110 protein-coding genes and 1 other RNA gene (1 of these 111 running past the window's edge) are annotated in these 115343 nt (G+C 47.4%); 38 read left to right on the forward strand and 73 right to left on the reverse strand.

The features are described 5' to 3' along the window. Positions 1–161 (reverse strand): glycosyltransferase family 2 protein (locus EHS89_RS21565; protein ID WP_124925356.1); only part of this gene is annotated, 161 nt, incomplete at its 3' end. Between the two features lie 154 nt (positions 162–315). Between EHS89_RS21565 and EHS89_RS21045 the strand changes: the two genes are divergently transcribed. Next, complete coding sequence (locus EHS89_RS21045) at positions 316–453, forward strand: hypothetical protein (RefSeq protein WP_170167433.1); 138 nt, start codon at positions 316–318, stop codon at positions 451–453. Between the two features lie 905 nt (positions 454–1358). Here the strand turns inward: EHS89_RS21045 and EHS89_RS06595 are convergent. The 3 genes from EHS89_RS06595 to EHS89_RS06605 all read right to left on the reverse strand — a co-directional run bounded on the left by EHS89_RS06595 (position 1359) and on the right by EHS89_RS06605 (position 3834). Beyond that, positions 1359–1934 (reverse strand): glutathione S-transferase family protein, encoded by a 576-nt coding sequence (locus EHS89_RS06595; RefSeq protein ID WP_124925357.1) that lies wholly within the window; start codon positions 1932–1934, stop codon positions 1359–1361. Positions 1935–2014: 80 nt separating this feature from the next. Then, the gene (locus tag EHS89_RS06600) at positions 2015–3310 is read right to left on the reverse strand and encodes a M18 family aminopeptidase (RefSeq protein WP_211340307.1); all 1296 of its coding nucleotides are present in this window, start codon (positions 3308–3310) and stop codon (positions 2015–2017) included. Beyond that, positions 3310–3834: a BamJ family beta-barrel-assembly machinery protein gene (locus EHS89_RS06605; RefSeq protein ID WP_124925359.1), complete on the reverse strand. Its 525-nt coding sequence runs from the start codon at positions 3832–3834 to the stop codon at positions 3310–3312. The genes EHS89_RS06600 and EHS89_RS06605 overlap by 1 nt, the downstream gene beginning before the upstream one ends. Positions 3835–3997: 163 nt before the next feature. Here EHS89_RS06605 and EHS89_RS06610 point away from each other — a divergent pair, with 163 nt between their 5' ends. The 3 genes from EHS89_RS06610 (at position 3998) to EHS89_RS06620 (ending at position 7684) form a co-directional block, all read left to right on the forward strand. Next, positions 3998–6082 carry a carboxy terminal-processing peptidase gene (locus tag EHS89_RS06610; protein ID WP_124925360.1) on the forward strand — a complete coding sequence of 695 codons (2085 nt, stop codon included), beginning with the start codon at positions 3998–4000 and terminating at the stop codon, positions 6080–6082. A gap of 21 nt (positions 6083–6103) precedes the next feature. Further along, positions 6104–6877: a hypothetical protein gene (locus tag EHS89_RS06615; RefSeq protein WP_124925361.1), complete on the forward strand. Its 774-nt coding sequence runs from the start codon at positions 6104–6106 to the stop codon at positions 6875–6877. A 285-nt stretch (positions 6878–7162) separates the two neighbouring features. Next, positions 7163–7684 carry a YbjN domain-containing protein gene (locus tag EHS89_RS06620; protein ID WP_124925362.1) on the forward strand — a complete coding sequence of 174 codons (522 nt, stop codon included), beginning with the start codon at positions 7163–7165 and terminating at the stop codon, positions 7682–7684. 34 nt (positions 7685–7718) lie between these two features. Here EHS89_RS06620 and EHS89_RS06625 read toward each other — a convergent pair whose 3' ends face one another. From EHS89_RS06625 to dnaX, 8 genes are all read right to left on the reverse strand, one after another. Beyond that, complete coding sequence (locus tag EHS89_RS06625; RefSeq protein WP_170167434.1) at positions 7719–8039, reverse strand: hypothetical protein; 321 nt, start codon at positions 8037–8039, stop codon at positions 7719–7721. After that, complete coding sequence (locus tag EHS89_RS21050; RefSeq protein ID WP_170167435.1) at positions 8036–8788, reverse strand: DUF4573 domain-containing protein; 753 nt, start codon at positions 8786–8788, stop codon at positions 8036–8038. Before EHS89_RS21050 ends, EHS89_RS06625 begins: the two co-directional genes overlap by 4 nt. A gap of 239 nt (positions 8789–9027) precedes the next feature. Beyond that, positions 9028–9465 (reverse strand): YcgN family cysteine cluster protein, encoded by a 438-nt coding sequence (locus tag EHS89_RS06640; RefSeq protein ID WP_124925364.1) that lies wholly within the window; start codon positions 9463–9465, stop codon positions 9028–9030. After that, a complete protein-coding gene (locus EHS89_RS06645; protein ID WP_124925365.1) occupies positions 9465–9755 on the reverse strand; it encodes a YcgL domain-containing protein in 291 nt (96 codons plus the stop codon). The genes EHS89_RS06640 and EHS89_RS06645 overlap by 1 nt, the downstream gene beginning before the upstream one ends. Next, positions 9752–10933 carry a ribonuclease D gene (gene rnd / locus EHS89_RS06650; protein WP_124925366.1) on the reverse strand — a complete coding sequence of 394 codons (1182 nt, stop codon included), beginning with the start codon at positions 10931–10933 and terminating at the stop codon, positions 9752–9754. Before rnd ends, EHS89_RS06645 begins: the two co-directional genes overlap by 4 nt. Positions 10934–11002: 69 nt before the next feature. Beyond that, positions 11003–11602, reverse strand: a complete 600-nt coding sequence (gene recR, locus EHS89_RS06655; protein ID WP_124925367.1) for a recombination mediator RecR — start codon at positions 11600–11602, stop codon at positions 11003–11005. A gap of 13 nt (positions 11603–11615) precedes the next feature. Continuing rightward, on the reverse strand, positions 11616–11942 hold the full coding sequence (locus EHS89_RS06660; RefSeq protein WP_124925368.1) for a YbaB/EbfC family nucleoid-associated protein: 327 nt from the start codon (positions 11940–11942) through the stop codon (positions 11616–11618). Between the two features lie 18 nt (positions 11943–11960). Further along, positions 11961–14117 (reverse strand): DNA polymerase III subunit gamma/tau, encoded by a 2157-nt coding sequence (dnaX, locus tag EHS89_RS06665; RefSeq protein WP_124925369.1) that lies wholly within the window; start codon positions 14115–14117, stop codon positions 11961–11963. Positions 14118–14353: 236 nt separating this feature from the next. Here dnaX and EHS89_RS06670 point away from each other — a divergent pair, with 236 nt between their 5' ends. Continuing rightward, positions 14354–14533, forward strand: coding sequence for a hypothetical protein (locus EHS89_RS06670; RefSeq protein WP_124925370.1), 180 nt, complete (start codon positions 14354–14356; stop codon positions 14531–14533). 231 nt (positions 14534–14764) lie between these two features. Next, complete coding sequence (locus tag EHS89_RS06675) at positions 14765–14998, forward strand: hypothetical protein (protein ID WP_124925371.1); 234 nt, start codon at positions 14765–14767, stop codon at positions 14996–14998. 130 nt (positions 14999–15128) lie between these two features. Here EHS89_RS06675 and ffs read toward each other — a convergent pair. Both ffs and EHS89_RS06685 read right to left on the reverse strand, forming a co-directional pair. Continuing rightward, an RNA gene (gene ffs / locus EHS89_RS06680) (signal recognition particle sRNA small type) lies at positions 15129–15225 on the reverse strand. Between the two features lie 230 nt (positions 15226–15455). Beyond that, entirely contained in the window at positions 15456–16721 is a 1266-nt protein-coding gene (locus tag EHS89_RS06685; RefSeq protein ID WP_124925372.1) for a DUF3422 domain-containing protein, read from the reverse strand. Between the two features lie 152 nt (positions 16722–16873). On the opposite strand from EHS89_RS06685, the gene EHS89_RS06690 reads away from it, so the two are divergent. Then, positions 16874–17107 carry a hypothetical protein gene (locus EHS89_RS06690; protein ID WP_124925373.1) on the forward strand — a complete coding sequence of 78 codons (234 nt, stop codon included), beginning with the start codon at positions 16874–16876 and terminating at the stop codon, positions 17105–17107. A 97-nt stretch (positions 17108–17204) separates the two neighbouring features. Here EHS89_RS06690 and EHS89_RS06695 read toward each other — a convergent pair whose 3' ends face one another. Then, the gene (locus EHS89_RS06695; protein WP_124925374.1) at positions 17205–18962 is read right to left on the reverse strand and encodes a NapC/NirT family cytochrome c; all 1758 of its coding nucleotides are present in this window, start codon (positions 18960–18962) and stop codon (positions 17205–17207) included. A gap of 162 nt (positions 18963–19124) precedes the next feature. After that, the gene (locus tag EHS89_RS06700; RefSeq protein ID WP_124925375.1) at positions 19125–20756 is read right to left on the reverse strand and encodes a nitrite reductase; all 1632 of its coding nucleotides are present in this window, start codon (positions 20754–20756) and stop codon (positions 19125–19127) included. Between the two features lie 627 nt (positions 20757–21383). Between EHS89_RS06700 and EHS89_RS06705 the strand changes: the two genes are divergently transcribed. Next, positions 21384–21707, forward strand: coding sequence for a plastocyanin/azurin family copper-binding protein (locus EHS89_RS06705; protein ID WP_124925376.1), 324 nt, complete (start codon positions 21384–21386; stop codon positions 21705–21707). Positions 21708–21890: 183 nt separating this feature from the next. Here the strand turns inward: EHS89_RS06705 and EHS89_RS06710 are convergent, their stop codons facing one another. From EHS89_RS06710 to EHS89_RS06745, 8 genes are read right to left on the reverse strand one after another with little or no spacing between them, the layout of a single operon-like run. After that, complete coding sequence (locus EHS89_RS06710; protein WP_124925377.1) at positions 21891–23441, reverse strand: cytochrome D1 domain-containing protein; 1551 nt, start codon at positions 23439–23441, stop codon at positions 21891–21893. Further along, positions 23438–24622 carry a heme d1 biosynthesis radical SAM protein NirJ gene (gene nirJ, locus EHS89_RS06715; protein WP_124925378.1) on the reverse strand — a complete coding sequence of 395 codons (1185 nt, stop codon included), beginning with the start codon at positions 24620–24622 and terminating at the stop codon, positions 23438–23440. The genes EHS89_RS06710 and nirJ overlap by 4 nt, the downstream gene beginning before the upstream one ends. 21 nt (positions 24623–24643) lie before the next feature. Continuing rightward, complete coding sequence (ahbB, locus tag EHS89_RS06720; RefSeq protein WP_124925379.1) at positions 24644–25138, reverse strand: siroheme decarboxylase subunit beta; 495 nt, start codon at positions 25136–25138, stop codon at positions 24644–24646. Between the two features lie 15 nt (positions 25139–25153). Next, positions 25154–25597 carry an Lrp/AsnC family transcriptional regulator gene (locus EHS89_RS06725; RefSeq protein ID WP_124925380.1) on the reverse strand — a complete coding sequence of 148 codons (444 nt, stop codon included), beginning with the start codon at positions 25595–25597 and terminating at the stop codon, positions 25154–25156. Then, a complete protein-coding gene (gene ahbB / locus EHS89_RS06730) occupies positions 25590–26138 on the reverse strand; it encodes a siroheme decarboxylase subunit beta (protein ID WP_124925381.1) in 549 nt (182 codons plus the stop codon). The genes EHS89_RS06725 and ahbB (EHS89_RS06730) overlap by 8 nt, the downstream gene beginning before the upstream one ends. After that, positions 26135–26581: an Lrp/AsnC family transcriptional regulator gene (locus tag EHS89_RS06735; RefSeq protein WP_124925382.1), complete on the reverse strand. Its 447-nt coding sequence runs from the start codon at positions 26579–26581 to the stop codon at positions 26135–26137. Before EHS89_RS06735 ends, ahbB (EHS89_RS06730) begins: the two co-directional genes overlap by 4 nt. Positions 26582–26593: 12 nt before the next feature. After that, a complete protein-coding gene (locus EHS89_RS06740; RefSeq protein ID WP_124925383.1) occupies positions 26594–27799 on the reverse strand; it encodes a cytochrome D1 domain-containing protein in 1206 nt (401 codons plus the stop codon). After that, positions 27796–28128 carry a c-type cytochrome gene (locus EHS89_RS06745; RefSeq protein ID WP_124925384.1) on the reverse strand — a complete coding sequence of 111 codons (333 nt, stop codon included), beginning with the start codon at positions 28126–28128 and terminating at the stop codon, positions 27796–27798. Before EHS89_RS06745 ends, EHS89_RS06740 begins: the two co-directional genes overlap by 4 nt. A gap of 190 nt (positions 28129–28318) precedes the next feature. Between EHS89_RS06745 and cobA the strand changes: the two genes are divergently transcribed. The 3 genes from cobA to EHS89_RS06760 all read left to right on the forward strand — a co-directional run bounded on the left by cobA (position 28319) and on the right by EHS89_RS06760 (position 31356). Beyond that, positions 28319–29209: a uroporphyrinogen-III C-methyltransferase gene (gene cobA / locus EHS89_RS06750; RefSeq protein WP_124925385.1), complete on the forward strand. Its 891-nt coding sequence runs from the start codon at positions 28319–28321 to the stop codon at positions 29207–29209. A gap of 249 nt (positions 29210–29458) precedes the next feature. Then, a complete protein-coding gene (locus EHS89_RS06755; protein WP_124925386.1) occupies positions 29459–29971 on the forward strand; it encodes a retropepsin-like aspartic protease family protein in 513 nt (170 codons plus the stop codon). A 365-nt stretch (positions 29972–30336) separates the two neighbouring features. After that, complete coding sequence (locus EHS89_RS06760) at positions 30337–31356, forward strand: ion transporter (RefSeq protein ID WP_124925387.1); 1020 nt, start codon at positions 30337–30339, stop codon at positions 31354–31356. 145 nt (positions 31357–31501) lie between these two features. Here the strand turns inward: EHS89_RS06760 and EHS89_RS06765 are convergent, their stop codons facing one another. The 3 genes from EHS89_RS06765 to EHS89_RS06775 form a co-directional block, all read right to left on the reverse strand. After that, complete coding sequence (locus EHS89_RS06765; protein WP_124925388.1) at positions 31502–32233, reverse strand: sensor histidine kinase; 732 nt, start codon at positions 32231–32233, stop codon at positions 31502–31504. A gap of 12 nt (positions 32234–32245) precedes the next feature. Beyond that, positions 32246–32767 (reverse strand): hypothetical protein, encoded by a 522-nt coding sequence (locus EHS89_RS06770; RefSeq protein WP_124925389.1) that lies wholly within the window; start codon positions 32765–32767, stop codon positions 32246–32248. Between the two features lie 285 nt (positions 32768–33052). After that, positions 33053–33601, reverse strand: a complete 549-nt coding sequence (locus tag EHS89_RS06775; protein WP_124925390.1) for a VOC family protein — start codon at positions 33599–33601, stop codon at positions 33053–33055. 245 nt (positions 33602–33846) lie between these two features. On the opposite strand from EHS89_RS06775, the gene EHS89_RS06780 reads away from it, so the two are divergent. Next, complete coding sequence (locus EHS89_RS06780) at positions 33847–34329, forward strand: MarR family winged helix-turn-helix transcriptional regulator (protein WP_211340301.1); 483 nt, start codon at positions 33847–33849, stop codon at positions 34327–34329. Between the two features lie 3 nt (positions 34330–34332). On the opposite strand, the gene EHS89_RS06785 is transcribed toward EHS89_RS06780, so the two are convergent. Together EHS89_RS06785 and EHS89_RS06790 are read right to left on the reverse strand one after the other, a co-directional pair. Continuing rightward, a complete protein-coding gene (locus EHS89_RS06785; RefSeq protein ID WP_124925391.1) occupies positions 34333–35283 on the reverse strand; it encodes a GGDEF domain-containing protein in 951 nt (316 codons plus the stop codon). 68 nt (positions 35284–35351) lie between these two features. Further along, positions 35352–36569, reverse strand: coding sequence for a bifunctional alpha/beta hydrolase/OsmC family protein (locus tag EHS89_RS06790; protein ID WP_124925392.1), 1218 nt, complete (start codon positions 36567–36569; stop codon positions 35352–35354). 195 nt (positions 36570–36764) lie between these two features. Here EHS89_RS06790 and EHS89_RS06795 point away from each other — a divergent pair, with 195 nt between their 5' ends. After that, positions 36765–37262 (forward strand): hypothetical protein, encoded by a 498-nt coding sequence (locus tag EHS89_RS06795; protein WP_229753704.1) that lies wholly within the window; start codon positions 36765–36767, stop codon positions 37260–37262. A 478-nt stretch (positions 37263–37740) separates the two neighbouring features. On the opposite strand, the gene EHS89_RS06800 is transcribed toward EHS89_RS06795, so the two are convergent. Further along, positions 37741–40308 carry a GcvT family protein gene (locus tag EHS89_RS06800; RefSeq protein WP_124925393.1) on the reverse strand — a complete coding sequence of 856 codons (2568 nt, stop codon included), beginning with the start codon at positions 40306–40308 and terminating at the stop codon, positions 37741–37743. A gap of 305 nt (positions 40309–40613) precedes the next feature. Between EHS89_RS06800 and EHS89_RS06805 the strand changes: the two genes are divergently transcribed. Both EHS89_RS06805 and EHS89_RS21570 read left to right on the forward strand, forming a co-directional pair. Then, positions 40614–41033 (forward strand): DUF4399 domain-containing protein, encoded by a 420-nt coding sequence (locus tag EHS89_RS06805; protein ID WP_124925394.1) that lies wholly within the window; start codon positions 40614–40616, stop codon positions 41031–41033. A gap of 123 nt (positions 41034–41156) precedes the next feature. Beyond that, positions 41157–41393, forward strand: a complete 237-nt coding sequence (locus EHS89_RS21570) for a U32 family peptidase (protein WP_373290098.1) — start codon at positions 41157–41159, stop codon at positions 41391–41393. 213 nt (positions 41394–41606) lie between these two features. On the opposite strand, the gene EHS89_RS06810 is transcribed toward EHS89_RS21570, so the two are convergent. Beyond that, a complete protein-coding gene (locus EHS89_RS06810) occupies positions 41607–41894 on the reverse strand; it encodes a hypothetical protein (RefSeq protein ID WP_124925395.1) in 288 nt (95 codons plus the stop codon). 641 nt (positions 41895–42535) lie between these two features. Here EHS89_RS06810 and EHS89_RS06815 point away from each other — a divergent pair. Both EHS89_RS06815 and EHS89_RS06820 read left to right on the forward strand, forming a co-directional pair. Then, on the forward strand, positions 42536–44224 hold the full coding sequence (locus tag EHS89_RS06815) for a transporter substrate-binding domain-containing protein (protein WP_124925396.1): 1689 nt from the start codon (positions 42536–42538) through the stop codon (positions 44222–44224). Beyond that, positions 44224–45648, forward strand: a complete 1425-nt coding sequence (locus EHS89_RS06820; RefSeq protein ID WP_124925694.1) for a sigma-54-dependent transcriptional regulator — start codon at positions 44224–44226, stop codon at positions 45646–45648. Before EHS89_RS06815 ends, EHS89_RS06820 begins: the two co-directional genes overlap by 1 nt. A gap of 47 nt (positions 45649–45695) precedes the next feature. On the opposite strand, the gene EHS89_RS06825 is transcribed toward EHS89_RS06820, so the two are convergent. Next, positions 45696–46496 (reverse strand): TSUP family transporter, encoded by an 801-nt coding sequence (locus tag EHS89_RS06825; protein ID WP_124925397.1) that lies wholly within the window; start codon positions 46494–46496, stop codon positions 45696–45698. A 379-nt stretch (positions 46497–46875) separates the two neighbouring features. Between EHS89_RS06825 and EHS89_RS06830 the strand changes: the two genes are divergently transcribed. Together EHS89_RS06830 and EHS89_RS06835 are read left to right on the forward strand one after the other, a co-directional pair. Then, complete coding sequence (locus tag EHS89_RS06830; protein ID WP_124925398.1) at positions 46876–48282, forward strand: aspartate ammonia-lyase; 1407 nt, start codon at positions 46876–46878, stop codon at positions 48280–48282. A gap of 73 nt (positions 48283–48355) precedes the next feature. Further along, the gene (locus tag EHS89_RS06835; RefSeq protein ID WP_124925399.1) at positions 48356–49669 is read left to right on the forward strand and encodes a dicarboxylate/amino acid:cation symporter; all 1314 of its coding nucleotides are present in this window, start codon (positions 48356–48358) and stop codon (positions 49667–49669) included. A 221-nt stretch (positions 49670–49890) separates the two neighbouring features. On the opposite strand, the gene EHS89_RS06840 is transcribed toward EHS89_RS06835, so the two are convergent. Both EHS89_RS06840 and EHS89_RS06845 read right to left on the reverse strand, forming a co-directional pair. Next, positions 49891–50373, reverse strand: coding sequence for an FKBP-type peptidyl-prolyl cis-trans isomerase (locus EHS89_RS06840; protein WP_124925400.1), 483 nt, complete (start codon positions 50371–50373; stop codon positions 49891–49893). Between the two features lie 35 nt (positions 50374–50408). Further along, entirely contained in the window at positions 50409–50879 is a 471-nt protein-coding gene (locus EHS89_RS06845) for a transcription elongation factor GreAB (RefSeq protein ID WP_124925401.1), read from the reverse strand. A gap of 132 nt (positions 50880–51011) precedes the next feature. On the opposite strand from EHS89_RS06845, the gene EHS89_RS06850 reads away from it, so the two are divergent. Next, positions 51012–52607, forward strand: a complete 1596-nt coding sequence (locus EHS89_RS06850; protein ID WP_124925695.1) for an ABC-F family ATPase — start codon at positions 51012–51014, stop codon at positions 52605–52607. A 65-nt stretch (positions 52608–52672) separates the two neighbouring features. On the opposite strand, the gene EHS89_RS06855 is transcribed toward EHS89_RS06850, so the two are convergent. Next, positions 52673–54205 (reverse strand): peptidoglycan-binding domain-containing protein, encoded by a 1533-nt coding sequence (locus EHS89_RS06855; RefSeq protein ID WP_124925402.1) that lies wholly within the window; start codon positions 54203–54205, stop codon positions 52673–52675. Between the two features lie 387 nt (positions 54206–54592). Here EHS89_RS06855 and EHS89_RS06860 point away from each other — a divergent pair, with 387 nt between their 5' ends. Both EHS89_RS06860 and EHS89_RS06865 read left to right on the forward strand, forming a co-directional pair. Further along, the gene (locus EHS89_RS06860; RefSeq protein WP_124925403.1) at positions 54593–55000 is read left to right on the forward strand and encodes a PA2779 family protein; all 408 of its coding nucleotides are present in this window, start codon (positions 54593–54595) and stop codon (positions 54998–55000) included. Between the two features lie 64 nt (positions 55001–55064). Next, positions 55065–55982, forward strand: a complete 918-nt coding sequence (locus EHS89_RS06865) for a PA2778 family cysteine peptidase (RefSeq protein WP_170167436.1) — start codon at positions 55065–55067, stop codon at positions 55980–55982. An 83-nt stretch (positions 55983–56065) separates the two neighbouring features. Here EHS89_RS06865 and EHS89_RS06870 read toward each other — a convergent pair whose 3' ends face one another. The 8 genes from EHS89_RS06870 to EHS89_RS06905 form a co-directional block, all read right to left on the reverse strand. Further along, positions 56066–56599 carry a nitrous oxide reductase accessory protein NosL gene (locus tag EHS89_RS06870; RefSeq protein ID WP_124925405.1) on the reverse strand — a complete coding sequence of 178 codons (534 nt, stop codon included), beginning with the start codon at positions 56597–56599 and terminating at the stop codon, positions 56066–56068. Next, positions 56599–57426 (reverse strand): ABC transporter permease, encoded by an 828-nt coding sequence (locus EHS89_RS06875; protein WP_124925406.1) that lies wholly within the window; start codon positions 57424–57426, stop codon positions 56599–56601. The genes EHS89_RS06870 and EHS89_RS06875 overlap by 1 nt, the downstream gene beginning before the upstream one ends. Continuing rightward, a complete protein-coding gene (locus EHS89_RS06880; RefSeq protein WP_124925407.1) occupies positions 57423–58361 on the reverse strand; it encodes an ABC transporter ATP-binding protein in 939 nt (312 codons plus the stop codon). The genes EHS89_RS06875 and EHS89_RS06880 overlap by 4 nt, the downstream gene beginning before the upstream one ends. Before the next feature lies 1 nt (position 58362). Then, on the reverse strand, positions 58363–59742 hold the full coding sequence (locus EHS89_RS06885; protein ID WP_229753705.1) for a nitrous oxide reductase family maturation protein NosD: 1380 nt from the start codon (positions 59740–59742) through the stop codon (positions 58363–58365). A 158-nt stretch (positions 59743–59900) separates the two neighbouring features. Then, positions 59901–61811, reverse strand: a complete 1911-nt coding sequence (nosZ, locus tag EHS89_RS06890; protein ID WP_124925408.1) for a TAT-dependent nitrous-oxide reductase — start codon at positions 61809–61811, stop codon at positions 59901–59903. 54 nt (positions 61812–61865) lie between these two features. Further along, positions 61866–64043, reverse strand: a complete 2178-nt coding sequence (nosR, locus tag EHS89_RS06895; RefSeq protein ID WP_244937373.1) for a transcriptional regulator NosR — start codon at positions 64041–64043, stop codon at positions 61866–61868. Positions 64044–64125: 82 nt separating this feature from the next. Further along, on the reverse strand, positions 64126–64521 hold the full coding sequence (locus tag EHS89_RS06900) for a copper-binding protein (protein WP_124925409.1): 396 nt from the start codon (positions 64519–64521) through the stop codon (positions 64126–64128). A 256-nt stretch (positions 64522–64777) separates the two neighbouring features. After that, complete coding sequence (locus EHS89_RS06905) at positions 64778–67804, reverse strand: EAL domain-containing protein (protein ID WP_170167437.1); 3027 nt, start codon at positions 67802–67804, stop codon at positions 64778–64780. Positions 67805–68094: 290 nt separating this feature from the next. Between EHS89_RS06905 and EHS89_RS06910 the strand changes: the two genes are divergently transcribed. Next, the gene (locus EHS89_RS06910; protein WP_124925411.1) at positions 68095–69009 is read left to right on the forward strand and encodes a GGDEF domain-containing response regulator; all 915 of its coding nucleotides are present in this window, start codon (positions 68095–68097) and stop codon (positions 69007–69009) included. 94 nt (positions 69010–69103) lie between these two features. On the opposite strand, the gene EHS89_RS06915 is transcribed toward EHS89_RS06910, so the two are convergent. Both EHS89_RS06915 and rapA read right to left on the reverse strand, forming a co-directional pair. After that, positions 69104–70426 carry a DEAD/DEAH box helicase gene (locus tag EHS89_RS06915; RefSeq protein ID WP_124925412.1) on the reverse strand — a complete coding sequence of 441 codons (1323 nt, stop codon included), beginning with the start codon at positions 70424–70426 and terminating at the stop codon, positions 69104–69106. A 55-nt stretch (positions 70427–70481) separates the two neighbouring features. Next, entirely contained in the window at positions 70482–73373 is a 2892-nt protein-coding gene (gene rapA / locus EHS89_RS06920; RefSeq protein ID WP_170167438.1) for an RNA polymerase-associated protein RapA, read from the reverse strand. Between the two features lie 243 nt (positions 73374–73616). Here rapA and EHS89_RS06925 point away from each other — a divergent pair, with 243 nt between their 5' ends. Both EHS89_RS06925 and EHS89_RS06930 read left to right on the forward strand, forming a co-directional pair. Further along, positions 73617–74924, forward strand: a complete 1308-nt coding sequence (locus EHS89_RS06925; RefSeq protein ID WP_124925413.1) for a DEAD/DEAH box helicase — start codon at positions 73617–73619, stop codon at positions 74922–74924. An 82-nt stretch (positions 74925–75006) separates the two neighbouring features. Beyond that, positions 75007–76332 (forward strand): DUF2252 family protein, encoded by a 1326-nt coding sequence (locus EHS89_RS06930; protein ID WP_124925414.1) that lies wholly within the window; start codon positions 75007–75009, stop codon positions 76330–76332. 88 nt (positions 76333–76420) lie between these two features. Here EHS89_RS06930 and leuA read toward each other — a convergent pair whose 3' ends face one another. Then, positions 76421–78079 (reverse strand): 2-isopropylmalate synthase, encoded by a 1659-nt coding sequence (gene leuA, locus EHS89_RS06935; RefSeq protein WP_124925415.1) that lies wholly within the window; start codon positions 78077–78079, stop codon positions 76421–76423. 416 nt (positions 78080–78495) lie between these two features. Here leuA and EHS89_RS06940 point away from each other — a divergent pair, with 416 nt between their 5' ends. After that, complete coding sequence (locus tag EHS89_RS06940) at positions 78496–78984, forward strand: Lrp/AsnC family transcriptional regulator (protein WP_124925416.1); 489 nt, start codon at positions 78496–78498, stop codon at positions 78982–78984. A gap of 19 nt (positions 78985–79003) precedes the next feature. Then, positions 79004–79447, forward strand: coding sequence for a hypothetical protein (locus tag EHS89_RS06945; protein ID WP_124925417.1), 444 nt, complete (start codon positions 79004–79006; stop codon positions 79445–79447). Here the strand turns inward: EHS89_RS06945 and EHS89_RS06950 are convergent. The 5 genes from EHS89_RS06950 to trmH all read right to left on the reverse strand — a co-directional run bounded on the left by EHS89_RS06950 (position 79444) and on the right by trmH (position 85944). After that, entirely contained in the window at positions 79444–80526 is a 1083-nt protein-coding gene (locus tag EHS89_RS06950; RefSeq protein WP_124925418.1) for a tRNA-queuosine alpha-mannosyltransferase domain-containing protein, read from the reverse strand. The two genes, EHS89_RS06945 and EHS89_RS06950, sit on opposite strands and share 4 nt — an antisense overlap. Before the next feature lie 22 nt (positions 80527–80548). Beyond that, positions 80549–81832 (reverse strand): tetratricopeptide repeat protein, encoded by a 1284-nt coding sequence (locus tag EHS89_RS06955; RefSeq protein WP_124925419.1) that lies wholly within the window; start codon positions 81830–81832, stop codon positions 80549–80551. A gap of 40 nt (positions 81833–81872) precedes the next feature. Beyond that, positions 81873–83492 (reverse strand): SEL1-like repeat protein, encoded by a 1620-nt coding sequence (locus EHS89_RS06960; protein WP_124925420.1) that lies wholly within the window; start codon positions 83490–83492, stop codon positions 81873–81875. Between the two features lie 94 nt (positions 83493–83586). Beyond that, positions 83587–84960: an SPOR domain-containing protein gene (locus EHS89_RS06965; RefSeq protein WP_124925421.1), complete on the reverse strand. Its 1374-nt coding sequence runs from the start codon at positions 84958–84960 to the stop codon at positions 83587–83589. Positions 84961–85242: 282 nt separating this feature from the next. Beyond that, the gene (gene trmH, locus EHS89_RS06970; protein WP_229753707.1) at positions 85243–85944 is read right to left on the reverse strand and encodes a tRNA (guanosine(18)-2'-O)-methyltransferase TrmH; all 702 of its coding nucleotides are present in this window, start codon (positions 85942–85944) and stop codon (positions 85243–85245) included. Between the two features lie 411 nt (positions 85945–86355). On the opposite strand from trmH, the gene EHS89_RS06975 reads away from it, so the two are divergent. Beyond that, on the forward strand, positions 86356–87222 hold the full coding sequence (locus EHS89_RS06975; RefSeq protein WP_124925422.1) for a prephenate dehydratase: 867 nt from the start codon (positions 86356–86358) through the stop codon (positions 87220–87222). 67 nt (positions 87223–87289) lie between these two features. On the opposite strand, the gene EHS89_RS06980 is transcribed toward EHS89_RS06975, so the two are convergent. Further along, complete coding sequence (locus EHS89_RS06980; RefSeq protein ID WP_170167439.1) at positions 87290–87631, reverse strand: MbcA/ParS/Xre antitoxin family protein; 342 nt, start codon at positions 87629–87631, stop codon at positions 87290–87292. 277 nt (positions 87632–87908) lie between these two features. On the opposite strand from EHS89_RS06980, the gene EHS89_RS06985 reads away from it, so the two are divergent. Next, a complete protein-coding gene (locus EHS89_RS06985) occupies positions 87909–88301 on the forward strand; it encodes a DUF3135 domain-containing protein (RefSeq protein WP_124925424.1) in 393 nt (130 codons plus the stop codon). A gap of 31 nt (positions 88302–88332) precedes the next feature. Here EHS89_RS06985 and EHS89_RS06990 read toward each other — a convergent pair whose 3' ends face one another. The 3 genes from EHS89_RS06990 to EHS89_RS07000 form a co-directional block, all read right to left on the reverse strand. Continuing rightward, positions 88333–89310, reverse strand: a complete 978-nt coding sequence (locus EHS89_RS06990) for a glutathione S-transferase family protein (protein WP_124925425.1) — start codon at positions 89308–89310, stop codon at positions 88333–88335. 63 nt (positions 89311–89373) lie between these two features. Continuing rightward, positions 89374–89763, reverse strand: coding sequence for a DoxX family protein (locus EHS89_RS06995; protein ID WP_124925426.1), 390 nt, complete (start codon positions 89761–89763; stop codon positions 89374–89376). Between the two features lie 79 nt (positions 89764–89842). Beyond that, positions 89843–90769 (reverse strand): LysR family transcriptional regulator, encoded by a 927-nt coding sequence (locus tag EHS89_RS07000; RefSeq protein WP_124925427.1) that lies wholly within the window; start codon positions 90767–90769, stop codon positions 89843–89845. A 201-nt stretch (positions 90770–90970) separates the two neighbouring features. On the opposite strand from EHS89_RS07000, the gene EHS89_RS07005 reads away from it, so the two are divergent. The 3 genes from EHS89_RS07005 to EHS89_RS21575 all read left to right on the forward strand — a co-directional run bounded on the left by EHS89_RS07005 (position 90971) and on the right by EHS89_RS21575 (position 92121). Further along, positions 90971–91798 carry a pirin family protein gene (locus tag EHS89_RS07005; RefSeq protein ID WP_124925428.1) on the forward strand — a complete coding sequence of 276 codons (828 nt, stop codon included), beginning with the start codon at positions 90971–90973 and terminating at the stop codon, positions 91796–91798. Positions 91799–91857: 59 nt separating this feature from the next. Beyond that, positions 91858–91959: a pirin-like C-terminal cupin domain-containing protein gene (locus EHS89_RS21455; protein ID WP_268239398.1), complete on the forward strand. Its 102-nt coding sequence runs from the start codon at positions 91858–91860 to the stop codon at positions 91957–91959. A gap of 84 nt (positions 91960–92043) precedes the next feature. Beyond that, complete coding sequence (locus EHS89_RS21575; RefSeq protein ID WP_373290099.1) at positions 92044–92121, forward strand: pirin-like C-terminal cupin domain-containing protein; 78 nt, start codon at positions 92044–92046, stop codon at positions 92119–92121. 185 nt (positions 92122–92306) lie between these two features. On the opposite strand, the gene EHS89_RS07025 is transcribed toward EHS89_RS21575, so the two are convergent. Next, positions 92307–93851, reverse strand: coding sequence for a glutamate synthase-related protein (locus tag EHS89_RS07025; RefSeq protein WP_124925430.1), 1545 nt, complete (start codon positions 93849–93851; stop codon positions 92307–92309). Between the two features lie 190 nt (positions 93852–94041). Here EHS89_RS07025 and EHS89_RS07030 point away from each other — a divergent pair, with 190 nt between their 5' ends. Then, positions 94042–94722 (forward strand): pirin family protein, encoded by a 681-nt coding sequence (locus EHS89_RS07030; protein WP_124925431.1) that lies wholly within the window; start codon positions 94042–94044, stop codon positions 94720–94722. Positions 94723–95272: 550 nt separating this feature from the next. Here EHS89_RS07030 and hrpB read toward each other — a convergent pair. The 8 genes from hrpB to EHS89_RS07070 form a co-directional block, all read right to left on the reverse strand. Beyond that, complete coding sequence (hrpB, locus tag EHS89_RS07035; protein ID WP_124925432.1) at positions 95273–97795, reverse strand: ATP-dependent helicase HrpB; 2523 nt, start codon at positions 97793–97795, stop codon at positions 95273–95275. A gap of 253 nt (positions 97796–98048) precedes the next feature. After that, entirely contained in the window at positions 98049–98891 is an 843-nt protein-coding gene (locus EHS89_RS07040; protein ID WP_124925433.1) for a hypothetical protein, read from the reverse strand. A 112-nt stretch (positions 98892–99003) separates the two neighbouring features. Next, complete coding sequence (locus tag EHS89_RS07045) at positions 99004–99405, reverse strand: phnA protein (RefSeq protein ID WP_124925434.1); 402 nt, start codon at positions 99403–99405, stop codon at positions 99004–99006. Between the two features lie 172 nt (positions 99406–99577). Continuing rightward, positions 99578–100099, reverse strand: coding sequence for a hypothetical protein (locus EHS89_RS07050; protein ID WP_124925435.1), 522 nt, complete (start codon positions 100097–100099; stop codon positions 99578–99580). Positions 100100–100350: 251 nt separating this feature from the next. Then, positions 100351–100749, reverse strand: a complete 399-nt coding sequence (locus EHS89_RS07055) for a hypothetical protein (RefSeq protein WP_124925436.1) — start codon at positions 100747–100749, stop codon at positions 100351–100353. 237 nt (positions 100750–100986) lie between these two features. Next, the gene (locus EHS89_RS07060; protein WP_124925437.1) at positions 100987–101766 is read right to left on the reverse strand and encodes an amidohydrolase; all 780 of its coding nucleotides are present in this window, start codon (positions 101764–101766) and stop codon (positions 100987–100989) included. Further along, on the reverse strand, positions 101754–102902 hold the full coding sequence (locus EHS89_RS07065; RefSeq protein ID WP_124925438.1) for a pyridoxal phosphate-dependent aminotransferase: 1149 nt from the start codon (positions 102900–102902) through the stop codon (positions 101754–101756). Before EHS89_RS07065 ends, EHS89_RS07060 begins: the two co-directional genes overlap by 13 nt. Before the next feature lie 121 nt (positions 102903–103023). Then, positions 103024–103962, reverse strand: coding sequence for a nucleoside recognition family protein (locus tag EHS89_RS07070; RefSeq protein ID WP_124925439.1), 939 nt, complete (start codon positions 103960–103962; stop codon positions 103024–103026). A gap of 282 nt (positions 103963–104244) precedes the next feature. On the opposite strand from EHS89_RS07070, the gene pbpG reads away from it, so the two are divergent. Together pbpG and EHS89_RS07080 are read left to right on the forward strand one after the other, a co-directional pair. Next, positions 104245–105249: a D-alanyl-D-alanine endopeptidase gene (gene pbpG / locus EHS89_RS07075; protein WP_229753708.1), complete on the forward strand. Its 1005-nt coding sequence runs from the start codon at positions 104245–104247 to the stop codon at positions 105247–105249. A 202-nt stretch (positions 105250–105451) separates the two neighbouring features. Next, the gene (locus tag EHS89_RS07080) at positions 105452–106141 is read left to right on the forward strand and encodes a hypothetical protein (RefSeq protein ID WP_124925440.1); all 690 of its coding nucleotides are present in this window, start codon (positions 105452–105454) and stop codon (positions 106139–106141) included. Positions 106142–106161: 20 nt separating this feature from the next. Here EHS89_RS07080 and EHS89_RS07085 read toward each other — a convergent pair whose 3' ends face one another. Beyond that, positions 106162–106362, reverse strand: coding sequence for a hypothetical protein (locus EHS89_RS07085; protein WP_124925441.1), 201 nt, complete (start codon positions 106360–106362; stop codon positions 106162–106164). A 280-nt stretch (positions 106363–106642) separates the two neighbouring features. Between EHS89_RS07085 and EHS89_RS21580 the strand changes: the two genes are divergently transcribed. Together EHS89_RS21580 and EHS89_RS07095 are read left to right on the forward strand one after the other, a co-directional pair. Then, positions 106643–107008 carry a MarR family winged helix-turn-helix transcriptional regulator gene (locus tag EHS89_RS21580; RefSeq protein ID WP_124925442.1) on the forward strand — a complete coding sequence of 122 codons (366 nt, stop codon included), beginning with the start codon at positions 106643–106645 and terminating at the stop codon, positions 107006–107008. A gap of 338 nt (positions 107009–107346) precedes the next feature. Further along, a complete protein-coding gene (locus tag EHS89_RS07095; protein ID WP_124925443.1) occupies positions 107347–108231 on the forward strand; it encodes a DMT family transporter in 885 nt (294 codons plus the stop codon). 39 nt (positions 108232–108270) lie between these two features. On the opposite strand, the gene EHS89_RS07100 is transcribed toward EHS89_RS07095, so the two are convergent. The 3 genes from EHS89_RS07100 to EHS89_RS07110 are packed head-to-tail and all read right to left on the reverse strand — an operon-like array spanning position 108271 to position 110336. Next, the gene (locus EHS89_RS07100; protein ID WP_229753710.1) at positions 108271–108744 is read right to left on the reverse strand and encodes an Lrp/AsnC family transcriptional regulator; all 474 of its coding nucleotides are present in this window, start codon (positions 108742–108744) and stop codon (positions 108271–108273) included. 48 nt (positions 108745–108792) lie between these two features. Further along, positions 108793–109614 (reverse strand): PhzF family phenazine biosynthesis protein, encoded by an 822-nt coding sequence (locus tag EHS89_RS07105; protein WP_124925444.1) that lies wholly within the window; start codon positions 109612–109614, stop codon positions 108793–108795. Between the two features lie 26 nt (positions 109615–109640). Next, complete coding sequence (locus EHS89_RS07110) at positions 109641–110336, reverse strand: aspartate/glutamate racemase family protein (protein ID WP_124925445.1); 696 nt, start codon at positions 110334–110336, stop codon at positions 109641–109643. A gap of 221 nt (positions 110337–110557) precedes the next feature. Here EHS89_RS07110 and EHS89_RS07115 point away from each other — a divergent pair, with 221 nt between their 5' ends. Next, entirely contained in the window at positions 110558–111106 is a 549-nt protein-coding gene (locus EHS89_RS07115) for a DUF924 family protein (RefSeq protein WP_124925446.1), read from the forward strand. Positions 111107–111163: 57 nt separating this feature from the next. On the opposite strand, the gene EHS89_RS07120 is transcribed toward EHS89_RS07115, so the two are convergent. The 5 genes from EHS89_RS07120 to EHS89_RS07140 all read right to left on the reverse strand — a co-directional run. Next, positions 111164–111817: a response regulator transcription factor gene (locus EHS89_RS07120; protein ID WP_124925447.1), complete on the reverse strand. Its 654-nt coding sequence runs from the start codon at positions 111815–111817 to the stop codon at positions 111164–111166. Positions 111818–111836: 19 nt separating this feature from the next. Beyond that, entirely contained in the window at positions 111837–113195 is a 1359-nt protein-coding gene (locus EHS89_RS07125; RefSeq protein WP_124925448.1) for a cache domain-containing protein, read from the reverse strand. Positions 113196–113261: 66 nt separating this feature from the next. Beyond that, positions 113262–114551: a TRAP transporter large permease gene (locus EHS89_RS07130; RefSeq protein ID WP_124925449.1), complete on the reverse strand. Its 1290-nt coding sequence runs from the start codon at positions 114549–114551 to the stop codon at positions 113262–113264. Positions 114552–114563: 12 nt separating this feature from the next. After that, positions 114564–115100, reverse strand: coding sequence for a TRAP transporter small permease subunit (locus tag EHS89_RS07135; RefSeq protein ID WP_124925450.1), 537 nt, complete (start codon positions 115098–115100; stop codon positions 114564–114566). Between the two features lie 96 nt (positions 115101–115196). After that, a protein-coding gene (locus EHS89_RS07140) for a TRAP transporter substrate-binding protein (RefSeq protein WP_124925451.1) crosses the window boundary here: on the reverse strand, positions 115197–115343 show its 3' portion. Its footprint extends 930 nt past the window's final position; 147 of the gene's 1077 nt are visible here — the last part of the coding sequence; its start codon lies off the right edge, out of view — the gene reads right to left on this strand; its stop codon occupies positions 115197–115199.

Here is a 115343-nt window from a genome sequence, read left to right on the forward strand (position 1 = left end):
GGATCATTTATTGAACTGAGAATCTCTTTTGTATGTTGAGCTGAACCATCATCAACAATGATCAGTTCAAGACTCTCAAAAGTTTGATTTAATACAGAATCTACAGACTGACGGATTAATTCTCCATCATTATAAGTCGTCATAATACATGAAAATTTCATTCGGCTATTCCGGTAAACGTACTTTAAACTCTTAATAACTATTTAATGCCAGAAAGTACTAGGTCATCCAACTCAAAAAGATTATCTCTGGATTCAAAGAAAAGGTGCAGACTAATACACTTAACGTCAGTCAATAGACCCCGGGACAAACTAAATGAGCTGGTATATTCTAATGATGCAACATCCATCTGGTGGGCATCATCTGCAAAGTGGTCATAAAAACCATTTTTATATGAAAAACGAAGGGCGGGGTGAACTTTCATCATTTTTGATGATTTCGCCCGATACCTGAGAAATATCGTGCGACAAGATAACCAGTCTGACTTACTCAGCTCCAAAGAAAGCTAAAGCCAGTCAACTTTTTCAGCTAAGTCTTCAAACTGTAATAAAAGACTGCGCTTTGGTCTAACCGACACTTTTCCTTTATTTTTATCAATGGAAACACGAATCCCCCTACAAATAGAAGCATCGGAGGTTGTTGTAACACTAGAAAATTTACTAAAAGGAGGCAAACTATAATTTACATACATAACAAATCATACCAATACATTTTCTTAAAAATTTAAATTAGACAAAATTCTTAAGAAAAAAATTAAAACTGTTTTCATCTAATCCAAAATTTTAAAAAAAACAACTTATTCATTTTATTTAAAATAAGCCGCCGACAGTATTATGAAGTCACTAATAACAAAAACAACTGACGAACAGCAAGATTTAAGATAAAAATCAGACCATCTTCCTTGACAACTATAAAAAATTCAACATCAAATAAACCTGTAAACACCCCCACTAAAAAAGAAGACATTTCAACATGAAATATCGGCACGATCTAAACTTGCCGCTATAAACATTTACACAACAAGAACCGGCACAACCCTAACAGTCTCCCCCTTTTTTGTATAGTCTACCACCTCTCATTATGTGTTCGTACTACATCTCAAGAATTGAAGTTCGCGCCCCTTTTTTTATATCAGACACATCTCGCTGTAGCTACGAAAATCTATTAACTAAGGAACCTGCAAACAAGCCACTTACGGCTTATCACGCTCTTTAGGCAAAGGTTTACAGAACGATTCAAGTTCAAGGCCATACTCATTATCGACAACGATCATCATATACAGGAACGTTCTCTGTCTTCTTGGCTTATATTCAACCACCCCGGATATTCATTCATATGGCTACGGTTCTGATAAACTACTAACCCCTTTCAGGGCCACTAACAGCAACAGACTCATCGGCCCGTTTAGCAGCACAAAAGGCCGATAATCCAGGATAAGTTTCAAGATCAATCAACTCCCGAAAACAAACCCAATCAAGAAAACAGAACAGGCAGATGGCAGGATAATTCCAGACGGAAAACAGACCCTCCACTACCGCCTGCTCCAATAACGGCATCGTCTGAGCAATCCGTTCTTTTTGCAAATTCAGAAGCAATACATCTGATTCAGTATCAAGATTTGATCTAGAGGCCATAAGCAGAATGATAAACGAGTCATTAACGGCATTGATCAGACTCAACAGGTTTTCCTGATCCCAACTCAACGGTTTCTTTTTTAGCTTTTCAGCAAGATAACGATGAATTACAGCAGAGTCATAAACCGTCTGCTGTCCGTCAACAAGCACCGGGACCTTCATAGCCGGAGAATAGGAAACCAACACCTCACGCCCTTCTGGCGCATAAATATTCAAATCTACAAATTCATAATTCTGCTCATCCAACAACAGGCGAATACGGCGTACATAGGGTGATACCGCTGATCCAATAAGCTTCATATAACTCTCCCGACAAGCCATTTAAAATATAGAGCAAACAAAAAAGCCATCAGAACGATGGCTTTCAATTTAATATCTATTCAGACACTTTCACTAGAATAAAAACGCCTTAATATTTGTGTTAATCCTACCGCGTCTTCACTCCCTGCAAGCTCACGTATCGAATGCATCGCTAGTTGAGGCACGCCAACATCTATGGTCTTAACCCCAAGCTCAGCTGCGGTAATAGGACCGATAGTACTGCCGCATCCCATATCGCTACGCACCACAAATGACTGCAAAGGGATCTCTTCCAACTGCGCAAAACGACGGAACATCGCTGCGGTTTCACTATTGGTTGCGTAACGTTGATTACTGTTCAGTTTAATTACGGCTCCGCCATTCATTCGTGGGCCGTGATTGCCATCATGCTTATCCACAAAGTTAGGATGCACTGCATGCGCATTATCGACTGAGACCATCATCGAGTTAGCAATCATTCGATTACGCGCTTCAGGCTCAGGTAACAGCCGTTCAAGCAACTGCTTCAGCATAGGCCCTTGCGCACCCACTGCGCTGGCGCTCCCCACCTCTTCATGATCATTACAAACCAGCAAAGCGCCCTGCTCAGTATCTGACTCAATCAGGGCTTGTAAACCGATAAAGCAACTCAGCAGATTATCTAAACGAGCAGAGGCAAAAAATTCATTATCCAGACCTATATAGGACGGTTTTTGCACATCGTAGAAACACAACTCATAGTCCAGTACCTGATCCACATCGGCAACATCCTTAGCCAGCAACTGTTGTTTAAGCAACTCGCGCAGATCAGCCTTACCGTCACCATGCAGCTGAGCCAGTATTGGTGGCAGATCCGTTTGCGGATTGATCGTACGGTCTTTATTGGCTTCCCGATCCAGATGTATCGCAAGGCTCGGAATAACGGCGATAGGCTGAACAAAATTAATCAGTTCGCTGCGCAATTCTCCGGATTCAGTTGAGTAGTTTACGCGGCCAGCTAGCGACAAGTCTCTGTCAAACCATGGGTTTAATAATGCGCCACCATAGACTTCAACACCGAGTCGTAAGCATCCCTGACGTACCGTTTCAGGGTTGGGCTTTACTTTCAGACAAGGACTATCAGTGTGAGCCCCCACCATCCGCATGCCTTCATCAGACAGCTCTCCACTGGCGGGCATATTCCAGGCGATTATTGACGATTCATTTCGTACGATAAAGTAACGACCCGCCGCCTTAACATGCCATCGGCTTTTTTCTTCCAGCTCAATATAACCCGCTTCCTGCAACCGCCCCCGCATCTCATACACTGCATGAAAAGGGGTTGGCGACGCCGCTAAGAAATCAAATAACTGCTCATTAAACTGCTGTTTCTGCATCATTTATCAGCCTCTTCCTCGGGCATAATCTGTATCAACTCAAGCTCAAACACTAAGGCTGAGTTTGCCGGTATTTGTGGGGTAGGACTTCTGGCGCCATAGGCGAGCTCAGAAGGAAGATAGATTTTCCAGTGAGATCCCGGCGCCATACTCATCAACGCTTCTCGCCACCCTTTAATAACACTGGCAACCGGAAATACCGGTTTATCGCTGTGCTCAGCTGAACTTTCAAATTCAGTGCCATCAACTAGCCACCCCGTATAACTGACCTGTACCTTATCAGGCATTCGCGGTGTGTCGCCCTGTGCCTCACTGATCACTTCATACTGTAAACCACTTGCGGTAACTACAACCCCATCGCGCAGTGCATTTTCTTCAAGAAATTTAACACCCTGCTTCTTAACATCATCATTCAGCGCTTTATCAAGTAACTCCTGGTGAAAGCGTTTTTGCTCTTCACTTTCACCACAACCACCAAGAATGACCACAAACAACGACAATACAACGACACTCAAGAATTTCATAATAGTTTAAACATCACCAGGTATGATTAATAAAAAGGGGTAAACCATTGATTTTACATCAGCACAGCAGAGGACTACACTCAGATATTCTGAGTTACGGAACCAAGCTGCTTCTTTGTCTGTCTCAGATCTTATACGTTGTAGCTAAACAGGAACATACAGCTTGATTCATATAACTTCCATCCGACATCTTCTGATTACTTCACTGCTATCAGGCTTTATTCTGACATCGCAGGTTAGCGCTAACGCTGTCTCCAGTTTGCAGCCGGAGCCCATCCATAATCAGACCATTCAGGATATAGTAAAGTCTCTCAATCAGGACCACTATAATGATATCGTACTGAATGACGAGCTTTCCGGTAAAATTCTGGACCAGTATCTTGAAGCGCTTGATCCTTCAAAAGCCTATTTTTATCACACAGATATTGAAGAGTTTCAGCAATTCAGAAATCAGCTGGATGACGAAATTAGAAACGGTACTCTGGATACCGCCTATCTTATCTTTAACCGGTTTCAGTTGCGCACAACCGAACGCCTTGAAAAGCTTATCACTACCCTTGAGGACCCAGCCTTTAAGACCAACTTTACGCTGGACGAAACCCTTGAAACTGACCGCTCGGAAAGCAACTGGCCTAGCAATGAAGCGTCAATGCAGGAGTTTTGGCGTAAACGTCTGAAAAGCGCCTTGCTAGGACTAAAGCTTGCTGACAAGACCATTGAAGAAGCCGAAGAAGTTCTGCTAAAGCGTTACCAAAGCCAGTTAGCCCGAGCCAGCCAAACCAATAGCGAAGATGTCTTTCAAAGCTACGCTAACGCCCTGACCAAGCAATTCGACCCGCACACTCAATATTTTTCGCCACGTAGGTCTGAAAATTTTAATATCAATATGAGCCTCTCTTTAGAAGGTATCGGGGCAGTACTTCAAAGCGAGAACGAGCACACCAAAATAGTACGACTGGTTCCAGCAGGCCCTGCTGATAAAGCCGGCCAGTTAAAGCCTGCAGATTTGATTGTCGGTGTTGGCCAGGGTGATGATGGTGAGATACAAGATGTTGTAGGCTGGCGTCTTGATGAGGTCGTAGCGCTGATCAGAGGCCCTAAAGGAACGATTGTTAAGCTTGAGATAATTCCAGCCGATGGCGAAGAAGGCCAGCATAAGATTATTCAGATTCGCCGCAATAAGGTGAAACTCGAAGAACAAGCAGCCCAAAGCCGCATAATCGAACTTCAGCATCAGGACAAGCCTTACAAACTGGGAGTCATCTCTATCCCTGCCTTTTATATAGACTTTGCCGCCCTGCAACGTGGCGACACCGATTATAAGAGCACAACCCGGGATACTGCGAAGTTGATAGAAGAGCTGAAGAGCCAGGACGTTGACGGTCTGATAATCGATCTGCGTAATAATGGTGGCGGTTCGTTACGCGAAGCCAACGAACTGGTGGGTTTATTCATTAGTCGAGGCCCTACCGTCCAGATACGCGATCCGGAAGGCAGGGTTAACATTATGGGCGACTCAGACCCCAGAGTTGCTTATAACGGCCCTATGGCCGTTTTAGTAAACCGACTCAGTGCATCTGCATCAGAGATTTTTGCCGGCGCCATTCAGGATTATCAGCGCGGCATCATCGTTGGCGGTCAAACCTTCGGCAAAGGCACGGTTCAAACACTATCACCCTTACGCCACGGCCAGATCAAACTCACCCATGCAAAGTTCTACCGTATCTCAGGTGAAAGCACCCAGAACAAAGGTGTCATCCCCGATATCAGTTTACCGACCCTTTATGATACAGAAGAGATCGGTGAAAGCGCACTGGATGGTGCTATGCCTTGGGATAAGGTCCATGAAATACCCCATCAGCGTTACATAAGTTTCACTTCTATCCTGCCTGAAATCAGCGATCGACACAGTGAACGACGTAAATTTGACCCTGATTTTTTGTATATGAACTCGCAGGTTCAACGATTAAATGAGAACAAAAAAGACAGACTGCTTTCGCTCAATGAAAAAACTTTGCAAGCAGAACGGAATGAATCTGAAAACTGGCTATTAGCTAAAGAAAATGAACGTCGTACGGCCAAGAAACTAGACAACATCAAAAAACTGTCTGATCTGGAAGAGTTGCTCGAAAAAGACTCCCAAGGCCGCACAATCAGTCCTGAAGCTGAAGCCTTACTCACCGAAACGGGCAGAGTACTGCTTGATATGATCGAGCTGACCGATAAATATATAGCTATCAAAAACTAATATTTACGGGTTTTTACATTGATGCAGCTAAGTAAAATGAAGCTTGCTCTACTGATCGGCGGCCCAGTGCTGCTGATCATCCTGATCGCTGCCGGTTACTTTATCTTTACCGGCATTTCACAACAACAGGAAGAGAATCGCCAAAAGGTCGAAGGCTTTGGTGAAATGGTAATCCCTGCTGATTCCCAAGCCTCCAGCGTGGCAACAGACCCAAAACTAAACCCCAGTATCGGCCGCAAGAACATGACGCCTACCCAGCGGGTAATAGCGACGCTGAAACAAGAGCGCGAAAGCATGCTTGAAGAAGCCATTACCATGCGTGAGGAAATTATCAGCCTCAAGAGCCAGGTCGCTGAGCTGGAAGATTATAAGCGCACCAATGAGCGCTATGCACCTCACACCTTTAACGAAGAAGTGTCTACCGTTCACACCCGTATGAAGCAGTTACTGGCTACCCGGGAAGAATCAAAACGCTTCAACCGTAATCAGTTAAAAGGCATGGCTGCGGCAGCTGCAAAAGAATACCGCCGCTTTCTGACCATGCATAAACTGGTGCTTGAACAACATCAGATAGACAAAGTCGTTAACAATCACCTGCCTGTATACGCCTACTGTATCGGCGACGGTATTGATGTTGCCGCCAACAATCGCACCGAAGAGCTGTTGATAGTCGAATACTTTAAAACCGATAAAACAGAACTAATGAATAACCGTCTTAAGAGCGACCTGAAAGCCATTCTGACCCCTTGTCAGGAGCTATTTGCCAATCGTATGAGCTTCCTTACCGGTCAATAGCAATTAAGCCCTACAAGGCCTTTTCGACTGAGGCCTTACAGGGCTTTTCGCCTGTATCTATAATGTAGAAGTTCTGTGAAACCTTAATTGTCATTATCACTACGTACAGCAGCAACGATAAAGACTATTATTAGAACCCCTTTAATTGTGTAGACGCTAAAGACGCCATATTAAGCTGACCAATTCCCTGCCTAAGCAGATAAGCTGCTCTCTTCTATAATGATTCAATAACCAAATCAGAGTGTTACACTCCTTTGATATCTAAAAACAGATTTAGGACTGATCATGAAATTTGCACCTAGTCTCTTTGTAAGCCTGATACTATGCCTCGCACCTATCTCAGGAGTATCCATTTCTGCACATGCGGCCACACAAAGCGAAATAGAAGAAGCGATCGAATTGTTGCGCAACTCGTCAAGCGGATTAGTCGATAGCTATAACGATACTGAGGTTAAACAGATCCTCAGGGATGAGGGTTACGGTTCGGTTAGAATCATAGAACAGGGTGAAGTCCGCTTTAAGGCCGATGGCAAAGTCTATGTTCTCTACATCCACAAAGACGGAGACATGCACCTTTACTTTGGCTCCACCGATATGAATCTTAACTTTGAAAATATCAATGAATGGAACCGCACGACTCGCTTATCTCGCGCTTACCTTGATGAAGAGATGCATACAGCACTAGAAACAGATCTACTGGCCAATGCAGGTATCAATAAAGAGATGATTATCGAGATGATCAAAGTATTCATCCAAACTTCTGTCCCCCGTTTTATTGAGTTTGCTAAAGAAAATAGCCAAAACTAACACAAAAAAACCGTCCCCCGACGGTTTTTTTTAATCAGCTTTCTTGCTTTGCACGACGCTTTTTACTCAAGAACATTAACGGCAGCAGCATCAAACCAAACATTGATAACAATGCTAACCAAAATTGCCATCCCGTTAGACCTGACAATGTCGACTCTGACGTTTTTTGTTTTTCTGTGTCGTTGTTACCAGCCATTGTTGACGGAAGGCTATCAAGCCCCTGCCCTGCACCAGAACCATTATCTGCCAGAATCACAGCTGTACCCACCTCAGCGTAATCTCTTGCAACAGCTGGCTTTTCTTTTCCTTCACCTGTGGCATTATCACCGGCCGAAGCCAAGCCAGAGGAATTCACCGAATCACCTGAACCTGAGCCAGAGCCACCTGATCCTGAACCACCTGAACCAGAACCTCCTGAACCAGAACCGCCTGAACCAGAACCGCCTGAACCAGAACCACCTGAGCCAAAGCCACCTGAACCAGAGCCACCTGAACCAGAGCCACCTGATCCTGAACCACCTGATCCTGAACCACCTGATCCTGAACCACCTGATCCTGAGCCACCTGATCCTGAACCACCTGAGCCAGAGCCGCCTGAGCCAGAGCCGCCTGATCCTGAGCCACCCGATCCTGAGCCACCCGATCCTGAACCACCTGATCCTGAACCACCTGAACCAGAACCTCCTGAACCAGAACCTCCTGAACCAGAACCTCCTGATCCAGAACCACCTGAACCAGAACCACCTGAACCAGAGCCACCTGAACCAGAACCGCCTGAGCCACCTGAACCGCCCGAACCGCCTGAACCGCCTGAACCACCCGAACCACCCGAACCGCCCGAACCGCCCGAACCGCCTGAACCGCCTGAACCGCCTGAACCGCCTGAACCGCCTGAACCGCCTGAACCGCCTGAACCGCCTGAACCGCCTGAACCGCCTGAACCACCCGAACCACCCGAACCGCCCGAACCGCCTGAACCGCCTGAACCGCCTGAACCGCCTGAACCGCCTGAACCGTCTGAACCGCCTGAACCGCCTGAACCGCCTGAACCGCCTGAACCGCCTGAACCGCCTCCATTTGGAAGCCCTGTGGTAATTTGAGCAACAGAGTCACCTACAGCATCACCTAACTGTGCAAACGCGCTAACAACCACTCCCGCAATCAGAGCCCCTGCTAAAACATACTCAACAGTAGTAACTCCCCTTTGCTTCCTGCAAAACTGCAACATTGACCTCACCCCATAACTCTAAGGTTCTTTAAGCCTAGTCAGCAATTCCGCAACGAGCAAAAACCATTACTCATAAAAAAACCGCCTTTCGGCGGTTTATTCATAATGGTTTAAATCACTGAATGACATAATCTATATAATCATCTTCATCCAGCTGATCATCGGTGATTTCAAACCAGTCCAATACTGAGGCCCCAGCTTCTTTTACCGACTCTCTGCGACCAGTAATAAGCGGATGCCAATCGGGCAGATCTTTTCCTTCATGGATCAAACGATAAGCGCAGCTTGGCGGTAACCAGTGAAACTCTTTTACATCTTCCGGACGCAACTTCACGCACTGAGGTACTAAAGAGCAGCGCTCCTCATATTTAGTGCAAAACAGCGTTTCAAAATCCAGCAAGTGACAGACCACACTGGTGTAATACACCTGACCGGTATCTTCATCTTCAAGCTTATGCAGACAACAGAGAGAGCAGCCATCACAAAGTGACTCCCACTCATCAGAAGACATCTTCTGCAAAGGCTTTGAACGCCAAAAGACCTCATGGGCCATTAACGAACTCCGGTTTCAGGACGATCAGAATGCAGATCCAGCATATAATCGTCTTTAGCTGGCGGCATTTGCAGGAAATAGCCTTTTTCACGGATATCCTCCAAAACCTTATCCGCCTCAACTCTGGCCATCTCTTTTTCCGGCGTCAGCAACATATCAAACACATGTATCGGCGCACCAAACATCTTCAATAGTGGCTCAGGAACACGCTTTAACTGCTCCGCCTTATCGACATAGATATACATCTCATCTTTCTTAGAGCTTTTAAACACACTACAAATCTTTTTCATAACATCTCTGCTTTATTAACCAGCACTTTAAGCTCTGATAACAAAGCCTCGCCAATAACTTCTTTACGCCAACCGGATAAACTCGGCGGCAAACTATACTGCCCATCTTTTTCAGTGCGAATAAGCGCATCCAGATCTTTTTTGCGCAATAACACCTCAGGTGCAATATCAAGCTCTTCAGCTTTTGCCCGCGATAGCGCTTTAAGCGCCTTAAGCGGTTTATTCCATTTATAACTTAATGGGCGTTGAATCGGTGCCGGCGGTTTCGCCAGCGCAGACTGAGCAGCCATTTTAAGATAGCCCAGAATCACCTCGCCATCCTGGCGTACCTGACTGCTTCTGATATCTTTAACCCGGGATAGCGCCTGGGTTGTGGCCGGCCAGTTATTCACTATCTCCAGCAGTGTTTGATTACGCAACACCCGGTTGCGGGGTACATCACGCTGCCGGGAGATCCTCTCACGCCAAGCGCTAAGGTCACGCAGTGCAGCCATTTTTTCAGGCGGTAACTTCCAGGCCTGACTGAAACGCTGATAATATCGCACACCATCAGGATCAGTATCCGGAGTCTGGTCCAATAGCTGTTGAGCTTCTTCCTGCATCCAGCTATACATGCCACGCTGCTCAAGCTCAGCCACCTGCTGTTGACACAAGGCCGGCAGATAAGCGACATCCAGTGCAGCATAGCGTTCCTGAGATTCTGTTAGCGGACGTTGCAACCAGTCTGAGGTTGTCTCACCCTTATCTAACTGTACACCCAACGCATGCTCTACCAATCGCTGATACCCCATGGAAAAACCCCAGCCTAAAAAGCCGGCGGCAATCTGAGTATCGAAGAAAGGCTTTGGCAGCTCGCCAAACATATAGAAAAACAGTTCCAGATCTTCGTTTCCCGCATGTAGTACTTTAAGCAGGTTAGGGTTACGAAACAATTGCACCATGGGTGCATAATCTTCAATCTGAAGCGGGTCTATCAGGTAACAGGCCTTATCATCGGCAACCTGAATCAAACCGGGGATCGGGTAAAAAGAATCTACCCGAATAAACTCTGTATCCAGCGCTATCAGCGGTAACGACTGCCACTGCTGACAGTAGTGTGCTAACGTTTCATCATCGGTAATCCATACCGGCTGATCAGCAGTACTCTCCAGAGCTTTCCAGTTATAAGGTTCAGTCATTACACTCTCAAATATTCCGCCTAACGAGCTTACAAACTGAGCCAGCTAAGCAATCGGTTAACAATTAACTCAGTTTAACGCCCGGCGTCCCGCCAAGGCATGTGCCAGCGTACCGCCGTCAACATACTCCAACTCACCACCCACAGGCACCCCATGAGCGATACGAGTCACTTTTATATCCAGATGCTTAATCTGTTCAGCAATAAAGTGAGCTGTAGCCTCACCCTCTACAGTAGGGTTAGTGGCTAAAATAAGCTCGCTAATCTGACTGGATTCAAGGCGTTCGAATAACTTATCCAGACCCAGATCATCAGGACCAATACCGTCGATAGGTGACAGGTGTCCCATCAGGACAAAATAGCCTCCATTGAAACCACCGGTTTGCTCGACTGCCAACATATCAACCGGGGACTCAAGCACACATAGCTTATCAACATCACGCCGCGTGTCGGAACAAATCTCACACAGCTCAGCTTCAGACAGAGTACGACAGCGACTACAGTGGCCGACCTTTTCAGCCGCTGCTACCAAAGCTTGAGATAAATGTTCAGCACCATCCCGGTCACGCTCCAACAAATGAAAAGCCATCCGCTGCGCTGTTTTCGGTCCGACACCCGGCAGGCAACGAAAAGCTTCTATCAAATCCTGAATCAGAGGACTAAAAGACATAAAGTTATAAACCTCAGAACGGCATATTGAAGCCTGGAGGCATAGCCATACCGCCAGTCACTTTAGCCATCCGTTCCTGGGTAGTACTTTCTACTTTACGTACCGCGTCATTAACTGCAGCAGCCAACAGATCTTCAAGGATCTCTTTATCTTCTTCCATCAGGCTGTCATCAATTGCAACACTGCGAACATCGTGTCGGCCATTCATTACAATTTTTACCAGGCCAGCACCGGACTCTCCGGTTACTTCAGCTTTAGCGATCTCTTCCTGCGCTTTTTGCATATCAGCTTGCATCTTCTGAGCCTGCTTCATCAGGTTGCCCATGCCACCTTTCATCATCAATTTACCTCTCTATTTTTAATCAATCGGTTGTACCGATTCCAGATCGATACGACCCGAAAATCGTTCGATCACAGTTTGCACGACAGGATCAGTCTCTATCGACTGTACTGCCAACACCTGACGCTCTGCTTTCTTACGAGCGCGATACTGGCTTGGCGTTTCCCGACTAAAATCACCTAAGTTGAATGTTACCTCAACCGGGCTATTAAAATAATGGCCGATAGCTTCAGAAATACGACCGGTATGGGTCTCATTTATCAGAGCCTTCTGCTCGGCTGTATAATGGAACAACCATCCAGCTTCAGTTGACTCCAGTGAAGTATTCGCCGCGATGCTATAGGTCATTCCGGTCAATCCGATCAGATCAACCAACAACACCCACTGCTCAGAGTTAAACTCACCCAGGTTCTGACTTACCTCAACGAAGGGATTACAGACACTAAGCTCATCAATAGAAGCCGCAGCAGTAACACTACTGTTAGTATTAGTAACCGTTGCCGTAGTCGCAACCAGCCCAGGAGCGGTCTCTACTGCAACTTGCTCAGTCTGTGCCGGAGTCGCAGCAAGCACTTCAGATTGAGTCGGTTCTGCGTTCTCAGAATAGACTTCCGCTTCTGGCAAAGACTCAGCCTTGATCACTGTCTCAACAGCTGGCGAGTTATCCTCCCAGGGCAGATCAACCGGCGGTGTAAGTTGCTCCGATGAAACAGGGGCTGGCCCCGCAACACTCTGCGGGTTTACTGCCGGTTCAGACTTTTTTTCAGGCAGGTCCTCATAGCCACCCTGCATATATGATTCATCATATTGTGGTGGCTCTTCTTGAGGTGCTGCCTGAGGACCTGTCTGAGGTACTATTTGAGGAGCAGCCTCTTGGCGAGGCATACCCGGAGGCGAAGAGGGTTGAGGGGCTAATTCAGGTGCAGCAGGCTCTTCATCTGCTGTAGGCTTTGCTATAGGCGACTCAACAGCCGGGGAATCGACAACGGAGGATTCAGCCTCTCCTGTCTGCGCTACCGGGGCAACGTCAGCTGCATTGTTATCCGGAGATGAAACCGTTACCGGCTCACTCAGACCCTGGCTACTTACCGAAGCGGGACGGAAAGCCAGCATACGCATCAGCACCATCTCTAACCCTTCCCGGGCATCGGGCACAAACGGCAGATCTTTACGCCCCATCAACGCAGTCTGATAAAACAGCTGAACATCTTCAGCGGTCAGCTTCGCAGCCAACTCCAGCACCAGTTCTTTATCACCCAACCCGGTATCAACGGCATCTGGCACAATTTGCGCCAGTGCAATCCGGTGTAGCAGGCTAATAAGATCACCCAGCACCGTATTATAATCCGGTGAAAAGCGAGACAAGTCATCTACTGCAGTCAACAGTTCACGGCCATTATGTTCAGCCAGACAATCAACCAGACGATAAACCAGGCGCTGATCAATAGTACCCAGCATCGCCCGAACATCAGCTTCGACAACTTCACCGGCACCGAAAGCGATCGCCTGATCGGTCAGACTTAATGCATCACGCATTGAACCGTCGGCCGACCGGGCCAACAGCCATAGGGCCGGCTCTTCAAAGGGGATATTCTCCGCTTCAAGAACCCGTGCCAGATGCTCAACAATTCGCTCAGGAATCATATTCTTGAGATTAAACTGCAGACAACGTGACAATATCGTCACCGGCAGTTTCTGCGGATCAGTTGTCGCCAACAGGAACTTAACATGTGGCGGTGGCTCTTCCAGGGTCTTCAGCAAAGCATTGAAAGAGTGCGTAGACAGCATGTGCACCTCATCAATGAGGTAAACCTTAAAGCGCCCATGGGTTGGCGCGTATTGCACATTTTCAAGCAGCTCGCGGGTATCTTCAACCTTAGTCCGCGATGCCGCATCGACCTCAATAAGATCGACAAATCGTCCCTCACTGATCTCCCGACAAGCAGAACACTCACCACAGGGGGTAGAAGAAACACCTGTTTCACAATTAAGTGACTTAGCAAATAACCGGGCGATCGATGTCTTACCTACCCCACGGGTACCGGTAAACAGGTATGCATGGTGCAGCCGATCATCGTCAAGAGCATTAACCAGCGCTTTAAGCACATGCTCCTGCCCGACCATTTCCTGAAATTTTGCGGGACGCCATTTTCGCGCCAGAACCTGATAACTCATCGCTGTTGATCTACATCAGAAGGGGATTTATTCATGACTACCAATGCTAACGGGAACCGCACCTCAGTACCAGTAGAATCAGGCTAAAGTTTGTATAAATCAGTTATCACATCAGCCTCTCAAATTTGAGTCAGGTCAATAAAATACTCATTTTGAAAAGCCTCCCATACGCAAAACAATAAACCTTGGCCTATGGTGAAACCCTAAGCATAAAAACAACAACGTGAGGACGTACAATGCAAAAGGTAATTAGCGCCCGTAAAGCAAAGTCTCAGGCTCATCGTTTAGTTAATCAGGAAGACATGATTCAATGGCGCGATCCCCACTGTCCCAGCAACCAGATGCTGGAAAACGGTCAGTGCTGGGTTAAAAATGAGATAGTTTCGCTGGAAAACAACGCACCCCGACGACATTAAACCGTTAGCAGCAAGATCAACAATGAAAAATGGCGCTCTGCGTCATTTTCTTTATCTGCCCCACCGATTAGATATCACCAGGTAACCTACACTACAGTTAAAAGATGTATGGTGACTGGAATGATCGACACGCGATACAGCGGATACACTGACCAACAACTAGCTGAATGGAGCAACAAAGCAACACGTTACGAGGCTGTTTCCTCTCTGATGATACAACCGGAATTGCCCATGTGGGACAGAGCAGAGAATGCGCTAGGGGAAGTCGCCCAGGCCTGCCTGATTTTAGTTGTCCCATCCACAACGAAGCTATTCGTTATGCATACTCAAAGCGATACCGTAGAAGTGTACACTGATGACGAAAAAATCATTGAGCTGATGGGAGAGACAACCCGTAGTGGACTATGGGCCTACTTAGATAGCCTGCCTAACATCTACGAGGTGATGGCACATCCAAATGACTGAGACAGAGCGTCTATAAAGAAGTAATTAAAAAGAGGCTTTATACACTGAAATGTATCACCGATTTGTATCACTTGCGTGAAGAACAGTGACAAACTTTATAGCATCAAATACTTGAAAGTATTGGGGGCGACTCCACCAGCCACATCCCGGCACACGAATCCACCGCTGTGGCTGCTCCCTTCCAGGCCTGACCAGGTTCACGGTTTATCGTTGCGGGAGGACCAATGGAGCCACCATAACGTGACCTCAAAAGGTCGCCTCGAACGAGACAGGCGGGAGTATAGCAGCCTGTCTGACAGATGCAACCAAAGACTGCCGACTGATTGTCCCGAGTCTGATCTGTTGCAATAACCCGCCTCTCAGCAAGCTATTTTTCGTAGTCATTTCAATGCTTTTAGCTACAACTTTTCAGCATATAACCGATATGTTTCAGCTTGAATTTCTTATAGAAAAATCGCTAATCATCCGACTTGAACTCTTTAGTCACGCGGCGTACATACCACCAGACCAGCAACACAATGGCAGGCAAAGAGTAACTGAGCCAGTTAATCGCAATCTCTTCAGGTTTACCTGAGGTCATATGGCGAATCGTTCGCTCAACCAGATCGAACAGGTAATAAGTAACGACAATTATTGAGAAGGTTTCCAGTTTAGCCTGCAGCGTTAACTGTCGGCGGGTTCGCTTATTCATAGAGCTCAACAAACCATGGATTTTCTGTTCCGTTGAAAGCTCAATATTTGAACGCAGCAGATTACTGGCTCTGGCGACTCGTTCGGACAAGCGATCCAACCTGGCAGCAGCTGCCCGCCAGGTACGCATCGCAGGATCGACCCGTCGGTCGATAAACTGCTCAATGGTTTGCAGACCTTCTACACGGGACTCTTCCAGTTCAGATATTCGCATTCTGACAACAGCATAGTAGGCATCTGACGCGGAGAAACGATTGGCTGTCTCAGCAGAGATTTCCTCACCTCTGGCGGCCAGATTCATCAGGGCATCCAGAGTATCTGACTCTTTACCTTTTTCTAACTGACTCAACTGGGTGGTAATTTCCGCCAGTTCTCTATCCAGCGAAGAGATTTGTCGCATTACTTTACGGGCGGGTTCAAGCCCCAGAAGCGCTACCGCCCGGTAGGTATCTATTTCGCATAAGCGTTGCAGCAGACGACCACACTGATAGCCGTGCAGGTGATTATCCTGTACCAGAATCCGGTCCAGCCCGAACTCACCCTGAGCTTTAAAATCGGTCCAGACTGTTGCCGCTCCGCGCATGACATTCGAGCCGATAACCTGAGTATCACCGAACACACCTTCAGGTACCCGGCTATGATTTTCGCCATCGGCGGTTCTAACCAGCAACTGTACACCAGTGATCATCTCACCCGGTATCATGTCACTCCATCTAGTAGGCAAGCCGGGGATTGTCTGGCTCCAGTTCTGCTCGGCACCTTCATAATAGATAGTCAGAGTATAAAATTCTGTGTGTGCTTCCCAACGCAGTGCCAGCTCACCGGCAGACTGAAAACTGAAACTCTGATCCGCGGTAATTTCACCAGCGCCACAAATCTGAAACAGCTCGGAGATAGCCTCACGAATAGAGCCAGGCTCATGCTCAGTTATCATCACCGCAAAATGCATGACTTTAAGGGGGGCGCTTAACTGTTGAAAAGGACGCGCATGCACCTCATCAGCGATCATCTGACGTTGGGAATGAAATTCCACCCAGCATTACCTCTGTTTGATTTTGAAAAGTAGTTAGGGACTTATTTGCAGGTTCCTTAGTATTCGATCCCATTCAAGCGCTTAGTGCAAGCCTGAATTAAAACTTAAAAGAATGACTACACTGAGAGTACAACCATGACAGGAAAACGACGATGCAGATTGAAGAGATCCTGGGGCTGACCGGTCAGGACCAGATACGTGAAGGTATTATACGCCCTTCAGACCAGGCCAACGGCTGGATGATTAGTATTGAATTTAAGGATGGCAGCCAGATACCGCTGACTGATGATCATGATCACCCCAGGATATACCACGACCTGGATCAGGCGACTCAGCTGTTACAGGAATTACAGGTTAAACCGGTAAAGATCATTGAGAGTTTCTGAGCTTTTCCGAAAGCCTTAAAGAAGAACAAAAAACCCCGCATAGCGGGGTTTTTTTAAGGATACGAGTAGTCAGATCTCGGATCTGACTATTCAGGCCTTATTGTGCAGTCGCATTAAACTCCGCTTCTGCATTGTCAAAGCCCAACTTGTAACCTAGTGATACATGGTGGAAACGGGCATCAGAGTAGTCATCGTGAATAGCAAAACCGATGTTATACAGGTTGCCTTTCTCCAGACTGATATCGCCCTTCTGGTCGGAAGTCAGTCCACGCTTCATCACAACAGTCCAGGTACCTGCACTCAGGGTTGCTTCAAATTCAGATCCCTGACCACCGTTCATGTGACGTTGCTCTAATAGCATACCGTCTTCGGAAGACTGATCACCGGAACTGTAGCGTACCAGATCCATATAACGACCTTCATCGTATGCCGCTACCAGCTCTTCTTCAGATCTCAGCTTATCCCAACCACCGCGTTTCTTACCGCGACGACCTTTCACTTCCAGCTTAGTACGCGACTCTTTGATGTACTTAGTGACGCCATCATCAAATGCCAGTCGGTCTTTCAGTTCGCTACCCGCCAAGACATCCTCTGCAGGGGTATCAGGCATTGAGCGAGCATCGTGGTGACAAGAACCCCAGCAACCGGCACGGTCAGCAAACTCAACATCATCGGTAGATAACATCAGCGCCAGTTTCATTGGATTCTGCGGATCCATCTTACCGCCTTCAACAAAAGGAACCGGTGCATGCTCACCATCTTCCCAGCTAAAGCGCATATACAGGCTATCAGCATCGTAAGTTGTTTCTACGGTTACTGGAATGCTGCCACGCTTACCCGGAATAGGAGTAGATTCAGCTTTTTCACCGCTAACAATCTTCGCGCCCATATCCGCTGTTTCTTTTTCGTGACAAGTGACACAACGCTCACCGCCCTTCATAAATGGACGGGAACCGCCGTGTTCACGACCATTCATTACCCATTCGATAGACGCTTCACCTGGGTAAAAGAGTGTTACTTCACGAGTGCTGGCTTTAGACCAGTCAACATTGATAGCGCTTGCGGGAGCAGCAGCTCCTGCGGCAGCATCACCACCCTGACTCGCCAGAGCAGCTGCAACTGCAGCGGCAATCTTCTTCTCTTCTACCGCTTTCGCATCAATCTTAGCTTTTAGAGCAACCTCAGCCTCTTCCGCTTCCATTGCTTCAACTTTCGCCAGACCATCGATATACATCTGCGGTACCGGACGAATATAGTCAGGATTAGGTGCTTCCAGTTTTTCCAGCTCATCATCACTCAACATATGACGCACACTGTTATGCGCAATGCCTTTGTGACAATCGATACAGGTCTGACCGTTTTCAAAGCCGCTCAGGTGCTGCTTACGTGCCCGAGGCTTCTGAAACTCTGGATTCATAGACTCAAAGTTATGACAGTTACGACATTCGCGGGAATCAGTTTTCTTCATCTGATTCCAAACGTTTTTAGCCATTCTTAAACGGTGCTCTTCAAATTTCTCAGGGGTATCAATCGTACCCAGAGCTTTGTGCAGCAACTCGTTTGACGCCTGAATCTTACGTACAACCTTATGCACCCATGGACGAGGTACATGGCAATCGGGACAACCAGCCCGTACACCTGTACGGTTGGAGTAGTGTATAGTCGGCGTGTATTCCTGATACACATTATCTTCCATTTCGTGACAACCGATACAGAACTCAGTTGTATTGGTAGCTTCCATCGCAGTGTTGAAGCCACCCCAGAAAATAATACCGACAACAAAAAAGAGTATCGCGCCAGCAATGGTTGTACCCAACCATAACTTTCGGGACATAAAACCTGATTTCTTATCCATATCAATAACCATTGATTCAGAGCGGGGATATTAGGAGACTGAAATAAAGCTGGTTAAACGGGTGAAGCAGATAAGCTTCTCTTAACCGAGCCTTAGTTCAGGCTCCTTAAATAAGGCAGGCATAGCGAACTATGCCTGCCGGACTAACATCACATGACTAGATTAAGTCTTGTGATTGATACGGTTAAATACGTTGAACTTACCAGTTGGAGTAGTCAGACCTTTAATACGGTGCTTCTCTTCCAGGGTTTTAGCATCGTAGACAACGATTTCACCGGTAGGGTTACTAGCGTCAGCACGGTTCCATACAGAAACCCATACTTCAGAACCATCCTGGTTGAATTCCATGTGAAGAGCAGCTTTACCTTCCTCTTCAGTTACACGGATAGTCTTAACGATTTCACGGGTCTCTTTATCAAATACCTGAACACTCTGCTGAACCTCTGGCTCAGGGTGCTTCAGCTGATCAGCCCATACGTACTGAGATGTCTCATGGGTACGGATAAATACGCCAGCGCCATCGGTTTCAACTTCGTAACAAAGCTTCCAGGCCTGATCCGGGTGACCCATTGGATCATTACCCCAAACAGACACTGCACCTTCACCCAGGTGAGTAGTACCACCTACAGGACCACACTCTTTATCAACCCAGTTAGCACCCGGGCCAGGATGTGGCAGCTTAGCTACATCGATAATTTTTTCCAACTTACGCTCTTGAGTATCAACTACGACCATCTTGTTAGATGCGTTCGCAGCGATCTGGAAGTAACGTCCGGTTGGATCGAAGAAACCATCGTGCAGGAATTTAGCAGAATCGATCTGCTCAATACGCAGGTTTTCCAGGTCGGTGTAATCCACCTGCCACATCTGACCCAGTTCCTTAATTGCAACCATAAAGGTTGGTTCATTAGGCGTAGTGTAGATTGCAGCAACACGTGCTTCGTTAACATACTCGCCATCAACGTTGATACCGCGGGAAGAAACTACCTTCAGCGGCTCCAGCGTTTCAGCATCCATGATTACGAAGTGTGGCGGCCAGTAACCACCGGCAATTACGTATTTGCCATCACCGGAAACAGCGATATCACGTGCGTCATATGCCATCTTGGTTTCAGCAACCAGCATCTTGTCAGGGGTCTGCCACAGATCGATCTTGTTAACCTTGCCATCACGGCCAATGGTGTACCAGAAACGGCCTACAGCATCTTTAGGGTGATCGGTTTTATGGTGCTCAGTACCTTTGATTACGTGTACTGCATAACCAGTATCAATGTGAGCAACGATCTCTTTAGTATCACCATCGATAATCGCAGCAGTACCGGCATCACGCTCGATAACTACGAAGAAGTTTTCCCAGTTACGACCATGCATCGGCTTGGTTGGGTAATCTTTCAACGCAACAAACTGCTTAGTGTGCTCTTTCATCATATCCAGAGACATCTCTGGTGGAACTGGTGGTTCCATCTGGATGAAGGTAGACAACAGAGAGATCTCATCTTTCGAGAAGATATCATCAAAGTTGTTCATACCACCTTCGGTACCGTAAGAGATAATCTGTTCCAGACGCTTCTGCCCCAGCTTCAGGGTTTCAGCAGGCTCCAGGTTTTTACCTGTCGCCCCTTTACGCAGAACACCGTGACAACCAGCACAGCGCTGGAAATATAATGTCGTCGCTTTATCAAAATCAGCTTCAGACAGTGTTGGACCAGCAGCCGATACCGTTGCGCTGATACCAGAAGTAGCCATACCAATAGCTAAGCCCAAAGCAGAAAGGCCATACTTCCATTTTTTCATCGAATTTTCCTCTGATGTTAACTTTCTTTAGAAGTTTCAAATCAGGTAATCGCAAAACATGCTGGTTACCAATAGACGTAAGTCTGATCCGATAGGTCTCTAATGCCTTGACCATCATCAAGCGGCCCAGATAACCAAGAAGCCGATTCTGAATATGAAATTAATAATTTTGATCAGGATCACGTGTTTTAACCCTGCCAGGCAAAAACAAACGCATCTTATTAAACACACAAGGAAAACTTATTTATAAATAAAACAGGATAAAGCAGCGTACAAATCGCACAAAGCGATACATCAAATTAGATTTTAAATGGGGATAATGAGTCATATAATAAATATATCCTTATAAAACAAATAGATAATATATTCTATTTTAGAATAAGCATATTCCATCAAGAAATATTAGCTACTCCTTAAGTAATACCACTTTGCTGATTCAAACAACAAAAGGTGTTATTTGAATACATCTTAAAGACATAAAAACTACTTTTCTTCTATTTAATTTTTTTTATTTTTTTACAAAAAAAATCAATTAATCCAGCGTTAACCCTTCACCATCTATAATCAAAGTACGATAATTATCCAGACTTATTAGTTAATCCCAGAAGATTAGAGCAGGCGAATACAATGTTTAAACACAAAGCCTTAATAGCAACTATTCTCATTATCTTTCCGATTAGTTTTGCTTCGGCGGAGACCATTGAAGTAGACATATATAAGTTTGAGTTCCGGCCTCAGGAAGTCACCATTAACAGTGGCGATACTATTGTCTGGGTGAACAAAGAAAAACGGCAATATCACAATGTCTGGTTTGAACAACTCGGCGACGAAGAGCCTGATTATCTGTTCCCAGGTGATAAATACGAAAAGACCTTCGCTGATAGCGGCACATTCCCTTACCGTTGCGGCCCGCATCCTGAAATGACGGCGACAGTCATCGTTAAAGAGTAAGATAATCTCAATGGCAGGCGTTTGATATCCGGTTTGTCTACTTTATAGGCACCGATTTTTACAACTGAACATCGGTGGCCCGCCACTCCTGACTCCTGGCAGCATACTCTCAATCCATAGACGTAAAAAAAGGCCATATGATCGTTCATATGGCCTTATTTATTAGTGCTTTATATGAAAACCTTAGTGACTGGTACCTTCCTCATAACGGGTCTTGTTCCAAACGTTATACTTCCCTGATGGTTTGACCATTGGTAGACGTTTAACCTCTTCCAGAGTCTTTGCATCATAAACGATCAGAGCACCATCCATATCCCAGATACTCAGCAATGCATAACGACCATCTTTGGTGAACTCAACATGAGCCGCAACCTTCCCCGGTGCCGGACGAATAGTTTTAACGATCTCAAGGCTCTTTTTATCGATAATATGTACCGCTTCCTTTTCTTTACCGAAGAACACATCAACCCAGGCATAAGGGCTGTTTTTATGGCTACGCATAAAGAAGCCCGGACCTTCAGTCGGTATGTTCTTTATGGTTTCCCAGCTTTCCATATCGATAACACTGACTTCACTGGTGCTCAGGTTCGGCGTTGCCAGTACCCGACGACCATTATAGTCCCAGGTAATACCCGAGCCCAGATGCGGCATCCCCGCCAGATCCAGAGTTGCCTGTCGCTCACCACTTTCCAGAGAAACAACCTGCCCCTCTGCTGAGCGTTTACGGCCTTCCTGTTTTGGTCGTGTCGTGCCCATCACCAACTCATAGCTCTGGTTGAACAGGAAATCATCCAGATAGTCATCCAATACAATACGACGAACCGGCAGATCAGCAGCCTGCTGCTCCGTATCAGCTGTCACTTTAGAGTCGCCGTAGGCCAGTTCCCAGATCTCCGGGATATCCTTCAATGCTGCGACAAAACTACTGCGTCCCGGTGCATTATATACGGCACTGATGCGGGAGCTTTTACCGCTATCATCCGCCACATCGATCCGCTTAATCAGCGACAGATCATTCGCATCTAGCAACACCAGACTATGAGGCAGATAATTGCCTGCTAATACATAGCGACCATCACTGGATACCGCGATATTACGGGTATTCAACCCAACCCGGATCTCAGCTGTCACCTTCAGGTTATAGATATCAAACTTACTTACCCAGCCATCACGGGAAGCAAAGAATACATAGCGGCCATCGGGGGTAAACTTAGGTCCGCCGTGTAGTGCGAAACGGGTTTTAAAACGATGAATAGGCTCAAACGTATCGCCATTCAGCAAGGTCGCATGGTGATCGCCAATCTCCACCACGATAAACAGATTCATTGGATCAGCTTCAAACTGCATCTCGTCCGGCAGTGATCCCTGAGTATGATTAACAATTCGGCTGGCGCGAATATCCTGCTCCTGCCATGTTGGCATCACCTTTGGCTTTGAGTAGATATAATCGGTCAGATCGCTGATCTGCTGTTCGGTTAACCGATCGGAAAAACCTTCCATCTGAGAAGCGGCACGGCCATTAGTTATAACATCAATCGCCTGGGGGCGACGCAGTCGCTTCAGGTTCTGTGGTAACAGCGCAGGGCCTATACCGCCAACACGCTCAGCCTGATGACAGGCCGCACACTGATCCTGATAAAGTTTTTCTGTTTCTGTTGATATATCCGCTGCACTCACCGCACCAGTTAACAGCAAAGCTGAGACGATACCGCTAGCTTTGAGTAGTGACCTCATCCCATCGCCTCCATATTGATTCGCTCAGAATACATAGAAGGATCAACACCGATCTCATCATCGGTCAGATAGCAGGCCGGATCTTCTTCCCATGCATCCTTATATAACTGGAACGCTCTGACACGGGTATTACCACCGCAAATATCGCGCTGCTGACATACGCCACAACGGCCTTTCAATGGGCGGGGTTGCATCCGGAACTCACTTAGCAGCTGGTCATCGGACTGACTCCAGATCTCAGAAAATGGTTTTTCGCGAACATTACCCAGCGTATGTTCCCACCAAAAGGTATCCGGATGAACATTACCCAGGTTATCAATATTAGAGATGTAACGGCCCGACTGATTACCACCCCATGCAATAAGATGTTCACGCAGATGTTCAGCCCGGTCAGGGAAGTTCTTTAGCGCCCACTGATACAGATAAACACCATCGGCATCATTGTTACCGGTGACAAAATCACGCATAAAGCCATTTTCATGGTCTTTAATTGCCTGTTCAATCAACATATCGACCGCATCACGGGTGGTACGATGGAAAGCATCGTCCCCGCGGTTTTTATTACCACGTCCGGCATAGTTCAGGTGCGAAAGATAGAATTTATCAACACCAAGATCTTCACTTAGCTGCACCAGATCGGTCAGTTCATGGGAATTACCCGCGGTAATAGTAAAGCGCAGCCCCACTTTGATACCCGCATCAAGACAGAGCTTAACCGCATGCAGCGAATCATCAAAAGCGCCCTCTTTACGACGAAACGCATCGTGAGTATCACGTAAACCATCCAGACTAATACCAACGTAATCGTAACCTGCTGCTGCGATCTCATCGATATTGGATTCATTAATTAGGGTACCGTTGGTCGACAATCCGGTATAAATACCCAGCTCTTTTGCCGCCATACCTAGTTGGTGAATATCCGGGCGCATCAAAGGCTCGCCACCGGACAGGATCAGCGCGGGAACTTTAAACTGCTTTAGGTCGTTCAGTACTGTCAGTGCTTCTTCGGTGTTCAGCTCACCCTTAAAATTAGTATCTGCAGAAATTGAATAACAATGCTTACACAGCAGATTACAACGACGGATCAAATTCCAGATTACGACCGGGCCTGGCGGAACACCGGGCTTACGTTGACTACCTGGTTCCAGTAACTCTCTGACAAACTGACTTAAACGGAACATGGAAACTCCTCAGACCAAAACCTAGGATTTAGATTTCAGACGCATACCTGTTTTCTTAAGAATTTTGCTGCTGTAAAGACGATCTGCCTGACGACAATGGTCTCCCAACAACTCTCTGATCTGTGTTATCTGCAGCTCAACTTCGGCTTCGGTTTTGCCATGTACCATGGCAAACAGATGATAAGGCCATAATGGCAGGTGACGGGGACGCAAGTAACAATGGCTGACAAATTCCAGCGCACCCACCCTTTCACCTAACTCAACTGCATATTCGTCATCAACATCCCAGACGGTCATAGCATTATGCACATAACCCAGCCGGTAATGATTAGGTACCAAACCTATACGCCGAACCACGCCCTGCTCTTGGAGGAGCTGCATATTATCAATAACTTGCTGCTCGGTGCATTCTAATTGCTCTGCTATCTGAGCATAAGGGTTAGCAACCAGTGGCAAACCTTTCTGAGTTTCGACTATCAGTCGGCGCTGTAACTCTGTTAATTCAATCTGACTCATCTGTGTTTTCCTTCCTTAAACGTCAAACCGCAGATTGATATAAAACTCTTTCTCTTTTGGGAAAGGGTAAACCTTCAAACCGGTTGCCTGTTCAATGCGCTGCACCACCTCATCAGTCTGATTGGCTACTTCACAAGCGATGACAAACCACATGTTCAGCTGATGGTTACGCGCGTAGTTATGGGCCACTTCACTAAAACTATTAACAATCTCAGTCACTTCATCGAAACGGTCTTCCGGCACTTCAATTGCAGCCAGCGTAAACTGTCCACCAAACACCTCAACATCGTACAAAGGACCAAAGCGGGTCAGCGTGCCATCTTCAAGCATCGCAGATATACGCTGGATAACTTCCTCCTCAGAACACCCCACCTCTTCTGCCAATTGCAAATATGGGCGTGCACAAATAGGAAAATCTCCCTGGTAGCGGTTGATCAGATCCCGATCAATACTATCCATTTACAGCAACTCCTTTAACAGTTTCTTTCTTCTGATTCTTTTTCTTCTTCTGTAAGTACCGACCGCCGCACTGCTTATAGCAGGTTTCACTAAACAGCAGGTCATGCTCAATATGTTGCAATTCAAGACGCTCCAGAATTTCAGACAACTGCTCATGCACCTGCTCTTTGCTACGACCATGGATCATAGTGAATAGGTTATATGGCCAGTCAGGTAAACGTCTCGGGCGTTCATAGCAGAGAGTTACACAAGGTTGCACCGCCAGTTTTTCAGCTATTTCCTGCAACTGTTCATTGGGCAGATTCCAAACCACCATCGCATTCGCCTTAAAGCCCAGCGGACGGTGGCGAATAATCAAACCACTACGACGTAACTGGTTAGACTCATGTAGAAAGGTCAAACGCTCTGCCAGCAACTCTTCACTACAATCCAGCTCTTCAGCCAATGCAGCATAAGGCCGTGGAACCAGCGGCAACCCTTCCTGCATCAGATGTAATAATGCCAGGTCGATAGGGTCCAAAGGATTAAATTGTGCGTTCATATCGCAAACCCCAGATTCAGATGAAACGGCTGTAGCATAGGCAAATTCAGTGGTTTAAAACCGGTTTCCTGCTCAATATCAGCCAATACCTGAGTAATCTCTTGCTCATCCCGTCCGGTCACGACAAACCAAATATTATAGTGATGAGTTCGATGATAGTTATGATTTACCTGCGGGAAACTATTAACTTTAAGTGCCATTTCATCCCGAAGATCATCGGGAACGGCCAGAGCCGCCAGCGTACTTGAACCAACCTTCTGGTGATTAAGTACGCCTCCGACACGACTCAGAACACCTTCATCCTGCCAGAATTGCAGTCGTTCAAGCACTTCAGCCTCGGTCATATCGCAGGCGACAGCCATATCCGCATAAGGTGTAATACTGGCCGGTAACTGTTGCTGAAACTGATTCAGTAACAAACGATCTTGTTCAGTGAGTTCCATCGTTGCGCTTCCCTACAAACCGATCTTATGGGCACGGGCAGTCATAAAGATACCGCTCGGGCTTGGCAGAGATAACTGCGTCTGTAGCTCAAAAGTGGTGGTATCGTAGAGGTGAATTTCATGACTATCACGTACCGACATCCAGACTTTTTCACCCCGTGGAGCAAACTCCATATGCAGAACACCCGGCCCTGGCTTAAGGTGAACAATCTGCTCCAGTGTTTCAGAATCAAAAACCTGAATATTGCTGTTATCCGGATGGGCAAAATTAACCCAGATCTGTCGACCATCCGGGCGGGACATTACAAAAACAGGCTGTCCAAGTACTGGAATCCGGCCAACTTCCTCCCAGCTATTCGTATCCAGAATCAACACTTCATGACGGCCAACGGCAGGTACAAATGCACGTCCACCAGCGATAGCCCAGCCTTCAAGGTGAGGCATTTTATATACCGGCAGCTTCTTCTCACCGCGTCCGTAATTTGGCAATACCCGGCGAACACCTTTTTCAGGGTGCCAGAGGTCCAGTTGAGCCATGCCATCTTCACCAAACAATCCCGCCATATAATAGCGGCCATCCGGTGTGATTAGCGCATCGTATGGGTTTCGACCTATATTCTCGAACTTGGTAATATCAGGCTTACTCTGATCATTACCACTAAAATCAGCGATCCAGATCTCACCTTTATCCCACAAACTAAAAACAAAGCGTTGCCCCGGTGCATCCACCAGACCTACTGTTTTAGACTCACAGGGAATATCAGCAACCAGCGTCAGATCCTGACTATTGAAAACTTTCACACCGCCAGGCTTATAGTTTGATACCGCAATCAGCGTACCGTCCTGACTAATCGCACCACCAATACTGTTACCGCCCTGGATAACTCTATGAGTGATCTGATGGGTCAGTATATCAATTCGGGTTAATCCGCCATCACGACCAAAAACAAAGGCATAACGTGCATCTCTTGAATAAACCAGCGAAGCATGGGAGAGATCCCCGATACCTGGAATATCTGCAATAATTTGTTGTTCCGTCGTATCGATAACAGCTACACGTCCATCGGCACGTGCGATAGCAACGGCAAGATCACCGGTACCTCTAAGTTGGCTTTGCGGTACTGCTGATGTCTGCTGTCCCTGAATCTGAGCGCAGGATGTCAGAGCAGATGCTCCGATAAGAGCGCCAAAACCATTTAACAAAGCTCTGCGTTTCAATTTACATCTCCTTCTCGCAAGCGTTGTACTAACCAGTGAATATCACCGTCGCTTAGCAATTCTCCCCAGGGCGGCATGGCCAATCCGGGTAAACCATTTTTAATAGTAATAAACAGAGCCTCATCACTCCGCTCTTTCAGGTCCTGGGGCAAGATTGATGAGCCAAGCCCACCTTTAAGGGTCAAGCCGTGACAGGAACCGCAATCTTGCTTCAGCAGGTTCGCCAAATATGCCTGACGTTCATCACTGAGCTCGTCACCGGTCCCTGCCTGTACTATTCCAGCACTCAACAGCAGTATTAACAGAACGGAGAATCGCTTTATCCTCATCGATACAACCTCGGGGTATATTCTCTATATAGCTGTGTTTACGGGCAGAACACCCTATCAGCCTGAAGTTACAGCCAATACTAGACCTATAAAAATAGTGATCCTTGACTTTTGACAAGTTAACTAACCGATTTCGGGCAGATACTGACTTGCGTCAGACGATCTGCAGACAGCTTTAAGGAGTCAGGTTATGCCGTTTATAAAGCAGACAACATCAGCTTCACCCGGTACAGTTTTTCTGGTCGGTGCAGGACCGGGCGATCCCGATCTTTTGACGGTTAAAGCACTCAGACTAATCGAGAATGCAGATATTCTGGTCTATGACCGGTTGGTATCAGAAGAGATTGTCGGTCTGACTAACCCTCAGGCTGAGAAGATTTTCGTCGGTAAGAAAGATGGTTATCACAGTCTGCCCCAGGACCAGATAAATCAGTTACTGGTCGACTATGCAGCCAAGGGCAAAGATGTCGTACGACTTAAAGGCGGCGATCCTTATATATTTGGCAGGGGTGGGGAGGAAGCCGAGCAATTAAGTGAGGCAGGTATTTCATTTCAGGTTGTTCCGGGAATAACCGCTGCTGCAGGTTGCTCTGCCGCAACCGGTATTCCGTTAACACACAGAGATCATGCTCAGTCTGTTAAGTTCATTACCGGTCATTTGAAGAAAGGCGACCTTAAGCACGACTGGCATAATCTTGCTAAAAGCGGCCAGACGCTGGTGTTCTATATGGGGCTCAATTCACTGGGCACTATCAGTAGTAAACTGATCGAACATGGCTGCCCGGCATCAATGCCTGTAGCACTGGTACAGGACGGCACCACGGCTAAGCAGCGCTTATTGACAGGCACCCTTGAAAATATCGAACAGCGCTGTTTACAGGCGGGCTTCTCATCACCCAGCCTGATCATCATTGGTACCGTAGTTTCAATGGCACAAACGTTAGGTAGCTGGCCTGATGAAGCACTACAGCTGTCTCCTGATCTGTCTAAAGAGCTGACTAAAGAGCTGACCAAAGAACTAAGCCAAAGCCTTAGCCAGAAGCATTCAAAAGAATTTCAGCAGGTACTTCAGGCCAGCTAATTCCTGATACCTGCCCCTATATACCGACAATCTGAATGGCACCGGATCACTTCTGATCCGGTCGCCCTGCGACTCTTAGCCCTGCTCTCTTACTGACTCTGTCACCACTATCAACGTCCCGGTGTTTCCATAACTAAACAGAACCAATCGACAACATCGCGGTCATCTGATAGAACAACAAGGCTTATCACTGAGGTACGCCCTGTTTAGCCACCATGGTAAATTATAAATAACTTATCACTGAGTCTTATGCCACCGAATCAAACTCGACAGGGTTTTGCCAGACTATTTACCCATCTGACCTGGATAATTATTCTTGGCCTTTTTTATCTGCTGTTTGAAGATCAACTGCAGCAAAAAGAAAACCCAAATTATAATTTGAGCCTGAACCAAACCAACGAGCCTGTGGTATTAAAGCGTAACCGTCAGGGTCACTATCTGGCCCCCGGTACGATTAACGGTGCTCAGGTGATTTTTTTGCTGGATACGGGTGCAACCGAGATCAGTATTCCGGGACAGCTGGCGGAAGACCTTAACCTTAAACCGGGCAGAGCTTCGTATGCCAGTACCGCCAACGGTACTATTAAGGTTTTTAACACCCGATTAAGCTCAGTTGCGTTGGGAGGGCTGGAAATGCAGAATATCAACGCCCATATAAATCCACATATGCAGGGCAACACGGTGCTCCTGGGTATGAGTTACCTGCAGCATCTGGAGATAATTCAACGCAACGGCACGCTAACACTGAAATCAGTGCAGTAATGACTAAATACACTTAAAGCAGACATATAGATATCAAAGGATTAGCTTATACTAACCCCGCATGCTCATCTCAAGAAACACATCAATATTCAAGCCAATAGCCATTAAGTATCAATCAATCGTCAAAGCCTCACGCCCTGAATTTTGAAGGTCTGAACAATAGTAAACACCAACTACAGTGCCAGAAAAGAGCCTGACGATAGCCATATTCCAATATATGGCTGACAACAATTCACATAGATTTGTAATACTAATTCCTGCGCTACTATTTGATTTATATCTGAAAAATAGCCAAAGAATCTAAACATACTGCCAAATAGCCGATATATTATCTATCTCCTTTATGAGCAAGGACCGGCCAGGCAATGAGCGCACTACGTAAACGTACTTACGAGATTCTCGATATCGGGAAAAAGCAGGATAAAATCGGTCGGATAATCGATATCTTTCTGATTCTGCTGATCTCATTAAATGTGCTCTCTGTTATCCTGGAAACACTACCTTCGCTTAACGAACAGCAACGCTACTACTTTCAGCTATTTGAAATAATCTCAGTGATTATCTTTACAGTGGAATATCTGGCCCGGGTCTGGAGCGCGATAGAGGAACAGGATCTTAAATATCATCATCCTTTCTGGGGGCGTATAATATATATGCTCACCCCCATGGCGATGATTGATCTGATCGTTATACTGCCGTTCTACCTGAGTATGTTCGTTGGCGTCGACCTGCGATTTATGCGAGTTCTTCGATTGCTACGGGTATTTAAACTAACCCGCTATTCATCTTCAATGTCTCTTTTGCTGCAAGTGCTCCACAGGGAGTCCAGATCCATCGGTGCAGCGCTTTTTGTTCTCTTCATGATGATTATTGTGGCATCAAGTCTGACCTACTTTGCCGAGCATGATGCTCAGCCTGACGTCTTTAGCAGTATTCCCGCTGCAATGTGGTGGGCGATTGTCACCATGACAACCGTTGGCTATGGCGATGTCATACCCGCCACGGTAATGGGAAAAGTACTGGCATCAATGATCAGTATCATGAGCCTGGGTATTGTCGCTTTGCCCGCAGGCTTGCTGGCATCGGGCTTCAGCGAAGCGCTGCGTCAGCGACGTCGAACCTACGAGAAAATGGTTGATATGGCAGTACAGGACGGTGTAGTCGATGAGGTTGAACACAGTGCGCTGAATCAGATGCGAGAATCTCTGGGTATCACCAAGGAAGAAGCAGCCCATATTATGCATACTAATCTGAGCCGTAAAATGGAACAGGACCTGGATAAAGATTTACAAAAACTACGCAGAGAGATCGACGCCGTTAGTCATGACCATTGCCCGCACTGCAACCATCACATTGAATGGATAAAACGACGCAAATCAGATTAACAAGCTAGCCATTCTCTGACCCATTGACGGGGATATACCGCGTTCTTCACGGCTCAGGTCAGGGACAAAGCAACTTTCGCTGTCCCCTTTTATACTTCTTTTCATGCTCCTTTGTTAAATACCTTAAAAGCCTCTGCAGGACAGTTCAAAAAAGCGGTAGAGTCACAATAAACCGACAGCCGGTCCGGTGGTCCGTGTCTAATTCGATACTACCGGCAATAGACTTCACAACAATGGCATACACGATGGAAAGCCCTAAACCGGCCCCGCCTTTATTTCGACCCGTCGTAAAAAATGGCTCAAAAATATAGGGCCTGATATCATCATCGATTCCACAACCATCATCTGTATAGACAAGGCTTAACCAACTTGCACCACGATCGATATCGATTGTTATATTGCCGGATGACGACTCTGCGAAGCCGTACATAAGTGAATTTTTTATAAAATTTGAAACAATCTGTTCCAGGGTAGCCTTCGGCAGATTTACGCTCAAGGGTGACTGCTCAATATTTACCTTAACGTTGATATCGTTACCTGAGAGTTCTTCCTGAAACGGCCTGATTGCTGAAGCGACTGACTCTGAGACCTCCTGATCGACCCAATCAGAATCGATAAAAGCAAATTCTTTGAGCTGATCGGTTAAATCCATAGCCTTCTTCAGGTTCTGCTCAATTATTTTCAGGTAGCGCTTATTTAAACGAAAAGCCTGAAGCGCATCCTCTTCGCTGAGCGACTTTTCAAGAAACTTCTGCTCAGTCTTTTCCAGCCTTTCCGTCACAACAGAAAGCGAAGACTGACAAACCCCCAGAGGCGTTCTCATTTCATGAGCAGCACCAGACACCAGCAACTGCAAGCTTTCAAACCGGTTCTCCATCAATCGCTCCGTCTAATCTGACAAATGCTCAAATGACATTGGACAAAACAGGTAATCAGCCCGTTGGTCTCCAGGCTCAGCTAACACGGGCAAGAAAAGAGCCTCATATAAAATTGAAGCATCATTGTTCCATTTCAGTGTCTTAATCGTATAAGTGGGTACACCGGTGTCCATAGCGTGAAGTACCAAACGCTTTACGGCTTCCTGGTTTTGCGGCGGCATTCCTTCTTCAAAAGGTTTGTTATGCCCCTCAAAATTCAGGCAACGCTGGCACTCACTCCCCATATACATAATGAATAAGCCATCTTCACCTTCCCGTCGATAAATCATCAGATTCAACAATTGCTCATCATTGAATTGCTGAATGAAATCATCATATGTTTTAACACGAGCTTGTTTTTGCCCGGTGACCCAGTAATCCATCAGACGGGCTACTTCAAAACTTCTGAAACTCTTAAACGAAGATGCGTTGTGCAACTCTTCAACGATTCCAATTTTAAGTTTCTCAATATCAGGCAACTCTTTGATAGTCATTAACATCCCCTATAATAACTTTTATTATGCTAAGCCAAATTACAAAGCTTATTTATAGCTATTAACGTTATTTCACAATGATCAAAAATACCAATTTAGATTACCCAAAATGAAAGATTTACTTTAAATATTATTAAACTAAGCTAAACGGCCGTTTTATATTGCATATTAAGTAGTTACGAATATAAAGCTTTTCTGATAGATAAGAATATCAACAATAGAAAGACACACAAAAACGGAGGCCACAGCCTCCGTTTTCTTAATGACATAGCCAGACTTTATTGATCAATCCAGACCGCTAAACTCCTCTTCATGCAACCATGCTGCATGTTTCGGTGCCTTTTTAGTCACTGACCACTCTTCCAGCATTGCCGGAGCAACGGCTTTCAATTGTTTCATCTGTTCTGCGGTACCTTTTACGATAGTCAGTTCAAGGCGATGGCCGTTAGGATCAAAGAAATAGATCGACCGGATAATGCCGTGCTCGGTTGGCCCTACAACATTCAGGCCTTTAGATTCCAGTTCGGCCTTAGCCGCCAACAGTGCTTCTTCGCCACCATCGATCTGGAACGCAATATGTTGCACCCACTCTGGCGTATTACGATCTCGATCCATTTTTTCTTTAGTCGGCAATTCAAAAAACGCCAGAATGTTACCATTACCGGCATCCAGGAACAGATGCATATAAGGGTCAGGCTCTTTAGTCGAAGGGACACGATCTTCGGCAATCGCTACCAAAAAATCCATGTTCAGCATCTCCTGGTAAAACTCAACCGTCTCTTTCGCGTCGTTACACCGGTATGCAACATGGTGGATCTGGGAAAGTTGAATCATTACTAAGCCTCTTATTAATATTCTTATTAGGATTGTGTAAAACCAGGTAATCACTACAGGGTTTGCATAGGACAATATTAGTAACAGACGTTACTATTGTCAAAGATCAACATAATCACTATAAATTATTGTTTTATAAGAATTTATGCTTAATAAAAGCTATTTTTTAGTAACTGGAAATTGTCTTATTCTATAATTGCCGTATAAGATACCTTTATATTTTACTGTTTCAGAGATCAATTCCTGTGACCGAAAAAAAGCCAGCTGCCACTGCGGCAGAGCCACAACTTAATCTCAGCCAGTTCTTTCCATACCGGCTTTCAACACTTGAAATGTCGGTCAGTCAGGCTGTTGCTCAGCTGTATACCGGACGCTTTAAAATGACCCGGCAAGAGTGGCGTATTATGGCAGCGCTGGGCAGTAACCATTCAATGTCAGCTAAAGAGATTGCTGCGCACAGTAGTCTTGAGAAGATGCAGGTAAGCCGGGCAATTTCCGGATTAAAAAAGGCAGAGCTTATTAACCAACAAGAAGATCCTGATGACCGGCGTTATACAAAACTCAGCCTTACCGATAAAGGTTTGAATATATACCGACAGATAGTTCCTTTGGCACTCGCCCGGGAAGCATTTATCCTTTCAGACCTGAGCGATGAAGAACAGCAACAGCTGTTCTTCCTGATGGATAAGGTTCAGAATAAAGCGAAGGAACTTCAGCAGTGTGGCTAATCGCTATACTGTGCTGTTAATACCCGCCCCTGTTTCAATAAAAATAATATCTCCGCCGACCTGCTTACCCCTTTGCAGGGCATAGTCAGCGCGCTCAAGCAGGCTATCCGCCACATCCCCCACCTGAAAAGCCGTGATACCCACAGTAATAGTCATCGCAAAACTATGACTCTGCCACTCAAAACTATGTGCTCTCAGGCTTTGCCAGGCCCGCTGAATAATTTTACGGGCGATTTCTGGGTTTTCTTCACGCATCAGAATGACAAAATCAGAGCCATTCCAGCGCGCCAGGCAATCCAGATTACCCAGTACCTTCCGGAAAATCTCAGCTGTTGTTAACAACACGTAATCACCACACTGATGACCATACCGGTCATTGACCATCTTAAAAAAATCCAGATCAGCCATCATCACCGAGAAACCAGAACCGGTACTCAGCGCCCGATCGATCTCCTGATTAGCTCGCTGTAACAGGTAATGCTGATTATAGGTACCGGTCAGCTGGTCCATAATTGACTGACGTTTTAAACCTTCTAACTCAGTCGTCATATCAGTAATATCAATAAAAGAGATGATGTAATAGTTGGGACGAATAGTGCTTCTTACTTCGCTGAATACCTCGAAAACCCGCTCCCGACCATCAAAGCACCGAATTCTAACAACTTCCTTTGCCGTTACTTCATTACGCTGCATCGCTTTTGCCGAGTCAGCCTGCCACTTCTCCATGATCTGCTGCCGATACTCCGGCTCAGGATAAGCCAGATCCATCCAACAAGCAGAGTCAGGTGTCGCCGATAACGGATAACCGATCGTATTCAGATATTTTAAATTTACATGCTGGATCTTCTGAGCATTAAGATCGCCAGACTCAGGTTGCTCAAACCAGATCACCAACGTTGCTATAGGAAGGTGATCCAGAAAAGTGTAAAAGCTGTCTAAATCTTCGTTACTCAATCTGTAGCCCTTGATTAATGTTGTACAAGTCTCGCAGCTATTCTACCTGAGAAAGCCCATCCTTTTACTTAGACATCCAGATAAGTCTTGATCTCAATGTCACTCTCTAACGTACGGTGGACCGGACAGCGGTCAGCAATTTCAAGTAACCGTTGCTGCTGCTCTGGTGTAAGCTTTCCGGTCAGAGTGATATGGCGTTCAAACCGGTCAACTTTGCCATTACTCTGATCACAGCTGGCACAATCCTGTGCATGAACCTTGTTGTGACTAATATCGACCTGAACATGTTCCAGTGGGATTTTCTTCTGCCGCGCATACATCCGTATGGTCATTGAGGTACAGGCTCCTAATCCTGCTGCAACCAGTTGATAAGGTGTCGGCCCCAAATAATGACCGCCATAGTCGGCGGGTTCGTCCGCTACCAGATGGTGCCCGTCAGCACTAATGTCCTGCGTAAAACTATCCGCATCCGCTTCACTCACCCGAGTCATGCCTTCTGGACTATCCATCAGTTTTGGCAACAGACTGATATCAATATAGCGTTGGGCCCAGGTACTAATCATCTCAGCCGCATACTCTGCATCTTCTGCCCTGCTCAACAGATGGTCGGCGGAATCCAACGTAATGAAGCTTTTTGGGTGTTTTGCCATAACGAATAACTGTGCTGCATTATCTAACGAAACTGTTTCATCCAGTGGCGCATGCATCACTAATAATGCTTTACGTAAGCCTGCGACTTTTTGTTCCAGCGACACCTTGGAAATATCATCAATAAACTGACGCTTGATGGTAAAGGTCCGACCCGCCAGCAACACCTCAGCCTGACCATCAGCGCAGATTTCACTCAATTGCTCGGAAAAATTATGCACTACATGTTGAGGATCAGCTGGCGCTCCGATAGAAACAACTGCTTTAGCCTCTGCAACCTCCGGTGCAGCAGCCAGAACAGCGGCACCTCCCAGAGAATGACCAATCAGTAACTGTGGCGCATCATAATGCTGACGCAGATAATCAACTGCCAACAGCAGATCCTGAACATTAGAACTAAAGCCCGTATTTGCAAATTCACCACCGGAGTGGCCCAGCCCGGTAAAATCAAACCTTAGTACCGCAATACCCATAGACGCTAACCGCTGAGCAATTCGACGGGCGGCAGGGATATCCTTAGAGCAGGTAAAACAGTGCGCAAACAGGGCATAGGCGGCAGGCTTACCTACCGGCAGATCCAGCCTTGCTGCCAGTGTCGACCCATCATGCCCGGTAAACTCAAGACGCTCGGTTTTCATACTGTTGCTCCTATTGATATGTCCTTTGAGTATTAAGCAGGTAAAGCTATTCGGCTATTTATTTTTATCTATTGGAAAGATTGAGAAGATATATCAGCAGCGTTTTAAATTGACCAAATGCAAACTTTCAGCCATCTCTATCAGATAGAATTATTGCCATTAAAGAACAATAGCTCTCTCATGGACCACGCCCTTATGGATAACACCCTCATGGAAAGTTTCGATCTGTTTATTATGGCCCGGGCCGTTCATATTAGCGGGGTAGTGCTATGGATAGGTGGCGTCGCCTTTGTAACCCTTGTCCTGCTTCCTGCCATACGGGAAATGACAGAACCAGAAAAACGGCTTGAACTGTTTGAACAACTGGAAGGCCGGTTTGCTATACAAGCCCGTATCGTGACCCTGATTACCGGCCTGTCCGGGCTTTATATGTTGGATTACCTGGATGCCTGGGACCGATACCAGCACCTGCAGTTCTGGTGGATGCACCTGATGACCTTTATCTGGGCTGTATTCACTTTAGTACTATTTGTACTGGAGCCTCTTTTCCTACATCGCTGGTTCCATCATCAGGCAACCATTAATAGTGAAAAAACATTCCGCAAGATCCAAAGAATGCATCGTATCTTACTGACATTGAGCATGATTGCAGTGTTTGGGGCTGTTATGGGTGCCCATGGTTATGCTTTTTAAACCTAACGTATACATACTTAGCCGGTAGTCTAACCCCAGCCCCCTGCTAACGAGGTATTTAATTTGAGTTGGTTTGTACTAAATCTCGGCGATGCAATGCTCGCCGGAGATCGGGAAGATAAGGTCCGGGACAGGTTAGCAAGCGTCTATAGGATGGATGACACACCAAGCTCATTTGCAGCTTTTATCCGGCATGAAGCGGATGGACGATTGCATTGCGAGGTAAAAATCTATTTCGCTCCCGCAGCTTCAGAGATAGCCAGGTCATTCAACGCCCGCGCCTGCGGTACGCCCTCCCCGATCGGCTTAAGTCTGTTAGCAGGCTCAGAAGACGCACATCAAACCCTATTCCCTGAAACGTAAAAGGAGACCCGAAGTCTCCTTTTTTCACTCGGCTAGCAATCGAACCTGCGTTCTCTACTAACCAGAATCCATCTGCTTTCCAGCAACTTATTAAGCGACGCTCTGGCGGCTGACTTTATGACTTTTGCTTAACATTCTCCGGATCATAAAGCCCTACACAACCGATTGTTGCCACTACTACTTTGTAAGTTTCATCAAAGTAATCAATCTGTAGCTCCCGGCCTACCTGACAGTATTCATACGGCAGATAACCCAGCGCGATATTCATACCGACACTTGGGCCGTAGGCGATACTACTAGTGTAGGAACGGCGCCCCTGACTATCTATCAGTGTTTCGCCGGTAGAAGGATCCATTATCGGGCAGATGCCTACCGGATAACGCTTGACACCTTCAGCATCGGTATTGTCGACCATCGTCAAGGTACAAAGATAAGCAGGCTGATGCGCCCTTTCACGGATCGCCAGATAAGCCTCTTTACCATGAAAATCTGCCGCTTTAACCAACTTACGCTCCAGACCTGCTTCCAGCAGGTTGTACTCGGTCAACAGATCAGCATTCTGGAGTCGCAGACTCTTTTCCAAACGACGGCTGTTGGCGTAAGTCTCGATGCCTATTGGAGTAACTCCCTGTGCATAGAGGGCATCCCACAGGGCCAGACCATCCTCCAGACGGAAATGCAGCTCCCAGCCCTGCTCACCAACATAAGAGATACGGAAAGCCGAAACAGCAACGCCATTCACCTTGATATCTTTAACCCCGGTGAAAGGAAAGTTTTCGTGATTCAGCTGTACCGGATCATCAACCAACTTTTGCAAAGTAGTCCGGGCGTTAGGCCCCCATAGGCCGATACAGCCAAAATCGGTGCGACGATCTTCAATACTGACCCGGGTAAAACCTTTGTCCTGCGCAAGCCTTTTCAACCAGACAAAGTCGCGGTTGCCCGCGTCACCGCCATCGATAACCCGGAAATGATCCTCACCCAAACGCAGTACCGTCAGGTCGGCACGCACCCCGGCGTTACTATCGAGGAAGTGGGTGTATACCCCCTTACCTACAGGGGTATCACCGGCCACCTTCGCAACACAGGTATATTCCATCAGTGCCGCCGCATCGACACCAGAGACATCATAAATGGCAAAGTGACAAAGGTTAACCATACCGACATCTTCTGACAGTTTCAGATGCTCGGCGTTAGATACGCGCCAGAAATGTCGGTTGTCCCATTCGTTCTCACGAACAGGAATACGATCGCCATACTCTTCCAACAGGTGCTCATTACTAGCGTAACCGTGAGCTCTCTCCCAGCCTGCGGCCTCCATAAAGTAGCCACCTAACGCTTGCTCACGTTCCCAGAAAGGGCTGCGATGCAGGTCACGACCTAAACTGAATGGTTCCCGATTATGTACCGGCGGGTTATAAATCTTACGGGCCGTTTCAGAACAGCGATCATAGATATATTGCTCATCCTGCTGGAAGGGATAAAAGCGGGCAATATCAATAGAGGAGTGATCGTAGTCGGTGATGCCATCGGTCATCCAGTCAGCTAATACCTTACCGATTCCCGGGCCATCTTTAATCCAGACTGATTCCGCATACCAGAGACCACGTACATTAGCAGATTCTCCAATAGTAGGACCACCATCGGTGGATACCTGCAACAGGCCGTTAAAGGAGTATTTCTCATCGTAGCCCAGTTCACCTAGAATCGGTGTCAGTTCAATAGCACGCTCCAGTGGATCAATAACCTCTTCCAGTTCCAGGTCACGCTGAGAAGGTGAGAGTCTGGCGTCCTCTTTTTCAAGAATATCCCGGGGATGACATAAACGGGGCTCTTGTTCTTCGTAGTAACCCCATTCGATCTGACCACCCTCCGCAGTTTTCGGATCACCGGTATCACGCAGGTAAGCAGAATTGCCCTGATCCCGTAACAACGGATAGCCGATCTCCTTTTTAGTGCCGGCAAACTCATTAAAAGGTTTGAAGAAGGTCAGCGGATGATCAACCGGCATAATCGGCAGGTCTTCCCCTGCCATCTCGGCTATCAGGCGCCCCCAGAGGCCCGCACTGACCACCACATAATCGGCTGCGATAAAGCCTCGGGTAGTCTCTACACCTCTGATTTGCCCTTCTTCAATTTTTAAGCCTGTGCAGCTTACATTAGCAAAAGCCTGTAGTTTTCCGGAGGCTACCGCCTGATCAACCAACTCCCCGGCTACCGTCTGCGAACGGGGGACAACAAGGCCGGCATCCGGATCCCACAAAGCCCCCTGAATGCTACTTTCTTCAAGTAACGGGAACTTCTCTTTAGCTTCGGCGCTGCTGATCATTCTTACCCGGTTACCAAAGGCTTTACCGGAAGACACCCTGCGTTTCAGTTCATTCATCCGTTCATCGTCGCCAACGCGGGCAACTTCAAGTCCCCCGATCCGTTCGTAGCGCCCCATCTTTTCAAAGAAGTCGATACTGTACTTAGTGGTAAAAATGGTCATCTGGTCATGCATAGTATTGAAGCAGAAATCGGAAGCATGGGAGGTAGAACCAATATCGGTAGGGATAGCAGATTTATCGATACCAACAATATCGTCCCAGCCACGTTCGATAAGATGATGCGCAACGGATGAACCGGCGATACCGCCTAAACCAATAATCACCACCTTCGCTTGCTCTGGAAACTTAGCCATTTGAATTCTCCATTTTCCCTGAAACCTGGGCGCTTTGGGCTTTATAGCACCTGCCTTAGACCGATGAATTAATACCTGAGAATAGCACTTATCCTGAAAAATCCACGACAATATTATCGCTGCAGAAATAAACCCTGATCTTTATCAAAGAAGGATGACAGACTACGGCTGCTCTGTTTTTACAGCCACCTTTCACTGCGGTGCACTATGCTGATACTTGTCGGGAAAGATGTTCAATCTGTATTCCTGACCTGTTTTATAGACACATCAACAGGACTGCTTATCGATAATAAAGGAGTATAGATATGATTAAGGCACTTCTAACAGCAGGTCTTGCAGCAATAGTCTGTACAAGCGCCATCGCAGAGCATCATCAAACCAGTTCACCGGAGGGCGCAAAGGTCTACTTTATCTCTCCGACTGACGGCGCTGTCGTAGCAACAAGTTTCAGCGTTAAATTTGGTCTCTCAGGGATGGGGGTTGCCCCCGCAGGAACGGACAAAGCCAATACCGGCCATCATCATCTGTTGGTTGACGGCAAAGCGCTACCCGATATGAATCAGGTACTGGGTAAAAATGTGACGCATTTCGGCGGTGGGCAGACCGAAACCACCCTGATGCTGACACCGGGGAGCCATACCCTGCAGCTCATTCTGGGGGACAAGGGACACCTGCCCCATAATCCTCCGATAGTGTCAGACAAGATCACTATCACCGTAAAGTAAGCAACCCTAAAAAAGGAGGCAACGCCTCCTTTAAGATTTCTTGCTACCAGTCACTGCCATCTAAATTAGGCATCGCTGCATTTCAACCATTGATGGTCTCCCCATCTCATTCTTGAGTTTGGAATTCATCGGAGTTACTGCAGAAATGCTCAAACAGCTATGTTTTACCAAGAGCGGAGAGCCACACCGCTTATTCTGTCAAGGGAAATGACCTTAAAAGAGATTTCTCAGCTAAGAGGCAGTAAACCTGTGAATCGACCAGCCATTTGCCTGGATAATTATAACTATCAACGTACAGATAGTTTGAGTATGAGTGAAAATGAGATAGCCGAGCTTTCCCATAATCACCCGTGCCACTAACAGTGGCTGCTGGTATCGGTTCGACTGAGGGTTTTCGGTAACGGTAGGAAGTGATCCTGCTCAGTTACTGGAATCTGCTCAGAGTTTACGAAGTAGCCAGAGCTATTGCACTGCGGCTACATGTTAAATTCCGAAATTCCTGTGACAATGTCCAACAATAATCATTACTCGAGCTCGTAACTATATTGTTAATACTGTACTTTCAAAATAGATTTATAACTGTCTGGCGATAATATTTTTATCATCTACAGACTTGGGCTTGATCTCATAGGTGGGGCAGCTTCCGCCAGTTGAGCATGGACTGGGAGCTGGTAGGCTAGCTTGCCCAATATAACGAGCACTTGCACCATCAACCATCCATTCCAATTCGAAGCCAGTATCTTCTTCTGAAGGAAAGTTTCGGACCACCCCCCGATCACCAAGGTTTTCCAATACCTGATAACACTCACCGGCCTGTTCTATGATATCTCCCGGATTAAAGTCGAATTGTGTTTCCATCATCTAGTGTCTCCACATAGTGGTTAGTAATAACTTTCAGATATGATTCGTTGTTCAATTCTACCAAGTCTGAAAAGTGAATTATAATGCATAGATAAATAATTTATCACATTCCCAATGATGTTTTGGGAAAAAAGGAACTATAGTGCCCAAATGATCATTTAGGCGCTGCGAGATGGTTATGGTGTTGTCGAGTAATAAAGATCACACAATATTAATGGGGCAGAGTAGATTAAAAGAATTCACTCCGCACTTACTCTTAAAGAATAACATCTCAACCTCATAAGGCCTGTAACAGGTTTAATTATCTGCGAGTGCGTTTTGCTGCCGTAATATTTCCGGCCAGGGGAAGGTATCTATCTGATACTTCAAAATTACTTTGAGTTATACCAGTGACAGACTTAGCCATATTTGTTCAATTAATAAGTAATATCGAAATAAGGAGCTCAAGTGTACAAAGGGGCCCTGAGCAAGATTTTTTCTAGCGACTAACTGTAAACCACTAACAAATTACGCTGTAACATTCTGGGAGGAAAACTTGTTTTCCGATCTTGTCACTGCATTTCAGCGGTTCGGCCTCACCACTCTGGCGACTACCATTAATCAAAGCTATGATCAGGATAAATAACCTCCTGCTGGTATTTATGTCTTTATTTAAAAATCATTTCATACTGACTTTGCTCTTTTGGTTGGGCTCATTTTATATACCTGTTTATGCCGCATCACCTGAACAAAACCATACCGTGCTGATCGGCGGTGACTACAATTATCCGCCCTATGAGTTTCTTGATGATAAGGGTCAACCTACCGGTTATAACGTTGAACTGACGTTGGCCATAGCGGAAGTGATGGGCATGACGGTTGAGTTCCGGTTTTCCGACTGGGCAGGGGTTCGTAAAGCGTTACAAAATGGTCAGCTGGATGCACTACAAGGCATGGTCAACTCACCCGAACGCAGACAGGCTTTCGATTTCAGCCCGCCCCACGCGATTGTTCACCAATCTATATTTGCTCGTCGCGGTGAGCCCCGCGCCACCTCGCTGGAACAACTAAGGAATAAAGAGGTAGTGGTACAAAAAAACGGCATTATGCATGACTACTTATTGCAAAATGATGTCGGGGCAAAGCTGATCACTGTTGAAACCCATGCCGATGCGCTACGCCAGCTGGCAGCGGGTAAGCACGATTACGCGCTAGTCGCTAATCTGCCCGGTTTATATCTGGGTCAGGAACTGGGGCTTTCTAATATTGTGCCTGTGGGTAAGCCTTTTCAGGCCCAGCAATACGGTTACGCTGTACTTAAAGGCAATGATGCTTTGCTGGCACAGTTCAGCGAGGGACTGGCGATTTTGATTAATACCGGTCGCCAGCAACAAATTTACAATAAATGGCTTGGACCTCTGCAGGAACAAGGTCTGCCCTGGAAACAGTATGGCAAAACCGCGGCTATTCTCTCCGCGCTGTTACTACTGATCCTCGGCGGTACGGTGATCTGGAACCGCATGCTGCGCCGCCAGGTGGATAAACGTACTGCAGAGCTGCATATCCAACAGCAACAACTGATTCAGGCCGATAAGATGACCTCGCTGGGTATTCTGGTATCCGGTGTGGCCCATGAGATCAACAATCCTACCGGGCTGCTACTGCTCAATCTGCCCATTATCCGTGAAGCCTGGCAGGACTGCGAAGATATACTGGAGCAACGCTACGAGCAGCAAGGCGACTTTTTACTGGGCGGACTCGCCTATTCACAAATGCGCGATGAGATTCCCGCCCTGCTCACCGACATGAATGACGGTGCCCACCGGATCAAACGAATCGTCAACGATCTTAAAGATTTTTCCCGCCAGGAAAGCGATGATTTCAGCGAGCCATTTGACCTGAACGACGTTGTCGCCACCGCGGTGCGTCTGGCAGAAAACTCGATCAATAGCAGTACTGACCATTTCTCGGTCAGCTACAGCAGTTCACTGCCTTCGGTGGACGGGAACGCCCAGCGCATAGAGCAGGTGATTATCAACCTGATTTTGAATGCCTGCCAGGCATTGAATGATCGTAACAGTGCCATTAAGGTACGCACCTTTCGGCAAGCTGAAAGCCAACAGATCTGCCTGCAAATCGTCGATGAGGGCTGCGGTATCGAGGCCAGGAACCTGACCCGCCTGCTCGACCCATTCTTCACCACCCGGCGGGAGCAAGGCGGTACCGGGCTTGGATTATCGGTTTCCAGCGGTATCGTGCAGGCCCACGGGGGCCAGCTGAAATTTGAGTCAGAAGAAAAACGGGGCACTACAGTCACACTGACGCTGCCTGTCAGCGGAGAGAATTTATGATAAACCAGTCCTTATATCCTGAGTTCGGCGTGTTGCTGGTTGACGATGAAGCCTCATTCCTGCGCAGCCTGAGCATTACGCTTGCACGCAGTGGCGGCATCACCCATGTCCATCGCTGCGACGACAGCCGCGAAGTGATGGGCATTTTGCAAAATCGGGCGATAGGCCTGATATTGCTGGATCTCACGATGCCGCATATTTCTGGTCAGGAGCTATTGGCGATGATTACCGAGCAGCATCCCGATATCGCGGTAATCATAATCAGTGGCCTTAACCAGGTTGAGTCCGCAGTCCAATGCCTGCAACAGGGAGCCTTCGATTATTTCGTTAAAACAACCGAAGAGGGCCGCCTGATAGAGGGGATTAAACGCGCTATCCGGATGCAAGAGATGCGTCGGGAAAACCAGGCTCTGGGGCAACGAATTCTCAATAACAGCCTGGAAAGCCCGGAAGTTTTCGATCCGATAATCAGCCGTAGCAACCAGATGCGGTCAGTATTCCAGTATTTGGAATCAGTAGCCCCCAGTAATCAGCCCCTGCTGATCTGCGGTGAAAGCGGTACCGGCAAAGAGCTGCTTGCTAAGGCAGCACACCAGTTGAGCAACCGTACTGGCCCATTAGTCAGCGTCAACGTTGCAGGGCTGGATGATAATGTTTTTGCCGACACCCTTTTTGGCCATCAGCGCGGTGCCTTTACCGGTGCCGAGCGCAACCGAGCGGGGCTAATAGAAGAGGCTGCGGACGGTACACTGTTCCTCGATGAGATTGGCGACCTGAGCATGGCCTCTCAGGTGAAACTACTGCGCCTGCTGCAGGAAGGAGAGTATTACCCTCTGGGCAGTGACCGACCCAAGCGAATCCGTGCGCGGATAATAGTCGCGACCCATCAGGAGTTGCAGCAGCGTCAGGCCGAAGGGAGTTTTCGCCGCGATCTCTATTACCGCCTCTGCACCCACCAGATTCAGATTCCGCCACTGCGCCAACGTAAAGAAGATCTGCCGTTGCTGCTAGATCATTTCCTCGCCCAGGCTGCAGCCGAGCTCGACAAACCGGTTCCGGCGTATCCGCCAGAACTGCCTCTATTGCTGAACAACTACCACTTTCCCGGTAATATCCGCGAGCTGCGCGCATTAGTCTTCGATGCCGTCAGCCGGCACCGTTCACACCTGCTTTCGATGGAGGTATTCCGACAGGTGATCGGAAAAAACGAGGAGGACGGTGGGGAAAGCCTCAGTCAGGCCAGCGATAGCCTGGCCAGCTTCAACCCCGAAGGGCCGCTGCCGACTCTGGCCCAGATGGATAGCCTGCTGGTCGAAGAGGCGCTGCGCCGCGCCGATAATAATCAGTCACTGGCGGCACGATTACTGGGAATATCACAACCGGCACTGAGTAAGCGGCTGAAAAAATCCCGGCCTGACAATTAACATCTGAGCTGGCTACCTCACATAAAACCAAATCAGACCGGACCTGCTCAGAACAGCCAACCCAACACCTGTTCGGCCAGTTGATTTCCCTGCTGATACTGGTCGTACAATAGTTTACCCGACATAACTAAAGTCACTATCACCACTAAGGGGCGGATCAATCGCACGCCTTTACTGACCACCATACGCGCTCCGATCAGACCACCGACTAGCTGACCTGCAGCCATAATAAATCCCGCCAGCCAGATAATGTCGCCACCTATGGCAAAGAAAATAAGCGCCGCAAAATTAGAAGTAAAGTTCAGCAGCTTAGTATGCGCCGTCGCCCGCGCCATGCTGAAACCCAGCAATGTGACAAAGGCCAGCGCAAAGAAAGTGCCGGTACCCGGCCCGAAAATTCCATCATAGAAACCGATCGCCGCGGTAAAGATAAAAGCGAACAGCGGATAACTGATCTTACGCTCCCGATCTTCATCACCCATCCGCTTTGAAAACATAAAATATAGCGCGATCAGCACCAGCAGTAACGGCATAATTGATGCTAGTACGCTGGCATCCATCTGCTGAACTAACAAAGTACCGGCGACAGCGCCGGCGAAGGTACAGCCAATCATCAGCTTCATCTGCGTCAGATCGACCAGTTTCTTGCGTACGAAATAAACTGATGCCGCAAAAGTACCGAAACTGCCCTGTAACTTATTGGTCGCCAGCGCTTCGACCGGGCTCATACCCGTCGCCAGCAACACCGGCAGCGTTATCATACCGCCACCGCCAGCAATGGCGTCGACTAAACCGGCAGCAAGTCCGGTCAGCATCAGCAATAAAATAAGCGCAATATCCAGTTCCATAATGACTCCTCAGATGAATAGCCCGCACTCTAACAGCAGAACACCCGTGGCTAACAGTAAAATCAAAACAAGCAGCGATATTGCAAAATATGGCCCCTCTGCGACAGCCTAAGCCTATAAACCTAGCCCTATAACCCTGGTTATAGCTATAACCGCCGTTATACCGACCCTACAGCCCGTGTTTTCTGGCTTACAGCCACTTATTCAGGTTTTCGACCACTCCTTTCCATAACCAAAGTTATAGCTATAGATAGCCCAACCAGACAGACAAAAACAAAAAATATTACTAATAATCAACTAGTTAAAAACCAAATAAGTATATTGGCACCCGTTTTGCTCTGTTAATAGTGAATGATAATAACAAGAGCACAGCGCCACCATGACACACACGAACGCTACCCGCACCGAGAAAGACCTGCTCGGTGAAGCCCAGATTCCTGCCACAGCTTACTATGGCATCCAGACCTGGCGAGCCCAGCAGAACTTTGACCTCAGTGGCGTCACACTCAGCCACTTTCCCCAACTGATACGCGCACTTGCGATGGTAAAACAAGCCGCAGCACGCGCCAATAAGCAACTGGGCTATCTCGAGAATTCCCGTGCCGACCTTATTGAAACAGCCTGCCAGCAAGTTATCGACGGCGTCCACCACGATCAGTTCGTTGTTGACATGATTCAGGGCGGCGCAGGCACCTCGACTAATATGAACGCCAACGAGGTGATCGCCAACGTCGCACTGGACCTGATGGGTCATGATAAAGGTGACTATCAGCAGCTTCACCCGAACAACGACGTAAACATGTCCCAGTCCACTAACGATGCCTACCCTACCGCGGTACGCGTGGCCATATTACTTAGCCACGGTGATCTGGTCGTGGCACTGCGTTCACTGCAGCTGACACTGGCTGATAAAGCACTGGAATTCGCCGATGTAATAAAGATGGGCCGCACTCAGCTACAAGATGCCGTACCGATGACTCTCGGTCAGGAGTTCCAAAGTTGGGCAACGACTCTTGGCGAAGATGTCGAGCGTATCGCCGGCCTTGCCGAACTGCTCACTGAAATTAACCTCGGCGGTACCGCTATCGGTACTGGCATCAATGCCGATGAACGCTATGGTAAACGCGCCGTTTCTGAGCTCGCTCGGATCAGCGGCTATCCGCTGATTCAGGCTACTGATCTGGTCGAGGCCAGCTCGGACATGGGTGCATTCGTGCTGTTCTCCAGCATGCTTAAGCGCCTGGCGATCAAACTCTCAAAAATAGCCAATGACTTGCGCCTGCTCAGCATGGGCCCGCGGGCTGGACTCAACGAAATCAATCTGCCAGCACAACAGCCCGGCAGTTCTATCATGCCCGGCAAGATCAACCCGGTGATTCCGGAAGCCGTTAATCAGGTGGCTTATCAGGTGATGGGCAATGACCTTGCGGTCTCTTTCGCCGCCGAAGCCGGTCAGTTACAACTCAACGCAATGGAGCCGCTGATCGCCTACAACGTATTGGAATCTATCCGCCTGATTAGCAAGGCGATGCCGATGCTTGAAAAACGCTGCATCAGTGGTATCACCGCCAATGTCGACGTCTGCCGGGCACAAGTAGACAACAGTATCGGCGTGGTCACCGCACTCAATCCTCATATCGGTTACGACAACGCCACCCGCCTTGCAAAAGCAGCGCTGGCCAGCGATCGCAGTGTGATCGATCTGGTTCGTGAAGAAGCGTTGCTCTCACCCGAGCAGCTTGAAGAAGTATTAAAACCCGAAAACATGATTCGTCCGGGTCGCTAGACCGCACACTTATTTAACCCGCACAACAGCTTAAAAAATAACAACAACGAGAAACTCACGAGAGGCTTACTATATGTCTATTACAACATCATCCGCTCAACAGGGCGGACTCTGGAGCAATCTTGCTCTGTGGAAAAAGATCCTGATCGGCATGATTGCCGGCATCATCGTCGGCGCCATCATGGGGCCGGATGCCGAGATGCTGAAACCGATCGGTACCCTGTTTATCAACGCCATCAAGATGCTGATTGTGCCATTGGTATTTTGCTCTCTGGTGGTGGGTGTAACCGCCATGCAGGACAGCGCCAAGATGGGCCGCATGGGCCTGAAATCCATCGTTATCTATCTCATGACCACTGCCGTTGCTATCACTATCGGTTTGGGCCTGGGTACTCTGCTTGAGCCCGGTGCCGGCCTGAACATGGTCGCCGATGCGAATGCTGCGGCAGTCGCAAAAGAAGCGCCAAGCCTGGTCAGCACTATTATCAATCTGATTCCGAAAAATCCTATCGAAGCGCTGGCAGGTGGTAAAATCCTGCAGATTATCGTCTTCGCCCTGGGTCTGGGTATCGCATTGAACATGATCGGAGAGAAAGGCGAACCGGCTGTAAAAATCTTTAACAGTCTGGCTGAAGCGATGTTCAAACTGACCGAGCTGGTGATGAAGTTCGCACCATACGGCATCTTCGCGCTAATGGCCTGGGTTGCCGGTAAGTACGGTATGGATGTCCTGTTACCGTTGTTCAAAGTGATCGGCGCGGTCTATCTTGGCTGCGTACTGCACGTGTTGGTTGTTTATACCGGTGCGATCTCTTTCATCGCAGGTCTGCCTCCGATGCAATACCTGAAAGGTATCATCAACGCGCAGATGATGGCGTTCTCGTCTACAAGTAGCTCAGGCACACTGCCGGTTAGCATTCGCTGTGCCCGCGAAAACCTGGGTGTATCTAAAGGAACTGCCAGCTTCGTGCTGCCACTGGGTGCGACTATCAACATGGATGGCACCGCACTGTATCAGGGTGTTGCCGCCCTGTTTGTTGCCCAGGCGTTCGGTATCGATCTGAGCACTGCCGACTATCTGACCATCATCGCCACCGCAACACTGGCTTCTGTCGGTACTGCAGGCGTACCAGGCGCTGGCCTGATCATGCTATCACTGGTACTGACCACCGTCGGACTGCCGATGGAAGGCCTGGCTATCATCGCCGGTATCGACCGTATCCTGGATATGGCACGCACCAGTGTTAACGTCTCTGGTGACCTGATGGTCTCAGTACTGATCGGTAAATCCGAAGGCGAACTGGATGAATCTATTTATAACGCCCATGAACCTGTAACGGAACCAGAAGCCGAGACTGACAGCATCACCGCTACGCGCACTGCTTAAGAGCAGTGGATAGAGCGATGCTTCGCCACTCGCTAGAACTGAAAGCAAGCTTTCCTGCTAGTTGCTAAAAAAACGAAGACCAAAAGCAAAAAACCGCCAACTGGCGGTTTTTTTAATGCCCGTTGTGCAGGCATATTTTTCTAGCCACTAGCAAGCTACGCAGTAACGCTCTGGCGAGGAAAGCTTGCATTCCGGTCTGACACTAAAACGCTTCCGACGTTTTAGTGCTGATGCCCACCTTCACCATGGGCGTGGCCGTGGGAGATCTCTTCCGCGGTAGCATCACGGGCACCCATGATTTCAATATCGAAGGTCAGGGTCTTGCCGGCTAATGGATGATTGTTGTCGACGGTGACCATAAACTTGCCCACTTTAACAACGGTAACCTGACGCAAGCCCTGTTCGGTGTGAACGGTGCCAACCATCCCTTTACGCCATTTCTTAGCACCTTGCAGGTGCTTAACCGGAATACGTTGTTCGCAGTTCGGCAGGAACTCACCATAAGCATCTTTCGCTTCCAGTGTGATGGAAAAAGTGTCGCCGACCTCTTTGCCATCCATCGCCGCTTCCAGACCGCTGATCATATTATTATGACCATGCAGGTAGGCCATTGGCGCGCCGCCGCGGGTGGTCTCTTCAACACTGTTCTCCGCGTCGCTCAGGTTATAGTGGAACTGGACTACTTTATCTTTACAAACGCTCATTGCTGTTCCTGTATTCTATATAACAACAGCGGTGATCAGCTCACCGCGGTGATTTCAAATTCACCCTGGGGTAAAGCAACTGAATCGCCACAATGACGGCCGATCAGCGCTGCGCCAATCGGCGCTTCAGGGGTAATAACGATAACGGTATAAGATTCAAAATCAATATGAATCCCGCCACCCGCAGGGCCAATAAACAGGTGTTTCTCTTCGCCCTGCTCATTCTCTAGTGTAACCAGCGCGCTCAGGCCCAGCGCTGTGCTTTGGTCAAACTCACGCATGATCATGTTGCGATAGTCGGCCAGATTCATCTCTAGCTCTTCAACCCGCTTAGATTGCCCCTGTGCCAGATAAGAGGCCTCAAGGCCCAGGGTATCGTACTGGGTTTCAGGCACACTTTCATCATGCACCGCAGCTTCACGGGCTTCATTTGCCGCTTCAATGTTTACTTCAAGGTCTGCCTGTAACTGGCTTACAATCTGGTCTGTCAGCTGTTTTTTATTCATAAATCAAACCCTTGTAATAATTTTGCAGTATCCCTATTAATCCCGGGAAAAGAAACAACTATTTCACACACTTTCAGGCCGTTTTATGGGACAATGCGCGGCTTATTTTTACGCTTACTGATGGATACCGCTGTGCTTACTACCGCTAATATCACAATGCAGTTTGGCTCAAAGCCACTGTTCGAAAATATCTCCGTTAAATTCGGTGAAGGTAACCGCTACGGCCTGATCGGCGCCAATGGCTGTGGCAAATCAACCCTGATGAAAATTCTCGGTAGCGATCTTGAAGCATCATCCGGTACCTTCAGTAAAGACCCTAATGAGCGCATTGGTAAACTCCGTCAGGATCAGTTTGCCTTTGAAGAGTTCAGCGTTATCGATACCGTTATTATGGGTCATAATGAGCTTTGGCAGGTAAAACAAGAGCGCGATCGTATCTATGGTCTGCCGGAAATGAGCGAAGAAGAAGGCATGGCAGTTGCCGATCTGGAAGTTCAGTTTGCAGAACTGGACGGCTATACCGCAGAGTCCCGTGCGGGTGAATTACTACTTGGCCTGGATATTCCGATCGAGCAGCACTTCGGCCCGATGAGCGAAATAGCCCCGGGCTGGAAGCTACGGATACTTCTGGCCCAGGCGCTGTTTGCCGATCCGGATATTTTGCTGCTGGACGAACCGACCAACAACCTGGATATCAACACCATTCGCTGGTTGGAAACGGTACTTAACGAACGTAACAGCACGATGATAATCATCTCCCACGACCGTCACTTCCTGAACTCAGTCTGCACCCATATGGCTGACCTGGATTACGGAGAGCTACGTGTTTACCCGGGTAATTATGATGATTACATGATCGCCTCGACCCAGCTACAGGAACGCCTGCATGCTGAGAATGCCAAGAAAAAAGCTCAGGTGGCTGAACTACGCAGCTTCGTCAGCCGCTTCTCGGCTAATGCTTCGAAAGCGAAACAGGCTACATCGCGTGCCCGTCGGATCGAAAAGATCGAGATGAACGATATCAAGCCTTCCAGTCGTCAGAGCCCCTATATCCGCTTTGATCAGGAAAAGAAACTGCACCGCCTGGCACTGGAAATCGAAGGTCTCACTAAGGGCTTCGACGGCACGCCACTCATTAAAGACCTGAGCATGATGGTTGAAGTCGGCCAGCGTATCGCCATTATCGGACCTAACGGTATAGGTAAAACGACCTTACTGCGTTGTCTGTTTGGTGATCTTGAGCTTAACAGCGGCGAAGTAAAGTGGTCTGAAAACCATAACATCGGCTACTACGCGCAGGATCACGCCTACGAGTTTGCTGAAGATATGAACCTGTTCGACTGGATGGCACAGTGGACCAAGTCCGGTGCCGATGAGCAAGTAATTCGCGGCGCCCTTGGCCGGATGCTGTTCTCGCAAAACGATATCAAGAAGTCCGTTAAGGTATTGTCCGGTGGAGAGAAAGGCCGCATGTTGCTGGGTAAACTAATACTGCAGCAGCCTAACATCCTACTGATGGATGAGCCGACCAACCACATGGATATGGAATCCATCGAAGCCCTTAACCTGGCGCTGGAAAACTTCGAAGGTACACTGATCTTCGTCAGCCATGACCGCGAGTTTGTATCCTCCCTGGCCACCCGTGTAATCGAACTACAGCCAGAAGGTCTCACCGACTTCCAGGGTGGCTATGAAGACTACCTCAAGAAGCAAGGTATTGTAGGCTGATAGCCCTTAAATAAAACAAAAAAGCCAGCTTAGTAAGCTGGCTTTTTTAGTGTCGGACTTGTTAATTAAAGCGCAACGTTCAGCGCCCTGATCGTCTGCATATTAATATACTCATCTACAGGTAGCTCATTCGCCTCCTGAAATGCATTAACCGCAGCCATTGTTTCAAGCCCTATTACACCGTCGATACGACCCGGATCAAAGCCTTCGGCTAACAATGCTTTTTGAATCTGGGCAATATTGGTCAGCGTCATATTGGTATCACAAAGAATAGAGCGCCACTCCATGAAACCCTCTGCCTCAAGTTTACTCAGACTAACAGTCTCGTACTCTGCCGGTATTTCAGTCCGCATCTCTTGTGCATCGGCAACCAGTTTACGTACTTCGACTGTCTCGTATTGAGCTGGGATCTCGGTCCGTTCAAAACCGGCTTTCTTAACCACGACAGTCCGCTTAATCGTTTCATACTTCGCAGGAATTTCAGTCAGGCAGATCTTATTACCGGTACGGGTATGGGTTGGCTGAGTCCGGTCATGCACTTCATGCCAGACAAATTTTGCGTCTGCTGTTTTGCGTGTCAAAGCAACATCGGAGTACTGGGCAGGCACGGTATTACGCTCTTCTCGCGCTTCAGAAACCAGCTCCTGGGTTTTAACGGTTTCATAGACTGCAGGTATCTCTACCTTACGAGTCGTTGCTGGTGAGACCAACACACGCTTAGACAAAGTTTTATAGGTCGCCGGGACATCAACCAGGCACATAATCTCTCCGGTGGCAGCATCGATCTTCTGTATCGGTCCGGTACCTTTTTTCCACACGGTATGGGCTGGCACATCAATGACCTGCTCAGTGATGGTTTCATACTTAGCCGGCACCTTTTCTAGGCGGCTACTCGCTTCTTTAACCAACACTTGCTTTTCAACCCAACGATATTCAGCAGCAATAGCTTTCACTTCATCATATGCTTCACGGGTGAGGACTGATTCATTTACCTGTTCGAATGTTGAAGGCAGGTAATGTTCATGAAAACACATACCCGGCTCAGCCAGGCTCAGATCAATACCATGATCAGTTGCTGCGGCCAGTAGATTTGAACTTGCAGGCGCACTCTTCCTATCCCGGTCTATACGCCATACACGTTCAGCTTCCCGTACCAGTTTCTGTTCAGATACTGAATCGTACTGAGCCGGTACGGGCGTCATTTTATAGCTGGCAGCCTGGGTTAACAGAGTTTCCTGTACCGTTTCATAACGTGCAGGAATAATTTCAATCTGTTCGCTCGCTTCTTTTACTAATACGGTGTTTGTATAGTTTTTATATTGGGGTTCGACCCAAACCCGGGCATAACACTCACCAGACTTCGCTGCGGGGGGAAGCAGCAGATCTGAAGATTGCTCTCCTTTCATTGCCATATCATTGAGCTCCGCCTCACGACGAGCGAGCTCTTTTTCCTTAGCAACCAGGGTTTGATTGCGTTGTTCAAGTTCGGCAGCTGAAAACTGAGAAACAGGCTGGCTGGTATTCGAACTACAAGCGGCTAGAAATAGTGCGGCTGATAATGTTGATAATTGTACGGTCGTACGACGGGAAATACGCATACATCCTCCTTGATGCTTTGATATCTTCCTTGATAGGCTTTCAATATACAGAAACCGGCTAAAAAGTCTAATACTGTCCGAGAAACAATTATTCTATCGTCAGCTGTTTATTTATCCCCCCTCCTCTCCTTCATCAATTGATCGACTACACTAAGGTAATCAATCATTTGGGGTATCACTCCATTAACCCATTAGGCGAGTAGAGGAGTTAGCCAGACCTATAGCAAACAGGGAAATATTCGCGGTAAACCGCCGTACTCAGAATTGAGACAGTTTTACCATATGAGCGATACAGGGTAGTTAAATGCAGCAGCTAAAACTAGGTCGGGCACGACAATTCAGCGCTTAACCTTCAGTCAACGAATGCCGACATTAGAGGTAAACGATATGATGAAAGCTACATCGCTACAACATACCTGGATTGCAAAGTTTCTGATCGGTCTGGTATTGCTATTAGGATTGCAGACTATGTCTGTCAATGCTGCGATCATTCCAACCGATACTGTTATTCAAACTGAACAACAGCAATTTACCAAACAAGACCTGCTACAAAAACTGGAATCGGCAGAGCTACAACAACAACTGCTTGAGATGGGAGTAGATCCGCAGATACTGGAAGAGCGTATCGCCAGCCTGACACCCGCGGAGATCAGTGATCTTAATAACCAGCTCGAACAACAACCCGCCGGTGAAGGCTTTATCGGGTTGGCAGCCTTCCTGTTTGTAGTATTCATCATTACGGATGCACTCTGCGCCACGGATCTATTCAGTTTTGTTAACTGCATTAACCGCTAGGTTCTGCTCTGCACTTCTGTTGTTCATCAGCCTGTTGCTGATAACAGGCTGCAGCAGTAATCCGATGATGCTTAACCAGCTGAGTTCTGAAACTCAGCTGCAAGGCACAGCTGAACTACAAGGGCTTGCATATTTTCCTCAGGAAGAAGATCAGTGTGGACCGGCCTCGCTGGCCACAATGCTGGCCTTTAATGGTATTTCCGTCACCCCGGAACAGCTTAAGCCACAACTCTACATCCCCGGTAAAGGTGGAACCCTGCAAGTTGAGCTGGTTGCAAGAACCCGGCAGTATGGTCTGATTCCCTATCAAATCAAACCGGAACTATCTGAACTGCTAAAAGAGCTTGATGTCGGCCATCCGGTACTGGTAATGCAAAATCTGGGCTATAGCTGGATGCCACAATGGCATTTTGCAATTGCTTTTGGCTACGATCTTAAACAGCAAGTTCTGTTACTTCGTTCAGGTCCGGACAGAAGATACAGCACCGATCTGACTCTGTTTGTTAAAACCTGGCAGCGAGCGGATAACTGGGCGCTGGTCATTCTACCGCCGGATAAACTACCGGCCAGCGCTGAGATTTTCCGATATATGCAGGCAGCCAGTCCTCTGGAACAGCTGGGCTTACAAGAGCCAGCCAGAATCGCATATCAAAGTGCAGCGGAACGCTGGCCAGACAGTGCTACACCTCAAATGGGACTAGGCAATATCAGTTATGCCAGACAGCAGTATCGCCTCGCTACAACCCATTTCAGTCGCTATATTAAGCATTCGGCAACTCCAGCGCCCGGCTGGAATAATCTGGCCTACGCATTAAATGGAGTGGGCTGCCCGGAAGCGGCGTTAAAAGCGATAAGGTGTGCTCTGTCTATAGCGCCGGGCAATCCCGTTTATAAAGAAAGCCTGCAAGAACTCAGTGAGACTTTGACTGACAACAGTACCGATCACCGCTGCCCGATACCTGAGTGTATCGGAACAGACTAAAAGCGGACAAAAGACAGACGACCAGCCCCTTACCTGCACAAAAAAGCCAGCAAGTAAGCTGGCTTTTTATATTGCTGAGCTGATTACTCTGCAGGCAATGATTTATTGGTACGCAGACTATTCATGCTGACCAGCACGTCTAACGTAATCTGATCAAAACTATAGACATCACCACCTTCAGACTGGGCAAAAGCATCAGCATCGGCACGCTTAGAGAAACTGGCTAAAGTTGGCCCCATCGCTCCTTTCTTACCATGGCCAATCACATAGAATGCCTGTTTTGCATCAATGTAGGTTTCTTCGTCCGGATGATCCCAGGGCGTCACCGCCATATCGTGGACATAAGCTTCCTGAATATTATGCTGATTCTCAGGATCAACAATAAACGCAAACATGTCACGGGTTGAACAGAAACGCATATTGCCATTCAGACCACGGGAATAAAGCTGGCCTTTAGGTCCCGGGTAATTAGTTATGATCATGCCACACAAGTGACACTCTTCACCGCTTTCGATGGCAATCGCCTGACGCACAACATCGACTTTTTCCTCTTCACCGCAGCCCGCAAGGAACCCTAAAGGCAGTACGATAAGGATCAGTTTCAGCCAGTTTTTCATTACAGACCCCGCTTATTAAAGATCGCCATTGCCAGACTCACTGGTAGCGCCAGCCAGATCAGTAGTCCGCCAAACAGCGATGCGGTAGAGAACTGAGTTTGTTGGGCTATCGCCATCAGTCCGGTTAGATTCTGATCGGCAAAATAGGTGATATTTACCAGGCGGAAGATATCAGTCGGATTCAGTAACAGCAGGTATGGGAACAGTGTTTCATCTACATTACCTTGCGTAGTCACCAGCATTCCCAACAGACCCAGATCAAAAACCAGCACAAAGATAAACCAGGTGATCAGCGCAATACCCGCCGCTTTAGACTTCTCGGAAACCGATGCACTGATCACATAAGCGATCGCGATAAAGACCCAACCCAGCAACATGGCAGAGAAGATAAACACGGCATAAGGCCCGATCAACTCCCCCCAGGTAGTTGTACCTGAGAAGATCCCCATCATCAGCGCAGAAGAACCAAAGCCGATCAGGGTTGAGAAGGCCATGACAGCACCCTGGCCTACCATTTTTCCTAGCAGCAGCTGCCAGCGAGATAACGGATAGGTCATCAACAACAGTAAAGTACCGTTTTCATCCTCACCGACAACACCATCATAAGCCAGCATCAGAGCTATCAATGGAATGATAAATACCGCCAAACTGGCCAGACTAACAATGGTGGTAGACAGCGACGTGAAGCCTACTTTACCGGCAGCCGCAGCGCCGAAATACGCCAGACCAATGGCCAGTACGGCGAAGATAATACAGATAGAAAGCACCCAGCGATTGCGCAGGCCGTCATGAAACTCTTTGTTAGCAACCGTCAATATCGCGCTCATTGGGCGGCCTCCTGAATAGCACTCACACCGTTACCGGTATGGGACTCAATAAAGTGGGTATACAGATCTTCCAGTGATGGTAAGTGGATATCCAGATTCTCTAATCCCTGCAGGCCTACCAATTGTTGCATTGCGCTCATTTTTTCTGTCAATGGAACGTCCAGACGGGTTCCCAGCTCATCGTGGGTCGCTTTGGCAGCCAGAGAATCCGGTAATGCCAAACCACTACCCTGAAGGTGGAAAGTCGCTGGCAGATCCGCCTGATGGCGCAGGTCATTAATACTGCCCTCTGCCAACAAATTACCCTGCCCCAGAATGAGTGCCCGATCGATATATTTTTCTACCCCCGGCAACACATGTGAACAGAGAATAACCGTACAACCCTGCTCTTTCAGTTGTTCGATACGGCGATAAAAATCCTGAGTCGCGATCGGATCTAAACCAACGGTTGGTTCATCTAACAGCAGAAGTTTAGGTTCACCCAGCAATGCCTGAGCCAGGCCCAAACGTTGGCGCATCCCTTTTGAGTAGGTTTTTACCCGGCGCTTACCCGCCTGACTGAGTCCAACCTGATCCAAAAGGCTCAAACAGTTCTTTTTAGAAACACCTTTTAGACGTGCAAAATATTGCAACACTTCTAAGCCGGTTAACTGATCATAAAAACTGACATTCTCTTGCAGGAAGCCCAGCTTACGACGCAGGTTTCTCGCCTCCGACTGGGTTGGATCCTCACCAAACACTTTAACCTGGCCAGAGGTCGCGCCTATAAGACCCAAAATAAGTTTAATGGTGGTGGTCTTCCCCGCACCATTATGACCAAACAGGCCCAATACTTCGCCTTCACGGATCTCAAGATTTAGCTTATTCAGCGCGCTGACGCCCTGATATTTTTTTTCAACTTGCTGCAATTCAACAATGTTTATCGCACTACTCATATCAATTCTCTACCAACTGTGCGCTGTTCGGCTCCGGCTGTACAGCTGAACCATAAAAAGCTTCCGGAACGGTCATTAATGGATAACTATCAACAACCCCTTCGGACTTCAATACCGGAAACTGACGCTGAACCCAGCGCAGGGTTTCTACTGCGGGACTGTTCAACAACAGCTTTGCAGAAGGAAATTTCCACAATAACCGATCGACGCTATCGTTTGGCTCGTATTCAACATCACCAATACCATCGCTATCCATATCCCAGCCCAGGTAATCGCTCCAGAAGTTACCTACACCATCTTTGGACCAGTCCTGAGGCCGGGTTGCCACATACTTAACCTGTTCCTTGTTACTGATAAAAGCATTACCACTGAGCACATTATCTTCAGAACCCGCCGTCAGGTGGATCCCCATATCACTCTCGGCGAACAGGTTATCGCGAATATCATTGAACAGGGAGTTATAGATAAACAGCGCTTTACCTTCCAGACCCGCCAGGTTAGTTTTTTGTTGCATATGGGGGTTACGGTTATTTTGCACTCCCTCTACGCGGTTATCCCTGACCGTAGAGTCAGTAATGTAGTTCATCAGAATGCCGTAGTTCGCATCATTCTTTGAACGGTTACCCACCACCGTCAGGTACTTCGACTGCATAAGCGCATAGCCGGTGCGGGTACTTTCGGTAACGTTGTCCTTCACTAAGTTGTGATAGGAATACATATAGTGAACGCCATAACGAAGGTCGTGCAGATAATTACCAATCATCTCGTTTTTGTTGCTGGTATCAATATAGATACCGTCACGGGTATGCCAGACTTCATTATTTCTGGCTGAAGTACCGGTGACATTGTACAAGTGTATTCCATTACCACGATCGGAAGAGCGCATACTCGGATCGCCCTCGATCTTGTTTGCAACTATCTGCGTCCCAGCGGCCGCATCAACCCAGATACCAAAGCCCCCGCCTTGCAGATAGTTATTTTCTACACGGGTATTGGCCGCCCCACGGGAAACAAATACACCGGAATCCAGGGTGGTCAGATCCACACCCCAGTTCTGAATTCTTAAATTGTGAATATAAGAGTCGGTCGAATCGACCTGCAGTACGTGGCCTTTCTTGTTGCCATCCAGCACTGCACCTTCTGAACCGGTCAGTTCAACCGTTTTAGAAAGGATAAAATTACCGTAATAGACCCCTTGCGCAAGCACAACCTGATCACCGTCCTGGGCTTTGTCCAAAACTGTTTGCAGATCATCAGAGGGGGATACATTGATAGTGTCTGCCTGGGCAGAACTTAAGAAAACCGTACTAAGCATACAGCCTAACAAACCGCCCAGTGCTCTGTTCTTACGAGCAATCAACCGAGCATACAACAAACCCATAAAGTCATTCCTATTGGGTGAAAACGTCTGGCCTGAAGCTCAACAATATCAGTACGATAATAGCTTCAGGTCAGAATAGTAAGGTAGCTCACTTTATAAGCTGAGCTACCTTACATCAAGGTACAGATGCGACTTTAAGTAAAGTCACAGATGTAACTTTATGCAGGCTCAACCAGCATCCGGCCACGCATCTCCATATGAAGCGCATGACAGAACCAGTTACAGTAGTACCAATGTACACCAACCTGGTCTGCTGTAAAGGTGATAGACGCAGTCTGCTGTGGGCTGATCTCCATCTGTGCACCGTGGTTAACCATACAGAAACCGTGACTCACGTCTTCGATCTCATCCAGGTTAGTGACGATAACGGTTACTTCATCACCCTGCTTAACGGTAAACTCGTTCAGGCCGTAGTTAGGCGCAACAGAGGTCATGTAAACACGAACCTTGTTTCCGTCGCGGATAACCTTGCTGTCTTTTTCAAGAACAACACCGTCTTTTTCAGCCATCTTAACAGTGGTTGCGAAAGTCGGGTCTTTACGGTCGTACAGCTTGCGAGTCTTAACCTTAGAACGGTGAACCATCATACAGTCATGCGGTTCAGCGAACGCAGGCCCATCGTGGATCAGCTTCATTTCGTCGCCAGAGATATCGATCAGCTGATCGTTCTCAGCGTGTAGCGGGCCACACTTCAGGAAACGGTCTTTAGAGAACTTCTGCAGAGATACCAGGTACTGACCATCAGCATCACGGGTTTCACCCATGGTAGTGTGGTTGTGACCAGGCTGATAATGTACGTCCAGCTTCTGAAGAATGTAATCTACTTTCTCACCGTTGTAGAAACGGATCGCTTTCTCAACATCCCACTTAACTATCTGGCTGTCGATGAACACAGTAGTAAAGGCGTTACCACGACCGTCGAATGCGGTGTGTAGCGGCCCAAGGCCTAGTTCAACTTCTGCAACAACAGTGTCACGCGGCTGAATTTCATTAGCAAACAGCGCATCAAACTTATCCAGCTGGAATACAGTAACGGTTGGAGAAAGCTTACCGTTTGCAACTGCATACTTACCGCCTGGAGCCGTGTTGATACCGTGTGGGTTCTTAGGTACAGGTACGTAACGGGTCAGTTCAGAACCTTTGCGACCATCAACTACAGGTACATCAGAGCCTGGCAGAGTGATAAATTCGCCCGCTTTAACTGCGGCTTCAATACGCTCAATGTTGAAGATAACCAGGTGGTCACGTTCATTACGCATAGAACCCGGCAGGTCAATAGCACCTTCAGAGTTGTAGCAGGTAGAGAACGCATACTTGCCGGTGTAGTCGGCATCTGTGTTATCCAGGTTACCGTCTACAATTACCTGCCATGCAACGTCCATGGACTCAGCATCCAGACCGTTGAACATAGTGTAGTAACCTTCCACATCGTCCATATTCAGGCCGTTGTTAGGATGCGGCATACGGAATTCAGCGTTAGCGAAGATGTACTTAGTGTAAGGTACTTTCTGTACACGCAGACCGTGAATCGCCTGACAGTTTGGTACTGTCGTGATCTTGTCAGTCTTCATGATGTCACCGCGGATACGGGCAACACGAGTGTTAGCCTTATCGTTGATGAAGATGTACTTACCGTCGTAGTGACCGTCAGTCATAGACATGTGTGGGTGGTGGCAATCACCGTTCAAAGGTGCATTTTCACCCAGAACTTCTTTAGACTCGTTAGTCAGACCCCAACCCGTTGCACTATCAACGTTGAAAACAGGAATACGCATCAACTCACGCATTGAAGGCAGGCCTAAAACACGCACCTCACCCTGATGACCACCACTCCAGAAACCGTAGTACTCATCCAGCTCGCCTGGTCCTACTATATGCTTAGCATCAGTTGATGCATGTGCTACAGATGGCATCAGAGCGCCACCCATCGTTGCACCCATAGCTGCGGCGCCACCAACCAGAGCAGCAGAGCCACCCAGGAACAAGCGACGGCTTAGTTTCACATGCTCACTTGCCTGTGAATCTTCAGTATCGATCTCAGGAAGGTTTTTATCCTTAGGATCTATCATGGTTTTGATCTCCACAAAAAATACGCCCGGCCTTATGACTAGGCGCTGTTCTATTTAGGCGCCCGACTGTACCGTCAGGTCGTCAATTTCTACTGCCGGAATTTTGCTTAAAGCAGCTTCTTGCTTAGCTTTCTTACGTTTTTTCTGTACCAGCGGAGGACACTTGTCATCCCGGTAATAAGTCACCTGGCAATCCAGACACTGATGGCACTCGTTTGCATTAATAGTACCGTCCGGATGGATCGCCTGAATCTCACATTCATTCGCGCAAACCTTGCATGGCTGACCACACTCTTTACGACGTTTGAGCCAGTCAAACAGACGCAGGCGGGCAGGAATAGCTAGTGCTGCACCTAATGGGCAGATATAGCGGCAATACACTTTGCGGGTGAAGATGTTGATCACCAACAGGAATACTGCGTAGAACACATAGCCCCAGTCACGCTGGAATTTAAGTAGGAAAGTCGTTTTAAACGGCTCAATCTCAGCATATTTCTCGGCTTCAGCCAGAGACTCAAGAGAGATCGCAAACAGACCCAGCAAGATCACATATTTCAGTGCCCAGAGTCGTTCATGCACAGCAAACGGTATTTCAAACTGTCTGATTTTCAGTTTACGGGCCAGCTCGTTGATCAGCTCTTGCGCCGCACCAAACGGACACAACCAACCACAGAAGATACCCCGCCCCCAAAGCAACATAGTCATCGCGGTGAAGCCCCAAAGGATGAACAGCATCGGATCAAGCAGGAACAGATCCCACTGAAAATCCCCTTGCAGCGCATGCACAAAGGTAAAGACGTTAACCACCGATAGCTGGCCTAAGGTATACCAGCCGATAAAGAACACTGTAAATACCAGATAAGCGCGACGAATACCGTGCATCAAGCGTGGGTAACGAACCAGTACATCCTGAATAAAGATCACGATAAAGAGTATGGCCAGGGCTACCGTCAATACTACGATTTGGAACGCTTTTTCCTTCCAGATAGACACCCACAGCGCTTCAGGCTCAGGCTCAATAATGGGTTCAGGCCGGTCCAGATACTTTTCAGGTGTCAGATAGTCACCATTAAAGCTGGTGAAGATACTTTCCAACGCGCCTTTTTGACGACGAACTAACAGCTCCAGCTGCCAGGGGGTACCCAGATCGAACTCATATTGATTTCGAACGATAAAGATAGCCATCTCCCTAAACCCCGGAAAGCCATCAATATAAACATCATCGAGGCGGTAGTAGTCAGTATCATGGAAACTGATCGCCTTACCATCTTGCTGCAATTGAGTACGATCGAAGATACCACCACGCACGTAGCCATTGCCCTTGAATGAGTACTGACCTTCGCCCATAACAGCCAGAGCCTGATCGCCCTCTTTCAGCTCGCCCATCAGCCAGTTGTACTGATCATCACCCAGTAAGTTACGACCAATAGTCGGAACATTCAGTGGTGCATAGTACATATCGATAAACATGCGCTGCTGATCTTCTGCAGTAGGATTACCTTTCGTCGCGACAGCAGTGCCTTCAAAGGCCTTATCGATATCACCTTCGATCAGCATCAGACGACGAATCGAACCGTCACCGGTCAGCTTGGTCCAATCAGCTTTTTCAAAAACATCTGGCTTAATGGTTGCCGGTGGTATCTGAGCTTGCTCAGACAGTCCTGCAATTTCCAATACCTGGGCAACTTTGCGCGCCGAGCGCATAATTGCTTCGTTAACCACCATAACGGTAACCGTTGCACCGGCAACAACATCAACGTTAATAACTTCTTCGTTGTTACTTGCACCAACACGGACCTTATCAGTTACGCTCAATCCTTCGTAAGCTGCAGCAAAATCAAATAGTTCCTGTTCAGGAATACCTACCAACAAAATGGGTTCGTGATGTTCAAGAACACGGGTAGCACGGATTTCCCCTTCAATATCCATTGCGATCAGGGTATTAACCGGTTTGCCAGAGTAGGCTGGAATTTTCGTTACATCATTGGTTTCAAAAGCGTAACCTAGTACCTCATCACCTTTGAAGACGGTCCAGGCCAGCATTTTGCCTTCGACAACCGGCTGTTTATCACCAACAGAAGTTGCCTTAGGAAAAGCGGTGTTGATGGTTTCCAGTTTCTGAGCATCAGAAACCGGTACCATAGCTGATGCTAGGGAGGGCATCAGGAGAACTGCCATCAGGCAGAGTAATAAAAGCAGCTGCTTTCGAATTGAATAGTCGGACAATTCCATCTTTTCTACCACACTATGTATATGGAGTATTAGGGTAGTTCGGCTGCTTTTTATTTTTATCCCTTTGACAGCCTTTACTCGATTACTTCAACACTTCGATAATTGTAAATTTCATCATATTTTCTTGCTTAAGCTTAAAATGAATCTTTTGACCCTCATTGAAATCTGCAACTGACAGACCATCAGCCAGATTAAACTTCATCTGCATCTCAGCCATAGTCCAGGCAGCAATAGGCTGATGGTGCACAATCAACTGATTTGAATCCGCAATAACACGCTTAACAACACCATCAACCATAACGACTTCAGCCATTGGCTTCATGTCAGCATTAGCCTGCATATTGTGATGTTTGTGTTCTGACTTCATATCGCCCGCAGCTACGGTCGTGCTGATTAATGTGGCACTGGCTATGGCACCTACCAGAAGAGCTGCTGTAGTTACTGCTGTTAAAACTGAATTTTTATCAAAAGACTTCACGCTGGACTCCCAAAAACTGATTCCGATGCGACAATTTGTCACAGCGGAATAATAACAAGGGAAGGTAGATGCTGACTTGATAATAATCAACCTTATCGATAATTCACCAAATACTCATTTAACTCATAATAATCAATTAGTTAAGATAATAAGTACCACTTTAGAGGTACCCTTAGTAAGCCACCCAGAATGGTGAATAATGATGCAGATCAATATGATTTTAAATCTTTATTAAAAGACCTTATATTTCAGAAGGTTACTCATTCACTAGAGTAGGATTAAACAACTGCTCAAATCGTGCTGCCGGAACGGGCTTTGAAAACAGATAACCCTGGCCAAAATCACAGCCCGCTTCAATCAAAAGCTGTTTCTGCTGTTCTGTTTCAACGCCTTCGGCAATCACTTTGATGCCGAGTTTATGGGCCATGACAATAATGGCTTCGCACAACGCCAGATCACTGGATGAAGGATCAAGGTTACGCACAAAGCTCTGATCAATTTTCAGATAATCTATATCAAACTGCTTCAAATAGGACAACGATGAATAGCCTGTACCAAAGTCATCCAAAGACACCTCCACACCCGCATCTCTGAAGCCAAGCAGCTTATCCCGAACCTGAGTACTGGCTTCCATTAACAGGCCTTCAGTTATCTCTACAGCAACAGAGGAGCCATCCAGCCGCATTGCTGCTAATTGAGCAAACCAATTGTCCTGATCGCAATCATCTGAACGAAACTGAACCGGAGAAGTATTTATGCTTACCTGAATGGATTGCCCATTCGCTTTCCATTTAGCAACCTGCTGAATCGCTTCACTAAATACCCAATTGCCAATATCGACAATCATTCCGGTATCTTCAGCGGCAAGAATAAAATCCTTAGGTGACACCAAGCCATGACCTGGATGATTCCAGCGAATCAGGGCTTCCACTTTATGTAAGCTACCATCGGAAAAATCTATGATCGGCTGGTAGTACAAACAGAACTGCTGTTCAGCTAACGCAATGCGAAGATCGTTGACCAACAGACGTCTCTTTTGCGCCGCCATCTCCATTACAGGTGTAAAGTAATGATAGTTGTTTCGCCCCTGCGACTTAGCGGCATACATCGCCTGATCGGCATTTTTCAATAAGGTTTCGATAGTATCAGCATCATCGGGATAGATGGTGATACCGATGCTGGCAGATATATAGGCTTTATCCTGGTTAAGATTAAAAGGCTCTCCCATCAATTTCAGTATTTTCTGGGCAACCCGCTCTATCACCGTAAAATCGGTTAAATCTCCGAGGATAATTGTAAACTCATCACCACCGAGCCGAGCGACGGTATCGGTTTCCCGCACACATCTCTTCAGACGCTCTGAGGCAAGCTTTAATAACAGGTCACCATGATCATGTCCCAGTGTATCGTTGACCTCTTTAAAGTGATCAAGGTCCAACAACATCACTGCTATTTTGTCGCCATCTCGCTGAGACTTCTTCATCTGAAGGCTTAATCGATCATAAAAAGTCCTGCGATTTGGCAACTGAGTCAGCGGATCAAAATGAGCCATCTGATTGAGTTCCCGGTGAGCTTTCTTTTGTTCAGCCAGGCTAATATCAATGCAATACATCTCTTTGGAGCCGGAAGCCGACAGTAACATTACATGACTCGAAAACACCGGAACTCGATGACCCGACTTATGCATTAATTCCATTTCAGCTGCCGGAATCGGCTGATCATGGTGCAGCCAGTTATAGTGTTCCTTAATAACCTGCTCTGACATTTCCGGAGGGATAAACAATGTCTCCAGTTTCTGGCCAATAGCCTCTTGACCGCTATAACCGTAAAGTTGCGCACTGGCATCATTCCAATAAATAATACGCCGTTCTTCGTCATAGCCCTGAACCGCGATAGCCGGCAGGCTTTCAATCAGCTCCCGGAAACGGTACTCACTCTCACGTATCAGAAGCTCAGCCATTTTATGCTCGGTAATTTCAAGAAACATCCCGCGGAGACAGGCCGGCTTACCTTCGCTTAAAACAACACTCACCATATCCCGTAACCAGACAGTCGCTCCATGCTTATTTATAAAACGATACTCAAAAACAAAATCATCCTGATTTAAGATCTGTTCCTGGCAATGTAAAATGACCCATTCCCTGTCATCGGGGTGAATATGCTGTATCCAGAAATCCTCAGCCAGCCATTCCTGAGTTGAATACCCTAACAGCCGTTCTGCATTGTCGCTGACATAGGTGAAACACTTTGAATCAACATCTGATTCCCAGACAATTCCATCGGTTGCATCAACCAGGTTACGAAAGCGTAATTCACTCAAGCGATGTGCCTTTTCAGAGCGCCTTAAACGCAACGCCCAATAAAGAATAACAGCAACGATAATGGCAATAATAAGAAGGTATTTAATGAGTTCAGCAGGTTGTATTCCTAGCGGAACATCAAGCCCACGCCAGTGCTCATAAATAGCATTCCTTTCCTCTTTAGTAATACTCAGCAAAGCTTTCTTAATGATAGAAGCAAGCTCCGGATGTTGATTATATACACCGATGCGAAACTCACTCTTATAAGGGGTATGTCCGGAAAAACTCAGGTTAAGAATACCCAGTTTTTTCATCATATGGCTTGCCGCAGTCGCGTCACCAACAAAAGCAACGGCTTCACCTTCAGCGACCATTTTCAGTGCTGCCGCTAACGACGTCGTATTAGCGATTGTAATCTCAGGAAAATCTCTCTTTAACAGCTCGTTTGTATAATGCCCTTTATGTATCGCGACCGTTTTACCCCTAAGCTTATCTAAAGTGCCGATATAACCTTTGGACTGCTCACTGATAATAACGGCGACACTGGACAGATAAGGCTCAGTAAACAACAGATAGTTTTTCCGCTCTTGCGTCTCAACCAGACAAGACATCAGATCAAACTCACCTGAGCGAGCCCCTTTAAGCACATCTCCCCATGACTTTTTATTGGTTACCGGTTCAATCTTTACCTGCAAACGTTGTTCTAACAGGGCGATATAATCAGCAGTAATACCGGTATAGATACCCTGCTCATCGATCCATTCATAGGGTTCAAAGCCCTTATCAATGCCCATTTTCAACACCGGGTGTTGATCCAGCCAACGCTGCTCTTCGACGGTAAAGTCAATTAAAAGAGATCTGTCTTCTGGTTTATGATCAGCACTGACTACTGAAGGAATAATCAGAAACAAAAAGATAAAAGTGACAGACAAAAATATGACAGCTTTAACTAACTGCTGTCTGGCAATCGTGTATTTCAGCACACCGCACATCCCTGATCCTTAGCGTAAAGCCGCCCCTGACCAACGTCGAACAATCCCATACGACTCAACTGAAGAACTTCGACTCTATAAACTATATAGTAGACTCATAAACGGTAGCTGTACTTTTTGTTACACTCTTTTTTGACCCATAACATTTGATATTCAGACTTAACTACACCAATCCCCCCATACCTCCCAAACTGATGAATCTAAGGCTGTGTTCAATGCCCTAACACCGCTATGCTGGCTCTGAAATGATAATCCAACATCACCTTTAACAGGTTTTTTGTATGCGCATTTTAGTCGTCGATGATACTAAGCTCATTCGTGAAATGGTCAGTGCAATTATCAGGCATCAGGGCTATACCCCGGTCACAGCATCAGGTGCTACAGAAGCGCTAGCTGTATTACAGGATGGCAATATCGATCTGATTCTGATGGATATTGAGATGCCTGAGATGAACGGCTTTGAGCTGACCCGGTTGATACGAAAGTTACTTAAACACTGGGTTCCCATCATCTTTCTCACCGGTAGTACAGAAGACTCTCACCTGGCTGAAGGCATAGATGCCGGTGGAGATGACTATCTGACTAAGCCCGTCAATGCCACTGTACTCACAGCAAAAATACGAGCAATGGCCCGTATCGCCCAGATGAAAGCAGATCTGGATGAAGTCAACATAAAGCTACTTCAACTAACCCAGCTCGATCCGCTGACAGAAGCGGTTAATCGCCGGGGCCTTGATGAGTCTCTCGAGAGAGCCTGGCGAATTCGTCAACGGGAAAATACTAAGCTTGCACTGATTTTCTTAGACATCGATCATTTTAAAACTTATAACGATAATTATGGGCACCAGCAGGGCGATCAGTGTCTCAAGTTGTTTACCGGTATCGTACAAAACCAGTTACTCAGACCCGCTGATATCCTGGCCCGCTATGGCGGCGAGGAATTTGTTGCCCTTTTGCCTAACACCAGCCTGGCTGGTGCTGAAAAAATAGCGGCGGATATTATTAGTGCCCTGCAACAGGCTAATCTGCCGCACGACTTTTCTGACACGGCAGAATACATCACCGCCAGCCTGGGTATCAGCTCAAGTCACTTGGGCGCTAAAGACAGTAACGAGCTCTTGAAGCAGGCTGATAAGGCGGTTTATCTGGCAAAACAGCAGGGCAGAAACCGAAGCGTTACATACCATCCTGATTAATACTTTCTAACTAATCAGGCTACTCAACAAACATCCTTACTCGCCTGAGAAACCTATTTTTAACAATAAAAAACCCGCTCTGAGGCGGGTTTTTCTATTTTTTCTTCTTCAGTGGGGCTAAACCATCATCTGATACAATTTGTCGATTAGCCTGCCGCCTGTTCTTGCGATCTTGTGGTGCCTTCACCACCCGTTTAGGCTTCGCCTTAACCTGAACTCCCTTGTCAGCTGATTTAGGCTTAGGCGCCGGTTTTAAACCTTTAAACTTAGCCTTAAGCCCTGCCATTTCCGAGAAGTTTAATGGCTGCTGCAGAAAGCTTTCAACCCGCTTAAATGAATCCCAGTCTTTTGGCCCGACCAGAGACAGCGCAACACCTTTAGCTCCAGCCCGGCCGGTCCGGCCGATCCGATGCACATACTCTTCTGCCTGCTTCGGCATATCAAAGTTCACCACCAGCGAAACCTGCAGTAGATCGAGGCCACGGGATGCGACATCCGTCGTAATTAAAACCTGCTGCTGACCACGACTGAAACTATCCATAATTTTATTACGATCAGCCTGACTCATCTCGCCGCTCAGAGCGACAGTCTTCAGGCCTTTATCGGACAATAACAGCGATAAACGATCGGTATCCGAACGGGTCGCAGTAAAGATGATCGCCTGCTGATAAGTTTCAGTATCCAGTATTTTCTCAAGCAGGGCCTGCTTATGATCCAGGTGATCGGCAAGATAGAAACGTTTTTCAATATCTCCGTGCTCTGCATTGGCCGCACCGATTGCGATGCGCTTAGGTGCCTTTAAGAGTTGCGATGCGATCGCATTGACTTCAGCATGATCCAGGGTTGCTGAAAACATCAGCGTCTGTCGCAAACGGTGGTTTGCAATGTTATTGATCTGCTGCAACTGTTCAGCAAAACCCAGATCCAGCATACGGTCTGCTTCATCCAGAATCAAAAGTTCCAAACCCGCCAGAAACAACGAACGCTCATCCAGGTGATTCGCCAGACGTCCTGGCGTTGCCACCACTACGTGAGGATCTTTTGCCAGCGCTTTTGCCTGATCATTAAAGTTCTCACCACCCAGAACCAGCGCCGCCTTAAATTGCGTGCCGCTGGTGAGACTACGTAATTGTGCGTATACCTGTTTTGCCAACTCACGGGTCGGCGCCAACACCAATACCCGGGGATCACGTTTAGTCAGGGCTTTCTGTTTCATCAGTCGCTGCATAGCTGGCAACAAAAACGCCAGTGTTTTGCCCGAACCGGTTTTCGACGAAGCGATCAGATCGTGACCCACCATCGCGGTAGGAACAGCCTGTTCCTGGATCTCAGTAGGTTTATAAATACCCTGATGATCCAGGATTTTGATCAGTCGCGTATCTAGCCCCAGATCCTTAAAATTTTCAGCTTGTGACAAAAGTCTGCTCCGTTACCGTTCAGGTCACTATCTAAGTGGTATGATCATACCAGAATCAGGTCGCGATAATGACCCGAACCGCATCCAGCTTCAGTGTCGCACTTTCCAGATGTTGTTCCAACTGAGCCCGGTTCTGCGCCAGATAATCGATTTCAGCCTGGCGAATGTTTGGATTTATCTCAGCCAGGGCAGCCAGCCGCTCCTGCTCAGATCCTAACATCGTTGCAACATTACTACGTGCCTGATCCAACAGCCCCGGTAGTTGAGTTTCAGCAATCGCCTCAACCCGCTCAACCATGCCGGTAATCTCGGTGCGGGTATGCTTCACTATATCCACAGCCTGACGTTTACCTACCCGCTCAGCCAGATTGTTTATGTGGGCTTCGGTCAGAATCGCACTCAAATCAGTACCATTGCTATCAACCACTAACCGACACAAGGTATTAGGCAGGTAACGCTGCAACTGCAGTTGTTTAGGTGCAGCGCAATGCAAGGTAAATATAGATTCAAGCAATAATGTGCCTGGTTTCAGGGGCGGCAATTTAATCGAACAAACTGCGGTATTACCAAAATCACCGCTGGTCACAATATCCATAGTGCCGCTGATTAGCGGATGCTCCCAGGTCAGGAACTGCATATCTTCACGACCCAGTGCCAGTGTTCTGCTATAGGTAGCCGTCATTCCCTCAGCAGGCAGACCCGGCAAGCTGTCATAGTGCATATGATCGCCAGGATGCAGCACAATGCTGTTGCTGCTATGGGGCTGCTGTTCCACACCAAACTGATCCAGCATTTTCTCCATATAGCGACTCAGCTCAATACTGTTACCACTCACTTCCATACTTTCAGCAATCAGGTCTGCCTTAGCAGGTTTACAGGAATTAAGCTCAAGTAGCCGATCCCGGCCCTGTTGTAGCTGATCTAACAGACGATCAGCTTCCGCACGGGTGGAGCTGACTAACTGCTCTACTTCCTGTTCATCAAACTCATCAAATAACGCTGGAATAAGCTGCTCCAGGAACTGATCAAACAGCACTTGTCCCACTGGGCAAGCCCGTTCAAAGCAATTCAGCCCCCGATGTAGCCAGTCCAGTAAAATTGCCTGCGCGCTGAATTCATAATGCGGAACATGAATCTGCACATCATTACGCTGCCCTATTCGATCCAGTCGACCAATACGTTGTTCCAGCAGGTCCGGGTTTAGCGGTAGATCGAACAGTATCAGGTTACTGGCAAACTGGAAGTTACGCCCTTCGCTACCAATTTCTGAACAGATCAATACCTGAGCACTTTCATCTTCATCGGCAAAATAAGCCGCTGCGCGATCACGATTAACCAGCGTCATACCTTCATGGAAAACCGATGAGCGGATACCTTCGTATAGCCGCAAATGTTCTTCCAGCGACTTCGCCGTTTCGGCATAAGCACAGATAACCAGTGCCTTTTGATCCCGGTTTTCTTTCAGCCAGTCGGTCAGCCACTGGACCCGTGGGTCAGCCTCCAACCAGCGGTCAGCCAGAATCATCTCCGGGTGTAAGCGTTCTTCCAGTCCGGCCTGAGCCATCTGCTGTTGTTCACTTTCCAGATAGAATTCAGGCTCAGGAAGCGGATAACTATGTAATATACGGGTAGGAAAACCTGCCACTGCATCACGGGTATTACGGAACAACACCCGACCGGTGCCATGGTGATCCAGCAAACTATTGACCGCATCATCGATCGCTTGTTCCAGGGTATCATTTGCCAATTCTTGCTCTAGACGAGCAGCAACCTCTGCGCCCAGATAACTGCTTAACTGGGTGAATACCTCAGGGGCATCCTGTAGTTGCTCCCGGGCATCTTCTGCCAGCAGTTGCTCAACAAGTTTACTAACCGGCTGATAGCTTTCCTCTTCTGAGCGAAACTGTTCCAGATCGTAGTAGCGATCAGGATCCAACAACCGCAAACGGGCAAAATGACTGTCTACACCTAGCTGCTCTGGTGTTGCTGTAAGCAATAACAACCCTTTTACTTCGCGGGCCAGCGCTTCGATACAGATATATTCAGGGCTGGATTCCTCTTCAGACCAGACCAGATGGTGCGCTTCATCGACGACCAGCGTATCCCAGCCGGCATCCAATGCCTGAATCAGACGATCCGGGCTGGATTTAAGGAAAGACAGATTACAGAGTACTAACTGAGCCGTTTCGAATGGGTTTACCCCCTCATCAGACAGTTCAAGTGCTTCGCAGCGTAGCTCATCAAGAATAGTAAAGCGCAGGTTAAAGCGCCGCAGCATCTCTACCAGCCACTGATGTACCAGACTATCCGGTACGACAATCAATGCCCGGGAGGCTTTACCGCTGATCAACTGCTGATGCAGAATCAGACCCGCTTCAATGGTTTTACCCAAACCTACTTCATCGGCCAGCAAGACCCTTGGCGCATAGCGCTGTGCTACCTGATGGGCAATATAAAGCTGATGCGGTAACAACTGTACCCGCGGTCCCAACAGACCATAGCTTTCAGATTGCAGGTGATTCATCTGATGCCTGAGAGTATCTACTCTTAACCGGAAGCGACTCAGCTTGTCTACCTGTCCGGCAAACAGCCGGTCATGAGGCTTACTGAAGTGAACAGCACTGTCGAGATCTTTCTCTTCCAACACAAGGACATCGCCATCCCGGTCTTCTGCCTGATACACCATATACCCATTCAGTTCCTGGGTTGCGGTAATCGTTACCTTAACCCCCAGGGAACTACGCACCTGCTCACCGACCGGATAGATCACCCGACTCAGAGGAGCATTATCTATAGCATAGGTACGTTCCTCTTCAACAGCAGGAAACATCATGACAACACGGCGATTGGCAACTTCAGTTACCAGTCCCAACCCCAGATTCGATTCGGTATTACTAATCCAGCGCTGGCCGGGAATAAACTCAGACAAAAGGCAGCTCTCAAACATCAGTGTCCCGAAGGACAGATTCAAACAAATAGTGTTACAAACACACTTAAAACCTAATAGTAGTTTGTAAACATCAACTGCGCGGCATAATAGGCGTTGTACCCCGGTTCCTCAAGGGCCATTTTGTTATTTAATCCGAGTTTATCAAAGATTACAGAATCAGCCGCTTGAAACCACCATGAAAATATCCGGGCCGGGTAAAATAATGTATCCTTGCCCCTTTAAATCTGCGAGTAATCATCGATGTTCTTTATCGACCTTAATCTTGACCTGGAGATCCTCGGCCCGCTGGCTGACAACAACTTTCTCAGCCCCCGCCCGATCCAGCAAAAAGCCATCCCTCTGGCTCTGGATGGCTACGATCTGCTGGCCTCGGCTCCGACAGGAACAGGTAAGACCCTGGCCTTTGCTCTACCAGCACTACAGAAGGTATTCGATACCGAACAGGACCACAGCAGTGCGCCGCAGGTTTTAATTCTTGCGCCAACCCGAGAACTGGCAAAACAGATCTACCAGGTTATAGTGTTGCAAACTGAATATAACCGTATCAACAGTTGCCTGATTGTGGGTGGCGTACCTTTGGGTATGCAGAAGGCGATGTTAGAAGAGCAGATCGATATTATGGTCGCAACCCCAGGCCGTTTACTCGAACTCAATGCCCAACAGTGGCTGGACCTGTCACTGGTTAACATGCTGGTCATCGATGAAGCAGACCGGATGCTGGACCTTGGCTTCATAGATGATATCAAGCAGATCGCCGATATCCTGCCTCTTGACCGCCAGACACTGATGTTCTCGGCAACCCTTGAGGGAGAAAAAATCAAACGCTTTGCTTCGGACCTGCTGAACGAAGACTCTCAGGTGGTTGCTGTTGAGCAGCCACGCCAGATACCTGCAAACATACAGCAGAATATCTATCAGGCAGATAATGAAAAACACAAAGAACACCTGCTTAAAGCGCTGATCAATCAGCCAGAAATGAAACAAGCAATTGTTTTTGTTAATAGCCGCAAGCAGGTTGATCTGTGGGTGTCCGCTATTCGTACTACCGGCCATCTGTGCTACGGACTACATGGCGACCTGCGTCAGAGTGAACGTAACCAGCGTGTCAAAGAGATGCGCCGGGGCAAAATACAGGTCATTGTAGCTACTGATGTGGTTGGCCGGGGCCTGGATCTGCCAGACCTGACTCATGTTATTAATCTTTATATGCCCTTAAAGGCTGACACTTATGTACATCGGGCCGGTCGTTCAGGCCGGGATGGCGCAAAAGGCACCGTCTGGTCAATCGTCGACGCTATGGACTGGCCAAACCTACAGCGTATCGAGCGCTTTCTTAATGAAAAACTGCCTCGTGCTACCTTCCCGGGACTTTCACCAACTAAACCTGAGCCCGGTAAAGCGACAAAAGGCAAAGCTAAGCCAAAGAAGCCTAAAGTAAAAAACAAAAAGTCGAAAAAAGCAGCAGACGCCGCCAAGAAAGCCACCCCGAAAAAGACCAAAAAACGTGTTGGTCGGGGCCCTAAAGCAGCACACCAAAAGAGTAAATAAATTATCCACAGCAACCCTAAGCTATTAATGTGGCTTAGATAGCAGTCAAAGGCAGGGATTAGATTAAAACAGGGAGAAAAAAATGAGCCTTAGAACTGAACAGTTACAGCAAACAATGATCCGTGTTGATGGTCATGCGCCTGGTTCAGGTTTAGCCAAGCACAAAAAAATGGCAACCAGTCCCTTTGTTATGTTGCGTGGGGCAGCGGCTGTCTTTTATGAAGATCTGGCTCAAGGCAGAATCCAACTCCCTGAAGCGCTCAACAGCTGGCCCCTGACGAGCGTGATGGGGGACTGCCACATCTCAAACTTCGGCCTGTTCAGTGAAGAAGGCTCCCACAGCACCCAGGTTATATTTGCCCCTAATGACTTCGATGATGCCTGTATCGGCCATGCTGGTTGGGACCTTATACGTTTTGGTATTAGCCTTCTACTCAGTGCGGATCATTGTCGTGGAGCGATTGATGGGCGTTACACAACAGTCGAGCCGTTTGAAAAAACCAAAAGCGTCAGCAACAAGCAGACTCTGATGGCGTTACAACAATTTTTCATCAGCTATAACCAGTGCTGTGAAAACTTATTTTATAAGCGGATAGATTACCATCAGGTTCTGAACAGCTTTAAACCCGACCATATACTGTTTAAGCCCTATAATAAGGCACTCAGTCGTACCGCTTCAGGGGAATCTTTTGCGCTTAAAAGTTCACTGGCCAAAGCCATAGACCTGCGCTCTTCAACATTACGCTTTCGCGACCTGCCCGATCGTTTTAGTCGACTTCCCGCGGCCGAATTTGAAGCCATTAAAGAGACATTTTCTCCCTACGTTGATGACGATATTATCGATATCGTCGCGCGACAGGGTGCGGGTACTGGCTCTAACAATATGCAACGCTATTATCTGTTAGTCGGCCCCCAGTCCAATACATCAGGAGCCAGTAGTATGGAGAACTGGCCCTTACACCATATAGTGGAAGTAAAAAAACAACGCAATGCCGCGCCACTGTATCATTTTAGCGAGCTAAGCCCGGTTAATCAGTTAAATCCAGCCCATCTTACAGTAGTCTGCCAGCGACGCATGCAGCGTCATCCTGATCTGGTATTAGATGAAGTCTTCTGGCGTGATGCCCATTGGCTGGTACGTTCCCGCCACCATGCCAAAGTGGGTATTGATCCGGCAACGGTGGCCGCAGGTAAACGCGCCCGCAACGGAGGTTTTATCGAATATGCAGCCGCTTGCGGCGAAGCTCTGGCACTGGCCCATGCCCGGGGTGATCGTCGTTCTAACCGGTTCGAACAAGCCGTCATTAACAGTCTGACCGATGTTCAGGCTGAACTGATTCAAACTATCACCGACTATGCCGGGCAGGTCCAGCAAGACTGGCAATGGTTATCAAAAATTGAGAGTTGAATCTCTTTGTTGCATAAAAAAACCGCAGTCGAGACTGCGGTTTTTTTATGCTCGCCCTTTGTCAGGTACGCTTTAACAGGCTGGATTATTATGCCGCCTTAGCCGAATCAGCCCCACTGCGGCTAAATGCGGTCAGCATCGCTTGTAGGGTTGCTGCGGTGGTATCTTCAGCCACAGCAACCGCGCAGTACTCGGTACCGTTAATCTGCAGAGCGATACAGGCCCGTGCTTTTGCATCGGTTCCGCCACAGATGGCCCGCTGATCAAACTGAATGACTTCCATCTCACAGTTATAACGGCTATTCAGCCCGTCACAAAGCGCCTCAAGAGCACCAGCACCTTCACCGGCCAGGTTACTGCCCCCCACCAGGAACTGCGCACTCACCTGATGCGCTTCAGTATGCAGATCATAATCCTGCAACGTCCACTGCTCAGCCACATCAACAAAGTTTTCCTGATACAGCCGCTCAATATTCGTAGGCGATACCTCTAAGCCACTACTTTCAGCAGCCCCTTGTACGACCCGGCTCAATGGAAAATGCATCCACTTTGGCAGTTCAATATCATAATCTCGCTCCAGTACCAGCGCTACGCCACCTTTACCGCTTTGGGAATTGATCCGCACTACCGCTTCATATTCACGACCAATGTCACGAGGATCTATGGGTAAGTAAGCAACATCCCAATGCTCAATTTTATGCTCGGCATGGTAATTCACTGATTTACGAATCGCATCCTGATGGCTACCCGAGAAAGCGGTATAAACCAGCTCTCCGGCCCAGGGGTGCCGTACAGAAACAGGAATCTCGGTACAACTTTCAACAACCTCAATGATTTCCATTACATTGGAGAAGTCCAGCTTAGGATCAACCCCTTGTGAGTACAGGTTCATCCCCATCGTAATCACGTCCATATTACCGGTACGCTCACCATTACCCATCAACGTGCCTTCTACCCGGTCAGCCCCAGCCATGACAGCCAGCTCAGCAGCCGCAACGGCACAGCCACGATCATTATGGGTATGCAAACTCACTCTTACATACTTACGATTGACTAAATGACGACAGAAATATTCAACCTGATCGGCAAACAGGTTGGGCGTCGACATCTCCACCGTCGCAGGCAAATTAATAATGATGTCCCGACCCGACTCCGGTTGCCACTGCTCAATAACCGCGTCACAGACTTCGATAGCGTAATCCATCTCAGTACCGGAAAAACTCTCTGGCGAATACTGAAAACTCCACTCGGTATCAGGATGCTGTTGAGCGTATTGCTGAACCCATTTAGCCCCCTGCACTGCGATCTCTTTTATCCCATCACAGGACTGCCCGAAAACCTGCTCACGCTGCACGGTTGAGGTCGAGTTATATACATGGATAACGGCTTTCTTGACGCCGGCCATCGCCTCATAAGTGCGTTTAATCAGCTCTTCACGGGCTTGGGTCAGTACCTGAATAGTTACGTCATCAGGAATACGTTTTTCATCCACCAGCTTACGTACAAAATCAAAATCAGGCTTAGAAGCAGAAGGGAATCCTACTTCAATCTCTTTGAATCCCAGCTTCACCAGCAGATCAAACAGTCGGGTTTTCTGCTCGACACTCATCGGATTTACCAGCGCCTGATTTCCATCACGCAGGTCAACACTGCACCAGTCCGGCGCTTGAGTGATAGTCTTATCCGGCCAGGTACGGTCGGTTAAAGGAACAGGTTTAAAGGCACTGTATTTACGATGATCGAACATAGGTCTGTCCTGGTCGGTATCTGCCTGAAGCAGTAATCTGGTTTTATTTATTGGTTAAAACTGAAACCCCGCCGTATCAGTTACATCCTGAATACCGCGGGGCCAAATCTGTATTTCAGTGTACTTTTGGTACTTTAGGTCTTTAAGTAATTAGCTACTTTAGGAACCTGATCAGCTCGGTAAGCTGGTGCCTGATGCTGGTTTGACACGGGTAGTGTTTTCACCCACAGCCGTGGGTAACGGTCTGCTTTATAACTCAGAGCAATTAAATCTTGCTGCAGCAATCAATAGAACAAAGTTTAAAGAGATCAGTGCGCAATTACCGATCTTAATCAATCTAATTTCAATAATTTGCGCAATATAATCAATAACAATACAATAACTACTAACCATTAATTGCGCAGAGTTCTAATACCGTGAAATCTAATCAACCGCTGGATCGTTTTGACCTGAAAATATTGCGCGAACTACAACTTGATGGTGGTTTGTCTAATCAGGATCTGGCTGAAAAAGTAGGCTTAACCGCCGCACCTTGTTCGCGACGGGTTAAGCAACTCGAAGAATCCGGCGTCATCCGTGACAGAGTAGTTCGTTTAGATGAGCGGGCGGTGGACCTGAACCTGATCGCGCTGCTGCATATCAGTATGGATAAGCATATACCTGAGCGCTTCGAAGAGTTTGAACGCACCATCAGTTCCTACCCGGAAGTACTGGAGTGTTACCTTATCACCGGCCATGATGCTGATTACCAACTTAAAGTAGCCGTACCGGACATGGACAGGTATCACGATATTCTGCTGGGTAAAATCACACGTATAAGAGGTGTTAGCGGCGTTAAATCAGCATTTATTATGCGTAAGATAGTTGATAGCACCGCCGTGCCTCTGAACTATATTGGAGGTTAAAAGCGTTCGGAGGCTATCTATGCAACCCTTTAATCCGGTAACCGATATTGAAAACAGCCAGTTAATTCTGGAACAAGATGAGTGGCCTAACTTTCATGATGCTGAGGTACACAATCTGAACATCTGGCGTGGCGATGTACGACCAGAGGAAGATATCTGGATCGGGCCCTTACTGGAGCTAGAGTTAGAACTATGTGCCCTGCAACTCCCTTATATGGTCATACTCAGATTTCATGATTGTGAAGGTATCAGTCTAGAGGATTTTAACCATCAGAATGCTTTGTACGACCTTAACTTCAGTTACGAAGAACGCGGGAAACTGAGAACAGGAGAACCGATGACGCCTTATATCAGGGTCCGCTTTGAACAAGCTTTTGGGGCAGCACTTCAGTTTCGCTGTTTCAAGGTTGAAGTTATTTCAAGGCAGGAACCTGACGCATACACTCCTGCTGAAGCAGACTAGCGGGTTAATTGATGAATAAGCTCAGCATAGTCCGTAGCGAGATTATTCCAACCCAGCCGTTTCACCGATGGAGCATCAGGCAAATCACCTGCGGCCTTGCTCTGAGCCAGGTGTGACAGCATTGCAACCAAACTTTCAGTCTCACCATTACCGCTGCAATAACGACACTCCTTTGGAAACAGCTCTGAATAAGCCAGCCGATCAGGCACTACCGGAATACAACCAGCAGCAACGCCTTCAAGCACCGCAATTCCCTGAAAATCATGCAATGCTGTTGATAACACAACGTCTGATTGCTTTAGCAAGCTGCGATACTCTGTTACTGAAGCCATAAAGCCCCAGTGTCCAGCCCTGTCACCCAGTACTTTTTTTAACTGTGTAAATGCTTCGGGTACCTGACGAAACTGTTGTCCAACAACATGCAACTTAAAATCAACGCCTGCAGCGATTAATTGCTCAGCAGCCTTAAGCAGGAGTTCAGGCCCCTTATCAAATTCCCAACGGTGATTCCACACAAGCTGTAACGATCCTGCCTGAGGTTCAGCAGGACAAAACAGATTATCTGGCAACGGTACCGGCACCACTGAGGATCTGTCTTCAATAATTTCAGGCAGCCCGGAAGGAACCTGATCAGGTAATTTTTTCAATAACTTACGGCAACCATTAAGAAAACTTTGGCGATTATAGTCCGTATTGAAACAGACATAATCAGCTGCCAGGGCGGTATAGATATTAAGTATCTTTGGCTCTACAGTGCCATACTCCTGACCAGACTCTGGGTAGGCAAACTGATTTTCATGAAAATACACCAGCGTAGGAATGCGGGCCAGATTGGGTACAAATCCCCGTAGCGATGACAGATCTGTCATTGAGGTAGCGATGATCAGATCATAAGACTGCTCTAAAAGCTCAGTTTCATTAAATGCCCAACTGAGACTATTGCCCCTCACCCGCCATGAGAAAAAGCGCGACGGCAACGTTAGAACCGTCCACTCATGCTGGTCAAACTGCGCGATTAGTCCTTTTCGCCAGTAGGCATGACTTGCAGCATCATAGGCGGACAGTAACAAAATTTTCAAAATAATTTCTCAATATAATCGGTCAATATAGTGATCGATAACGTCTGACCCATGCATCACTGGCAAGGTTACCTGACAATTCACGCTTAATTATTTTACGAGCTGCAGAATCCGTTTGAAAATCCAGATGATAAAGGACGATAAAGTCTTTTTCCTTCAGCCGTAGATACTGCACTTTATCCTGTAAACCGGTTTCATGGATAAATGCCTTAACCGATTTTACAGTAGTTAACCTCGCCAGTTGAATAACAAACCGATCGGCAGGCTGGTTACGGAGCCAGATTCTATTCCTTTCGATTAAGTAAAAATCGTCCGGGCTTTTATGAGATTCAGCTTTAACAGATTTAGTTTTAAAAGTCTGAATTTCTGATAGCTGAGTGTTAGAAGTTTGCGTTTTAGAAGGGGTCGGACTCGAAGAGGTCGCATCGCCCTCCTGCTCCAACTGCTCCAACTGCTCCAACTGCTCCAACTGCTCCAACTGCTTTAAGATTTTATCGTAGAGCGGTTGGGCATTTGTGTTGCCCAGCGACAAACTGGTATCAGCATAAGCTAAGGCTTGTAGCAGATCCTGTTGGATGCTTTTATCTTCAGAGTAATGCACGGCCAGATTATATGCTGCGTAAGGGTTGCCATTTTCTACTGCTTTTTTATACCAGCCAACTGCGATATCAGGTTCCAGGTCGATCAACAAAACACCCAGCGCTAACTGCGCCTGATCATTGCCAGCCTCCGCAGCAGAATCAAACCAGAAACGGGCAGCGGTTGGGTTAGCACTGGTGCCTATCCCCTTAAGCAACATTATTCCGGTTTTCAGCTGACTATCACTCAAGCCTGATTCTGCTGAGGCTTGATACAACGAAAATGCCCGGGGCAGATCCTGAGGCAGGTCTTCTCCCTGCTCATAGAGACTGGCCAGATTACGCATCGCTTTAGCGTTACCGGCGTCAGCAGATTGTTGGTAGTACTGTACCGCTTGTCTGATATCTTTGCCTGCCCCTTTACCTTTCTGATAAGCGATCGCCAGATTATACGCGGCTTCAGCATGACCATTGGCAGAAGCTAAACTAAGCCACTCAACCACTTTATCCCATTCAGGCTCACCAGACAGACCCTTGGCATATAACCGAGCAAGAATGAAAGCAGCGTTAGGGTCGCCTACCTGAGCATAAGGTAAACAGATCTGATAAGCATTTTGACGCTGATCAGCCAAAAACAGCTTTGCACAATCATTGACTGAATTTGCATACGCCTGCTGCGCTAATGACTGCCCTAGTAACAAAACCAATACTATCGTGTTTTTTAACATCCCTTTACCTTGCAATCCCTTAAGCTTGCATTCTCTTAACCTAGTCAGCCGGTCGGTAGCTTTTTTGAATCGTCAAATAGGAGCGATACCAGATCTGTTTGCGGGTGCTCTCTGGAAAATTATCGAGCGCAATATTTTTTGCACCTGAAAGCGATGGGTTAGTCTTACTGTATAAAACAACAAAAACCCGCCCTGCATTAGTATGCGCCCTGAAATAATTCACCCGGCCTTCTAACCCGTTAGCTTTTATATACGCTTTTACCGATTCTTCACGTGTCAGTTGGACTAACTGGAGCACATAATCCTGTCCAGGCTGAGCCATTAACCAGGCTTTATCTCGCAGCCCTGATTGCTGAACAGGAATACTGACCGATTTTTCGGTACGGACAGACTCGACAATCGCAACTGTGGGCAACGCCTTATCCGATCCTTGTTCTGAATTAGGTTCTGAATCGGTTTCTGAACCGGGTTCTGAATCAGACTTTGAGTCAGGCTCTGAAACCAGTTTTTTAGCCGCAACTACCGACGCAGTCATAACCTGATCACTAACAACCTGACTTTGTCTGACATCGGAAGCAGCTCTCTTTTCAATCTTAGAAGCTGGCTCAATTGAAATCGCGACTAAATCGCTATGTGATTTTTTATCTGACGGCTCTGAGATCAAAGCTCCTGGATTTTGAGTATCTAGGTTTTGAGCATCTGAGTTCAGAGCAGTTTTGTTTAGAGCCAGCTCTGGAGTAGTCACTTCTTCAGTTGCTACATTTGAAATCGTTGATTCTGAGGACTGCGTGTCTGAAGCTTCACTAACCTTAACCGTTTCAACGACAGCAGTATTAGCTACAGGATCTGCTGCTTGCCCCACATCCGTTTCAGGTTGATCCTGCTGTACACTCACAATCGTCGTCGGTAATCTTTGCTCAGATTCAGATGCTGGCTCCATCTGCTTAGTAAGCTGCAATACTAACGCTTTCCCCGATAAACGACCTAAGCGAACACTCTCCGATGCATAGGCTAAGGCCTGCTCAAGATGCACCGGCTGACCTAAACGACCTTCAGAATAAATTAGAGCCAACTGATGCAGAGCATAAGCGTTATCCTGTGCCGCGGCTTTTTTATACAACTCAAGACTCTGCTCTGGCTCTGTGGTACTAAGCAGGGTTGCCAGAGTAACCTGAGCACTTTGATCTTCAGCCTCAGCAGCCAGGGTGAGCCAGTGTCGGGCTTTTTCAAAATCGGTTTCTGTACCTATACCACGCAGATAAAAAGTCCCGATTTTCAACTGACTGGGTACATGGCCCAGTTCAGCACCTTTTGTATACCAGTTAAAAGCTGAGGGCAGGTCTGCTCCTAACACTTCGCCCCGCTCATACAGAGCGGCAAGGTTATAACATGCAGGTCCATGATTCTGTTGCGCTGAACGATTAAGCCATAGCAATGCTTGTTGAAGGTCAGGATCTTTAACCCCTATCCCCTGACTATAAAGACTGGACATTATAAAGCTGGCCTTGCCATCCCCCTGTTCAGCCAAAGGCAGGCAATGATCACGTGCTGCCAGGGTTTGCATACTATCGTGCAAACTCTGGCAGATCCGGGTATCCGCAATAGAAACAGAGGGCCAGACAACAGAGGCAATGATCAGAGAAAAAAACAAACGGTTCATATCAGGACTCAACACCAAACATCATAAACGTAGAAATTTTAACTAGAACATTGCCCAGGCTAATCTCAAGAATTAATACTTAATCAGGCAAACATCAGGGTTGACGGTAAAGACCCTGAAGCTGATTCACCCCTCTGATCCAGTGATTTTTACGAGCAGAATCAGGTATTGTTGCCAACGCCTGTTTAGCCGCATTAATGCTGACATACTCACCATAGATTAATACATAGAAAATGCCTGCATCCCGGCGGGTACGATAATAACGCACCGTATCAGGCAGGTTATGCTGCTTAATGTATTTTTTAATCCCACTAAGGTCGGTGCCATTCGTTAACTGAATAGTAAACAGATTCGATGGCTGTCCCAGAATCCAGCCATCGGACATATAACGGACATCACCATTAGCTGTAGGCGAATTTTCTGACATCGGTTGTCCGGGGCCTGCTGCTGGTGCGGGTAATGATAAGCTTGCCAGAACAATATTGGCTTCAGGCTCTAATGTAAGTTCTGACTCGAATACAGGTTCCACTGATCGCTCAGGCATCGCATCATGGATTCTGGCAGACAGTATCTGTTTTTCAGCCTGCAACTGTTGAACCCGCTTTTGCTGAGCATCTAAACGGATCTGATCGACTAAGGTTCGGGCGTTTGGATTACCTGCAGTAACTGCCTGTTCAGCCAATTGCTGAGCTTTATCAACATTCACTGCCACTCCCTGACCGGAGTAATAAACTAACGCCAGGTTTTGTAATGCCAGTGCGTTGCCCTGCTCCGCCGACTTCTCATACCAACTCAGGCTTTCTGGCGGATCAATTTCAGTCAACATTACGCCTAAGGCCACCTGAGCATTGGCATTACCCGCCAGCGCTGCTTTTCTGATCCAGTGCTGTGCATGTGCCCGATCAGGCTTTACCCCCCGTCCTTCCAACAACATTGTACCCGCCCGTAGCTGAGCATCTGCCAGCCCCTGTCGGGCAGACTTAAGATACCAGTCAAAAGCACGCTGGGAATTAACTTCTCCCGCCGTACCGGTTTCAAACATCGCGCCCAATTGCTTTTGTGCTTTTGGATGATCGGCCAGTGCCGCCTGCATATACCAACGCCGGGCCTGACTATTATTTTTATTAACGCCCTGACCCAGTTGATATGCCAAAGCCAAACGGTAAGCTGAATCCGGATGGCCTTTCTCTGCAGCAACCTGATCCCAGAACAGGGCACGTTGTTCATCCGACTCGGTTCCCAGCCCCTGATAGTAAATAGTAGATAACAGAAATGCGCCTTTTGCATCGCCCTGTTCTGCTACCTCCTGGCATTGATTTCGTGCCTGTACATAGTCCTTATCAGAAAACGACTGATAGCAACTATTCGCGGCCTCTAGACTGGATAAAGGTAAACAGGAAAAAATCAGTGCAGTAACAGCGCCCTGAATAGAGGTAGTGCGGAAGTCCGGTTTCATAATTTTGTTCATAGTCCCTGCCAACGCTGTGTAGCAGAAGCTCTGAAGCTTCTGCCAGCTGTTGTTTTATGACCTCCCCCCCCCCGGGAAAAGTCAACAGTATGGCTACTACAACAATCCATTGCCTGGAAAACCATATCTGAAAATATTAGCAAAATTAGCTTGCTGATATTATCCGTTTTTAACTCAGATCGATCCGTTAGACCAACCGTCAGAATCAATAAGACTCTAACTTATCAAATTCTAAAGTCATTGAATAAACTAAGTTTCTCATTTTTTATCATATAAGAAAACTTACCAGAGCCTCTTAACAGCACTGCCATCTCTGACCGCCTGATACCAGGCTGGAGCATCGCTCAGAGCCAGGGTTTCATCCAACAATGGATACTCAAGCCCCTTGTTATGACAAAACTCAGCCAGATCAGGGAAACTCCACTCGAACAGCGTATCTCTATGTTCTGATTCGCTGAGCCTAGATTGCTCATACATGCCCGCTTGTAAACGTTGATTCTGAGCTTCAACCAGAATAATCCCGGCCGCAGTTGACACATTCAGTGATCCTACCATCCCCATCATAGGAATCAGAATATGCTCATCTGCCTGTTCGGCTGCCGCTTCACTCACACCATGTTTTTCAGCTCCCATCAGAATCGCACAAGGCTGACTGTAATCCACGGACCTATAGTCAACTGCACGCTCAGAAAAGTGAGCAGCATAGACCTTCATTCCCTGTGACTTAACCATCGCAATGGCATCATCACAACTGGCATGGTTCTGAGTCTTTACCCAGCGATCACTGCCTCTTGTGGTACCGTTAAACTGATAACCCTCTTTGGGTGTAACCGTATGAATATTAGGTATACCTACCGCATCGCAGGTGCGTACTAACGCTGCAATATTACGTGGTTTATGTACCTGATCAGTAATTACCGTCAGATCCGGCTGTCGTCGGTTCAGAGTCTGTATAAGTTTAGCTGTACGTTCCGGCGTCATCATTCCGCTCTATGCTTGAAATTTGCGGCAATTTTAACGAAAAACAGGGCTCACTACACTCCATAGTTACCAGGGAAGGTGTGAACAAGCCCCTTACGCCTTAGCATGCCCTCTGGGTACTGGCTTTCAGAGAGATTGAAGCTCAAGGCAACGATGACAGACATACTGGTTGTACGTCAAAAATTGTTAACACAGAGATTCACTATCGCTGAAAACCCCGAAGGGGGGCTCTCGAGCGGCCAACTGTTTTGTCAGACAGTTTGAAAAGGTCCAGACATTTTACTGCACTGTCTTTCGCGCAGTTGACCGCTCTATAGCCCGCAGAGAAAATAATGGGCTTATTCGCACCTTCCCAAAACTGTGCCATAATCGAACTCTCATATTTTTACACATTCTTACTGAATCGGAATAATCATGTCTGCCGTACCAAATATCATTGCATACCAAGGCCAGGAAGGCGCCTATTCACATCTGTCTTGTCGTCGGGTATTTCCTCAGATGGAAGCCTTTGCTTGTGAGTCATTTGTTGATGCAATGTTTATGGTGGAACGTGGCGAAGCCAAACTGGCGATGATTCCACTGGAAAATTCAACAGCAGGCCGGGTCGAAGAGATCTATCGGTTAATGCCTAAAAGCCAGCTACACATTATCGGCGAGCATTTTGAACCGGTAAATCACTGTTTGCTGGGGATAAAAGGCAGCAGTACTGATCAGCTCAAAACAATATCATCACATCCACAGGCACTGGCCCAGTGCGACGGCCATATTAAACAACTAGGTATGGAACCCATTGCTGGGCTTGATACGGCAGGCTCTGCTTTTGAGTTATCTCAAAATCCTGATCCAACCCATGCAGCGATCGCCTCCAGCCTCGCAGCAGAACTTTACGACCTGGAGATACTGCAAGAAAACTTTCAGGATGTGAACGGTAATACCACACGCTTTCTGATTTTGTCAGGCGAACAGGGAGTACCTGAAATGAAAGCAGATACTCTCTATATCACTTCGTTGTTATTTACCGTACGTAATATCCCGGCTGCGCTATACAAAGCACTGGGAGGCTTTGCGACCAACGGCATCAACATGGTGAAACTGGAAAGCTATCTGGGTAACGGTCTGACCAAAGGTGCCAGCTTTCACCTTGACGTTGAAGGGCACCCGGATGACCGGATGATGCAATATGCCCTGAAAGAACTGGAGTTTTTCACCAAAGAGATAAGAAATCTGGGCACCTATAAAGCCCATACTTTCCGCTCGCAAAACAGGCCTTTACCTGAGTAACAGATGCCATCGAGAGCTGATAGTATTTCTTCAACTATCAGCTAATCTGCCTGTTGATTAATAACTATCAGGCAACCGATTCGCACGGCCGCAACGAATCAATATGCCAGCACACCCGTTCCAGGGCCGTAAGGTCACCACTACTGATCAGTTCTAGCGGTGTTCGGCCCGCAAAGTGCGGATTATCGTTAGGCTGTGTCATATAGCCATAAATTTCTTCTGAGTCATCGAACACCGAGCTCAGGTCATTATGGATATTGTGCACGTAGCAAACCCTTTCTCTCTGCGCATTACTCAGATCTTCAGGAAAAGGCTGATCCACTTCTATCTGCAGGATAGACATGGCCTGAAGTGGCGTACAATGCCAGTTTGTCAGTATATTTAACGCAGTACTTAAACCAGAACTCATAGCATCACCTCGGTAGAAAAAAGACCTAGTAGAAAGAAGTAGCCAAAAGAAAGCGCCCATAGCTAATCATAGCTATAGGGCTAAACTCATAGTAGCCCTGATATCACCGACTTGTTAACCCTGAAACAATTCCAAAGTCTGACAGAGATCATAGGAATCCCTGTTTCATAGCTTCCGCCTAAACAATACCCCGTATCTAAGATAACCCAGAATTTTGCCAACGTTAGCACGGGTAACTGCCATACTGTAACAGGACTCTTTTAGAAAAGGGCGCTGTATGAAGCAACAATATAAGCCATTAGATTTTGATCGTCTGGCGGAATTAGCCCGCACTAAACCTCAGGTGCTTGAACGATATTTACGACTCAAGGTTAATCAGATATTTGCACGGGCAAGGCCTGAAGAAAGACTTCATTTACAGCAATTACAGTTTCGTATCGACAGCGTCAAACGCCGTACTAAAACACCGCTTGCTGCCTGTATAAAACTATCTCAAATGATGCATGATGAGCTATGGCAGCTGCAACAGGCACTAAACCGAAGCACAGATCCCGCATTAAAAGCAGAGCAAAATACAGAGTCAACAGGCCTGCCGTCATCAATCGACAACAGACCACATCGCCGTGGCAAAGTCGTGCCATTATTCCGTTCAGGTAAATTCAGAGCCTAAGGTGAACAGCCCCCCTTTCTTACAGACCCGCCTACAGATTTTCTCTTCCATGGGCCGAATCAAAATCAAGCTCAGGACCTAAAGGCACTATCCGGGTGGGGTTGATCATATCGTGACTGTAATAGTAGTGGCGCTTAATATGCTGCATGTCCACAGTTCCAGCAATACCGGGCATCTGATATAGCTCGCGGATATAACCTGATATATTGGAGTAATCACGCAGCTGCTTTAAATTGCACTTAAAGTGGCCATAATATACCGCATCAAAACGAATCAGGGTCGTAAACAGGCGCCAGTCAGCTTCGGTCAACGCAGACCCTGCAAGATAACGATGTTCTGACAGGATCTCCTCGATACGATCCAGGCTGGTAAACAGGGTTTTCACATTAGTGTCATAAGCATCTTGAGTGGTCGCAAAGCCCGCCCGATAAACACCGTTATTAATCGTATCGTAGATCCAGCTATTGATCTCTTCGATCTCATCCCTGAGTAGCTCAGGCCAAAGATCACAGCTATTACCGGTAAGTTCATTAAAAGCAGAGTTGAACATCCTGATAATTTCTGAAGACTCATTACTCACTATCGTCTGTTGCTGTTTGTCCCAGAGTACAGGTACCGTTACCCGGCCGGTGTAATCAGATTGGGCACGGGTATAGACCTGATGCATAAATTCGAAGCCGTACAGAGTATCACCCGTAGAGCCCGTGTCAGAATCAAAACTCCACCCCTGCTCCAGCATATCCGGACTGACAACCGATACACCAATAAGCGACTCGAGCCCCATCAGCTTACGAAATATCAGCGTACGATGCGCCCAGGGGCAAGCCAGGGATACATAGAGATGGTATCTGTCAGGTTCAGCTTTGAAGCCACCTGAGCCACTTTCTCCCTGCTGACCATCCGTCGTGATCCAGTTACGAAACCCCGCCTGCTCTCGAATAAATTCGCCCTTAGAGTTTTTAGTTTCGTACCAACGATCCTGCCACTTACCTTGTATCAGCAGCCCCATAACTTGAACCTCACTTAATTACTTATATTGAACTATTAAAAACAAGCGCCTAATCAGGAGAGATCATTCCGAACGTTGACGCCAGGCATCAACGCTATAACAACCAGGACCATTCGCAGCCAATAGCAAAAAACCACCCGCAATAGCGATATTCTTCATAAACATAATAAACTGCATCTGATCTGCCGGATCAAAATGAAATAATGCGGCTGCAAGCAATGAAAAAACGGCCAACCCTACGGCGGCCAAACGGGTCATAAAGCCGATCAACACAGCGATACCACCTAACAGTTCAAGTGCAATAACCGCCGGTAGCAGAATACCCGGCACCCCCATACTTTCCATATAACCGGCAGTACCCTCGTAGCCGCCAATCTTATTCCATCCCGCCAGAATAAAAATCGCTGCCAAACCAATACGACCCAGAAGCGACAGTGTGGATGAATAGTTCATAGTGATACCTCAACCATATTTCTTTATATATTTTGTTACTTAGTGCCCTCATATTAGTTTCTGTTTTTTAGATATAAAATTACTTAATTTCGGACTTTATCTTCGAATAATTCGAATGATCATTATCGCAACATTGGTGAAACAGTTCGGCTAAACGCTGCACCCCCGGACCACTTCCCTCCTGACGCGCGTAATATAGATGCAACATCATACTGCGACAGCTACCGGCCTGAAGTGGAATAGGTACTAACGCTTCGCGTAACAGCAGCTCTTTGATTCGGGTGACCGGTATCCAGGCAAACCCCATTCCCCGACAGATCATCTCAACTGAAGTGGCGATATTACTGACGGTCCAGCGTTGATCCGCTTCAAGCCAACCGGAATCTTCATTGCGACTTAACGCTGAATCACGGGTAACCAGCTGACGATAGTTACTCAGCTGTTCAATCAACAGAGGTTCGGCAACGGAACACTGATCGAATACCGGATGGGCAGGCGCTGCCACCGCAATAAAGTCCACAGCAAACAGAGGTTCTGCGAGAAAATGTGAAACACCGGATCCGGCGATGGCCATATCAACCTGCCCCTGAATTAATGCCTCTGCGGCACCCGACAATACAGTTTCATAAAGTTGAATCCGGGTATTAGGGTACTCAGCGGCAAACTGCTCCAGTACAGCGCCAACATATTCAGTCGGGAAGGTCTGATCAACAGCGATAGAGATCTCCGCTTCCTCACCGGCATTCAGGCTGGCAGCCAGCGCATCAATATTCGCCGATGACTCCAACAGGTGCTCTGCCCGCTGTAACAATAGCCTGCCAGCATCGGTTAGATGAGCCTTGCGCCCTTTCACCTGCAGTAGCTTAACATTAAGCATCTGCTCCATTTTCTGAATAGCATGATGAATGCTGGACTGACTTTTATGTACCGCAGCAGCTGCATGGGAAAAACCACCGTGTTCTACCACCGCTTTCAGCATCCGCCACTGTTCTAGCGTTACTTTCATCGCCTAACACCCCAGACTAACTTTCGATTTATTAGAATAATATTACCCATTTATACCGATTTTATTTTCGAATATGAAGAATAGTATAGAGAGCATAACCGCTGCTGATATCAGACCGAACCATCAAATACTGATTTAAAAGCGGACTTAAGACGAATATTTTTTACCCGCACTTATGACAAGTTCTTACGGAGTACAGCTATGAATATACAGGTTATCCCCAGTCACCCTTCCTCCGATGGTGCCGGGGTAAAAATCCAACGGGTACATGGTTTTCAAAATAACAGCCTTGATCCATTTCTGATGCTGGATGAGATTCGTTCAGACAAGCCTGATGATTACGGTGCAGGCTTTCCGGCCCACCCTCACCGCGGTATTGAGACACTGACTTATATGCGCAACGGCGGCTTTGTACATGAAGATCATATGGGTAACCGGGGCGAAATAGCTGCCGGAGAATCTCAGTGGATGTCTGCCGGCCGTGGCGTTATTCATTCTGAAATGCCGTTACAAACTGAGGGCCTTATGCATGGTTTCCAACTATGGATAAACCTGCCTGCCCGACACAAAATGAAAGCGCCTCAGTGGCAAGATATAAAACAGAACGAACTACCCTGGCATCAATTACAAAACGCACAGCTTAAAGTGATAGCAGGCAATTATCATATCGCAGGGAAACGTTTTAGTGGTCCACTACAACAACTGCCGGGTAAGGCTGCCGTTGCAGACCTGAATCTTCACCAAAACAGCAAACTAACGCTGCAATCGGACCAAACAACCAGCCTGCTGATCTATGTTTATGAAGGCCAGTTGAACATCGGCGATAAAACTATCGCTACCCGCCAGATGGCTAAAATTACTGATAGCTCAGAATTAATGCTCGCTTCGGATCAAGGGGCCGGCGCACTGCTGCTCAATGGCACTCCTTTGACTGAGCCAGTAGCCCATTACGGTCCTTTTGTAATGAATACTCAGGCCGAGATCGATCAGGCTATCCGCGACTATCAACAAGGTAGGCTAACGGACTAGAGTTTCTTCGATGCTCAAAGTCTGTTCGTAAAACACTAATACCGGCATAAGCCACACTGGTGACTGAGCCGGTTATCCATTTCGATTTTTTTGTAATGAATACTCAGGCAGAGATCGATCAGGCTATCCGCGACTATCAACAAGGCAGGCTAACGGACTAGAGTTTCTTCGATGCTCAAAGTCTGTTCGTAAAACGCTAATATCGGCATAAGCCACACTGGTGACTGAGCCGGTTATCCATTTCGATTTTTTTTGTTATGAATACTCAGGCAGAGATCGATCAGGCTATCCGCGACTATCAACAAGGCAGGCTAACGGACTAGAGTTTCTTCGATGCTCAGAATCTGTTCATAAGACGGTAATACCGGCATAAGCCACACTGGTGACTGAGCCAGTTATCCATTTCGATTTTTTGTAATGAATACTCAGGCCGAAATCGATCAGACTATCTGCGACTATCAACAAGGCAGGCTAACGGACCAGAGTTTCTTCGATGCTCAGGGTCTGTTCATAAGACGGTAATACCGGCATAAGCCACACCCGATAAATACGCCATCTCTCTGTTCCAGGTGGCCAGATCATCCAGTTCAAACTGATTCAGGTGGTGATGGCCGCACGCCCGGGCCATTACCTGCATCAGATGCACCGAACCGGTTAGATAATTAGTCAGCTGACGAGAAGATTTCTCAACATTCAGCCGTTGTCGCAGATCAGCATTCTGCGTCGCTATCCCCGCCGGACAGTTATTCGTATTGCAGATTCTGGCAGCGACACAGCCAATCGCCTGCATAGCACTGTTCGCCAGCGCAATACCGTCGGCCCCCAGGGCCATCGCTTTAACAAAATCACTCGGTACCCGCAGGCCTCCCGTCACAATAAGGCTGACCCGACCACTGGCGCCTTTATGATCCAGACATTGCCGTGCCCGGGCCAGTGCAGGAATAGTTGGCACGCTGATATGATCACGAAACAGCTGAGGAGCCGCACCTGTACCACCTCCCCGACCATCAAGAATGATGTAATCAGAACCCGCTTTCAGTGCGAACTCTATATCTCGTTCGATATGATTTGCACTGAGCTTAAAACCTATCGGTATACCGCCAGTCAGCTCTCGGACATGGTCAGCAAAGTAAGCAAAGTCAGACACTTCATTAAGATCACTGAATGTAGGAGGAGAAACCGCATCCTGACCTTCAGGAATACAGCGAACCTGAGAAATTTTGCCAATATTTTTGCTGGCAGGCAGATGCCCCCCGGTACCTGTTTTTGCCCCCTGCCCCCCTTTAAAATGAAACGCCTGCACTCGTTCAAGTAGCTCATCCCGATAACCGAACCGGGCACTGGCCAGTTCATAAAAGTAACGGGAATTTGCCTGTTGCTCTTCAGGCAACATACCTCCTTCACCGGAACAGATACCCGTACCCGCCTGCTCAGCACCTTGAGCTAATGCGGTCTTGGCCTCTTCAGACAAGGCACCAAAACTCATATCTGATATAAACAGTGGAATTTCCAGATGCAACGGACGCTTCGCTTCGGGCCCGATCACTAACCCGGTGCCCACCACCGCATCCTCCTGTAATGGTTTGCGAGCCATCTGAGCCACCATGATCTGAATGTCATCCCAGGCAGGCAGTTCGTTGCGCGGCACTCCCATCGCGACCATCGGCCCGTGACTACCTATCCCTTGCAGCCCTTCACGAGCCAACTGATGGATAAACTCTAGCTCCGATTCCTGCTCAGTATTCACCGCCACTGGTGCCTGATTATCGGTCGCAATGACCCCCGGTCCGGATTGTCCAACAGCAGCACTATCAAACTGTTTATGGCTACCATCACAGTAAGGCGCATTGCCCGTATGCTTACAGGCACACAGCCAGGCCTCACCGTCATTCTCAGCATTGAAGGCTTTAGGTTTAAATTCACTCCCCACATGAGAGCCATCACAGAAAGGCTGCTTTACTGATCGACCGCAGACACAAAAATGGTATTGCTGCCCCTGCTTAAGATCCACCTTCACCGGTTTATTGTTTGCAACCACAGGCCCATCAGCCATAACCGTCACTCCGCTCCTCAAATTATGTCTAAGCCTAGCAATGATTAACTGATCTGCTAGTTAGCCCTGTTAAAAAGCGGTTTGGGGTGTTTCTGGTAAGCTGACTAAAGATTGAGAAATCAAAGCTTTGTTTACAGAACGACAATGACAAGGTAAAAATGAGTGATCATTTTCTGATCTGTGAGATCCAATGATTACTATCAAACGCGCAGAAGACCGGGGCTATGCCCACTTTGGCTGGCTCGAATCCCGTCATGTATTCTCCTTTGGCAGCTATTTTGATCCGAACTGGATGGGCATTTCGGAACTGCGTGTCGCGAATGAAGACCTGCTTCACCCCGGAGCCTCACTGGATCCCAGTCAACATCAGGATATGGAGATCATCAGTATCATCATGGATGGTAAAAACCTGCATACCGATTCACTGGGAAACCGACAGCTTCTCAAAGGTCGTAGCCTACAGCTACTCAGCACCGGTAGTGGCGTCGAATTCACAGAACAAAACGCATCACTGGAAAACAGTCTGAAGATGCTTCAGTTTTGGATTGTTCCACAAACTACAGGTAATACACCCCGTTATCAGTCAAAAAACCTGCGAACCCCCGAGGGGGTCCAACTACTTCTATCACCTGATGGCCGGGATGAATCACTACAAATCAATCAGAATATTGAGCTTTACCAGTTTCGCTTACAACATATGATCTGCGGTATGCCTGAATCAGACAACGGGTTTCTCTACCTGCAAAAAGGTCAACTGGAAGTCAATGGCAGCTTGCTAGATGCAGGAGACTCAATCTTGTTTGAAAAAGAGCCCTTAATAAGCCTGCGAGCAATCACCAGAGCCGAAGGTTTCTATTTTAAGCTCCCCTGACCCGCCGTCTGCGCGTCACTAAAAGCCTCGACAAACCGGCAATGAAAATTTGTCATATATAATTTACACAAATTATATTGCATTGCACAAAAAATTAGTTATATTGATATAGCACTTTGCTTTTTGAGCCACTGATTTGGCTTGTTTTGGACCCGGCGCCCGCCGGGTCTTTTTTATTGCGTTGCACAACACAATAGCAGCTTATCCACAACACCCTGATCAGGTGATACCATTACCTACCGATAAACCTGATTAATTAGAAATATGCCTTCACCACCCTAATACTTTTAATTGTTAATGCCTGAGTTTATTAAACTTACATTTCAGGTCGATAAATCCTTAACACTTTTGTTTGAAAACAATTAACTGATAAAAATAATAGGCAAAAGAAAGCCCCGCGCTAGCGGGGCTACATGTGGCATGCAATTTTCTTCTTTTTCTTTTGGCCCCAAATTATTGAGGCTATCTATACCCTGACTTAATCAGAGCATATAAAGCATAGTACAGAGATACCTGCTTTATCTTGAAAAGTTTTGCAGACGCCGCTTATTTATGTGCGTTTTTTTCGCTTGATTCCATCTGATGGTAGCGCCTCTAAGGGATTATCCGGCCACTGATGCTTAGGGTAGCGCCCCTTCATATCTTTCTGTACTTCACGGTAAGCATTACTCCAGAAACTAGCCAGGTCCTGAGTAACCGCCAAAGGACGACGGGCAGGCGATAACAGATGAATTTTCACCCTAACGCCATTGCCAATAGTCGGCGTTGAAGTACAACCAAACATCTCCTGTAACTTAACCGCTAACACCGGAGGTGACTCTGAATAATCAATCGCCGCACTATGGCCAGAAGGCAAGCTTAACCGTACAGGCGCCTGCTCACTTAAGAGCTTAGGTAAAGGCCAGGGTAACAAGCCTTGTAATATTTCCATCAGATTGAGACGAGAAAAATGGTTTACATGACTAACCGGATCTAAAAAAGGCATTAACCACTGCTCTAAGGTTTCTAGCAAAGACTGCTCGGAAAGGTCCGGCCATCCAGCTTCAGGCTGAGAGTTAAAGAGAAATGTAATCCGTTGCCGCCAGCGCTGAATATCATCATTCCATGGTAGGATTTTCAGACCTTGTTTACGCACTACAGTAATAAGCGCTGCATTTTTCTCAGCCAGGGGAACTTCACTGAGCTGCTTCCGGCTTAATACTAACTGGCCCACCTTGCGCTGCTCTTCGCAACAGACCCGCTCCAATTCTCTATCCCATTCAACAACCTTAGTCTTGGTGACTAAACCAGATAGTAATGTATCAAACAGCTGCGGAGAAAGTGCTGCGGCAAGAAAAACTTTATCGCTACTCTGGCCCTGGACACCACCACAATTGGCAATGGCTAACCAGCGCTGTTTAGATAGCGAGTCGTACTCAGTCAAACGGACAGCCCTGCCGCCACTTAGTTGATAGTCCCGGCCTCCCGGCCTGCGGCAGGCCGCAATCCGATCAGGATAGGCTTGTGCCAGAAGCACTGCGACCAAATCAGATTTTATGGCCTGCATCGCCGATTGATTTAACCCTTTCAGTCGTTTATTAGCTATATTTCTGAACTGCTTACTTAACTGTCTGATACGATGCAACACGCCCCGATTCGCATTACTGCAATTTAGCTCGCCCCTTAACCATGCCAGTCGACGACTAATATCAGCGTCACCATCCAGTGGATCCCGCTCACTCAATAACGCCGCTAAATCGCAGGCCAGTTCAGAGCACCCCAACTGCCAACCGATAAGTATCATATGAGCCAAACGAGGATGTAACGGTAACTGCGCCATCATCTCACCCGCTTTAGTCAACTGCAGGCCAGCCCCTTTTTGCTCTAATGCACCCAATCTGATTAACAGATCCCGCCCCTGATTAAGTGCTGCAGCAGGCGGTAAATTTAACCAACGTAACTCTGCCGGATCATTAACCCCCCAACGAGCCAGTTGCAAAGCTAAAGAGGTAAGGTCCGTGGTCAGAATTTCAGGGTTGGCATAAGGTGCCAGCTGCTCCTGACCGGTTTCAGACCAGAGCCGATAACAACACCCCGGTTCCATCCGTCCGGCACGACCCGCCCGTTGAATACTCGCCGCCCGTGAAACCTTACAGGTATGTAAGCGGGTCATCCCGCTAGCCGGATCAAGCCTGGCTTCCCGGCTTAATCCAGCATCGATCACCACCCTGATACCTTCGATCGTCAGACTGGTTTCTGCAATATTTGTTGCCAACACTATTTTCCGCTGGCCCTCCATTGGCGGTTGAATCGCCTGTTGCTGCGCCTCAATATTCAGATCACCATACAACGGAGTTAACAGAACATTCTCAGGAATCTGGTCTTTCAGCTCCCGGGCCAGATTCCGTATCTCTCGCTGCCCCGGTAAAAACACTAACAAACTACCGCTCTCTTCCTGCAGCGCTTGCTGCACTGCCAGTGCCATCTTCTTTTCCAGACGTTCCTGACGCGCAGGTGCACCCAGATAACGGATATCCACGGGAAACATCCGCCCCTGACTACTAATCAGTGGAGCCCCTGGCAGCAGCTGTTCAATGACCCGCTTATCCAGCGTTGCTGACATCAACAGCAGTTTCAGCGGCTGTTCGTCCCGAAAAAGCTCTCGCCCCTGCAGCGCCATCGCCAGCCCGAAATCAGCATCCAGGCTTCGTTCATGAAATTCATCGAAGATAACCAATCCATAGCCATCCAGACTCGGATCGTCCTGAAGCATCCGCGTCAGTATCCCTTCGGTAATCACTTCAATACGGGTATCCGGACCGATTTTACTGTCCATGCGCACCCGATAACCCACTGTTTGGCCTACTTTCTCACCTAACTGCTGCGCCATACGTTCTGCAGCCATCCGGGCAGCAAGCCGACGGGGCTCAAGCATTAACATTTTCTGACCGGTTAACGCTTCATGTTGCAATAGTTCAAGTGGTACTAAGGTTGTCTTACCTGCACCTGGAGGGGCTTCTAACACCACCTCATCGTATTGATTCAGGGTATCGCGTAATTGATCAAGTACTTCAGCAACGGGCAGCTGGTTCATGGAAAAGTAATATCCGGATCGAAAAAGAATAGAAAACCATTCTAGCAGCTAGAGGAAAAATTCAGACAAAAAAAACGCCACACAATGTGTGGCGTAAACAACGATCAAAGGTCACTCAATCCAACAGTCCCTGAGAGCTTCAATTCTGTCACGAAGCTTGCTTTAAACTTTCCGTCACCAGCTGAGTGCTTTCTCAACTAATCACTTTCTTAACAAGCTATCGCTAAATTACGAGGATTGAATACATAGTAGATCAAACTTCCGCTTCGGTCTGCTGCTCAGAGGCTGACAAGTACCCAGATTGGGTAACCAGCTGTTCAACCAGCGTTTGTATCTGATCCAGAGTGCCTTCCAATGCTTCTGGCTGCACCAGGTCAGCCGCTCGCTGATCTCGTACTATCAACTCGTTCAGCAAGCTGAAACTAAACTCGCTTGCCTGATGAATGATCTGACTGGTTTGCTCTACCTGATGTGCCATTTGCTGCAAATAGGGCATCATAGCCCTGCCAGACTGATGCTGGTCACTCATCTCCTGTACCTGGCGGTACTGTTCTACAGCCCGGTATTTCATCGATTGTTGCATCGACATATCCAGACTCATTAACTGACCGCTATCCAGACTCAGGTCTCCAGCAAGCTGAGTTGCTGATTGAAGGTCGCCATTAAAAAATTCATCCGCCACCTGAGAAAGATCCTGAACCAGCGATGAAATAGCATCGATCTCCTCAACACTCAGGTCTCCTTGTACACTAAAACCAAACTGGCTGGCACTACTACGATCAATACTCATAAATTCTGATGAGCTGCTACCGGTTTGCCGGCTGGCATATTCCGCCTGATACTTTTCAACACTGCTAAAATTAATTTCCACCCGATCACCTTCACGGGTCATCAGAGAAACGGAAAAACTTTCTTTATTGCTGAATCGTTCAGAAAGGTAACTGCTCTGAAACCCCGTTTGCCCAACCTTCTGTCCAACCGACTGCTCAGCCCTCTGTTCAGTTAATGACTCTGAACGATGAGAATGATTACTCTGGTTAGTAGGGAATTGTTGCTGAAACTGAGTAAGGGGTGAGAAATTAACTGAATTAAACATAGCGAACACCGGTTTTATCTGATTAACCGGTTATCGCCCATTCGTCGATTAACTGAAATGAAAAAATATCATATAAGCCCGTAAGCTTATAAGCCCTCAAAAAACTTAAAGGCTACAAAGTAACTGCACTCACCCAGCCATCCTCTTCAGGTTCAAGATAAACCTGCTCTAACAGGTCTGAAGCCCAGGGATGTTTTGCCGACAAATAATGCAGCATAACCACAGCCATGATTTTAGCGGGCTGAACGGGGCTCCACATTGTATTTGCCAAAAAGTGCCAATAATCCGGTTCTATAGATTTAGGCCTATCTATCTGCCCCTGACATGTTTCACAAACCATAATGCAGTGATCATAATTTGGCTCAGCGTCAATTGGCGGCACTTCAAATACGGCCAATTTTACTCCCGCCGACTCACACAGCTCACATTTTGAGCCACACCTGCGCACCAAATCCTTACCAAACTGGGATAAGCCATGATGCCGTTCATGATGTTTAGCATGACCTTTTGACATAACATTATCCTTTCAAATCAAAAATATACCTTAACCCGCGTATCTTAATCTTAACCTTAGTCTCATTTATTCAAAATGCGAATATAAAAAAATACGGCACAAAAGCCGTACTTTTTATATTCACCCACAGCAACCTGCAACAGTCACCTATAACGCTGACTGGTAAATACTTTTACGCAGCAAGCGGGTGATCGTGAAAAAGATGACTGCTCTCTATCAGTGCTTTAGGGCACTGAGCGCGTACAAATTTATGGATTTCAGGCAACAGTTCAACCGGCACATCTACCATCATCAAAATCTGTCCGGCCTCGATTGCATGCTGATACTTTGCCAAATCAGAGTTAGGCGTAGTTTCACCTATCGCCTTACCAATCCAGCCACCGGCTAACGAGCCTATAACAGTCATCACCAGTATTGAAAACGCACCAAATTCAAACCCTAGAATTTGTGAACCGTAAGAGATAAATCCAAGCGTTAATCCCAATACGCCACCCGCTACAATACCCCAGTCAAAGTCATTTTCTAGTTCAGAAGTTTCCATCTCTGTTGCTTCATGAATATGTGCTTTCTGGAGCATGTCATGGTCCTGTGCCACTACATGCATCATTTCGTCACTGATTCCCATCTCCCGTAACCCCTCGACTACGGTTTCTGTATGCTGAAGATCAGGCACAAGAAAAGTTAACCGTTTCATATCTAGCCTCCAGACCTTCCGGTCTTTTTAGGTCTTAATAGTATAGTTCAGAGCAACAAATTAGGTGTGGTCGAAAGTGACTTGAGGCACGTCAACAAGCGCTATCAGGTAGATAAGTAAGAAAAATAGCTAAGAAAAGTAAATTAAAGGCAGCGGGGTTGCCCACTACGCCACTCTCAGGCCGGAATAGCCCCAATGAAAAAAGCATAACTACAGATAGTGGGAGTAATAATATCGGTCAGACTCTCTGACTATTTACAGAGGTACCCCCCCTTCATGCCAACCTGTTTGGTAGTATGAAAACCGCCCTTGCAGGCTGCGATATAGAGCGTGCTTTTAAAAGGTAACGAAAACTGATTCTGCTTAATCTCGGCGGGCTGAAGGACGGCCTGCTTCTGATAAAACTTTCCCCGGCTGGCACAAAGCCCACGATTATAGCCCGGCTCATCACGGTTATGACACCAGAGTACTTCAACCTCAAAATCACATTTATTTAAAATAGACTGAGAGCGATCCCCCTTGCCTATTTGTATACACTGCAGGGCATCATCAGCCCACACTGAGCTTATGTTGAAGTTTAATAACAGCAACAGATACCCGGCTATTCGCATCGCAAATCCCTTATGCCTGAGTTTCACTACAACTTCCATCAACCTAACCCCTTGCCAGCCTGATAAAAAAGCTAATATCCCGATTGTAGGTGATGCGATAAATTTGTCTGCGCTTCCTTACCCACTATGGGATCTGTAACTGGTTAAAGCCAAAGCTTAGTAACTACATGGTTCAGACTCATTCAGGATGAATGATCGTGCTATACAGAAGCTCAATCAGCCCCGGTTAACTTCATTCCGGTTAACTTCAACACAGGCTATCTTTGATCTCAGCTATCAATCCTGCCAACTAAACCGGTCTGCATCCATCCAGGCGGGAAACTTTTCTTTAAAGTCAGCCAGATCGGCAGCAGAGAGCGAAAGCGTTTCACAAAATGCCAGACCAGGTTCACGATCAAGCAACAGCTCACCTTTATAATCCACCAGCATACTATCGCCACTGTAGTCATGACCATTTGCATCAGTGCCGACCCGGTTCACACCGGCAACATAACAAAGGTTTTCAATAGCACGGGCCTGTAACAGCTTACGCCATGGCTGACGTCGCACCGCAGGCCAGTTAGCAACATACAGCGCCAGATCATAATCATTGCAGTTACGGGAAAATACTGGAAAACGCAGGTCATAGCAGACCTGTAACAGAATGCGCCAGCCATTATAGTTAACTATCACCCGATCAGAGCCAGGCTGATAACGCTCATGCTCACCAGCCATGCGAAACAGATGGCGTTTGTCATAGTATTCTTGTCGCCCATCCGGAAAGGTGAACAACATCCGATTGACGTAGCCCTGCTCCGCTTTCATTGCCAGACTGCCCACAATAGCTACTCCTCGTAGCCGGGCCTGTTGTTGCAACCACTGACAGCTATCCCCGCCCATAGGCTCAGCAGCTGTTCGGCTATCCATGGTAAACCCGGTCGCAAACATTTCTGGCAATATGATCAGATCTGTAGCTTGTGCACGCTGATCTATCAGTTGTTCATACATCACACGGTTTTCAGCCGGGTTCTGCCATTGCATATCGGGTTGTACCAATGTCACTCTCAGATCTTGCATAGTTTCTCCGCTGCCTGTGTCAGTGTGGCATCATCTTTTGCAAAGCAGAAACGTACTAAACGCTGCTCTGGCGGACAATCATAGAAAACAGAGATAGGAATAGCCGCCACACCCACCTCTGTCGTCAGCCAGCGAGCGAACTCAACATCGTTCATCTCAGGTTTTATTTCTGAATAGTCCATAAGCTGGAAATAGGTGCCCCGGGCGGGCGTAAAGCGGAATCGACTCGAAGCCATCAGCTGACAGAACAAGTCGCGTTTCTGCTTATAGAAGACCGGGAGCTCAAGATAATGTTCGGGAAAATCCCGAACGAAATCAGCCAGCGCTAACTGCACCGGATGTACCGTACAGAAAGTCAGGTATTGATGTAGTTTGCGGAACTCAACGGTCAAGGCTGGCGGTGCAATACAGTACCCCACCTTCCAGCCAGTGGTATGATAAGTCTTACCGAATGAAGATACGACAAACGCACGTTCGGCCAGGGCGGGTCTGCGTAACAGACTTTGATGCGGTCCGTCGTAACAGATATGTTCGTAGACTTCGTCACTTAACAGCAGGACATCGGTACCTTTAATAACCGCCTCTAACTGATCAAGATCTTCGGCACTCATCACTGACCCCGTAGGGTTATGAGGACTATTCAGGATGATCATACGGGTACGATCATTCATAGCCGATTTAAGCTGCTGCCAGTCAATGGCAAAGTCAGGTGAACCTAGCGCCAGGTGAATCACTTTACCGCCATTCAGTTCGATTGCAGGCTCGTAACTGTCATACGCCGGATCAAAAACAATAACCTCATCACCGGAGCACACAACCGAACCTATGACTGCAAACAGCGCTTCTGTTGCGCCGGAGGTGACTGTTACTTCCGTTTCAGGATCAACCTTACAATCATATAACTTTGCCGATTTCAGTGCGATAGCACTACGTAATGCAGGCACACCTGTCATAGGTGCGTACTGATTATGGCCTTGTTCAAGGTAATAGGTAACACGATCCAGTAAAGCCAGTGGCCCATCAAAATCAGGGAACCCCTGCGACAGGTTTATAGCACTATGCTGCGCCGCTAACTGCGACATCTCGGTAAAAATAGTGGTACCGACTTTAGGTAATTTAGTCTCGGGATAATGCATCTGCAGAGTTGATCCTTCTTAGGTCGCTGCCTGAATACAGCCTTATGTATCAACTCTATGTTTGGTATCGTTACCGGTCAAGTTCAAACTGTCCTCTGTGCGGAGGGCTAAACCGCAAACATTAGAAAATAATCAGATGTAGAACACCCCGGATCAACACGCCGATCAAAGCGCCTAACATGGCCGCTTTAGCAATCGACGCCACCCGCTTACCCGCTGCCAGCAGAATAGCTACACCAGCCACATCAAAAGGATTAGTTATAAAACCGGCAATACGATTCAGGTCGGTTGCAGTCATAGCACCCTGATTCAACAGATCAATAGTGACCCCCATCATCGCGGTACCACCCGCAATAAACTTTGTCACAATCGGCAAAACAGTGGCTTCAGGCAGATCCACCAACGCCAGTACCGGTGCCAGAAGCCAGGTCAGTAACTCTATTGTTCCGGTCGCTTTTAATACGTTTACAAAGCAAAGCGCCAGTATCAGGAGCGGGATAGAGGCCAAGACTATTTTTACCCCTTCCTGGCCGCCGTCAGAAAGAATCTGAATAAAGTTTTTCTCTTCATGCTGTTCCGGTGCCAGATGTTCCGCATGGGCATAATCATCATCCAGTACCGGATCGCGGGCAAAAATATAGTAGGTACAAGCAGCGGCGATCATGCCTCCAATAACCGAGGTGAGCATCATCATAGGCACATCCAGTCCGACTACCGCCATCGGAAACACCACATTCGCTTGTGACATTGTCAGTACAACCGCTAAGGTCGCCGCTATTGCTCGCCGGGATGTGCCATCCCGATCCATAATCGCCAGCGTAGCAACCGGTGCATTAAAACTAACAAACAAGATCTGGAGCATGGCAAAAATGCCCAGCCCCGGAATACCGAATACTTTAACCAGGGGATACAGACGATTTGAAACCCAGGCCAGTATTCCCTTACTTTCAAGCAGCTTCATAATCGCCAGCATAACGACCATAACAGGCAATAAAACATACAAAGCCATATCAATAGCCGTACGACCCGATTCAAGAATCAGCGTAATTATCTGTTCCATATGCCTGTTATCATCCTGTCTGAAATAGGGTTTGTGACAAATAACTAACTTTAATCTAACTCATTGCAAACTAAGCATATTTTCTGATAACTGGCCTGACCATAGTCTTTTTGTCACAAAAACAGAAAATGAGTAACTAAACTAACGATTAAAACGGCCGATTATGTTAGCTTACAGGGTTAGAATTCAGTGAATACAAGGCGTAGGGCCTGAACAACTGTTTAAGTATTCAAAATAAAATAAGTATTAGAAGAAAAGTAATACAAATTTGACGGTTTAGCTGTGAACATATCTACAGACTACATAAAAAACAAGATCAAGCATATCGCTCAGGCATTAATCAGTACAGCGGTCTGCTATAGCTTATCGACCCTGCCAGTCCAGGCTCAAACTGAGATAGCAGCCTCTCAGTTGAGTGCCGTTTCCAGTGCAACTCAGCGGTTGCTCAATCTGGATCAGAAAAAAATTGAGCTGGCGTCAGTCAGCGCAACAGTGGTGGATGCCGATACAGGCGCGCCTCTGTTTGAAAAACATGCTCAACTGGTTATGCCAATTGCCTCGGTAACCAAACTGATGACTGCAATGGTTACGCTGGATGCTAAGCTCCCTCTGACTGAGCGAATCCTGTTTACTAAAGAGCAGCGTGCAGCCAACAATAACTATTACACCCGTATCAGAGTAGGATCTACCCTGCCCCGTAAAGATGTTATCCGTATCGCACTGATGTCCTCTGAAAATCTGGCAGCCTCTGCCCTGGGCCATACTTATCCCGGTGGTATAAAGGCGTTCATAAACGCGATGAACCTCAAAGCCCGTCAATTAGGCATGATCAATAGTCGCTTTGTTGATCCTACCGGCCTGTCTGAGAAAAATGTATCAACGGCTTCTGATCTGGCGATAATGGTACGCGCCGCGGCCTCTTATCCAGAGATTAATAAATACAGTACCACCCGAGGCTTTACCGCTCGTTTCAAAAAACCGCGTTACAATCTGCAATACGGTAATACCAATGTTCTGGTTCACCGTAAAAGCTGGGATATTGATATCACTAAAACCGGTTACCTGAATGAAGCTGGCCGCTGTTTGGTCATGATGACCGAAATAAACGGACGCGATACCGTTATGATCATGCTGAATTCATACGGCAAGCGTACGCCTGTAGGTGATGCAGGTCGCATCAAACGCTGGATAACCACAGGCACCAGCGGCAAAATAAGCAGTACTGCCCGCCACTATCAACGTCAGAAGCTACGTGAACTAAATCCTGAGCAGATCGCCCTGAACTAACAGGCGATCTGGTAACTTCAGGTAGTGACTGATTTCAAACATCCATATCTGATTTAAGACGCCCTTATCGGTTCAAATATTGCCGCTTTCAGAATTATCCATTTGCAGGAAAGCGGTACAATCCAATCCACTTTTAAAACCATTCACCGGTAGCCAGGTTTACATCCTGTAGACCACTCTACTTATATATTAAGGTAACCTGATGTTATACAACGCGGTGGGCATGCTCAGCTCTGTCTTTTTTATCGGCTGTCTGTTTGGCCTCATTGATCAGATCAGGCGAATCCGCAAACGTAAATTATCAGTTGATTCTCAGCATGAAGGTTTCGCGACCCAATCCATTTCAGCTAACGCCTTCTTCTCAAGCTTTATCGCCTTTTATGCCTTTTTTCTCTACTCATTCATGCTCGATGAAGTCGAGTATTACATCTTAGTTACGCGCTTTTTTGCGGCGAGTATGACACTTGTAATTTTGTATGAGATCTATACCGACCGGCAGGCTTTTTCCCAAAAATTGCCCTTCATTACTGGCATCATCTGTATGACGTTAGCCGGACTGGCCTACCTCTATCGAGAGGATGTACTTGTACTGGGCAGGTCGACCTCGATCATACTCGCCTGTGGCGCAACACTAGTTATGTTACAGGGGGGGATACAACAGATACGCAGGATAATTAAAGAAAGATCGACCGGTGTTCTTTCCCTGCCGATGAACGCCATCTTTATGGCAAAGGATCTGTCAAACGTCGCTTTTGGAATGGTGTTGGGCATTTCCGATGGCTGGCCACTCATCATGCTAGGCAGTATCAGTGCATTGTTAAAATTGAGTATTATCCTGCAGTTTTTTTACTATCGAAAGACGCAGCATAAGTCAGAGTCATCAGGCAATTAGTGAGCCGCCCAGTAAAACCACTAATAACTATCGGGATAAAACGTCGTGTTAAACGTATGTTCCGGTACTGTAGGGCCCTCAACTAACACTATCTGTTCAACACCAAAGTCAGACTGCCCTTGTGTAGCAACACCTAAACTATTGTTGAAAGCAGTTGCTGCTGTTACTGGATTAACAAAAACAGCACCGATTAAAGTAAGTACAATAGTAAGATCTTTCATTTGAAAGCGCCTCCTGTGATCAGATAACACTCGCCACTTGTCCGTAAGTTAAAAGCTTTTGTAGTTATAAGCTTCATTAGCTATGAGTTTCACGAGCGTTGTAAAGCAAGTGCTATCTGATATTCACCAACATTATTTATTCAGTTCTACAGTATTAAAGTCATATTCCGGTAAATTAGAGCCATCAATAGTGACTAACTATTTACTGCTGTAGTGTGAGTTAGTTTCAAAAACGATACCCGTATCGGATTGATCCGGAGAGACGTAGTCAGCAAACGCAATGGTAAGAGCCTATCGCCCGGTATTAGATAAACTAGACCTCACTTATCCTCAGTACCTGGCCATGATGGTGCTCTGGGCTAATGACGCCGTTAATGTGAAAACATTAGGCGAACAACTACATATGGATTCCGGCACAACCACACCACTGCTTAAACGTATGGAAGCAAAGGGTTTGGTTACACGAGAACGATGTAAGCAAGATGAACGATCTTGTATTGTATGTTTGACCCCGAAAGGCAGAGCACTTGAATGTCTATCGCGTAAAGTGCAGGACTCTATGACTTGCAACTCCCCTCTTTCCGACGATGAGAAGCAAACCTTAAAGCAGTTGTGCGATAAGTTGCACTCAGGGCTTTGTCGCTAATAAACACAAAGCTCAGACACTGCTTCAAAGCACAGGATTGTTGCTACAACAGCAGTGTATGTAGGGCTGCCTGAGAGCACTTCTGTGCAAGCTGATAACTGCTATCGGTTATTTACGGCCAGATACTACTGCCTGAACCATTATGGAGCTTGCTATTACTTTATTCTGCCAGAAAATATCAAGCAACGGGTCTCGCTTTCGATTCGAAATCAAACAGACAGCAAAACCTTATTAAGTATGGCTACATACTATTTAATCATTAGTCTTTAACTGTTCGTATTCGCGGCGCCTCATTAAAATAGCTCTCCTTTATTCATTCTTGCGCCGGAGTATAGCGAATGCCTTTTGTTAGCCCCTCTCACCTGCTGTTGATCTGTGTTGCCGCTATCTGGGGTTTTGCCTTTGTCGCGCAAAGTGCGGGTATGGAGTATCTCGGTCCCCACAGTTTTAACGCAGCGAGGTTTATGCTTGGTGCTCTGTCACTTTTACCACTCTGGTTTTTAATGACCAAAAAGCGCCTTCCTCAGGGAAAGACCTTGTTGTTTGGCGGACTTGCAGCCGGAACAGTGATGTTCGGAGGGTTCAGTTTTCAGCAGATCGGTCTGCAGTACACGACCGCAGGCAACGCCGGATTCATTACCAGCATGTATATCGTGATGGTGCCTGTAGCCGGCATTCTGCTCGGACAAAGTACTAATATCCAGACCTGGAGCGGCGTGATTCTGGCGGTGCTTGGGCTGTACAGCCTTTCGGTTGGCCCTGACCTTACTATCGGCTACGGCGACCTGCTCCAGCTGATAGGCGCCCTGTTCTGGACCGCCCACGTAATAATAATTGGCTGGCTATCCCGTAAGGTTGATGCCATTGGCCTGTCTATCAGCCAGTTCCTGGTCGCCGCGCTTTGGGCAAGCATCGCAGCCATACTCTATGAAACGCCTGTAATGGCCGATTTTCAAGCCGCCTGGCTACCGCTGCTATATGCAGGGGTCGCTTCCAGCGGTATCGCCTGCACCCTGCAAATTATAGGCCAGCGCAAAATACAACCGAGTATTACCGCCCTGATCCTGTCGACCGAAGCTATTTTCGCTGTACTTGGCGGCTGGCTATTATTGGACGAAACTTTCGGCAGCAAAGAACTTCTGGGCTGTAGCCTGATGTTGGCGGGAATGCTGATCAGCCAATGGCCGAGCCGTAAAAGCAGAGCTGCGATGGTGCAGAGCTAAGCAGAACTTGAGCGCCCTACCCTCCGGCTAAAACAACAATTAGTTGAAGTAGGTTTCAGGCAGGGCGCGGTCTACCGGGGTGGACAAAATCATCATTGTGTTAGTGTCACTGAGGTCACAGAAAGACTCAAGAATACTGTCCAGCTGTGACATTGATTGTACCGCCAGCTTAATCAGGAACGCCTGCTCGCCCGTGACATTATGACATTCAATCACCTCGTCATAACTCAGCACTAACGCTTTGAATTCCCGCTCTTTAGTGCGAAACACTTTGCACTGCACCAGCGCGACTATCGGAAACCCCAGCTTATCCAGATTAACCTTCAGGGTATAACCACTGATAACACCGGCACTTTCCAGCTTACGAATCCGTTCAGCCACAGCGGGGGCAGACAAGTGAACCTGTTTACCCAGCTCGGCATAAGAGATGCGGGAATTCTGTTGCAAGGCGGCGAGTATTTTACGGTTAATGGTGTCGTTCATAGTCACAGGCAGGATCGGCAAAAGGAGCATCTACTATCGTCACTTCTGCCCCGCCATGCAAGCAGTGATGGTGATTGATTAAACTGTTATATATCCTTCCAGATATTGTACTGCCTGACCCGAAATGTAGACCCGATCTGCTGCTACACGGCATAACAGGACACCACCACGCGCAGAAGCCTGGTATGCGGTCAGTTCCGGTTTATCCAACTGTTCAGCCCAGTACGGCGCTAACCCTGCGTGGATTGAGCCGGTCACAGGATCTTCATCGCCGCCACTGGCAGGCCAGAAATAGCGAGAGATGAAGTCGGTTTTTTCTGGCACTTCACTAACTACTTTTGCGGTAGCTGTTTTAGCAGTAATGACCACATCATAAGGTGCCAGTTTTTTGATCAATTCAGGATTCTGAGTCACTTCGAGTACATCAGCTTCATTTGCGTAGACGGCAAAATAAGCCTGTTCGCTCTGCAGCACTTCTACCGGCTCTATCGACAATCCCTGCAACAGTTTAGCAGGAATATCACTGACCAATTCGGGCTTCCGGTTAGGGAAACTCATTTCAAAATAACCGTTATCTACGCGATTGACCCTGAGTTCACCAACCGCCTCAGCATAAAAGGTTATCGTTTCAAGATCAGGGTTATCGGAAAAAATCACAAACGCAGATGCCAGGGTCGCATGGCCACAGAAATCGATCTCGGTCATAGGCGAGAACCAACGTATGTCAAAACTTTGTGGGGTAGTTTGCTTAACAAACGCCGTCTCAGAGAGGTTATTTTCGATCGCGATTGACTGCATCAGATCATCCGCAAGCCAGGTTTCGGTCATGATGACAGCAGCTGAGTTGCCTTTAAAATTTCTGTCGGTAAATGCATCGATGACATTCATTTTTAACTTCATGTCAGATCTCTCGTTATTTTTATCTATTATTTCTGTAACGCTAAGGCGACTGCCGCCGCAGCATGTATCTCTGTCGTATCATATAGCGGTACAGCGGTGTGCTCTTGTTGCACTAACAGTGCGATTTCCGTGCAACCAAGGATGATCGCTTCGGCACCCTGTTGCTGGAGCTGCTCAATAATGTCCAGATATTGTTGTCGCGAGCAGTGGTTTATCGTGCCCTGGCATAGCTCGGAATAGATAACCTTGTGCACGACCTCCCGTTGCTCTGAATCAGGCACAATCACGTTGATGCCATATTTATCGCTTAGCCGACCTTTGTAAAAATCCTGTTCCATGGTGAACGCAGTACCCAGCAGTCCTACAGTTTTCACACCGTCTGCCAGTAACTGCTTAGCAGTAGCATCAGCAATATGCAGCAGTGGAATTGAGATACAAGCTTCGATCTCCGATGCCACCTTGTGCATAGTGTTAGTACAGATCATCAGGAAATCAGCCCCGCCTGCTTCAACTGATCGGGCCGCATCCATGAGTATTTCGGCAGTTTTCTGCCAGTCACCCTGATGCTGCAGGGTTTCAATTTCGGCAAAATCGACACTATAGAGTGCGATTTTTGCTGAATGAAAACCGCCCAACTTAGCTTTAATTCCTTCATTGATCGCTTTGTAATAACTGGTCGTCGATTCCCAGCTCATACCGCCCAGCATGCCGATGGTTTTCATATTGATCTCCTTTCACCTCTGACTGCATTTAATTATCAACAGCTACGCGACAGAATACAGAGTCAGTTTCAATCGGATTAAGCAGTACAGATCCGACGATCAACGCATTTACCTCACCGCTACCCGGGCATTTATTCGCTTTTTATCGTGTTGAAAGCCACCAAAAAGTACTAAGCTGACCTATCTGTTACTCTTTTCATCAATCGATACAGGATCAGGCAATGAACCAAAGTAACTATATGGACGTTTTACAGTTCTGGTTTGAAGAGATTGAGCCAGCCCAATGGTGGCAAGTGGATGAGGCGTTAGATCAACTAATCCGGGAACGGTTCTCTGACCTTCATACTCAGGCAGTAAATTGCGAATTATTCCGCTGGAGACAGCTTCATCAGGGTCGTCTCGCCGAGATTATTGTGCTCGATCAGTTTTCCCGCAACATCTATCGGAATACACCCCAAGCCTTTGCCGCTGACCCTCTGGCACTGGCGTTAGCTCAGGAAGCGATAATGCTGGGCAGCGATGCTCAGGTCGATGATCAGCAAAGAGGCTTTTTTTACCTGCCATTTATGCACAGCGAGTCACTCGCTATACATGAGGTAGCCGAACAGCTTTACCGGGCCAACAACAACCCAGACAACCTGGATTTTGAACTGCGACATAAACAGATTATCGAACAGTTCAGTCGCTATCCACACCGCAATGAAATTCTTGGGCGGACTTCAACCCAGGCAGAGATTGAATTCCTGCAACAGCCAGGTTCTAGCTTCTAGAGATAGGGATAGGAATAGGGATTAAGTAAAGATAAGAGAGATGATACAGACTGTAAGTTAGTCGATCAGCTTATGCTCAATTGCATACCTGACCAGACCTGCTGCGGTCTGGATATCGAGCTTGTTTTTAATATTATGCCGGTGACTTTCCGCCGTTCTTACTGATATATCAAGCTCGCGTGCGACCTCTTTATTGCAGGCACCTTCTGCCAGTAACCTCAACACTTCGGTCTCTCTTAGGGTCAGCTCGCTTTGTTGAATTCCGGTCTCCACGGGGGAGGTTAAATCAGGTTGACTGAATAGTGACTGCGATGCACCAGCGCTAAAGTATGTCGCGCCACTGTGTACTGTTTTAATTGCGGTTATCAACTCACCGGAGGAAACATCTTTCAATACGTAACCCGCAGCACCGCACTGGATCAGTTTTAAAATATACTCACGACTTTCATGCATACTGAGGATCAGTACCCGTACATCAGGTTGTTCAGCCCGAAGCCGCTCAGTCGCTTCAAAACCATTCATTACCGGCATCGAAATATCCATCAACACCACATCAGGCACAAGCTCTGCAATCAACTGTAGCGCCTGCTTACCATCATTGGCAGCACCGACAACCTCAAGCGAAGCTTCAGTTTCCAGCCGAGCGATAATCCCCTCAAGTACCAGAGGGTGATCATCAACAAGAACCACTCTAATTTTGTCAGCTGTCATCGTTATACTTCTGCCATTTTTATACTAATGAAAAGCCCGCTCGTATCAGCGTGCCCGCATCGGGCTTACTACTAATACTAAAGTGACCACTCAGCAACTCAGTACGTTCGCGCATATTCAGTAAACCGATGCCATCACTGTGCTTATCACGGGTGATAAAGCCCCGACCGTCATCCCTGATCTCAATCCAGATAAGATTATCCTGTTGCCAGATCCGAAGATCTACCTCACTGGCAGCAGCATGACGTTCAATATTGGTCAACGCCTCCTGAGTAATACGGTACAGCGTAATCTCAATATCATCAGGCAGCCGTTGTTGCGGCAACTCCAAGCTCAGGTTAGTGGCTGCTCCGGTACGTTCTGAAAACTCCTCAGCCATACTGTACAACGCGGGCTCAAGCCCCAGATCATCAAGCTGAATTGGACGTAAATCATGAGAGATTCGACGTACCTCCTGAATCGCCTGATTCAGCGCCGCGCTACTTTTATCCAGCTCGGCTATCGCTTTGGTTTCCTGGGGCTGTAACCGGTCTCTGGCCAGTTCAATGCGAAACTTAACCGACACCATTAACTGATTAATACCATCATGCAGTTCACGGGCAAAGTTACGCCGCTGAGTAACCTGAAACTGAACATAGCGATGCGCAACCTGCCGTAATCGGGCGTCCGCCAGTTGCGACGCATGAACGTTAATACCCAGCCCCATCAGGGCAATAACAATCACTGTACCGGCCAATATTGCCACCACGGTAAAGAAGGTATTGCGGATATTGTGGGTTACCTTCTCCCGGGTGGCAGCAATCTCGTTAGCTATATCATCAATATACAGCCCGGTCCCCATCATCCAGTTCAGTTTCGGAATCTGCACCACGTAGCTGAGTTTATCTTCCAGGTCGCCTTTTGAGGGTTTACGCCAGATATAGCGGTAAAAGCCTCCGCCTTCCTGCGCCAGGTCCAGCAGATCACGAATCACATATTTGCCATTTCGATCCTGTAAACCCGACAGGTTTTGCCCCACCAGTTCAGGCTGAATCGGATGCACCAGATTAATTCCCTGGGCATCATAAACGAAGAAATAACCATCATCGCCGTACGTCAGGCTATGTAATATCCGTCTGACTTCCGCCTCAGCTATTTTATCTCCCGGTTCAGCCCCTGCCACCACATGAGCGATCGAAGTCATCGCCAGACCCACATAATGCTGGAGTTCCTGCCGCTTAGAGCGCAACAGGTTCTCCTCAAAAGTCTGAATCTCCTGCTCTGACAACTGCCGCGCCTGGCTCAGACTAATCAGGGTGATCGCTACAGTAACCACAATCAAAGGAATGATCGACAGCAGCAGCATCTTTGTCTTAAGCGAGGTAACGACACGTTTCATAAAATAGTTAACGACCCGGATTAATTACTATCAGTATACTGCCTTTTAAGACGTTACTTGTGGTGCTTAATTTAACCCGTAGAATGCGGGGAATAATAGTATAGAAACCACCACCGCTACCTGCATCAGAATAAATGGCATGACACCACAATAGATATCCACCGTTCTTACGTCCGGTGGCGACACCCCTTTCAGGTAAAACAGGCTAAAGCCAAATGGCGGCGTCAGAAAGCTGGTTTGCAGGTTCATCGCAATCAGGATAGCAAACCAGACCGGCGCAATACCTAAAGCATCAGCTACCGGAGCCAGAATAGGCACAATAATAAAGCTGATCTCAACAAAATCGATAAAGAAACCCAACACCAGAATCGCCAACATCGACAAGATCAGGAAGCCCGTTGCACCGCCCGGTAGATCTGACAATAGCTCTTCTACGATGTAATCACCGCCGGTATAGGTAAACGCCATAGAGAAAGCAGTAGCCCCCAACAGAATGGCAAACACCATCGCCGTGACTTTAACGGTTTCAGATGCTGAATTAAGCACCATCTTCCAGCTGAACTGGCCGTACATTGCCGCCAGTGCAATAGCACCTACACCACCCAACGCAGAAGACTCTGTCGGTGTTGCTATGCCAGCAAAGATAGAGCCCAGTACGATAAGGATCAGCGCCAACGGCGGCACGATCGCTTTCAGCGCTTTCACATACTGCTCGCGTTTACTGTTTACATCTTCATCCATCGGCATCGCCGGGGCCGCTTCAGGTTTCATCCAGGCGTAAATCAGAATATAAGTGACATAAACACCAATCAGGATAAAGCCCGGACCCACCGCGGCTTTAAACAGATCACCAACCGGAATACCCAACACATCACCGAGAATAATCAGAATGATTGACGGCGGGATAATCTGCCCCAGTGTACCGGACGCACAGATAGTGCCGCAGGCCAGCGACTTATCGTATTTATACTTCAGCATCACCGGCAGGGAGATCAGGCCCATGGCCACAACCGATGCACCAACAACCCCGGTAGAAGCCGCCAGTAAAGCACCCACTAATACGGTGGATATGGCCAGACCACCACGCACGCCGCCAAACAACTTACCCATCGACTCCAGTAACTGCTCTGCCAGTTGAGTCTTTTGCAGTACGATACCCATAAAAATAAACAGTGGAACGGCCATCAGTACCGTATTTTCCATAATGCTCTGAATACGGAACGGCATAAACGCAAACAGTTCAGGACCTTCGGCAAAAATGCCAAACGCCAGCGCTACGCCACCAAACGTAAAGGCAACCGGGAAGCCTACTAACAGCATCATCAGCGCCACAACAAACATAACAATACCAATCATCGTAAACGCCTCTTAATGCTGCGGGGGTTGGTAGTTATCCGCCTGACGCTGGCCAAGCAGAATATTCAGTGACTTGAGAAACAACCCCATTCCACTGATAAAAATAGAAAAGAAAGCAAAAGGAATAACCGCTTTTATAACCCAGCGATAAGGTAAACCACCGGGATCACCAGATGTTTCCCCCAGTTCGAATGATTCCCGTGCAAAGTCGATACCGTACCAACCAACTAATGCGCAGAACGGCATCAACAGCAATACAGTACCGAACATATCAATCAACGCCTTAGTCTTATCACTGAGACGTTCATAGATAAGATCGACCCGTACATGGCCGCCGGTTTTCAGGGTATAAGGCACGCCCAGCAGAAACACTGCCGCGTAGAGATGCCATTCAAGTTCCTGTAACCCGATTGAGACATCGTTCAACAGATAACGCATGATCACGTCGATAAAAACGTTAAACAGCATGACGACAAAAAGAACAGCAGATACCTTACCTAACAGCTCGGAATAGCCGTTGATTATCTGCTCAAGTCTGACTAACAACATGGCCGCTCCCACATTAAAACTGCAACGGCCTGTACCGGATATCAGCAACAGGCCGTCGTGTGACATAAAGATCTGGCTACTTAAAGCTGTAGAAGACTAGTTAACAGCGCTGTCCAGATACGCTTTATCTGAGATTTCGGTCCAGGCACGGGATTTCTTCATATACTCAGCCTGAGAGTCGAGGATCTTCTTAGCCAGGGGATCCGCTGCGGCCTTCTCTGCCAACAGTTCCGTATTTGCTGC

It is taken from the genome of Amphritea balenae, assembly GCF_003858655.1.
Taxonomy (GTDB): Bacteria; Pseudomonadota; Gammaproteobacteria; order Pseudomonadales; family Balneatricaceae; genus Amphritea; species Amphritea balenae.

What these genes read in the sequence shown, in the direction of transcription:
- leuA (WP_124925415.1), bottom strand. Translation starts at nt 78,079, where the DNA reads ATGTTCGATCATCGTAAATACAGTGCCTTTAAACCTGTTCCTTTAACC.
- EHS89_RS07085 (WP_124925441.1), bottom strand. Translation starts at nt 106,362, where the DNA reads ATGAAAGATCTTACTATTGTACTTACTTTAATCGGTGCTGTTTTTGTT.
- EHS89_RS06600 (WP_211340307.1), bottom strand. Translation starts at nt 3,310, where the DNA reads ATGCAGAAACAGCAGTTTAATGAGCAGTTATTTGATTTCTTAGCGGCG.
- EHS89_RS06810 (WP_124925395.1), bottom strand. Translation starts at nt 41,894, where the DNA reads ATGATGGAAACACAATTCGACTTTAATCCGGGAGATATCATAGAACAG.
- EHS89_RS07040 (WP_124925433.1), bottom strand. Translation starts at nt 98,891, where the DNA reads ATGTTTAATTCAGTTAATTTCTCACCCCTTACTCAGTTTCAGCAACAA.
- EHS89_RS06835 (WP_124925399.1), top strand. Translation starts at nt 48,356, where the DNA reads ATGTCTATTACAACATCATCCGCTCAACAGGGCGGACTCTGGAGCAAT.
- EHS89_RS06795 (WP_229753704.1), top strand. Translation starts at nt 36,765, where the DNA reads ATGGATAACACCCTCATGGAAAGTTTCGATCTGTTTATTATGGCCCGG.
- nirJ (WP_124925378.1), bottom strand. Translation starts at nt 24,622, where the DNA reads ATGTTCCGTTTAAGTCAGTTTGTCAGAGAGTTACTGGAACCAGGTAGT.
- EHS89_RS07130 (WP_124925449.1), bottom strand. Translation starts at nt 114,551, where the DNA reads ATGATTGGTATTGTTATGTTTGTTGTGGCGCTGATGATGCTGTTAGTA.
- EHS89_RS06640 (WP_124925364.1), bottom strand. Translation starts at nt 9,465, where the DNA reads ATGGCCCATGAGGTCTTTTGGCGTTCAAAGCCTTTGCAGAAGATGTCT.
- EHS89_RS06880 (WP_124925407.1), bottom strand. Translation starts at nt 58,361, where the DNA reads ATGAGTAGTGCGATAAACATTGTTGAATTGCAGCAAGTTGAAAAAAAA.
- EHS89_RS06995 (WP_124925426.1), bottom strand. Translation starts at nt 89,763, where the DNA reads ATGAACTATTCATCCACACTGTCGCTTCTGGGTCGTATTGGTTTGGCA.
- EHS89_RS06980 (WP_170167439.1), bottom strand. Translation starts at nt 87,631, where the DNA reads ATGAGTTCTGGTTTAAGTACTGCGTTAAATATACTGACAAACTGGCAT.
- EHS89_RS07005 (WP_124925428.1), top strand. Translation starts at nt 90,971, where the DNA reads ATGAATATACAGGTTATCCCCAGTCACCCTTCCTCCGATGGTGCCGGG.
- EHS89_RS06690 (WP_124925373.1), top strand. Translation starts at nt 16,874, where the DNA reads ATGCAGATTGAAGAGATCCTGGGGCTGACCGGTCAGGACCAGATACGT.
- EHS89_RS06790 (WP_124925392.1), bottom strand. Translation starts at nt 36,569, where the DNA reads ATGAAAACCGAGCGTCTTGAGTTTACCGGGCATGATGGGTCGACACTG.
- EHS89_RS06605 (WP_124925359.1), bottom strand. Translation starts at nt 3,834, where the DNA reads ATGAAATTCTTGAGTGTCGTTGTATTGTCGTTGTTTGTGGTCATTCTT.
- EHS89_RS06830 (WP_124925398.1), top strand. Translation starts at nt 46,876, where the DNA reads ATGACACACACGAACGCTACCCGCACCGAGAAAGACCTGCTCGGTGAA.
- EHS89_RS06945 (WP_124925417.1), top strand. Translation starts at nt 79,004, where the DNA reads ATGCAACCCTTTAATCCGGTAACCGATATTGAAAACAGCCAGTTAATT.
- EHS89_RS06615 (WP_124925361.1), top strand. Translation starts at nt 6,104, where the DNA reads ATGCAGCTAAGTAAAATGAAGCTTGCTCTACTGATCGGCGGCCCAGTG.
- EHS89_RS06845 (WP_124925401.1), bottom strand. Translation starts at nt 50,879, where the DNA reads ATGAATAAAAAACAGCTGACAGACCAGATTGTAAGCCAGTTACAGGCA.
- EHS89_RS06965 (WP_124925421.1), bottom strand. Translation starts at nt 84,960, where the DNA reads ATGAACAAAATTATGAAACCGGACTTCCGCACTACCTCTATTCAGGGC.
- EHS89_RS06620 (WP_124925362.1), top strand. Translation starts at nt 7,163, where the DNA reads ATGAAATTTGCACCTAGTCTCTTTGTAAGCCTGATACTATGCCTCGCA.
- EHS89_RS06765 (WP_124925388.1), bottom strand. Translation starts at nt 32,233, where the DNA reads ATGGAGAACCGGTTTGAAAGCTTGCAGTTGCTGGTGTCTGGTGCTGCT.
- EHS89_RS06870 (WP_124925405.1), bottom strand. Translation starts at nt 56,599, where the DNA reads ATGAAAAACTGGCTGAAACTGATCCTTATCGTACTGCCTTTAGGGTTC.
- EHS89_RS06860 (WP_124925403.1), top strand. Translation starts at nt 54,593, where the DNA reads ATGATGAAAGCTACATCGCTACAACATACCTGGATTGCAAAGTTTCTG.
- EHS89_RS06985 (WP_124925424.1), top strand. Translation starts at nt 87,909, where the DNA reads ATGAAGCAACAATATAAGCCATTAGATTTTGATCGTCTGGCGGAATTA.
- EHS89_RS06955 (WP_124925419.1), bottom strand. Translation starts at nt 81,832, where the DNA reads ATGTTAAAAAACACGATAGTATTGGTTTTGTTACTAGGGCAGTCATTA.
- EHS89_RS06990 (WP_124925425.1), bottom strand. Translation starts at nt 89,310, where the DNA reads ATGGGGCTGCTGATACAAGGTAAGTGGCAGGATCGTTGGTACGAAACT.
- EHS89_RS07030 (WP_124925431.1), top strand. Translation starts at nt 94,042, where the DNA reads ATGATTACTATCAAACGCGCAGAAGACCGGGGCTATGCCCACTTTGGC.
- rnd (WP_124925366.1), bottom strand. Translation starts at nt 10,933, where the DNA reads ATGACTGAACCTTATAACTGGAAAGCTCTGGAGAGTACTGCTGATCAG.
- nosZ (WP_124925408.1), bottom strand. Translation starts at nt 61,811, where the DNA reads ATGATAGATCCTAAGGATAAAAACCTTCCTGAGATCGATACTGAAGAT.
- EHS89_RS07065 (WP_124925438.1), bottom strand. Translation starts at nt 102,902, where the DNA reads ATGCATTATCCCGAGACTAAATTACCTAAAGTCGGTACCACTATTTTT.
- EHS89_RS06840 (WP_124925400.1), bottom strand. Translation starts at nt 50,373, where the DNA reads ATGAGCGTTTGTAAAGATAAAGTAGTCCAGTTCCACTATAACCTGAGC.
- EHS89_RS21045 (WP_170167433.1), top strand. Translation starts at nt 316, where the DNA reads ATGAGCTGGTATATTCTAATGATGCAACATCCATCTGGTGGGCATCAT.
- EHS89_RS21580 (WP_124925442.1), top strand. Translation starts at nt 106,643, where the DNA reads ATGGTAAGAGCCTATCGCCCGGTATTAGATAAACTAGACCTCACTTAT.
- trmH (WP_229753707.1), bottom strand. Translation starts at nt 85,944, where the DNA reads ATGATGACGCCGGAACGTACAGCTAAACTTATACAGACTCTGAACCGA.
- EHS89_RS07045 (WP_124925434.1), bottom strand. Translation starts at nt 99,405, where the DNA reads ATGTCAAAAGGTCATGCTAAACATCATGAACGGCATCATGGCTTATCC.
- nosR (WP_244937373.1), bottom strand. Translation starts at nt 64,043, where the DNA reads ATGGAATTGTCCGACTATTCAATTCGAAAGCAGCTGCTTTTATTACTC.
- EHS89_RS06815 (WP_124925396.1), top strand. Translation starts at nt 42,536, where the DNA reads ATGTCTTTATTTAAAAATCATTTCATACTGACTTTGCTCTTTTGGTTG.
- EHS89_RS06710 (WP_124925377.1), bottom strand. Translation starts at nt 23,441, where the DNA reads ATGAGGTCACTACTCAAAGCTAGCGGTATCGTCTCAGCTTTGCTGTTA.
- dnaX (WP_124925369.1), bottom strand. Translation starts at nt 14,117, where the DNA reads ATGAGTTATCAGGTTCTGGCGCGAAAATGGCGTCCCGCAAAATTTCAG.
- EHS89_RS06670 (WP_124925370.1), top strand. Translation starts at nt 14,354, where the DNA reads ATGCAAAAGGTAATTAGCGCCCGTAAAGCAAAGTCTCAGGCTCATCGT.
- EHS89_RS07115 (WP_124925446.1), top strand. Translation starts at nt 110,558, where the DNA reads ATGAACCAAAGTAACTATATGGACGTTTTACAGTTCTGGTTTGAAGAG.
- EHS89_RS06885 (WP_229753705.1), bottom strand. Translation starts at nt 59,742, where the DNA reads ATGGGTTTGTTGTATGCTCGGTTGATTGCTCGTAAGAACAGAGCACTG.
- EHS89_RS06930 (WP_124925414.1), top strand. Translation starts at nt 75,007, where the DNA reads ATGAGCCTTAGAACTGAACAGTTACAGCAAACAATGATCCGTGTTGAT.
- EHS89_RS06805 (WP_124925394.1), top strand. Translation starts at nt 40,614, where the DNA reads ATGATTAAGGCACTTCTAACAGCAGGTCTTGCAGCAATAGTCTGTACA.
- EHS89_RS06775 (WP_124925390.1), bottom strand. Translation starts at nt 33,601, where the DNA reads ATGATTCAACTTTCCCAGATCCACCATGTTGCATACCGGTGTAACGAC.
- EHS89_RS06925 (WP_124925413.1), top strand. Translation starts at nt 73,617, where the DNA reads ATGTTCTTTATCGACCTTAATCTTGACCTGGAGATCCTCGGCCCGCTG.
- EHS89_RS06675 (WP_124925371.1), top strand. Translation starts at nt 14,765, where the DNA reads ATGTGGGACAGAGCAGAGAATGCGCTAGGGGAAGTCGCCCAGGCCTGC.
- EHS89_RS07050 (WP_124925435.1), bottom strand. Translation starts at nt 100,099, where the DNA reads ATGAAACGGTTAACTTTTCTTGTGCCTGATCTTCAGCATACAGAAACC.
- EHS89_RS06865 (WP_170167436.1), top strand. Translation starts at nt 55,065, where the DNA reads ATGATGCTTAACCAGCTGAGTTCTGAAACTCAGCTGCAAGGCACAGCT.
- EHS89_RS06705 (WP_124925376.1), top strand. Translation starts at nt 21,384, where the DNA reads ATGTTTAAACACAAAGCCTTAATAGCAACTATTCTCATTATCTTTCCG.
- EHS89_RS07100 (WP_229753710.1), bottom strand. Translation starts at nt 108,744, where the DNA reads ATGCTCCTTTTGCCGATCCTGCCTGTGACTATGAACGACACCATTAAC.
- EHS89_RS06800 (WP_124925393.1), bottom strand. Translation starts at nt 40,308, where the DNA reads ATGGCTAAGTTTCCAGAGCAAGCGAAGGTGGTGATTATTGGTTTAGGC.
- EHS89_RS06695 (WP_124925374.1), bottom strand. Translation starts at nt 18,962, where the DNA reads ATGGATAAGAAATCAGGTTTTATGTCCCGAAAGTTATGGTTGGGTACA.
- EHS89_RS07060 (WP_124925437.1), bottom strand. Translation starts at nt 101,766, where the DNA reads ATGCAAGATCTGAGAGTGACATTGGTACAACCCGATATGCAATGGCAG.
- EHS89_RS06645 (WP_124925365.1), bottom strand. Translation starts at nt 9,755, where the DNA reads ATGAAAAAGATTTGTAGTGTGTTTAAAAGCTCTAAGAAAGATGAGATG.
- EHS89_RS07120 (WP_124925447.1), bottom strand. Translation starts at nt 111,817, where the DNA reads ATGACAGCTGACAAAATTAGAGTGGTTCTTGTTGATGATCACCCTCTG.
- EHS89_RS06595 (WP_124925357.1), bottom strand. Translation starts at nt 1,934, where the DNA reads ATGAAGCTTATTGGATCAGCGGTATCACCCTATGTACGCCGTATTCGC.
- EHS89_RS06960 (WP_124925420.1), bottom strand. Translation starts at nt 83,492, where the DNA reads ATGAACCGTTTGTTTTTTTCTCTGATCATTGCCTCTGTTGTCTGGCCC.
- EHS89_RS06745 (WP_124925384.1), bottom strand. Translation starts at nt 28,128, where the DNA reads ATGAGGATAAAGCGATTCTCCGTTCTGTTAATACTGCTGTTGAGTGCT.
- EHS89_RS07125 (WP_124925448.1), bottom strand. Translation starts at nt 113,195, where the DNA reads ATGAAACGTGTCGTTACCTCGCTTAAGACAAAGATGCTGCTGCTGTCG.
- EHS89_RS06825 (WP_124925397.1), bottom strand. Translation starts at nt 46,496, where the DNA reads ATGGAACTGGATATTGCGCTTATTTTATTGCTGATGCTGACCGGACTT.
- EHS89_RS06855 (WP_124925402.1), bottom strand. Translation starts at nt 54,205, where the DNA reads ATGCGTATTTCCCGTCGTACGACCGTACAATTATCAACATTATCAGCC.
- EHS89_RS07105 (WP_124925444.1), bottom strand. Translation starts at nt 109,614, where the DNA reads ATGAAGTTAAAAATGAATGTCATCGATGCATTTACCGACAGAAATTTT.
- EHS89_RS07110 (WP_124925445.1), bottom strand. Translation starts at nt 110,336, where the DNA reads ATGAAAACCATCGGCATGCTGGGCGGTATGAGCTGGGAATCGACGACC.
- EHS89_RS07055 (WP_124925436.1), bottom strand. Translation starts at nt 100,749, where the DNA reads ATGGAAGTTGTAGTGAAACTCAGGCATAAGGGATTTGCGATGCGAATA.
- EHS89_RS07025 (WP_124925430.1), bottom strand. Translation starts at nt 93,851, where the DNA reads ATGGCTGATGGGCCTGTGGTTGCAAACAATAAACCGGTGAAGGTGGAT.
- EHS89_RS06910 (WP_124925411.1), top strand. Translation starts at nt 68,095, where the DNA reads ATGCGCATTTTAGTCGTCGATGATACTAAGCTCATTCGTGAAATGGTC.
- EHS89_RS07095 (WP_124925443.1), top strand. Translation starts at nt 107,347, where the DNA reads ATGCCTTTTGTTAGCCCCTCTCACCTGCTGTTGATCTGTGTTGCCGCT.
- EHS89_RS07135 (WP_124925450.1), bottom strand. Translation starts at nt 115,100, where the DNA reads ATGTTGTTAGTCAGACTTGAGCAGATAATCAACGGCTATTCCGAGCTG.
- cobA (WP_124925385.1), top strand. Translation starts at nt 28,319, where the DNA reads ATGCCGTTTATAAAGCAGACAACATCAGCTTCACCCGGTACAGTTTTT.
- EHS89_RS06735 (WP_124925382.1), bottom strand. Translation starts at nt 26,581, where the DNA reads ATGGAACTCACTGAACAAGATCGTTTGTTACTGAATCAGTTTCAGCAA.
- ahbB (WP_124925381.1), bottom strand. Translation starts at nt 26,138, where the DNA reads ATGAACGCACAATTTAATCCTTTGGACCCTATCGACCTGGCATTATTA.
- recR (WP_124925367.1), bottom strand. Translation starts at nt 11,602, where the DNA reads ATGTCTTTTAGTCCTCTGATTCAGGATTTGATAGAAGCTTTTCGTTGC.
- hrpB (WP_124925432.1), bottom strand. Translation starts at nt 97,795, where the DNA reads ATGAACCAGCTGCCCGTTGCTGAAGTACTTGATCAATTACGCGATACC.
- EHS89_RS06700 (WP_124925375.1), bottom strand. Translation starts at nt 20,756, where the DNA reads ATGAAAAAATGGAAGTATGGCCTTTCTGCTTTGGGCTTAGCTATTGGT.
- EHS89_RS06875 (WP_124925406.1), bottom strand. Translation starts at nt 57,426, where the DNA reads ATGAGCGCGATATTGACGGTTGCTAACAAAGAGTTTCATGACGGCCTG.
- EHS89_RS07070 (WP_124925439.1), bottom strand. Translation starts at nt 103,962, where the DNA reads ATGGAACAGATAATTACGCTGATTCTTGAATCGGGTCGTACGGCTATT.
- EHS89_RS06725 (WP_124925380.1), bottom strand. Translation starts at nt 25,597, where the DNA reads ATGGATAGTATTGATCGGGATCTGATCAACCGCTACCAGGGAGATTTT.
- EHS89_RS06760 (WP_124925387.1), top strand. Translation starts at nt 30,337, where the DNA reads ATGAGCGCACTACGTAAACGTACTTACGAGATTCTCGATATCGGGAAA.
- EHS89_RS07080 (WP_124925440.1), top strand. Translation starts at nt 105,452, where the DNA reads ATGTTATACAACGCGGTGGGCATGCTCAGCTCTGTCTTTTTTATCGGC.
- EHS89_RS06770 (WP_124925389.1), bottom strand. Translation starts at nt 32,767, where the DNA reads ATGACTATCAAAGAGTTGCCTGATATTGAGAAACTTAAAATTGGAATC.
- ahbB (WP_124925379.1), bottom strand. Translation starts at nt 25,138, where the DNA reads ATGAGTCAGATTGAATTAACAGAGTTACAGCGCCGACTGATAGTCGAA.
- EHS89_RS07000 (WP_124925427.1), bottom strand. Translation starts at nt 90,769, where the DNA reads ATGAAAGTAACGCTAGAACAGTGGCGGATGCTGAAAGCGGTGGTAGAA.
- rapA (WP_170167438.1), bottom strand. Translation starts at nt 73,373, where the DNA reads ATGTTTGAGAGCTGCCTTTTGTCTGAGTTTATTCCCGGCCAGCGCTGG.
- EHS89_RS06660 (WP_124925368.1), bottom strand. Translation starts at nt 11,942, where the DNA reads ATGATGAAAGGTGGCATGGGCAACCTGATGAAGCAGGCTCAGAAGATG.
- EHS89_RS06755 (WP_124925386.1), top strand. Translation starts at nt 29,459, where the DNA reads ATGCCACCGAATCAAACTCGACAGGGTTTTGCCAGACTATTTACCCAT.
- EHS89_RS06975 (WP_124925422.1), top strand. Translation starts at nt 86,356, where the DNA reads ATGTCTGCCGTACCAAATATCATTGCATACCAAGGCCAGGAAGGCGCC.